Origin of the sequence: Streptomyces cyaneofuscatus, from assembly GCF_042718795.1 — a bacterium.
Taxonomy (GTDB): Bacteria; Actinomycetota; Actinomycetes; order Streptomycetales; family Streptomycetaceae; genus Streptomyces; species Streptomyces cyaneofuscatus_A.
The window spans coordinates 1-111601 of the sequence record NZ_JBHXOX010000022.1 but is presented as its reverse complement, the minus strand read 5'-3'; the positions used below and the strand labels follow the sequence as shown (position 1 = coordinate 111601).

The 111601-nt window shown below is 72.6% G+C and carries 104 protein-coding genes, 2 pseudogenes and 1 riboswitch (2 of these 107 running past the window's edge); of the genes and pseudogenes, 43 read left to right on the top strand and 63 right to left on the bottom strand.

Annotated elements, in window-relative coordinates:
- Positions 1 to 3, bottom strand: partial view of a pyridoxal-phosphate dependent enzyme gene (locus ACFWRT_RS24775; RefSeq protein WP_356075027.1) — the beginning only. 1098 nt of this gene lie to the left of the window's left edge; 3 of the gene's 1101 nt are visible here — the first part of the coding sequence; the start codon lies at positions 1 to 3; its stop codon lies beyond the left edge, outside the window.
- Positions 1 to 740, bottom strand: the 5' portion of a protein-coding gene (locus ACFWRT_RS24770) for a class I SAM-dependent methyltransferase (RefSeq protein ID WP_380952445.1). Its footprint begins 1 nt before the window's first position; only the first 740 of its 741 coding nucleotides appear in the window; its start codon is at positions 738 to 740; only part of the stop codon is in view: it crosses the left edge, with 2 bases visible at positions 1 to 2. The genes ACFWRT_RS24775 and ACFWRT_RS24770 overlap by 4 nt, the downstream gene beginning before the upstream one ends.
- Before the next feature lie 169 nt (positions 741 to 909).
- On the opposite strand from ACFWRT_RS24770, the gene ACFWRT_RS24765 reads away from it, so the two are divergent.
- Positions 910 to 1467, top strand: coding sequence for an AAA family ATPase (locus tag ACFWRT_RS24765; protein WP_380952446.1), 558 nt, complete (start codon positions 910 to 912; stop codon positions 1465 to 1467).
- 127 nt (positions 1468 to 1594) lie between these two features.
- On the opposite strand, the gene ACFWRT_RS24760 is transcribed toward ACFWRT_RS24765, so the two are convergent.
- Positions 1595 to 2467, bottom strand: a complete 873-nt coding sequence (locus ACFWRT_RS24760) for an undecaprenyl-diphosphate phosphatase (protein WP_128846655.1) — start codon at positions 2465 to 2467, stop codon at positions 1595 to 1597.
- Positions 2468 to 2685: 218 nt separating this feature from the next.
- Positions 2686 to 3408 carry a TVP38/TMEM64 family protein gene (locus tag ACFWRT_RS24755; RefSeq protein WP_380952447.1) on the bottom strand — a complete coding sequence of 241 codons (723 nt, stop codon included), beginning with the start codon at positions 3406 to 3408 and terminating at the stop codon, positions 2686 to 2688.
- 49 nt (positions 3409 to 3457) lie between these two features.
- Between ACFWRT_RS24755 and ACFWRT_RS24750 the strand changes: the two genes are divergently transcribed.
- From ACFWRT_RS24750 to ACFWRT_RS24735, 4 genes are all read left to right on the top strand, one after another.
- Positions 3458 to 4174, top strand: a complete 717-nt coding sequence (locus tag ACFWRT_RS24750; protein ID WP_380952448.1) for a DNA alkylation repair protein — start codon at positions 3458 to 3460, stop codon at positions 4172 to 4174.
- An 84-nt stretch (positions 4175 to 4258) separates the two neighbouring features.
- Positions 4259 to 4405 carry a hypothetical protein gene (locus tag ACFWRT_RS24745; protein ID WP_380952449.1) on the top strand — a complete coding sequence of 49 codons (147 nt, stop codon included), beginning with the start codon at positions 4259 to 4261 and terminating at the stop codon, positions 4403 to 4405.
- A gap of 100 nt (positions 4406 to 4505) precedes the next feature.
- The gene (gene tuf, locus ACFWRT_RS24740) at positions 4506 to 5681 is read left to right on the top strand and encodes an elongation factor Tu (protein ID WP_380952450.1); all 1176 of its coding nucleotides are present in this window, start codon (positions 4506 to 4508) and stop codon (positions 5679 to 5681) included.
- A gap of 64 nt (positions 5682 to 5745) precedes the next feature.
- Positions 5746 to 6591: a spermidine synthase gene (locus tag ACFWRT_RS24735; RefSeq protein WP_380952451.1), complete on the top strand. Its 846-nt coding sequence runs from the start codon at positions 5746 to 5748 to the stop codon at positions 6589 to 6591.
- Between the two features lie 108 nt (positions 6592 to 6699).
- Here the strand turns inward: ACFWRT_RS24735 and ACFWRT_RS24730 are convergent, their stop codons facing one another.
- Positions 6700 to 7794 (bottom strand): hypothetical protein, encoded by a 1095-nt coding sequence (locus ACFWRT_RS24730; protein ID WP_380952452.1) that lies wholly within the window; start codon positions 7792 to 7794, stop codon positions 6700 to 6702.
- Between the two features lie 156 nt (positions 7795 to 7950).
- Between ACFWRT_RS24730 and ACFWRT_RS24725 the strand changes: the two genes are divergently transcribed.
- Positions 7951 to 8388, top strand: coding sequence for a DUF4442 domain-containing protein (locus ACFWRT_RS24725; RefSeq protein ID WP_018492611.1), 438 nt, complete (start codon positions 7951 to 7953; stop codon positions 8386 to 8388).
- Positions 8389 to 8504: 116 nt separating this feature from the next.
- Here the strand turns inward: ACFWRT_RS24725 and ACFWRT_RS24720 are convergent, their stop codons facing one another.
- Positions 8505 to 9035 carry a gamma carbonic anhydrase family protein gene (locus ACFWRT_RS24720; protein WP_380952453.1) on the bottom strand — a complete coding sequence of 177 codons (531 nt, stop codon included), beginning with the start codon at positions 9033 to 9035 and terminating at the stop codon, positions 8505 to 8507.
- Between the two features lie 153 nt (positions 9036 to 9188).
- Between ACFWRT_RS24720 and ACFWRT_RS24715 the strand changes: the two genes are divergently transcribed.
- Complete coding sequence (locus ACFWRT_RS24715) at positions 9189 to 9962, top strand: acyltransferase (RefSeq protein WP_380952454.1); 774 nt, start codon at positions 9189 to 9191, stop codon at positions 9960 to 9962.
- Between the two features lie 98 nt (positions 9963 to 10060).
- Positions 10061 to 10615 carry a YbaK/EbsC family protein gene (locus ACFWRT_RS24710; RefSeq protein ID WP_380952455.1) on the top strand — a complete coding sequence of 185 codons (555 nt, stop codon included), beginning with the start codon at positions 10061 to 10063 and terminating at the stop codon, positions 10613 to 10615.
- A gap of 11 nt (positions 10616 to 10626) precedes the next feature.
- Here the strand turns inward: ACFWRT_RS24710 and ACFWRT_RS24705 are convergent, their stop codons facing one another.
- The 3 genes from ACFWRT_RS24705 to ACFWRT_RS24695 form a co-directional block, all read right to left on the bottom strand.
- Positions 10627 to 11310, bottom strand: a complete 684-nt coding sequence (locus ACFWRT_RS24705; RefSeq protein ID WP_380952456.1) for a hypothetical protein — start codon at positions 11308 to 11310, stop codon at positions 10627 to 10629.
- 85 nt (positions 11311 to 11395) lie between these two features.
- Positions 11396 to 12217: an AAC(3) family N-acetyltransferase gene (locus tag ACFWRT_RS24700; RefSeq protein ID WP_380952457.1), complete on the bottom strand. Its 822-nt coding sequence runs from the start codon at positions 12215 to 12217 to the stop codon at positions 11396 to 11398.
- Between the two features lie 39 nt (positions 12218 to 12256).
- The gene (locus ACFWRT_RS24695) at positions 12257 to 12664 is read right to left on the bottom strand and encodes a CoA-binding protein (protein ID WP_380952458.1); all 408 of its coding nucleotides are present in this window, start codon (positions 12662 to 12664) and stop codon (positions 12257 to 12259) included.
- Positions 12665 to 12739: 75 nt separating this feature from the next.
- Between ACFWRT_RS24695 and ACFWRT_RS24690 the strand changes: the two genes are divergently transcribed.
- The 3 genes from ACFWRT_RS24690 (at position 12740) to ACFWRT_RS24680 (ending at position 17818) form a co-directional block, all read left to right on the top strand.
- Positions 12740 to 13366 carry a YigZ family protein gene (locus tag ACFWRT_RS24690; protein ID WP_380952460.1) on the top strand — a complete coding sequence of 209 codons (627 nt, stop codon included), beginning with the start codon at positions 12740 to 12742 and terminating at the stop codon, positions 13364 to 13366.
- Between the two features lie 277 nt (positions 13367 to 13643).
- Positions 13644 to 14813, top strand: a complete 1170-nt coding sequence (locus ACFWRT_RS24685) for an exonuclease SbcCD subunit D (RefSeq protein ID WP_380952461.1) — start codon at positions 13644 to 13646, stop codon at positions 14811 to 14813.
- The gene (locus ACFWRT_RS24680; RefSeq protein WP_380952462.1) at positions 14810 to 17818 is read left to right on the top strand and encodes an AAA family ATPase; all 3009 of its coding nucleotides are present in this window, start codon (positions 14810 to 14812) and stop codon (positions 17816 to 17818) included. The genes ACFWRT_RS24685 and ACFWRT_RS24680 overlap by 4 nt, the downstream gene beginning before the upstream one ends.
- Before the next feature lie 49 nt (positions 17819 to 17867).
- Here ACFWRT_RS24680 and ACFWRT_RS24675 read toward each other — a convergent pair whose 3' ends face one another.
- Entirely contained in the window at positions 17868 to 18314 is a 447-nt protein-coding gene (locus tag ACFWRT_RS24675) for an Lrp/AsnC family transcriptional regulator (RefSeq protein ID WP_380952463.1), read from the bottom strand.
- An 88-nt stretch (positions 18315 to 18402) separates the two neighbouring features.
- Here ACFWRT_RS24675 and ACFWRT_RS24670 point away from each other — a divergent pair, with 88 nt between their 5' ends.
- The gene (locus ACFWRT_RS24670) at positions 18403 to 18897 is read left to right on the top strand and encodes a rhodanese-like domain-containing protein (protein ID WP_380952464.1); all 495 of its coding nucleotides are present in this window, start codon (positions 18403 to 18405) and stop codon (positions 18895 to 18897) included.
- A gap of 92 nt (positions 18898 to 18989) precedes the next feature.
- Here ACFWRT_RS24670 and ACFWRT_RS24665 read toward each other — a convergent pair whose 3' ends face one another.
- Positions 18990 to 20678 (bottom strand): DUF885 domain-containing protein, encoded by a 1689-nt coding sequence (locus tag ACFWRT_RS24665; protein ID WP_380952465.1) that lies wholly within the window; start codon positions 20676 to 20678, stop codon positions 18990 to 18992.
- 143 nt (positions 20679 to 20821) lie between these two features.
- A complete protein-coding gene (locus ACFWRT_RS24660; RefSeq protein WP_380952466.1) occupies positions 20822 to 21310 on the bottom strand; it encodes an Lrp/AsnC family transcriptional regulator in 489 nt (162 codons plus the stop codon).
- Positions 21311 to 21369: 59 nt separating this feature from the next.
- On the opposite strand from ACFWRT_RS24660, the gene ACFWRT_RS24655 reads away from it, so the two are divergent.
- The gene (locus tag ACFWRT_RS24655; RefSeq protein ID WP_380952467.1) at positions 21370 to 22623 is read left to right on the top strand and encodes a trans-sulfuration enzyme family protein; all 1254 of its coding nucleotides are present in this window, start codon (positions 21370 to 21372) and stop codon (positions 22621 to 22623) included.
- Here ACFWRT_RS24655 and ACFWRT_RS24650 read toward each other — a convergent pair.
- The 5 genes from ACFWRT_RS24650 to pdxR form a co-directional block, all read right to left on the bottom strand.
- Positions 22517 to 24016, bottom strand: a complete 1500-nt coding sequence (locus tag ACFWRT_RS24650) for a GNAT family N-acetyltransferase (protein ID WP_380952527.1) — start codon at positions 24014 to 24016, stop codon at positions 22517 to 22519. The genes ACFWRT_RS24655 and ACFWRT_RS24650 overlap by 107 nt on opposite strands.
- Positions 24017 to 24127: 111 nt before the next feature.
- On the bottom strand, positions 24128 to 26857 hold the full coding sequence (locus ACFWRT_RS24645) for a DUF7825 domain-containing protein (RefSeq protein ID WP_380952468.1): 2730 nt from the start codon (positions 26855 to 26857) through the stop codon (positions 24128 to 24130).
- The gene (locus ACFWRT_RS24640; RefSeq protein ID WP_380952469.1) at positions 26854 to 28230 is read right to left on the bottom strand and encodes an SWIM zinc finger family protein; all 1377 of its coding nucleotides are present in this window, start codon (positions 28228 to 28230) and stop codon (positions 26854 to 26856) included. Before ACFWRT_RS24640 ends, ACFWRT_RS24645 begins: the two co-directional genes overlap by 4 nt.
- Before the next feature lie 142 nt (positions 28231 to 28372).
- Positions 28373 to 29983 carry an alkaline phosphatase D family protein gene (locus ACFWRT_RS24635; RefSeq protein WP_380952470.1) on the bottom strand — a complete coding sequence of 537 codons (1611 nt, stop codon included), beginning with the start codon at positions 29981 to 29983 and terminating at the stop codon, positions 28373 to 28375.
- 198 nt (positions 29984 to 30181) lie between these two features.
- Positions 30182 to 31660 (bottom strand): MocR-like pyridoxine biosynthesis transcription factor PdxR, encoded by a 1479-nt coding sequence (pdxR, locus tag ACFWRT_RS24630; protein WP_380952471.1) that lies wholly within the window; start codon positions 31658 to 31660, stop codon positions 30182 to 30184.
- Between the two features lie 47 nt (positions 31661 to 31707).
- On the opposite strand from pdxR, the pseudogene ACFWRT_RS24625 reads away from it, so the two are divergent.
- Positions 31708 to 32553: pseudogene (locus ACFWRT_RS24625) on the top strand (DMT family transporter); the annotation flags it as partial.
- Positions 32554 to 32568: 15 nt separating this feature from the next.
- Here ACFWRT_RS24625 and ACFWRT_RS24620 read toward each other — a convergent pair.
- Positions 32569 to 33459: an alpha/beta fold hydrolase gene (locus ACFWRT_RS24620; protein ID WP_380952472.1), complete on the bottom strand. Its 891-nt coding sequence runs from the start codon at positions 33457 to 33459 to the stop codon at positions 32569 to 32571.
- A gap of 123 nt (positions 33460 to 33582) precedes the next feature.
- Here ACFWRT_RS24620 and ACFWRT_RS24615 point away from each other — a divergent pair, with 123 nt between their 5' ends.
- Both ACFWRT_RS24615 and ACFWRT_RS24610 read left to right on the top strand, forming a co-directional pair.
- Positions 33583 to 34467 (top strand): RNA polymerase sigma-70 factor, encoded by an 885-nt coding sequence (locus tag ACFWRT_RS24615; protein WP_380952473.1) that lies wholly within the window; start codon positions 33583 to 33585, stop codon positions 34465 to 34467.
- Between the two features lie 279 nt (positions 34468 to 34746).
- Positions 34747 to 35514 carry a GntR family transcriptional regulator gene (locus ACFWRT_RS24610; RefSeq protein ID WP_380952474.1) on the top strand — a complete coding sequence of 256 codons (768 nt, stop codon included), beginning with the start codon at positions 34747 to 34749 and terminating at the stop codon, positions 35512 to 35514.
- 124 nt (positions 35515 to 35638) lie between these two features.
- Here ACFWRT_RS24610 and ACFWRT_RS24605 read toward each other — a convergent pair whose 3' ends face one another.
- Positions 35639 to 36796 (bottom strand): ROK family protein, encoded by a 1158-nt coding sequence (locus ACFWRT_RS24605; RefSeq protein ID WP_380952475.1) that lies wholly within the window; start codon positions 36794 to 36796, stop codon positions 35639 to 35641.
- A gap of 375 nt (positions 36797 to 37171) precedes the next feature.
- On the opposite strand from ACFWRT_RS24605, the gene ACFWRT_RS24600 reads away from it, so the two are divergent.
- Complete coding sequence (locus ACFWRT_RS24600; RefSeq protein ID WP_380952476.1) at positions 37172 to 37609, top strand: hypothetical protein; 438 nt, start codon at positions 37172 to 37174, stop codon at positions 37607 to 37609.
- Between the two features lie 88 nt (positions 37610 to 37697).
- Here the strand turns inward: ACFWRT_RS24600 and mug are convergent, their stop codons facing one another.
- The 6 genes from mug to ACFWRT_RS24570 all read right to left on the bottom strand — a co-directional run bounded on the left by mug (position 37698) and on the right by ACFWRT_RS24570 (position 43806).
- Positions 37698 to 38255 carry a G/U mismatch-specific DNA glycosylase gene (gene mug, locus ACFWRT_RS24595; protein ID WP_380952477.1) on the bottom strand — a complete coding sequence of 186 codons (558 nt, stop codon included), beginning with the start codon at positions 38253 to 38255 and terminating at the stop codon, positions 37698 to 37700.
- A 19-nt stretch (positions 38256 to 38274) separates the two neighbouring features.
- Positions 38275 to 39717, bottom strand: a complete 1443-nt coding sequence (gene purB / locus ACFWRT_RS24590; RefSeq protein WP_026242234.1) for an adenylosuccinate lyase — start codon at positions 39715 to 39717, stop codon at positions 38275 to 38277.
- Between the two features lie 137 nt (positions 39718 to 39854).
- On the bottom strand, positions 39855 to 40718 hold the full coding sequence (locus ACFWRT_RS24585; RefSeq protein WP_380952478.1) for an SGNH/GDSL hydrolase family protein: 864 nt from the start codon (positions 40716 to 40718) through the stop codon (positions 39855 to 39857).
- 126 nt (positions 40719 to 40844) lie between these two features.
- Entirely contained in the window at positions 40845 to 41864 is a 1020-nt protein-coding gene (locus tag ACFWRT_RS24580; protein ID WP_380952479.1) for a hemolysin family protein, read from the bottom strand.
- Positions 41861 to 43201 carry a hemolysin family protein gene (locus ACFWRT_RS24575; RefSeq protein ID WP_380952480.1) on the bottom strand — a complete coding sequence of 447 codons (1341 nt, stop codon included), beginning with the start codon at positions 43199 to 43201 and terminating at the stop codon, positions 41861 to 41863. Before ACFWRT_RS24575 ends, ACFWRT_RS24580 begins: the two co-directional genes overlap by 4 nt.
- Positions 43202 to 43371: 170 nt before the next feature.
- On the bottom strand, positions 43372 to 43806 hold the full coding sequence (locus tag ACFWRT_RS24570; RefSeq protein WP_380952482.1) for a GNAT family N-acetyltransferase: 435 nt from the start codon (positions 43804 to 43806) through the stop codon (positions 43372 to 43374).
- A 169-nt stretch (positions 43807 to 43975) separates the two neighbouring features.
- On the opposite strand from ACFWRT_RS24570, the gene ACFWRT_RS24565 reads away from it, so the two are divergent.
- Complete coding sequence (locus ACFWRT_RS24565; RefSeq protein ID WP_380952483.1) at positions 43976 to 44347, top strand: fic family toxin-antitoxin system, toxin component; 372 nt, start codon at positions 43976 to 43978, stop codon at positions 44345 to 44347.
- A 7-nt stretch (positions 44348 to 44354) separates the two neighbouring features.
- Here ACFWRT_RS24565 and ACFWRT_RS24560 read toward each other — a convergent pair whose 3' ends face one another.
- The 4 genes from ACFWRT_RS24560 to bioB all read right to left on the bottom strand — a co-directional run bounded on the left by ACFWRT_RS24560 (position 44355) and on the right by bioB (position 48512).
- The gene (locus ACFWRT_RS24560) at positions 44355 to 45041 is read right to left on the bottom strand and encodes a class I SAM-dependent methyltransferase (protein WP_380952484.1); all 687 of its coding nucleotides are present in this window, start codon (positions 45039 to 45041) and stop codon (positions 44355 to 44357) included.
- Positions 45042 to 45158: 117 nt separating this feature from the next.
- Positions 45159 to 45854 carry a dethiobiotin synthase gene (bioD, locus tag ACFWRT_RS24555; protein WP_380952485.1) on the bottom strand — a complete coding sequence of 232 codons (696 nt, stop codon included), beginning with the start codon at positions 45852 to 45854 and terminating at the stop codon, positions 45159 to 45161.
- A gap of 83 nt (positions 45855 to 45937) precedes the next feature.
- Complete coding sequence (locus ACFWRT_RS24550; protein WP_380952486.1) at positions 45938 to 47281, bottom strand: adenosylmethionine--8-amino-7-oxononanoate transaminase; 1344 nt, start codon at positions 47279 to 47281, stop codon at positions 45938 to 45940.
- A complete protein-coding gene (gene bioB / locus ACFWRT_RS24545) occupies positions 47274 to 48512 on the bottom strand; it encodes a biotin synthase BioB (protein WP_380952487.1) in 1239 nt (412 codons plus the stop codon). Before bioB ends, ACFWRT_RS24550 begins: the two co-directional genes overlap by 8 nt.
- Positions 48513 to 48656: 144 nt before the next feature.
- Between bioB and ACFWRT_RS24540 the strand changes: the two genes are divergently transcribed.
- Positions 48657 to 49853: an 8-amino-7-oxononanoate synthase gene (locus ACFWRT_RS24540; protein ID WP_380952488.1), complete on the top strand. Its 1197-nt coding sequence runs from the start codon at positions 48657 to 48659 to the stop codon at positions 49851 to 49853.
- Here the strand turns inward: ACFWRT_RS24540 and ACFWRT_RS24535 are convergent.
- Both ACFWRT_RS24535 and ACFWRT_RS24530 read right to left on the bottom strand, forming a co-directional pair.
- Entirely contained in the window at positions 49846 to 50094 is a 249-nt protein-coding gene (locus ACFWRT_RS24535; protein WP_380952489.1) for a DUF397 domain-containing protein, read from the bottom strand. The two genes, ACFWRT_RS24540 and ACFWRT_RS24535, sit on opposite strands and share 8 nt — an antisense overlap.
- Before the next feature lie 53 nt (positions 50095 to 50147).
- Positions 50148 to 51008: a helix-turn-helix domain-containing protein gene (locus ACFWRT_RS24530; protein ID WP_380952528.1), complete on the bottom strand. Its 861-nt coding sequence runs from the start codon at positions 51006 to 51008 to the stop codon at positions 50148 to 50150.
- A 250-nt stretch (positions 51009 to 51258) separates the two neighbouring features.
- On the opposite strand from ACFWRT_RS24530, the gene ACFWRT_RS24525 reads away from it, so the two are divergent.
- On the top strand, positions 51259 to 51690 hold the full coding sequence (locus tag ACFWRT_RS24525) for an ATP-binding protein (protein WP_030567445.1): 432 nt from the start codon (positions 51259 to 51261) through the stop codon (positions 51688 to 51690).
- A 68-nt stretch (positions 51691 to 51758) separates the two neighbouring features.
- Here ACFWRT_RS24525 and ACFWRT_RS24520 read toward each other — a convergent pair whose 3' ends face one another.
- Positions 51759 to 52673, bottom strand: a complete 915-nt coding sequence (locus ACFWRT_RS24520) for a LysR family transcriptional regulator (RefSeq protein WP_380952490.1) — start codon at positions 52671 to 52673, stop codon at positions 51759 to 51761.
- Positions 52674 to 52745: 72 nt separating this feature from the next.
- Between ACFWRT_RS24520 and ACFWRT_RS24515 the strand changes: the two genes are divergently transcribed.
- A complete protein-coding gene (locus ACFWRT_RS24515; RefSeq protein ID WP_380952491.1) occupies positions 52746 to 53408 on the top strand; it encodes a LysE family translocator in 663 nt (220 codons plus the stop codon).
- An 88-nt stretch (positions 53409 to 53496) separates the two neighbouring features.
- Here ACFWRT_RS24515 and ACFWRT_RS24510 read toward each other — a convergent pair whose 3' ends face one another.
- The 4 genes and pseudogenes from ACFWRT_RS24510 to ACFWRT_RS24495 form a co-directional block, all read right to left on the bottom strand.
- Positions 53497 to 53967, bottom strand: a complete 471-nt coding sequence (locus ACFWRT_RS24510) for a C40 family peptidase (RefSeq protein WP_380952492.1) — start codon at positions 53965 to 53967, stop codon at positions 53497 to 53499.
- Positions 53968 to 53970: 3 nt separating this feature from the next.
- Positions 53971 to 54136, bottom strand: a riboswitch (cyclic di-AMP (ydaO/yuaA leader).
- A gap of 474 nt (positions 54137 to 54610) precedes the next feature.
- Positions 54611 to 54916, bottom strand: a complete 306-nt coding sequence (locus ACFWRT_RS24505) for a hypothetical protein (RefSeq protein ID WP_380952493.1) — start codon at positions 54914 to 54916, stop codon at positions 54611 to 54613.
- Between the two features lie 7 nt (positions 54917 to 54923).
- Positions 54924 to 55259, bottom strand: a pseudogene (locus ACFWRT_RS24500) (ATP-dependent Clp protease proteolytic subunit); the annotation flags it as partial.
- A 93-nt stretch (positions 55260 to 55352) separates the two neighbouring features.
- On the bottom strand, positions 55353 to 55874 hold the full coding sequence (locus ACFWRT_RS24495; protein WP_380952494.1) for an excalibur calcium-binding domain-containing protein: 522 nt from the start codon (positions 55872 to 55874) through the stop codon (positions 55353 to 55355).
- A 164-nt stretch (positions 55875 to 56038) separates the two neighbouring features.
- On the opposite strand from ACFWRT_RS24495, the gene ACFWRT_RS24490 reads away from it, so the two are divergent.
- Complete coding sequence (locus ACFWRT_RS24490) at positions 56039 to 56278, top strand: type II toxin-antitoxin system prevent-host-death family antitoxin (protein ID WP_380952495.1); 240 nt, start codon at positions 56039 to 56041, stop codon at positions 56276 to 56278.
- A 47-nt stretch (positions 56279 to 56325) separates the two neighbouring features.
- Here the strand turns inward: ACFWRT_RS24490 and ACFWRT_RS24485 are convergent, their stop codons facing one another.
- Positions 56326 to 57336, bottom strand: coding sequence for an ABC transporter permease (locus ACFWRT_RS24485; protein WP_380952496.1), 1011 nt, complete (start codon positions 57334 to 57336; stop codon positions 56326 to 56328).
- Between the two features lie 117 nt (positions 57337 to 57453).
- On the opposite strand from ACFWRT_RS24485, the gene ACFWRT_RS24480 reads away from it, so the two are divergent.
- The 8 genes from ACFWRT_RS24480 (at position 57454) to ACFWRT_RS24445 (ending at position 64492) form a co-directional block, all read left to right on the top strand.
- Positions 57454 to 58074: a TetR/AcrR family transcriptional regulator gene (locus tag ACFWRT_RS24480; protein WP_380952497.1), complete on the top strand. Its 621-nt coding sequence runs from the start codon at positions 57454 to 57456 to the stop codon at positions 58072 to 58074.
- A 138-nt stretch (positions 58075 to 58212) separates the two neighbouring features.
- Positions 58213 to 58515 (top strand): urease subunit gamma, encoded by a 303-nt coding sequence (locus ACFWRT_RS24475; protein WP_380952498.1) that lies wholly within the window; start codon positions 58213 to 58215, stop codon positions 58513 to 58515.
- 13 nt (positions 58516 to 58528) lie between these two features.
- Positions 58529 to 58840 (top strand): urease subunit beta, encoded by a 312-nt coding sequence (locus ACFWRT_RS24470; protein ID WP_380952499.1) that lies wholly within the window; start codon positions 58529 to 58531, stop codon positions 58838 to 58840.
- Complete coding sequence (locus ACFWRT_RS24465; protein ID WP_380952501.1) at positions 58833 to 60554, top strand: urease subunit alpha; 1722 nt, start codon at positions 58833 to 58835, stop codon at positions 60552 to 60554. Before ACFWRT_RS24470 ends, ACFWRT_RS24465 begins: the two co-directional genes overlap by 8 nt.
- A 20-nt stretch (positions 60555 to 60574) precedes the next feature.
- Positions 60575 to 61237 carry an urease accessory protein UreF gene (locus ACFWRT_RS24460; RefSeq protein WP_380952503.1) on the top strand — a complete coding sequence of 221 codons (663 nt, stop codon included), beginning with the start codon at positions 60575 to 60577 and terminating at the stop codon, positions 61235 to 61237.
- A 33-nt stretch (positions 61238 to 61270) separates the two neighbouring features.
- Positions 61271 to 61948, top strand: a complete 678-nt coding sequence (gene ureG / locus ACFWRT_RS24455) for an urease accessory protein UreG (RefSeq protein ID WP_355876962.1) — start codon at positions 61271 to 61273, stop codon at positions 61946 to 61948.
- Positions 61945 to 62733, top strand: coding sequence for an urease accessory protein UreD (locus tag ACFWRT_RS24450; protein ID WP_380952504.1), 789 nt, complete (start codon positions 61945 to 61947; stop codon positions 62731 to 62733). Before ureG ends, ACFWRT_RS24450 begins: the two co-directional genes overlap by 4 nt.
- A gap of 199 nt (positions 62734 to 62932) precedes the next feature.
- Positions 62933 to 64492: an alpha/beta hydrolase gene (locus ACFWRT_RS24445; protein ID WP_380952529.1), complete on the top strand. Its 1560-nt coding sequence runs from the start codon at positions 62933 to 62935 to the stop codon at positions 64490 to 64492.
- 36 nt (positions 64493 to 64528) lie between these two features.
- Here ACFWRT_RS24445 and ACFWRT_RS24440 read toward each other — a convergent pair whose 3' ends face one another.
- The 7 genes from ACFWRT_RS24440 to ACFWRT_RS24410 form a co-directional block, all read right to left on the bottom strand.
- Positions 64529 to 65581, bottom strand: a complete 1053-nt coding sequence (locus ACFWRT_RS24440; RefSeq protein WP_380952505.1) for an NAD-dependent epimerase/dehydratase family protein — start codon at positions 65579 to 65581, stop codon at positions 64529 to 64531.
- 65 nt (positions 65582 to 65646) lie between these two features.
- A complete protein-coding gene (locus ACFWRT_RS24435) occupies positions 65647 to 66363 on the bottom strand; it encodes a lysophospholipid acyltransferase family protein (RefSeq protein WP_380952506.1) in 717 nt (238 codons plus the stop codon).
- 196 nt (positions 66364 to 66559) lie between these two features.
- Positions 66560 to 66718, bottom strand: a complete 159-nt coding sequence (locus ACFWRT_RS24430; protein ID WP_043186658.1) for a hypothetical protein — start codon at positions 66716 to 66718, stop codon at positions 66560 to 66562.
- A 66-nt stretch (positions 66719 to 66784) separates the two neighbouring features.
- Entirely contained in the window at positions 66785 to 67732 is a 948-nt protein-coding gene (locus tag ACFWRT_RS24425) for a cytochrome c oxidase assembly protein (RefSeq protein ID WP_380952507.1), read from the bottom strand.
- A gap of 111 nt (positions 67733 to 67843) precedes the next feature.
- Positions 67844 to 68869: a 6-phosphofructokinase gene (locus ACFWRT_RS24420; RefSeq protein WP_006122876.1), complete on the bottom strand. Its 1026-nt coding sequence runs from the start codon at positions 68867 to 68869 to the stop codon at positions 67844 to 67846.
- 175 nt (positions 68870 to 69044) lie between these two features.
- The gene (locus tag ACFWRT_RS24415) at positions 69045 to 69773 is read right to left on the bottom strand and encodes a type 1 glutamine amidotransferase (protein ID WP_030567487.1); all 729 of its coding nucleotides are present in this window, start codon (positions 69771 to 69773) and stop codon (positions 69045 to 69047) included.
- 34 nt (positions 69774 to 69807) lie between these two features.
- Positions 69808 to 71046 carry a Mur ligase family protein gene (locus ACFWRT_RS24410; protein ID WP_380952508.1) on the bottom strand — a complete coding sequence of 413 codons (1239 nt, stop codon included), beginning with the start codon at positions 71044 to 71046 and terminating at the stop codon, positions 69808 to 69810.
- 114 nt (positions 71047 to 71160) lie between these two features.
- On the opposite strand from ACFWRT_RS24410, the gene def reads away from it, so the two are divergent.
- Positions 71161 to 71712, top strand: a complete 552-nt coding sequence (def, locus tag ACFWRT_RS24405; RefSeq protein WP_380952509.1) for a peptide deformylase — start codon at positions 71161 to 71163, stop codon at positions 71710 to 71712.
- A gap of 94 nt (positions 71713 to 71806) precedes the next feature.
- Here def and ACFWRT_RS24400 read toward each other — a convergent pair whose 3' ends face one another.
- Entirely contained in the window at positions 71807 to 72481 is a 675-nt protein-coding gene (locus tag ACFWRT_RS24400) for a TetR/AcrR family transcriptional regulator (protein WP_380952510.1), read from the bottom strand.
- Positions 72482 to 72667: 186 nt separating this feature from the next.
- Between ACFWRT_RS24400 and ACFWRT_RS24395 the strand changes: the two genes are divergently transcribed.
- The gene (locus tag ACFWRT_RS24395) at positions 72668 to 73894 is read left to right on the top strand and encodes an acyl-CoA dehydrogenase family protein (protein ID WP_380952511.1); all 1227 of its coding nucleotides are present in this window, start codon (positions 72668 to 72670) and stop codon (positions 73892 to 73894) included.
- 60 nt (positions 73895 to 73954) lie between these two features.
- On the opposite strand, the gene ACFWRT_RS24390 is transcribed toward ACFWRT_RS24395, so the two are convergent.
- The 3 genes from ACFWRT_RS24390 to ACFWRT_RS24380 form a co-directional block, all read right to left on the bottom strand.
- Positions 73955 to 74443, bottom strand: coding sequence for a glutathione peroxidase (locus tag ACFWRT_RS24390; RefSeq protein ID WP_128850240.1), 489 nt, complete (start codon positions 74441 to 74443; stop codon positions 73955 to 73957).
- Between the two features lie 58 nt (positions 74444 to 74501).
- On the bottom strand, positions 74502 to 75026 hold the full coding sequence (locus tag ACFWRT_RS24385; protein WP_380952512.1) for a GNAT family N-acetyltransferase: 525 nt from the start codon (positions 75024 to 75026) through the stop codon (positions 74502 to 74504).
- A 145-nt stretch (positions 75027 to 75171) separates the two neighbouring features.
- Entirely contained in the window at positions 75172 to 76137 is a 966-nt protein-coding gene (locus tag ACFWRT_RS24380) for a DUF389 domain-containing protein (protein ID WP_380952513.1), read from the bottom strand.
- A 197-nt stretch (positions 76138 to 76334) separates the two neighbouring features.
- Here ACFWRT_RS24380 and ACFWRT_RS24375 point away from each other — a divergent pair, with 197 nt between their 5' ends.
- Positions 76335 to 76583 carry a DUF6011 domain-containing protein gene (locus tag ACFWRT_RS24375; RefSeq protein WP_380952514.1) on the top strand — a complete coding sequence of 83 codons (249 nt, stop codon included), beginning with the start codon at positions 76335 to 76337 and terminating at the stop codon, positions 76581 to 76583.
- A gap of 7 nt (positions 76584 to 76590) precedes the next feature.
- On the opposite strand, the gene ACFWRT_RS24370 is transcribed toward ACFWRT_RS24375, so the two are convergent.
- From ACFWRT_RS24370 to ACFWRT_RS24345, 6 genes are all read right to left on the bottom strand, one after another.
- Positions 76591 to 79995 (bottom strand): SAV_2336 N-terminal domain-related protein, encoded by a 3405-nt coding sequence (locus ACFWRT_RS24370; RefSeq protein ID WP_380952515.1) that lies wholly within the window; start codon positions 79993 to 79995, stop codon positions 76591 to 76593.
- 2 nt (positions 79996 to 79997) lie between these two features.
- A complete protein-coding gene (locus tag ACFWRT_RS24365) occupies positions 79998 to 80948 on the bottom strand; it encodes an AAA family ATPase (RefSeq protein WP_380952516.1) in 951 nt (316 codons plus the stop codon).
- Entirely contained in the window at positions 80948 to 83116 is a 2169-nt protein-coding gene (locus ACFWRT_RS24360; protein ID WP_380952517.1) for a VMAP-C domain-containing protein, read from the bottom strand. Before ACFWRT_RS24360 ends, ACFWRT_RS24365 begins: the two co-directional genes overlap by 1 nt.
- A 1-nt stretch (position 83117) precedes the next feature.
- Positions 83118 to 83543: a CU044_2847 family protein gene (locus ACFWRT_RS24355; protein WP_380952518.1), complete on the bottom strand. Its 426-nt coding sequence runs from the start codon at positions 83541 to 83543 to the stop codon at positions 83118 to 83120.
- 87 nt (positions 83544 to 83630) lie between these two features.
- Positions 83631 to 84503: an acyl-CoA thioesterase gene (locus ACFWRT_RS24350; protein WP_380952519.1), complete on the bottom strand. Its 873-nt coding sequence runs from the start codon at positions 84501 to 84503 to the stop codon at positions 83631 to 83633.
- A gap of 34 nt (positions 84504 to 84537) precedes the next feature.
- Positions 84538 to 87111 carry a DEAD/DEAH box helicase gene (locus ACFWRT_RS24345; RefSeq protein WP_380952520.1) on the bottom strand — a complete coding sequence of 858 codons (2574 nt, stop codon included), beginning with the start codon at positions 87109 to 87111 and terminating at the stop codon, positions 84538 to 84540.
- Positions 87112 to 87188: 77 nt separating this feature from the next.
- Here ACFWRT_RS24345 and ACFWRT_RS24340 point away from each other — a divergent pair, with 77 nt between their 5' ends.
- Both ACFWRT_RS24340 and ACFWRT_RS24335 read left to right on the top strand, forming a co-directional pair.
- A complete protein-coding gene (locus ACFWRT_RS24340) occupies positions 87189 to 87980 on the top strand; it encodes a metal-dependent hydrolase (RefSeq protein WP_380952521.1) in 792 nt (263 codons plus the stop codon).
- Between the two features lie 83 nt (positions 87981 to 88063).
- Complete coding sequence (locus ACFWRT_RS24335; RefSeq protein ID WP_380952522.1) at positions 88064 to 89599, top strand: ATP-dependent DNA ligase; 1536 nt, start codon at positions 88064 to 88066, stop codon at positions 89597 to 89599.
- A 40-nt stretch (positions 89600 to 89639) separates the two neighbouring features.
- Here ACFWRT_RS24335 and ACFWRT_RS24330 read toward each other — a convergent pair whose 3' ends face one another.
- Positions 89640 to 91001 (bottom strand): NAD(P)/FAD-dependent oxidoreductase, encoded by a 1362-nt coding sequence (locus ACFWRT_RS24330; protein WP_380952523.1) that lies wholly within the window; start codon positions 90999 to 91001, stop codon positions 89640 to 89642.
- A gap of 151 nt (positions 91002 to 91152) precedes the next feature.
- Complete coding sequence (locus tag ACFWRT_RS24325; RefSeq protein WP_380952524.1) at positions 91153 to 92175, bottom strand: phosphotransferase; 1023 nt, start codon at positions 92173 to 92175, stop codon at positions 91153 to 91155.
- A gap of 139 nt (positions 92176 to 92314) precedes the next feature.
- Between ACFWRT_RS24325 and ACFWRT_RS24320 the strand changes: the two genes are divergently transcribed.
- The 4 genes from ACFWRT_RS24320 to ACFWRT_RS24305 all read left to right on the top strand — a co-directional run bounded on the left by ACFWRT_RS24320 (position 92315) and on the right by ACFWRT_RS24305 (position 95178).
- Positions 92315 to 93031, top strand: coding sequence for a hypothetical protein (locus ACFWRT_RS24320; protein WP_380952525.1), 717 nt, complete (start codon positions 92315 to 92317; stop codon positions 93029 to 93031).
- Positions 93032 to 93112: 81 nt separating this feature from the next.
- Positions 93113 to 93775: a DsbA family protein gene (locus ACFWRT_RS24315; RefSeq protein WP_381121348.1), complete on the top strand. Its 663-nt coding sequence runs from the start codon at positions 93113 to 93115 to the stop codon at positions 93773 to 93775.
- A gap of 135 nt (positions 93776 to 93910) precedes the next feature.
- Complete coding sequence (locus ACFWRT_RS24310) at positions 93911 to 94279, top strand: BlaI/MecI/CopY family transcriptional regulator (protein ID WP_380954016.1); 369 nt, start codon at positions 93911 to 93913, stop codon at positions 94277 to 94279.
- Positions 94276 to 95178 (top strand): M56 family metallopeptidase, encoded by a 903-nt coding sequence (locus ACFWRT_RS24305; RefSeq protein WP_380954017.1) that lies wholly within the window; start codon positions 94276 to 94278, stop codon positions 95176 to 95178. Before ACFWRT_RS24310 ends, ACFWRT_RS24305 begins: the two co-directional genes overlap by 4 nt.
- Positions 95179 to 95190: 12 nt before the next feature.
- On the opposite strand, the gene ACFWRT_RS24300 is transcribed toward ACFWRT_RS24305, so the two are convergent.
- Positions 95191 to 96228, bottom strand: coding sequence for a C40 family peptidase (locus tag ACFWRT_RS24300; protein ID WP_380954019.1), 1038 nt, complete (start codon positions 96226 to 96228; stop codon positions 95191 to 95193).
- 141 nt (positions 96229 to 96369) lie between these two features.
- On the opposite strand from ACFWRT_RS24300, the gene ACFWRT_RS24295 reads away from it, so the two are divergent.
- Positions 96370 to 97908 (top strand): fused MFS/spermidine synthase, encoded by a 1539-nt coding sequence (locus ACFWRT_RS24295; protein ID WP_380954021.1) that lies wholly within the window; start codon positions 96370 to 96372, stop codon positions 97906 to 97908.
- A 12-nt stretch (positions 97909 to 97920) separates the two neighbouring features.
- On the opposite strand, the gene ACFWRT_RS24290 is transcribed toward ACFWRT_RS24295, so the two are convergent.
- The 5 genes from ACFWRT_RS24290 to ACFWRT_RS24270 all read right to left on the bottom strand — a co-directional run bounded on the left by ACFWRT_RS24290 (position 97921) and on the right by ACFWRT_RS24270 (position 106947).
- Positions 97921 to 99702 (bottom strand): ABC transporter ATP-binding protein, encoded by a 1782-nt coding sequence (locus ACFWRT_RS24290; RefSeq protein ID WP_380954023.1) that lies wholly within the window; start codon positions 99700 to 99702, stop codon positions 97921 to 97923.
- Positions 99699 to 101555 (bottom strand): ABC transporter transmembrane domain-containing protein, encoded by a 1857-nt coding sequence (locus ACFWRT_RS24285; protein ID WP_380954024.1) that lies wholly within the window; start codon positions 101553 to 101555, stop codon positions 99699 to 99701. The genes ACFWRT_RS24290 and ACFWRT_RS24285 overlap by 4 nt, the downstream gene beginning before the upstream one ends.
- A 179-nt stretch (positions 101556 to 101734) precedes the next feature.
- Positions 101735 to 103207: a Gfo/Idh/MocA family protein gene (locus ACFWRT_RS24280; protein WP_380954025.1), complete on the bottom strand. Its 1473-nt coding sequence runs from the start codon at positions 103205 to 103207 to the stop codon at positions 101735 to 101737.
- A 245-nt stretch (positions 103208 to 103452) separates the two neighbouring features.
- A complete protein-coding gene (locus ACFWRT_RS24275) occupies positions 103453 to 106398 on the bottom strand; it encodes an FAD-binding and (Fe-S)-binding domain-containing protein (RefSeq protein WP_380954027.1) in 2946 nt (981 codons plus the stop codon).
- A 12-nt stretch (positions 106399 to 106410) separates the two neighbouring features.
- Positions 106411 to 106947 carry a MarR family winged helix-turn-helix transcriptional regulator gene (locus ACFWRT_RS24270; RefSeq protein WP_380954028.1) on the bottom strand — a complete coding sequence of 179 codons (537 nt, stop codon included), beginning with the start codon at positions 106945 to 106947 and terminating at the stop codon, positions 106411 to 106413.
- Positions 106948 to 107053: 106 nt separating this feature from the next.
- Here ACFWRT_RS24270 and ACFWRT_RS24265 point away from each other — a divergent pair, with 106 nt between their 5' ends.
- The 3 genes from ACFWRT_RS24265 (at position 107054) to mltG (ending at position 110276) form a co-directional block, all read left to right on the top strand.
- Positions 107054 to 108871, top strand: a complete 1818-nt coding sequence (locus ACFWRT_RS24265) for an ABC transporter ATP-binding protein (RefSeq protein WP_380954030.1) — start codon at positions 107054 to 107056, stop codon at positions 108869 to 108871.
- 55 nt (positions 108872 to 108926) lie between these two features.
- Positions 108927 to 109142, top strand: coding sequence for a hypothetical protein (locus ACFWRT_RS24260; protein ID WP_380954099.1), 216 nt, complete (start codon positions 108927 to 108929; stop codon positions 109140 to 109142).
- Positions 109143 to 109418: 276 nt separating this feature from the next.
- Positions 109419 to 110276: an endolytic transglycosylase MltG gene (mltG, locus tag ACFWRT_RS24255; protein WP_380954032.1), complete on the top strand. Its 858-nt coding sequence runs from the start codon at positions 109419 to 109421 to the stop codon at positions 110274 to 110276.
- Positions 110277 to 110288: 12 nt separating this feature from the next.
- Here the strand turns inward: mltG and ACFWRT_RS24250 are convergent, their stop codons facing one another.
- A complete protein-coding gene (locus ACFWRT_RS24250; protein ID WP_380954033.1) occupies positions 110289 to 111452 on the bottom strand; it encodes an NAD(P)-binding domain-containing protein in 1164 nt (387 codons plus the stop codon).
- Positions 111453 to 111601 lie beyond the last annotated feature (149 nt).

Here is a 111601-nt window from a genome sequence, read left to right as displayed (position 1 = left end):
CACTTGCGCCGCCCGCGGACGATGAGCCGGTCCGAGCGCTGGTCGTACCCCGAACCGTCGAAGCCGCCGAAGCACTCCACGTCGGTGAAGCCCGCCTCCTCGAAGAGGGCGTGCAGCTCGGCGGCGGAGTAGAGCCAGGAGTGGATGGAGGCGGTGCGGGCCGAACTCCCGCGCACCAGAGTCCAGTCGGTGCGCAGCCGCCGCCAACTGTCCAGGACGGTGTCGCGCTGCACGACGTACGCGCCGTCCGGCAGGTCCACCACCTTCGGCCGCCCGATCCAGCCCGCCAGCACCTCCTTGCCCATCACGTCCACGAGGAGCCGACCCCCCGGCGCGAGGCTCTCGTACGCGTTACGGAGCACCTGGAGGTTGTCCTCGGCGGCCTCGAAGTAGCCGAACGAGGTGAAGACGTTCAGCACGGCGTCGAAGGCGCCGGGCTCCGCGTACGTGAGCATGTCGGCCCGCTCCAGCCGGACCTCGGCCCCCGCCGCTTCGCACGTGTTCCGGGCCCGCTCCAGCATCGAGGGCGAGAGGTCGACGCCCGTCACCGCGTACCCGCGCGCCGCCAGCGGCACCACGAACAGGCCCGGTCCGCACGCCAGGTCCAGCACCCGTGAACCCGGTGGGAAGTCCAGCAGGGGCGAGGAGGCGACGAGGGCGGCGGCGGACTCGGCCCGGGCGGGCGGGAACATCGTCGAGGCGAAATCGGACCAGAGCGCGTCGTCCTCGTACCAGTGCATGCCTCTGCGCCTCCTCCCGGCCCTCGTGGGGCCGCCGTACCGCCGCAGCCGATCGCCGGGCTCGTCCTCCAGTAGTCGGCCGCCCGGCCCGGGAAGTTCCCGGCCGAGGGGTGTCCTACGATCACCGGGCGGGGGCGGGACGGACCGCCCGCGGAGGGAGCCGAGGACGATGACCTGGACCGAAGTGCCGGTGGACAACGAACCGGCGGCGGGAGCCGTCCTGCTGAGCGGCATCCCGGGCAGCGGCAAGTCCACGGTGGCCGCCGCGCTCGCCGCCCGGTTCGCCGCCTCGGCCCACATCGAGGTGGACGCCCTCCAGGAGCTCATCGTCGCGGGCGGGCGGTGGCCCTCCCCGGAGCGGGACGAGGAGGCGGACCGGCAGATCTTCCTGCGGGCCCGCAACGCCTGCCTGCTGGCGGACAGCTTCGTCAGCGCCGGGTTCCTCCCGGTCATCGACGACGTGGTCGTCCGCCGGGCCCACCTCGACTTCTACCGGCGGCAGGTCGCCGTCGGACCGCTGCACTGCGTCGTCCTCGCCCCGGGCGCCGCGAAGGCGGGGGAGCGTAACCTCGCCCGGGACAAGACGCTCACCACGGACTGGTCGTTCCTGGACACGGCGATGCGCGCCGAACTGACCGGCGAAGCCCTCTGGATCGACAACGCCGAGCTGACGGTCGAGGAGACGGTGGACGCGGTCCTGGCGGCGACCGGGCTCACGGACCGCTGAACCGGCGTTGTCAGACCCCCGCTCTACGGTGGTGACATCTATCCGCGCTGCTGGCTGCTGCGCTGCTGGATCGGCCCCGCCCGGCTGCTCCCGGGCGGGGCACCCATCGCCGCGTCAGCCCACGGACTCAGCCCGCGGACTCACCCGCGTGCGGGCTCAGCGCTCCGGTGGAGACGAGGATGAAGATGAGGATGCCGAGCGCCACCCGGTAGTAGACGAACGGCATGAAGCTCTTGGTCGTGATGAACTTCATGAACCACGCGATCACGGCATATCCGACGAAGAACGCCACGATGGTCGCGAAGATCGTCGGCCCCCACGACACATGGCCCTCGCCCACGTCCTTCAGCTCGTACGCGCCCGACGCGAGCACCGCGGGGATGGCCAGCAGGAACGAGTAGCGGGCGGCGGACTCACGGGTGTAGCCCATCAGCAGACCACCGCTGATGGTCGCGCCGGAGCGCGAGACGCCCGGGATCAGCGCCATCGCCTGGCAGAATCCGTAGATCAGGCCGTCCCGGATGCCCAGGTCCTTGAGTGTCTTGCGCTCCTTCACCGCGCGGTGCTTGCCGCCGTCCTCGTCGCGCGCGGCCAGCCGGTCGGCGATGCCGAGGACGATGCCCATGACGATCAGCGTCGTCGCGATCAGCCGCAGGTCACGGAAGGGTCCCTCGATCTGGTCCTTGAGCGTGATGCCCAGCACCCCGATCGGGATCGAGCCCACGATGACCAGCCAGCCCATCTGGGCGTCGTGGTCGGCGCGCATCTCCTTGTCCGTCAGCGAGCGGAACCAGGCCGAGACGATCCGGGCGATGTCCTTGCGGAAGTAGATCAGCACCGCCGCCTCCGTGCCGATCTGACTGATCGCCGTGAAGGCGGCCCCCGGGTCGTGCCAGCCGGCGAACGCGGCGGTCAGCCGCAGATGGGCGCTGGAGGAGATCGGCAGGAACTCGGTCAGTCCCTGAACGAGTCCCAGGACGAATGATTCGAACCAGCTCATGGGGCTTTGGCCATCCCGGAAATGATCGTGCATCGGCCAGGGACGACTGGGCCCGTCGGCTGAGTGCGGCGTACGGAGTGCGGACTACGAAGTGCGGACTACGAAGTGAGGGGTGCGGACTACGGGGTGCGGCCGCGGACATCGAGGTCGCGGGAAGCGTATCGCCTGTAAGTGAACGCCAGGATGACCCCAGCGGTCATCCACGTGCCGTCGTCCGCTCAGTCGTTCGGCGTGGCCCGGCCGAGCCGGTGGCGCTTGCGCCAGGCCACCAGCGCGCCGCCGAGACCGGACACCACGATGAACCCCATCGCCGCCAGGAACAGGGGCGAGGTCGGCGAGGCGGCCTCGCTGCCCGCTATGACGTACGCCGCCGTGTTCGGGATGGAGCCGAGTCCGGTGGCCAGGAGGAAGGGCGGGTAGCCCATGCGGGAGGTCGCCGCGCAGTAGTTGGCGGCGGCGAACGGGACGCCGGGGAAGAGGCGGAGCGCCAGCACCGAGCGGAAGCCGTGCCGGCTCAGCAGCCCGTCGGCGGCGGTGAGCACCTTGCCGCGCAGCAGCGTGCGCAGCGCGTCCTGGCCCAGCACCCGGCCCAGCAGGAACGAGACGCCCGCACCGAGCACCGTCCCCGCCAGAGCCGCCGCGAGCCCCAACTGCGCGCCGAAGAGCGCCCCCGCCGCGAGGTTGAGGAGCGGACGCGGAACGAACGCCACGGTCAGCGCCCCGTACGCGAGCCCGAACAGCATCGCCGCACCGCCGCCGGTGAGCTGCTCCGGCCAGCCCGACGCCAGCAGTCTCTGTGGCTCGAACAGCAGCATCGTGGATGCGGCGCCGAGCAGTACGGCGACGAGCAGCGAGAACCGGGACCACGGGGAGAGCAGCCCCTTCGATCGACGAAGGGCCGTGGCGCCGGCGGGCCGGGTGGTGCGGACAGGGTCGAACATTCGGGGAGAGTAACCGAAAACGGTGTCTGATCGCCGTAATGTGCGTCGCGTGGACCCCGCCGCAGCCCCCACCCCCGCCGTCCCGGACACCCCGCTCGCCGACACCGTCCTCGCCCGGCTGACCGAGCTGTACGCCCCGGCCGCCGACCCCGTACGGGCCGCGGGCGCCGCCGCGTACATGAGGCACATCGCCCCGTTCCTCGGGATTCCCACCCCGGAGCGCCGGGCCCTGTCGAAGGCCGTACTGGCGGGCACCGGGCGGCCGGACGAGCGGGACTGCACGGCGATCGCGCTGCGCTGCTGGGAGCTGCCCGAGCGCGAGTACCAGTACTTCGCCGTCGACTACCTCCGCCGGTACGTGACCTCCTGCTCCTCCGGATTCCTACCTGTCCTGCACCACCTCGTCACCACCACCCCCTGGTGGGACACGGTCGATCTGCTGGCCGCGCATGTCGCCGGGCCGCTGGTGGCCGCCGACCCGGCGCTCGCCCGCGCGATGGACCGGTGGATCGACGACGAGAACCTGTGGGTCGCCCGGACCGCCCTGCTGCACCAGCTCCGCTACAAGGGCGCCACCGACACCGACCGGCTCTTCGGCTACTGCCTGCGCCGCGCGGACCACCCGGACTTCTTCATCCGCAAGGCGATCGGCTGGGCGCTGCGGGAGTACGCGAAGACCGACGCCGTCGCCGTACGCGACTTCGTCGAGGGCGCCCGGGACCGGTTGTCACCGCTCTCGGTGCGCGAGGCGCTCAAGAACCTCTGAGGCGCGGGGAAGCCACGGGGAAGCCACGGGAACGTCACGGGAAAACCATTCGACGCGGCGGTCCCGCCCGGACATGATCAGGGCATGTTCCGGTACGCCTTCCTCGCAGCACGGCCCGCAGTCGCGGCCGCGCCGAAGGCTGCCGTGAACGACGCGGCCGCAGCCTTCAACGCAGCCCTCACCGCAGCCTTCGTCGCTGCCGCGGCGCCCATCGGCGGCGCCCGAAGCTGACCCTCCCCCGACAGTCCGGCGGACCCCGCAAGGGGAGGGTCGGCGGGGCCCTGGGGTCTTCATCTTTTCTCAGCTTCGAGTGCTTCAGAAGGAACGAGCCATGTCCAAGACGGCTTACGTGCGCACCAAGCCGCACCTCAACATCGGCACCATGGGCCACGTCGACCACGGCAAGACCACCCTGACCGCCGCCATCACCAAGGTCCTCAGCGAGCGCGGCGGCAGCTCCACCTCCTACGTGTCGTTCGACCGGATCGACCGGGCCCCCGAGGAGGCCCAGCGCGGCATCACCATCAACATCGCGCACGTCGAGTACGAGACCGACACCCGCCACTACGCGCACGTCGACATGCCGGGCCACGCCGACTACATCAAGAACATGGTCACGGGGGCGGCGCAGCTCGACGGGGCGATCCTCGTCGTCTCCGCGCTCGACGGGATCATGCCGCAGACCGCCGAGCACGTCCTGCTGGCCCGTCAGGTCGGCGTCGACCACATCGTCGTCGCCCTCAACAAGGCCGACGCGGGCGACCCCGAGCTGACCGACCTGGTCGAGCTGGAGGTCCGCGAGCTGCTCTCCGCGCACGGGTACGGCGGCGACACCGTCCCCGTGGTCCGGGTCTCCGGGCTCAAGGCGCTGGAGGGCGACCCGCGGTGGACGGCGGCGATCGAGGGGCTGCTGGACGCCGTCGACACGTACGTACCGATCCCGGTTCGCTACACCGACGCGCCGTTCCTGCTCTCCGTGGAGAACGTCCTGACCATCACCGGCCGGGGCACGGTCGTCACCGGCGCGGTCGAGCGCGGCACCGTCCGTGTCGGGGACCGGGTCGCGGTGCTGGGCGCGGACATCGAGACGGTCGTCACCGGTCTGGAGACCTTCGGCAAGCCGATGGAGTCCGCCGAGGCGGGGGACAACGTGGCGCTGCTGCTGCGCGGGGTGGAGCGCGACCGGGTCCGCCGCGGCCATGTCGTGGCCGCGCCCGGCAGCGTCACGCCCAGCCGCCGGTTCACCGCACAGGTGTACGTGCTGTCGACCAAGGAGGGCGGCCGGTCGACCCCGGTCACCACCGGCTACCGGCCGCAGTTCTACATCCGTACGGCGGACGTCGTCGGCGACGTCGACCTCGGGGATGCGGCGGTCGCGCGCCCCGGCGACACGGTCACCATGACCGTGGAGCTGGGCCGTGACGTCCCGCTGGAGTCCGGCCTCGGCTTCGCGATCCGCGAGGGCGGCCGCACGGTCGGCGCGGGCACGGTCACCGGCCTGCTCTGAGACCGCCTGCTGCCCGCCACCCCTCGGTTCGGGGGTGGCGGGCCGTGGCGGCGACAATGGAGGGGTGAACGAGCCGATACCCGTCATCCGCGACGTCGACCACGGCACCGCCCGCCTGCTGCCCGACGTGGACCGCGACCGGGCCTGGCTGCTCACGGTCGACGAGGCGCCCCAGTCCTACGTGGACCTGGACGACCCGACGTACCTGGAGTTCGAGTACGTACGGCGCCTCGCGCATGTCCTGGACTGCGCGGGGGCCGAGGACGCCCCGCTGGACGTCCTGCACCTCGGCGGCGGGGCGCTGACCCTGCCCCGGTACGTCGCCGCGACCCGCCCCGGCTCGCGGCAGGACGTCGTCGAGGCGGACCGGGAGCTGCTGCGGATGGTGCGGGAACACCTGCCGCTGCCCGACGGCAGCGGTATCACCGTGCACGCCGCCGACGCCCGGGCCCGGCTGGAGACGGCACCGCCCGGGTCCGCCGATGTGATCGTCGCGGACGTCTTCGGCGGCTCCCGGGTCCCGGCCCACCTCACGTCGGTGGAGTACGCGCGGTCCGCCGGGCGGGTGCTGCGGCCGGACGGGATCTACGCCGCCAACCTGGCGGACAGCGCGCCGTTCGCGTTCCTGCGGTCCCAACTCGCCACCTTCGCGGCGGCCTTCGCCGAGCTCGCGCTGATCGGCGAACCTGCGGTGCTGCGCGGGCGGCGGTTCGGCAACGTGGTGCTGCTCGCCTCGCACACCCCGATCGATACGGCGCCGCTCACCCGCCGCTGTGCCGCCGACGCCTTTCCGGCCCGGGTCACCGACGGGGCGGCGCTGGTCCGGCTCGTCGGCGGGGCCCGTCCGGTGGCGGACGCGGAGGCCGTCGCCTCGCCGGAGCCGCCGGACGGCGCCTTCAGCATCGGCTGAGCAGTACGGCGCCCTCCGGCCCGGGGGACAGCGTTCCCGGGCCGGAGGGCGGGCGGGCGTCAGCCGTGTGTGAGCCGCGCCAGGCGTATCGGCCGCATCAGCCGTAGGTCAGCCGGTCGGCTTGTCGGCGGTGAGGCGGACCGTGCTGAGGATCTGCTGGATGGTGGTGTCCGGCAGCTCGCCGTCGACGCCCTTGGGGCCGTAGAGGATCCAGGTCGAGAACTCGTCGTTGCCGTTCTTGAACGAGAAGGCGATCGACTTGCCGTCGGTGTCGCACTTCTCCTTCTTGGCCAGACCCGTCGCCGTGGCGGTCACGACGCTGCCGGAGAGACCCGACTTCGTGGTGAACGGCTTGGCCGGGGCGATCTTGACCTTGTCCTTCGAGTCGGTCTGGGCGTACGCCGCCCACACCCAGGTGCCCGCCTCGGCACGCGCCGCCTCGTCGGAGTTCTTCGCCCCGCGCGCGCCCTTCGTCCCGACGCCGGCCAGCTCGGTCTCCTCCTTGTTGCCGTCCTGGTCGGAGTCGTCCACGCACCACTTGCTCTTGTAGTAGGCGGGTGCCGAGAAACCGGCGACGGGCTTGCCCGTGGGCTCCTTGGCGTCCTCGAAGCCGGCGAACACGCCCGAGCTGGAGACCTCCCAGTCGCCGGGTACGTCGAACTGCGTGCCCCACTTCGGGTTGGTGACGACCTTCCAGCCCGGGATGAGGGGCTTGGGGTCGCTCTCGGAGCCGCGCGGGTTCTCCACCGGCGCGGAGCTCGTGTCCTCCGACGCGCTGGGCTTCGCGCTGGGGGAGGCGGACTTCTTGTCGTCGGCGACGGTGGAACCGCCCTCGTCGTCCTTGTCGTTCAGCACGATGACGCCGGTGACGACGGCGGCCACCACGACGGCGGTCGCCGCGACGATGGCGATGACGGTCGTCTTCTTCTTGTCACCGCCCGGCTTGGGCCCGCCGGGCGGGCCCGGCACCGCGTACTGCGGGACGGTCGGCTGCTGGTAGGGATTGGGCTGTCCGTAGCCCGGCTGCTGCCCGTATCCGGGCTGCTGTCCGTAACCCGGCTGGCCGTAGCCCGGCTGGCCCTGCTGCGGATATCCCGGTTGCTGATAGGGATTCGGCTGCTGGTACCCCGGCTGCTGGTACGGGTTCTGATTCGGGTCCTGCGGGTTCTGCTCGCCCCCGGGCGGCTGCTGTCCTGGCCACATGGCCAGTAACCATAGATGGGTGTCGTGTGCACTGCTACGGCCGCCCCTGTCCCAGTGCTGTCCCGGTGCCGTAACAGCGGGATGTCCGGACCGGGCGCAGGGGATGGTCAAACATCGCTACTCATGAGTAACCTTCGGTCCATGAGCGCTGAACAGATGACCGTCGGCGAGATGCTCGTCGCGACGGTTCCGATGGCCCGGACCCTCAACCTCGAATTCCTGGAGACGACCCCCGAGCGCGCCGTCGTCCGGCTGCCGGACCAGGCGGACTACCACAACCACGTCGGCGGACCGCACGCCGGCGCGATGTTCACGCTCGCCGAGTCCGCCAGCGGCGCCATCGTCATCGCCGCCTTCGGCGACCAGATGTCCCGGGCCGTACCGCTCGCCGTCAAGGCCGAGATCGGCTACAAGAAGCTCGCCATGGGCGAGGTCACCGCGACCGCCACCCTCGGCCGCCCGATCGCCGACGTCGTGGCCCAGCTCGACGCCGGGGAGCGCCCCGAGTTCCCGGTCGCCATCGAGATCCGGCGGGCGGACGGGGCGGTCACCGGCGAGATGACCGTCGTGTGGACCCTGCGCCCCAACAGCTGACGCCCGCGGGCGTACGTTCCCGGGGCCGCCGCCCCCTCCGGTCGGGGAGGGTGCGGCGGCTTCGGCATGTCCGGGGCGGGGCGGCGCAGGGGCCGCCGGGCGCGTCCGGCCGGGGCTCAGGCCTCGTGCGCCGCGCGGTGGGCCTTGGCCAGCTCCACGTAACCGGCCGCGTTGAACCGGATGCCCTCCAGCTCCTCCGCCGTCAGCGGCCGCTTCACCTTGGCGGGCACGCCCGCGACGAGCGACCCCGGCGGGACCTGCATCCCCTGCGGTACGAGCGCCTGCGCCGCGACCAGGGACCCGGCGCCGATGTGCGCGCCGTTGAGCACCGTGGCGCCCATGCCCACCAGGACGTCGTCCTCGATGACGCAGCCGTGCAGGACCGCGTTGTGGCCGACCGAGACGCGCGCGCCCACGGTCAGCGGGAAGCCCGGGTCGGTGTGCACGCTGCAGTTGTCCTGGATGTTGCTGTCCGGGCCGAGCGTGATAGGGCCGCAGTCGGCGCGCAGCACCGCCTGGTACCAGACGCTGGAGCCGGCGGCCAGCGTCACCTCCCCGATCACCACGGAGGTCGGGGCCACGAACGCGTCCGCGTCGACGTCCGGCTCCTTGCCGCCCATGCCCGTGATCAACGCCTGCTCCGCCATGGCCTGCTCCTCGGTGGTCCGGTGTGCTGATGCGCTTGGGCCTTCAGGCCGCCTCACACGGTAGGCGACGGCTCCCCGCGCGTGCCGGGGGGTGGGGTGAACATCACAGGTCACCCCACGGATCGCCGCCCCGCCGACGGCTACCGTGAGCCCGTGCCGAAGAACCGAAACACGTTCTCCTTCCTCGCCCGCCGACGCCGCCGCGCCGCCTCCTGGGTGGTCCACCGCGGCTGGGCGTGGGCGCGGGAGGCGGGTGCCGTCACCGCCGAGCACCCGGGCCGGCTGCGCTTCGGCGCGATCGGGGAGGGGACCCGGCTCGCCTTCCCCCAGGGCACCGTCTTCGGGGAGCCGTGGATCCAGCTCGGCGGGCACTGCGTCATCGGCGAGCAGGTGACCCTGACGGCCGGGATGATGCCGGACCTCGACCTGGGGCCCGAGCCGATCCTCACGCTGGGCGACGGGGTGGTGCTGGGGCGCGGCAGCCATGTCATCGCCGACACGACGGTGAGCATCGGCTCGGACACGTACTGCGGTCCGTACGTCTACATCACCTCGACGAACCACAGCTACGACGACCCGCACGAGCCCGTGGGCAAGCAGTGGCCCCGGATGGAGCCGGTGGCGATAGGCCCCGGCTGCTGGATCGGCACCGGGGCGGTGATCCTGCCCGGCGCCCGGCTCGGCCGCAATGTGGTGGTCGCCGCGGGCGCGGTCGTACGGGGCGAGGTCCCCGACCACGCGGTGGTCGCGGGAGCCCCGGCGCGTGTCGTACGGAGGTGGGACCCGGAGAAGGGCTGGCAGCCGCCCCTGCGCACGCCGGCCCCCGTGCCCATCCCCGAGGGCGTCACGCCCGAGCAGTTGCTCGCGCTGGCCGAACTGGAGGAGGCGCAGGAGCCGGAGCCGGAGCAGGAGCCGGACGCTGGTTGAGGGCTTCGCGCGGGGCTTCTCGCGGGGCCTGCCGCCGGGGCATGCCACTCCGCGAGATGCCCAACCGGCCGCCCGCCGAGCGCTGTTAGCGTGGCCCCATGCGCGCACCCATCGGCACCTTCGAGGACGCCTCCCCCGCCTCGGAACGGCTCGACCTCCTCCCCGCCCCCGTCGCAGCGGCTCTGGCCGCCGGGTGGGGCGACGTCACCGCCGACCGGCTCATCCACGTCGACACGGACCCGGCCGTGGCCGACACCGCGGTCTTCGTCCAGCACCACGGGGCCGACCTCCTCGACACCTCGGCCAACTGCGTCGTCGTGGCGGGCAAGCGCGGCGGGGAGACCACCCTCGCCGCCTGTGTGGTGCTCTCCCGCACCCGGGTCGATGTCAACGGCGCGGTGCGCAAGCGCCTCGGCGCCCGCAAGGCGTCCTTCGCGGCGATGGACACTGCGGTCGGTGAGACCGGCATGGAGTACGGCGGCATCACCCCGATCGGCCTGCCCGCCCCCTGGCCCCTGCTGCTGGACCCCGCCGTCGTGGACGAGGAGTGGGTCCTGATCGGCAGCGGCAGCCGCCGGGGGAAGCTCATCGTGCCGGGCAAGGCGCTCGCGGCCCTGCCGGGTGCGGTGATGGTGGAGGGCCTCGGGGTCTGACGTCACGCCCGTCAGAGAAAAGGCGGGTCGGCGCGGCGGGGTGACCGGTCGGCGCCCTTCAGTACGTTGATGACGCGCTCATGGGTGTCGCCCACCCGGTCCGTGACCCGTAACCGCACATGGACGGCGCGGACCTCCGCCATCGCCGCCGCGGTGAACCAGCTGATCAGCATCATTCCCTGGGCCGGAAGGGGCCTGCCGACCCCGATGAAGTTGAGCGCGAAGTCCGCCCGGTCGGCCGGGCCCCGCTGCTCGATCAGCCTTACGGCCTCGTCCCGGCGCAGCCAGCCCGCCTCGTCGTCCTCCGCTTCGGCATCTCCGGTGAGGACGACCCGGTAGCCGAGCTGTTCGACGACGGCCACGTCCTGGGCGGCGTTGAGGACGCTGCACACCCAGGCGAGCCGGTCGTCGGGGGCCATGCCCTCCTTCACCTGGCCGAAGTACCCGAGGGCCGGGCGAACCGCTCGCGCGTACTGCGCCCTGGCCAGCGAGGCGCCCAGACTGCCGACCGCCGCCGTGGTGGCGGACTGGATGTCCAGCAGCTGGAGCTTCCAGGGCCACGCGTCCGTGAGCGTGTCCGGAGCGTTCTCGCGCCACACGCTGTAGGCGAGCAACAGCAGAGAGAGATAGACGAGCCAGGTCAGCAGGCCGGACAGTACGCGGTTCCGCCGCACCACCCGCTGCGATGTGTTCACGCTTCGGACCCCCCGTCGGCCGCCGTGCGAGCAGCGACACTCTAGGGACTCCGCAGGCCGCGCGATAGAGCGCGTGTTCGAGTGCTCAGCTGCCGGGCCGCCGGTGCTCCGTGAGCCACCCGGTGGCGAAGTCGACGGCCGCCCGCAGCCGGAGCAGCCTGCACGGCGCGGACCCGAGCAGACCCGTCCGTACGTCACCGGGCCCGGCGGCCTCCTCGAACGCCGCGCCCAGGACTCCGAAGTCGCCGTCGTCCAGGGCGACATCCTCGTACGCCCACCACTGCCCCACGCCCCGCAGGGTCACCACACAGCGGTAGGTGCGCAGCGGAGGGCCCGGTCTGCGGTACTCGCCCAGGTGGAAGGCGGTGCAACTGGCGTAGCCGGTGCCGAGCAGGAGGATCCTGGCGTCGGCCTCGTACAGCCGGGCGAGCGGGGAGTCCTCGCCGAGGTGGCAGTCCGGCCGGTGCCCGGCGAGCAGCTTTCCGGCGGCCGGGCCGATCGCGGCGAAGGAGGTCTGCGGATGGCCGCTGCGCTCGGCCCCCGCCGCCGTCCGTACGGTCTCTGCCAGGGCGCCCATCGAAGGGGCGGGGGTGGTCGCCGGATCGAACGGCGCCATCGACGCGCGGACGGCCTCGCGCGCCTCGGCGTCAAGGCCGCGGATCCGGGCGCGGTAGTGGGGCGAGGTGTCCGAGTTCTCGGGGGTGAACGAGGGGACCACGAGGGTCCCGTCCCGTCCCGCTGCCCGCCGCAGGGCCGTCAGGAGAGTGGTGGGCCCGCCGGTGACGGTACCCACCGCCCTCAGGGAGGCGTGCACCAGCAGCACATCGCCGCGGCGCACGCCCAGCGCGGAGAGCGCGACGGTCAGCCGGTCGCCGTCGATGAGGCCGGTGTCGCGAGGATCGCCCATGGCCGGGATCCCTCCCCAGGGCGGGCGGCCCGCACACCCTCACCCCAGCTGCGGAATCTCGATCGCCGGGCACCGGTCCATCACCATGTCCAGCCCCGCCGCCCGCGTCCGCTCGTAGGCGGCCGGGTCCACGACACCGAGCTGGAACCACACCGCCTTCGCCCCCGCCGCCACCGCCTCGTCCGCGACCCCGCCCGCCAGCTCGCTGTTGACGAACACGTCCACCACGTCCACCGGGAACGGGATCTCCGCCAGCGAGGCGTACCCCTGCTCCCCGTGCACCGTCTCGGCCTTCGGGTGCACCGGCACCACCCGCTTGCCGAAGCGCTGGAGGACCTGCGCCACGCCGTAGGCGGCCCGGGAGCGGTTGGCGGAGAGGCCCACCACCGCCCAGGTGTCGCCCGTGTCCTGAAGGATCCGCCGGATCGTCTCTGTCTCGTTGTCCATGCCGGGACAACCGCAGCTCCCGGCCTCGTCATTCCCGCCGCAACCGGTCGGCGGAGCGGCGCATAGGGTGGACGGATGCAGGAGCAGTACCGGACCGTCGCCCGCGCGGGTGTGCACGAGAGCGAGATCAACCGATCGCGTTTCCTCTGCTCCCTCGCCCCCGCCGCCACCGAACAGGAGGCGCAGGACTTCGTCGCCCACGTCCGCAAGGAGCACCCGGCCGCCACCCACAACTGCTTCGCGTACGTGATCGGCGCCGACGCCTCCGCACAGAAGGCCAGTGACGACGGCGAGCCCGGCGGCACCGCCGGCGTCCCGATGCTCCAGATGCTGATGCGCCGCGAGGTGCGGTACGTCGCGGCGGTCGTCACCCGCTACTACGGCGGGGTCAAGCTGGGGGCCGGCGGGCTGATCCGTGCGTACGGGGGAGTGGTCGGCGAGGCCCTCGACGCACTCGGCACCATCACCCGGCAGCGCTTCCGGCTGGCGACCGTCCGCGTCGACCACCAGCGGGCGGGCAAGCTGGAGAACGACCTGCGGGCCACCGGCCGGGACGTGCGGGAGGTGCGGTACGCGGAGGCCGTGACCATCGAGGTCGGGCTGCCGGACGCCGATGTGGCCGCGTTCACCGCCTGGCTGGCCGACGCGACCGCGGGTTCGGCCACGCTGGAGCTGGGCGGCGAGGCGTACGGGGACGTGTGAGCGGTTCCGATCGGATGAGGGGCTCGCGACAGGGCGTGAAGGCCATGGCAGGGGCGTGAAGGCAATGCGAGGGGCGTGAGGACGACGCGGGGGCGCGAGGGTGATGCGGGAGGGTGCGAGAGCGATCCCACCCCGGGCAAATCCTTGATCGATGCGGGTTCGGCGGCCCGGCGGCGTTAGCGTGGTCGGTGCCGGCGGCGGGATCACGGGCCGCTCCGGCGGTGGCCCAGGGGTGGAGGACGACGTACATGCAGCTCAAAACCGGCGGAGCGATCGCGTGAGGATGCTGCACACCTCGGACTGGCACCTGGGCCGGTCCTTCCACCGCGTCCCGCTCCTCGACGCCCAGGCCGCCTTTCTGGACCACCTGGTGGCCACCGTCCAGCAGCGGGAGGTGGACGTGGTCCTCGTCTCCGGCGATGTCTACGACCGGGCCGTCCCGCCGCTCACCGCCGTCGAACTCTTCGACCGCGCGCTGCACCGGCTCGCCGCCATCGGCGTCCCCACCGTCATGATCTCGGGGAACCACGACTCGGCCCGCCGGCTCGGGGTCGGCGCCGGGCTCTTCGACCGCGCCGGGATCCACCTGCGCACCGACCCCGAGAGCTGCGCCACCCCCGTCGTCCTCACCGACGCCCACGGCGACGTCGCCCTCTACGGCCTCCCCTACCTGGAACCGGCCCTGGTCAAGGACACCCTCCGCGCCGCCAAGGCCGGGCACGAGGCCGTCCTGACCGCCGCCATGGACCGGGTCCGCGCCGACCTCGCCACCCGCCCCGCCGGAACCCGCTCCGTCGTCCTCGCGCACGCCTTCGTCGCGGGCGGCGAGCCCAGCGCCAGCGAGCGCGACATCACCGTCGGCGGGGTCGCCGCCGTCCCCGCCGGGGTCTTCGACGGCGCCGACTACGTGGCCCTCGGCCACCTCCACGGCTCCCAGCGCGTGACGAGCCGCGTCCGCTACTCCGGCTCCCCGCTCGCCTACTCCTTCTCCGAGGCCGACCACCGCAAGACCATGTGGCTGATCGAACTCGACGGCACCGGGGCCATCGCCGCCGAGGAGCGGATCGACTGTCCGGTCGAGCGCCCCCTCGCCCGGCTCCGGGGCCCACTGGACACCCTGCTGGAGGATCCGGCCCTGGAGCGCCACGAGCAGGCCTGGGTCGAGGCCACCCTCACCGACCCCGTCCGGCCCGCCGACCCCATGGCCCGCCTCGCCGCCCGCTTCCCGCACACCCTCAGCCTCGTCTTCGACCCCGAGCGGCCCCCCGAGGACCCGCTCGCCTCCTACGCCCAGCGCCTCCAGGGCCGCGACGACCACCAGATCGCGGAGGACTTCGTGGCCCACGTGCGCGGCGGCAGCGGACCCAGCGACCCCGAACGCGCCGTGCTGCGCGCCGCGTTCGACGACGTCCGGGTGGACGAGACCGTGCGCGAGGTGTCCCGTTGAGACTGCACCGCCTCACCCTCACCGCCTTCGGCCCGTTCGGCGCCACCCAGGAAGTCGACTTCGACGCGCTCTCCTCCGCCGGACTCTTCCTCCTTCACGGCCCGACGGGCGCCGGGAAGACCTCGGTCCTGGACGCCGTCTGCTACGCCCTGTACGGGGCCGTCCCCGGCGCCCGCCAGAGCCCCGGCGCCACCCTCCGCAGCGACCACGCACCGGTCGACCTGCCCACCGAGGTCCAACTGGAGCTGACGGTCGGCGGCCGCCGCCTCGAAGTCAGCCGCAGCCCCGCCCAGCCGCGCCCCAAGAAGCGCGGGGGCGGGTTCACGCAGGAGAAGGCCCAGAGCCGCCTGCGCGAGCGCGACCCCGAGGGAGCCTGGCAGGGCCTCAGCAAGTCGCACCAGGAGATCGGCGAAGAGCTGGCCCAGTTGATCGGCATGAGCCGGGACCAGTTCTGCCAGGTCGTGCTGTTGCCCCAGGGCGACTTCGCCCGCTTCCTGCGCTCCGACGCCGAGGCCCGCGGCAAACTCCTCGGCAAGCTCTTCGACACCCGCCGCTTCGCCGCCGTCGAGGAGCGCCTCGCCGAACTGCGGCGGGCCGCCGAGGCCCGGGTGAAATCCGGCGACGAGCAGATCCTCGCCCTCGGCCAGCGCATCGCCCAGGCGGGCGGCCCGGCGGCGACCGAGGCCGCGCCGCCGACCGTACGGGCGGGCGAACCGGGCCTGGCCGAAGAGGTCCTGGAGTGGGCCGCGATCGCGCGCAGCGCCGCCCGGGAACACCTCGACATCGCGCACGCGGTGGTCGCGGAGGCGGAGAACCGCCAACTCGCCGCCCGCAGCGCGCTGGACGCCGAACGCGAACTGGCCCGCCTCCAGGAGCGGTACGCCGAGACCCTGCGGCGCGCCGAGGCGCTGGAGGAGCGACGCCCCGAACACGACTCCTGCCAGCAGCAGTTGGAGCGCGCCCGGAAGGCGGACCGGGTGGCGCCGGCGCTGGAGCTGCGCGAGGAGGCCGAGCGGGCCTACCGGGCGGCGAGTGACGCCCTCGACCGGACCAGGGGCCGGCTGCCCGACGACCTGGCCGATGCGGGAGCCGACCAACTGGCCGAGCTGGAGCGGAGGTTCCAGCAGGAGCTGTACGCACTCGACGCGGCGCGAGAGGCCGAGGAGCGCAGCGCACGGATCGACGAGGAGCGCGTCCGGCTGAACCGGGAGGCCCAGGCCGACGACGAGCTGATCCGCGAGGCGGACGCGTGGCTCGCCGACTGGGGCACCACCCGAACGGCCCTCAAGGAGCGCATCGACGCCTCGCAGGAGGCCGCCACCCGCGCCGAACAGCTCGCCGGACAACTGGCCCCGGCCCGTCGCCGCCTGGACGCGGCCCGCCGCCGTGACGCGCTCGCCACCGACGTACAGCAGGCGGGTGAGCAGCTCGTCTCCGCACGTGAACAGGGACTGGAGGCGCGGGCGTTCTGGCTCGACGTGCGTGAACGCCGGCTGCGCGGCATCGCGGCGGAGCTGGCCGCCGGTCTCGTCGCGGGTGAGCCCTGTGCGGTCTGCGGGTCGGCCGAACACCCGGCCCCCGCCAGCCCCGGCGACGGCCATGTCGACCGTGCCGCCGAGGAGAAGGCCCTCGCCGCCCAGCGGTCCGCCGAGGAGGCCCGAGCCCGTGCGGAGCAGGAGCTCGGACTCGTACGCGAACGCCATGCGACGGCGGAGACGGAGGCCCGTGGCGACGACGCGTCCGTGACGCCCACCGTGGCCGAACTCCGCTCCCTCGTCGACCGGTTGACCGGCGAGCACGCCGACGCCCACCACCTCGCCGCCGCGACGAACCCCGCACGGGAAGCGCTCACCGCCGCCGAGCGTGAGCACGCCGAGCGGCTGGAGCAGCGGCAGGACGCGCACGGCAGGATCTCCGCCCGTACCGCCGCGCGCGAGGCACTCGACCGCGACCAGGCCCGCCTGGAGGACCAGATCACCGCCGCCCGGGGCGAGTCGGAGTCCGTCGCCGCGCACGCGGACCGGCTGACCCGCCGCGTCGCGCTCCTCGCCGACGCCGCCGAGGCCGTCCGCGCCGAACAGGACGCGGCCCAGCGCCGGAAGGAGGCCGACGACCGGCTCTCCGACGCGGCCTTCAAAGCCGGGTTCGACACCCCGCAGGCGGCCGCCGCGACGTTCCTCGGTGGAGCCGCTCAGCGCGACCTCCAGCACCGCATCGACGCCTGGCAGGCGGAGGCGGCGGCGGTCGCCGACCGGCGCACCGAACGGGACGCACGCGAAGCCGCCGAACGCCCGGCTGCGCAGGCCGCAGCGGCCGAAAGTGCCAACGAGACGGCGGAATGGCTGCTGCGCGAAGCCGCCTCGGCCCGCGCGGCCGCCCGCGACCGGTGCGCCGAACTCGACCGGCTCTCGGCTCAGGCGGGCGAGGAGGTGCGGCGACTGGGGCCGGTGCGTCAGGAGTACGAGCGGGTCGCCCGGCTCGCCGGTCTCACCGCGGGGACCTCCGCCGACAACGAACGCAAGATGCGCCTGGAGGCGTACGTCCTGGCCGCCCGCCTCGAACAGGTGGCGGCCGCGGCCACCGCCCGCCTGCAGCGGATGTCCTCCGGCCGTTACACGCTCGTCCACTCCGACGCCCGCACGGGCAGCCGCCGGGCGGGCCTCGGGCTCCATGTCGTGGATGCGTGGACCGGCAGCGAACGGGACACGTCGACGCTCTCCGGCGGGGAGACGTTCTTCGCTTCGCTGGCCCTGGCGCTCGGTCTCGCCGATGTCGTCACCGAGGAGGCCGGGGGCGTACGCCTGGACACCCTCTTCATCGACGAGGGCTTCGGCAGCCTGGACGACCAGACCCTCGACGAGGTGCTCGACGTGCTGGACTCCTTGCGGGAGCGGGACCGCAGCGTCGGGATCGTCAGCCACGTGGCCGATCTGCGCCGCCGCATCCCCGCGCGGCTCGAAGTGGTCAAGGACCGGCACGGATCGACGGTGCACCACCGCCTCTAGCGCCCCCAGGGGGGTGTCCCGCGCCTCCCGCGAGGTGCCCTCCGGCGCTTCAGCCGCCGATCGCGCGCCGGGGGAGCGGTGAGGAGTAGACGACGCTGGTGGTGACCGAACCGAGCGCGCCGATCCGGCCGGTCACCTCCTCCAGGTGCCGCATCGAGCGCGCCGTCACCTTGAGGACGAAGCAGTCGTCACCGGTGACATGGTGGGCCTCCACGATCTCCGGGGTCGTCTCCAGGAGATCGTGGAACGGCTTGTAGTTCCCGTTCGGATAGCGCAGCCGTACGAGGGCGAGGACCGGCAGTCCGAGCCGCTCGGCGTCGACCACCGCCGCGTAACCGCTGATCACCCCGGTCTCCTCCAGACGCCGCACCCGTTCCGTCACGGCGCTGGGGGACATGGCGACGGCGCGGGCGAGCTCGGCGAAAGTGGCGCGGCCGTCGCGCTGGAGGACATCGAGAATGCGCCAGTCGGTGGCGTCCGGGGAATAGTCGGTCACCCCACGGAGACAACAGGGAAATCCCCGGCGGATCAAGAGGAGCGCCGGGGAACTTCACTTCCTCGTCCCGGACGACGGTCATAGATTCATGGTCATGACCTCCCGGACCACGGCCACCGCCGTCAACTCCGTCCTGCGCGTCCCGCCCGCCTCTCCGGCCGCGGCGGCCGCCTACTTCGGCGCCTCACTCGCCTTCCACGCCGACGTCTCCGACGTCGCCACGGCACTCGCGGCCGACGGCGACCCCGGGTTCGTCGTGGTGGACTCCCGCTCCACCGCCTCCTGGGACCAGGGACACATCCCCGGCGCGGTACACCTGCCCACCGCCCTGATCCCCGACCAGGCTCCCCGGCTGCTGGAACCGGCCGTCCCGGTCGTCACGTACTGCTGGGGGCGGGGCTGTAACGGCGCCACCCGCGCCGCCCTGGCGCTCGCCCAACTCGGCTACCAGGTCAAGGAGATGCTCGGCGGCTTCGAGTACTGGGCGCGCGAGGGCTTCGCCTTCGAGACGTGGGAGGGCGGCGAACGGCGCGCCGCCGATCCGCTCACCGCTCCGGTCGACGCCGCCGAGTGCGGCTGCTGAGGCCTCGTCGCGCTCCACCACCGGCCGGGACCCGCTCCACCACCGGCCGGGACCCGCTCCGCGAGGGGGTCCCGGCCGGCGGGCGGGAGGGGTCAGAGCCGGGACAGCTCGTCCACCAGGTCGTCCAGGCCGAGCGACCCCTGGGAGAGCGCCGCCATGTGCCAGGCCTTGAGGTCGAACGCGTCGCCGTGCGCCGCGCGGGCGTTCTCCCGGCCGAGCAGCCACGCCCGCTCGCCCAGCTTGTAGCCGATGGCCTGGCCCGGCATCGACAGGTAGCGGGTCAGCTCGCTCTCCACGAAGTCGGCCGGCCGGCCGCTGTGGCTGCCGAAGAACTCCTGCGCCAGGTCCGGCGTCCAGCGCTCGCCCGGGTGGAACGGCGAGTCCGCCGGAATCTCCAGCTCCAGGTGCATGCCGATGTCCACGATCACCCGGCAGGCCCGCATCATCTGCGCGTCCAGATAGCCCAGGCGCCGCTCCGCGTCGGGCAGGAAGCCCAACTCGTCCATCAGCCGCTCCGCGTACAGCGCCCACCCCTCGGCGTTGGCGCTGACCTGGCCGAGCGACGTCTGGTAGCGGGAGAGGCTGTCGGCGACGTGCTTCCACTGCGCGATCTGGAGGTGGTGGCCGGGAACGCCCTCGTGGTACCAGGTCGAGACCAGGTCGTACACCGGGAAGCGGGTCTCGCCCATGGTGGGCAGCCAGGTGCGCCCGGGGCGCGAGAAGTCCTCGGAGGGGCCCGTGTAGTACGGGGCCGCGGCGCCGCCGGGCGGGGCGATACGGGACTCCACCCTCCTTACCCGTTCGGCCAGTTCGAAGTGGGTGCCGTCCAGCGCCTCGATGGCCTCGTCCATCAGGCCCTGGAGCCACTCGCGGACCTCCTCGACCCCTTCGATGTGCCGGCCGTGCTCATCGAGGTGGGCGAGCGCCTCCCAGGGGCCGGCGCCCGGAAGGATCTTCGCGGCCTCGGCCTTCATCTCGGCCAGCAGGCGGTGGTACTCCGACCACCCGTACGCGTACGCCTCGTCGAGATCGAGGTCCGTGCCGTTGAACTGGCGCGTCCAGCGGGCGTAGCGCTCCCGGCCCACCGTGTCGGGTGCTCCCTCGATCGCCGGGGCGTAGACGTCCCGCACCCAGTCCCGCAGGGACGCGAAGGCGGCGGTCGCGAGCCGGGCCCCCTCGGTCAGCTCCTGACGCAGGGCCTCCGGTGCTGGGGCGATGAACTCCGTGAAGAACGCGGTGTTCTCGCCGCCGCCGCTCCACTCCGTGAGCTGCCCGATGAAGGTGGCGGTCGCGCGGGGCCCGCCGTACAGCTTGCGCTCCAGGCCGAGTCCGAGCGAGGCCCGGTACCCCTCGACCGCGGCCGGGACCGCGCGCAGCCGTTCCGCGACCGCCGCCCAGTCCTCCTCCGTCTCGGTGGGGGTGACCGTGAAGACGCCGATGAGGCTGTGGGCGGGGGAGTGCAGGTTGGAGACGGCCCGCAGCCCCTCCTCCGCGTCGTGCACGGCGAGTTCCGCCGTCAGCCGCTCCCGCAGGAGCCGTCCGCAGCGGCGTTCCTCATCGCTGCCGGCGCCCGGCAGCCGCTCCGCGTCGTCCAGCTTCAGCAGCGTCGCGCGGATGAGGTCGGCGGCCGCGTCCTGACCGGCCGGTGAGAAATCGGGCAGGCGGCGCGAGCTTTCCGGAACACCCAGATAGGTGCCCGTGATGGGGTCGAGTTCGATGACTGCGTCGACGTAGGCGTCGGCGACCTGGCGGGGCAGCGCGCTGCTCGAAGTGTCTGACATGCGGACATCCTCCAACGGCGGGCCCCTTCCCGTCACCACCGCAGGAGGACGCACGTCCGAAAGACGATCACCGGCGGACCCTCTCGCCCGCGTTCTCGGGCGGACCGTCTCGTCGGCGTTCACGGACGGCCGTTCCCCGGCGGTCACGGGCGGACCGGCTCGCCCGGCGGCAGCAGCGGGCCGCACTCCCACTGCTGGAAGATCAGCCGGGTGTCCACCCGGGCCACCTCCCGGCGCGAGGTGAACTCGTCCAGGACCAGCCGCTGGAGATCCGCCGCGTCGGCCACCGCCACCTGGACCAGATAGTCGTCGGGGCCGGTGAGATGGAAGAGCGCACGGGACTCCGGCAGGGCCCGGATCCGGTCGACGAACGGGCCGATCAGCTCGCGTCGGTGCGGCCGGACCTGCACCAGCAGCAGCGCCTGGAGCCCCCGGCCGAGCTTCGCCGGATCCAGCCGGAGCTGATCGCCGAGGATGACGCCGGAGCGGCGCAGCCGGGTCACCCGGTCCAGGCAGGTCGAGGGAGCCACCCCCACCTCGGCCGCCAGCTCCCGGTAGGTGGTCCGTGCGTCGTTCTGCAACAGCCGCAGAATGTGCAGATCCACCGGATCCAGAGCGACAGAATCAGCCATACGGCGAACGTAACACGGTCTCCCCCCACTACGAGCCGGTAACTGTTCAGGCTGTTGTCATGGACAACGAAGTCTCGACGACGCCCCCTGCCCCCACCCCGTCCAGGGCGCTGGCCACCGAAGCCGTGCACGCCGGACGCGACGACCTCGCCTCCCTCGGCCTGCACGCCCCGCCGCTCGACCTGTCCACCACCTACCCCTCCTACGACTCGCGCGGCGAGGCCGAGCGGATCGACGCCTTCGCCACCACGGGCGCCCGGCCGGACGGCCCGCCCGTCTACGCACGGCTGGACAACCCGACCACCGGCCGCTTCGAGACGGCGCTCGCCCGGCTGGAGGGGACCGACAGCGCTGTCGCGTTCGCCAGCGGCATGGCGGCTCTCACGGCGGTCCTGCTGGCCCGCGCGAGCCTGGGGCTGCGCCATGTCGTCGCGGTCCGGCCCCTCTACGGGTGCAGCGACCACCTGCTGGGTGCCGGGCTGCTGGGCACCGAGGTGACCTGGACCGACCCGGCGGGCATCGCCGACGCGATCCGCCCGGACACGGGCCTGGTCATGGTCGAGACGCCGGCCAACCCCACCCTGGCCGAGATCGACATCCGGGCCGTCGCCCACTCCTGCGGCTCCGTGCCGCTCCTGGTCGACAACACCTTCGCCACGCCCGTGCTCCAGCGCCCCGTCGAACACGGCGCCCGGATCGTCCTGCACAGTGCCACCAAGTACCTCGGCGGCCACGGCGATGTGATGGGCGGCGTCGTCGCCTGCGACGAGGAGTGCGCCGCCCGGCTGCGCCAGGTGCGCTTCGCCACCGGGGGAGTGCTGCATCCGCTGGCCGGCTACCTGCTCCTGCGGGGCCTGTCCACCCTTCCGGTCCGCGTACGGGCCGCCTCGGCGAGCGCCGCCGAACTCTCGCGCAGGCTGACCGCCGACCCCCGGATCGCGCGGGTGCACTACCCGGAGATCGGCGGCGCGATGGTCTCCTTCGAGGTGTACGGGGACCCGCACGCCGTGATCGCCGGCGTACGGCTCATCACCCCCGCCGTCAGCCTGGGCAGCGTGGACTCGCTGATCCAGCACCCGGCCTCCATCAGCCACCGCATCGTGGAGGAGGGCGACCGGCAGGCGGCCGGGGTCGGTGACCGGCTGCTGCGCATGTCGGTCGGTCTGGAGGACGTCGAGGACCTCTGGGCCGACCTGTGCCAGGCGCTCAGCGACGGGCCCGTTCCACGGGCTCGGACCGCTGAGCGGGACGCGCGTCCGTCGGCTGAGCGGTCCGCTCCTCCGTCACACGCGTCGGCTCCGTCGCACGCGTAGGCTCCATCGCGCCGCCCGTCGGCTCCGTCACCCGCGCCGGCTCCGTTGCCCGCGTCAGTCGCGCGGTGATGACCAGGGTGCCTTCCTCGATCTGGTAGTCGAGGGGCAGCTCCAGGGCGCGCATCGCCGCGACCATGCCGGTGTTACGGGACTGGGTGACGGCGTACACGCTGTCGCAGCCCGCTTCCTCGGCGAGCTGCACCAGACGGCTGAGCAGCTCCGAACCGATGCCCCGGCGCTGCCAGTCGTCCTCGACGAGGAGGGCCACCTCGGTCTCGTCGCCGTCCCAGAGGAGGTGGCCGAGGGCCACCAGCTTGCCGGAGGTGGTCTGCACAGCCAGCGTACGGCCGAACCGCGGGCTCAGCAGGTGGTCCAGGTAGCGGTCCGCGTCCCCGACGGGTCCGTGGTAGCGCAGGCCCAGGGTGCGCGGGGAGCACCGGTCGTGCATGGCGCGGGCGGCGGCGAGATCGCTGCGGTCCGCGCGGCGCACGGTGATCGCGTTGCCCTCGGGCAGCGTGAGGATGTCCTCGCTACGGGGCACCCGCGGGCCGAGCCGGGCGTCCAGCTCCACCAGGGCGCGGGCCCGGGCGAACTCGGTCGGGGTGAACGGCAGATGGGGCCGCTCGACGGAGATGACGCCGCCGGACGGGTCTCGCAGGCGCATCACCGTCTCCTCCAGCACGCCTTCGACCGGGGCGCTCTCGCCGGTCGGGCGGCCGGTGACGGAGACGGCGGGCAGCGAGTGGATGGTGCATCGGCCGAGCAACTGGCGGAGGGCGAGCGGGAGTTCCGCCGCGTCGAGCGCCGTACGGGTGGCCAGCGAGAGCACCCGGGTCGGGGTGTCGACCAGATCGTGGGTGTCCGCCCGCTCGATCCAGGTGGCGGTGCCGCCCGCGCCCGAGATCTGCCGGGTCAGCTCCTGCGCCGGGAGGGATGCGGGCGCCCGCAGCAGGAACTCGTCGACCGTCCCGTCGGCCAGCGGGTGGGTCTGGAGCGTCAGGATGTCGATACGGAGCCGGGCGAGCACCAGGCACAGCGCGGCCAGACTGCCCGGGGCGTCGCGCACGGTCGTCCGCATCCGCCACAGGACCGTCCCCCCGGCCTCGGCTCCGGACCCGTCGATCGAGCCGGTGGCCTCGCCCGGCGTCGGATCGGACGCGGCCGGATCCGCCGGCGGGGGAGCGTTGCTGTGGCGCCGGGCCCACCACGTGTGGAACGTCGCCGTGGCCACCAGGGCCACGGCCGACGCCACGAGCAGATAGGGCCCGTCGGGCTGGTGCCCGATCAGATTGGCGATCGCGTCGGCCACGGCCACCGCCGTGAACAGCGCGGCCAGCTCGATCAGGTCCCGCCGCCAGTGGTGCGGACGGCGGGCGGTCTTCGCAGAGGTCACATCAGTCATATCCTTACTGTGGAGGACTGGTGTTGCCTGATCACGAACACCTTGTGACTGATGGGTTAAGTATGGATCTGATCACCTATCGTCGTTTTTCAGCCGTATTCTTCACCCCGTGAAAGTCTTCAACAGGCGGGCGGCCTGCCGGACGGTCTGCGAGGACCCCTTGCGTCCGGCCGTCGCGGCCAGCCCGGCGATCGGCTCGATCCCTTCCGTACCGCCGCGCTCGATCCCTTCTGTACCGCCGCGCTCGGCGCACTCCGCCGCCACGGCCAGCAGGTCCCCGATCCCCCGGGGCGCCTTCTCGTACGCCAGCAGGGTGGGCAGCGCCTTGGTGAGCACGCCCAGCACGGTCCGGTACGCCCCGGTGGCGGCCGCCGTCCGGACGGCGTCGGCCAGGCGGTTGACCTTGACCAGGTCGTGGTCGACGAGGACCCCCAGCTCACGCCCGAGCAGCGCCGGGTCCAGCCGCCCCTGAGCGGCCAGCACGAGGAGTGCGTCCACGGCGGATATCCGGTCCTCGGGGTGCCGTGCGCCCAGCCCGTACGCCAGGGCGAGGTGCACCGCGACACCCGCCTCGCCGCCCGTCTCCATCAGCGGCGGCAGGAACCAGGCCCCGCCCCTGGGCCCTTCGTCGGCGGTGTGCAGCAGATCCGCCATCAGCCAGGCGGCCAGGGTCTCCCCGTCCTCCGGCAGCGTGGCCGTCCAGTGCGGGCACTGCTCGGCGCCCCAGTGGTAGCAGGACCGGGCGTCGGGCACGTGCGGGCGGCCGAGCCAGTGGAAGGAGCGCGGGAACTCCTGCTGGATCACCAGCCGTTCCCTGGTGGCGAGCAGCACCTGCCGGACCCCCGACGCGGACCGCTGCCACCAGTTGCCCGCCGAGGGCCGGTCGCTGGTCAGCCCGTGCCGCAGGACGGGAGCCACCGGCTCGTCGGCCCGTATCCAGGCGGCCAGCCGGTCGCCGTGCGGCGTACCGAGCGCCGAGGCCGCATCGGCGGCCGCTGACGCACCGCTCCGGCGCACGCGCAGCAGCGCCTGGGAGAAGTCGGCGGGCCCCGGGGCGATGTCCAGACGCCGGTACGTCCGCAGCCGCTCGACCAGCTCCGCCGCGTCCAGCGCACCGGTGTGCCAGGTCGGCGTGGCGAGCAGGAAGGGGATCCGGTCGGTCACCACATCACCGGCAGCCTCCCACGCCCGGGCGAGCAGCACCCCGTTCAGCGCCGTATGGGCACACGTCCCGGTGCCGGTCCACCGGCTCTTCCCCTCGACGACGGCCTGATACGAGACCCGGCCGAGGAGCGAGCCCACCACCAGCGACAGCGCGTCGCTCGTCGTCAGATACGCCGGCTCGGGCTGCCGGTCGATTCCGTGCTCCAGGAACCACGTCCCGGCCAGGGCCTCCTCCAACGCCTCCGCCAGCCCGGTCCGGTCGGCGCGGGCCACGCGGACCAGCCCGTCCAGCGTGCGCTCGAAAGCGGAGATCCCGGACGCCGCGGCCAGGGCTCCCGGGGTGGAGCCCTGCCAGGAGCGCGACTTCAGCTGGGCCGCCACCTCCTCGACGAGCTCCGCCACGCTCCCCGGTGCCGGGTCCAGCCGGGACAGGACCGGCACGGGCGGCAGCAGCTCCTCGTACGGGCCGGCCAGCGCATCCTCCGAGGAGCCGTCAGCCCCGAACAGGGCGGTGACCGCCTCCCGGTGCAGCGGCCCCAACTGCGCTGCCGCGAACGACAGCTCCTCCCGCAGCGGCGCGTCATCGGCCGGAAGGTGGCGCGCGATCAGCTTGAGCGCCCGCTCCTGGAGGGCGACGTCCTCGTTCCCGAACGCCTCGGCGACCACCGGGAGCAGCTCACCCGCCGTCGATGCGTCCCGGCTCAGCACCTTCCCCAACAGGATCAACTGGCTCCGCACCAGCTTCTTCTCCCGGCGGAAGAGGACCGAGCCCGACACCTCGGAGAGATCCGCGGTGGACAGCTCGCCCCGTGCGTCCAGCCGCGCGAGCACGTCCTGGGCATGGGAGGCCACCACGGAGATGCCGTCCGCCGCCATGGCCGTCCAGTCGCGGAGGTGGGCTCTCTCCTCGTCCTCCGTGATGCTCAGCTGCTGGAGCACCGTGAGGAAGAACCGCTGGTCACCGGTCTTTCCGCCGCGCACCAGGCGGGTCACGCACCGTTCGGCCAACTGCGACCGGTCGAGCACGCCCTCCTCGGCGAGCACGCGCAGCGCGGCCGGCCAGTGGTCGGTCGAGTCCGGTGTGTCGTACCAGCCGACCTGCGGCGGAAGCTCCCGCGTCTCGAAGAGCCGGGGCGCGAGCACGGCGACGTGCGGGTCCGAGCGCAGGAGGTCGACCAGCGGCACCCGGCGGCCGGACCTGCCGTGCCACCGTGCCGTACTGATCCGCTCGGCCCAGCCCTCCACGAGACTGTCCGTCGTCGGGATCGGGCATCCGGCCATCCGCACCAGCTCGCTGATGAACGTGTACTCCGCCTCCGAGTTCAGCGACTTCGCCGCCAGCCGGTGGGCGAGATCGCCGAGCCAGGCCGGATCGCGATCGCCCAGCGCCACCAGGATCAGCGGATACGGGGACCTCGACCAGCTACGCAGGTCACGGCCGCCGATCCAGGTGGCACAGCCCGCCGCCCCCGTGTGGCAACCGGCCCCGGCCACCTGAAGGGCCTTGCGGATCTTGTCCTGCCGCTGCCAGTCCCAGCCCCGGGCCTCCTTGCGCAGCTCCTTCAACTCGGCCAGTGCCGCTCTGCGCCCGGCCCGGTCCAGCCGGAGCACCAGCGCCGGGACCTCGCGGTGCGCTCCCGCGCGTACCGCGGTGAGCAGGTCGGTCATCGCACACCTCCGGTGACCGTCGCACCGCGCCGGACCATCGTCACGGCCAGGGCGTGTTTGCAAGGGCCCCGCTTCCCCCGGTAGTCCGCCCACCACTGGCAGGTGCAGGTGAGGGCCCCCTCGCTCTCGCGCACCTGGTAGCGCCGGTCGCCGGAGGCCACGTACGCCAGCGGTCCGTCCAGCGACACCGCCCCCGCACCGGCCAGCTCGCGGGCGGCGACCAGACGCGGGTTGTGGCGCTCGGCCCGGTCCGCGTCGTAGGGCAGTTCGCGGTGGAAGTAGGCCGCGTCCGCCAGGTCGTAGCCGACCCGGCCCGCCGTGCCGAGCCGGGTGAGCGCGGCCCGTACCCGCTCGACGCTCAGCCCCGACCGCTCGGCCAGCGTGGCGGGTTCGATCACGGGCTCCCAGGCGAGCAGGACGGAGACCAGCTCGGCGTCGGCCGCCGCCTCATCGGTGGCCAGCGCCTCCAGGACCCCGCCCTCACCCGAGAACCCGCGCGAGGCGTCCGGTGACAGCGTCAGCGTGAGCCGCATACCCGGCAGGACCACCTCCCAGGCGCTCGCCACCGGCGCGCCGTCCGCCACCGGAGGCCCGTACACCCGCAGCGCCGTCGCGTGCCGCAGCACCCGCTGCAACGCCACCAGCCGCTCGGGCCCCGGCAGGCACACCGCCCCCGGCACCGGCCGGGTCGTCGGCCGCAGGGCGGAGCCGGAGGCCACCACCCACTGCGCGCCCCGCGCCGCGTTGCCCGAACCACGCGGCAGGGACCGCAGGAACGCCACCGCCTGGGCCGCCGACAGCTCGGCCCGCAGATCGAACCCGGCCGAGGCCACCTGCGCCTCGGCGAACCCCCGCAGCCACCGGTCCGGCAGCGGCACCTTCTTCTCCACCACCGGCCCGTCCAGCGTGGTGACCGCCAACTCCTCGGGGCCCACCCGCAGATGCAGCGGGTCGTCCGCCGTTATCCGCGAAAGGGCGTCCCGCAGCGGATTGTTGACGTCCACATTGGTCGTGCCGTGGCCCGTCCGCGCCCCCTCCAGCCCTTCCTGGAGCACGTCGAGGCGCGCGTACACCCCGCAGCAGCCGGAGAACGACTCGAACCGCAGCCGGTCCCCGTTCCCCGTCACCACCGGGTCCAGGGAAGCGGCCAAGGTGCGCTGGTAGTACCGGGCGGCGGCCACGTCGGCCACCGCCAGCAGGCCTCGGGCGGCGATGCGCGGGGCGGAGAGGAATCCGGCGAAGAACCGCGGATGCGCCTGTGCCCCGCGCGGGGTGAGGCCGCCCGCGGTCTCCAGACCGAGGGAGGCCTCCACCTGCGAGGACTCCAGGGCGGACGGGCGTGCGTAGGCCAGGGCCTGAACGGATCGGGTCATGGAGAAAACGGTAGGACCCACCACTGACAACGGACCCTGGCGCAGCCGTACGCGCAGGTCAGCGGCGTCCCCTCACCGACCTGTCCTAGCGGGTCAGCGGTGCTCCCTCGCTGACCTGTCCACGCGGGTCAGCGGCGCCCCCTCACTGACCGACGCGGCCCGGCCGCAGCACCTTGGTGAACAGCACCCCGCCCCCCTCCGCGCGCAGACGCACCGTCAGATTCGCGCTGTCGCCGTCGATCTCGACCTCCCCGAAGAACTGCGGCGACTCCATCGGCGACACATTGGCCCGGTCCGGCGCCCGCACGAAGACCCGGTCCGGCCCGAACGTACCGTCCAGCGCGTTGGCCGGAAATCCCCCTGCCGCGAGCGGCCCCGAGACGAACTCCCAGAACGGGGCGAAGTCCTTGAACGCCGCCCGCTCCGGGGCGTAGTGCTGCGCCGAGGTGTAGTGCACATCGGCGGTCAGCCACACCGTGCCGGTGACCTTGCGGTGCTTGATGAACCGCAGCAGCTCGGCGATCTGCAGCTCTCGCCCGAGCGGAGCGCCCGGATCGCCCTGGGCCACCGCCTCGAAGTCCGTCGCCCCGTCCGGCACCACCAGACCGAGCGGCATGTCGGCCGCGATCACCTTCCACACCGCGCGGGACTGGGCGAGGGAGCGTTTCAGCCAATTCAACTGCTCAGCACCGAGGATGCCGGTCGTATCGTCGGCCTGCCGGTTGGGAGAGTTCCGGTTCCGGTGCGAGCGCATGTCGAGCACGAAGACGTCCAGCAACGGCCCGTGGTGGACGGCGCGGTACATGCGCGAGCGCCGCGAGGACGAACCGTACGAGCCGTGCGAACCGTACGAGCCGTGCGGCGTCGACACCGGGAAGTACTCCTGGAAGGCGCGCGCGGAGCGGGCCGCGAGGATGTCGACGTTCTTCTCGGTGTAGCGCGCGTCGTCGAGGATCTGGCCGGGGTACCAGTTGTTGCGCACCTCGTGGTCGTCCCACTGGACGACGGAAGGAACCTGCGCGTTGAAGCGCCGGACGTTGCGGTCGAGCAGGTTGTAGCGGAAGTTCCCCCGGTACTCGTCCAGCGTCTCGGCGACCTTGGCCTTCTCCTCGGTCATGACGTTGCGCCACATCCTGCCGTCGGGCAGCGTCACGCTCGGCTGGAGCGGCCCGTCCGCGTAGACGGTGTCGCCGCTGCACAGGAAGAAGTCCGGGTCGAGGCGGCGCATCTCCTCGTACACGCGGTAGCCGCCGATGTCCGGGTTGATGCCCCACCCCTGCCCCGCGATGTCCCCGGACCACAGGAAGCGCACCCCGTCACGGCGCCGGGCCGGAGTGGTACGGAATGTTCCGTACACCGGTTTTCCCGTACGGCGTGGATCGCCCGGATCGGCCAGCGTGACGCGGTAGTGCACCTGCTCGCCCGCCGGAAGGCCGTACAGGGGAGTGGTGCCGGTGAGGTCCGACCCCGGGCCGATCAGCGGCCCGTACCAGCGCCGGGCCCGGCGGAAGGACTCGGTCGCCGCGGTCTCCACGAGCATCCGGGCGGGCCGGTCGGAGCGCACCCACACCAGCGCCGACGAGGCGGTGACGCTCCCCACCTGCACGCCCCATGCCGCCTCCGGCCGTCCCGCCAGCGCCAGGGCGGGAGCCGCGCCGACGGCCGTGGGCAGGGCGGCCGCCGCCGGGACGAGCAGCGAGCCCCGCAGAACGGTACGGCGGCCGGGCGAGGGGATGTGCGGACGGTGCGGCATCGACGTGCCTCCAGGACGGTGGGCGAAACGTTGGGAACAGGCAGAACGTGCGGAACGGGTGAAAACGGTCGGACGGACACCGAGCCGGGGGCGGCCGCAGCGCTCCGCCGGGCCGGAGCCGGTCTCCGCTCCCATGCCTAGTGGGTCGCGGAAGCCGCCGTCCCAACGCCGGGTGAACGGGGCCGGTCCGATGAGCCGTCAGGCACGAGCACCCGCACCCGGCCCCTGCGCGGCCGCGAGCAACCCGACGCCCCGGGCGATCTCACCCGCCCCCAGATGGGCGTAGCCGAGCACCAGCGCCACCGTGCCGTCCTCGGGCCCGGCGTCCCCGCAGTCGCTCAGTGGCCGCAGCGCGATGCCCGCCCGGTCCGCGCGGCTCAGGAACGCGCCCTCGGGGCCGTACCGCTCGGGCAGCCGCGCGATGATGTGCAGCCCGGCGGCGATGCCGCTGACCTCCGTGCCCGGGAAGCGCTCACCGAGCGCGGCCACCAGGGCGTCGCGGCGCTCCCGGTAGGCACGTTGACAGCGGCGCAACTGCCGGTCGTAGGCGCCGCGCACGATGAAGTCGGCCAGCACCGCCTGGTCGATGGCGGGATTGCCGAGGTCCATGGTCCGCTTGCGGGCGACGATCCGCTCGGTCAGCGCGGCGGGAGCGATCAGCCAGCCCAGCCGCAGCCCCGGGGCCAGTGACTTGCTCACCGACCCGGTGTAGACGACACGCTCCGGGTCGAGCCCCTGCAACGCCCCCACCGGCGCCCGGTCGTAGCGGAAATCCCCGTCGTAGTCGTCCTCCATGATCACGGCGTCCGCCTCGCGCGCCCAGTCGAGCAACGCACGCCGGCGCTCGGCGGAGTAGGCGATTCCGGTGGGGAACTGGTGCGCCGGCGTGGTCACCACGGCGCGCACGCCGGAGCGCCTCAGCGGATCCAGCGCCACCCCCTCCGCGTCGAGAGGCAGCGGGGTCGCGCCCAGGCCGGTCGCCGCGAACAGCGACGCGTGCTCCGGGCTCCCCGGGTCCTCCACCCCGACGGAGGCCAGGCCCTGCTCCCGCAGTACGAAGCCGAGCAGCGTCGTCGCCTGCGCGACCCCCGAGCAGACCACCAGCCGCTCGGGATCGGCCACCACCCCGCGCCGCCGCGCCAGCAGTCCGGCCAACGCCTCACGCAGCTCCGGCAGCCCGCGCGGATCGGGGTACCCCAGCGCGCTGTGCGGCAGCCGGCCGAGCACCGTCCGCTGGGTGGCGGCCCACGCGGCGCGCGGGAAGAGCGAGAGGTCGGGGACGCCCGGCCGGAAGTCCACCAGCGCGCCCGGCGCGCGCGGCGCCAGGTCCCGTACGGAATGCGCCGCCGCGCGCACTCCGTCGCTCACCCAGGTTCCCGCGCCCTGCCCGCTGCGCAGATAGCTCTCGGCGGTCAGTTGCTCGTACGCCTCGGTGACCAGCCCGCGCGACACCCCGAGATCCGCGGCGAGTTCCCGGCTGGACGGCAGCCGGGTACCCGCCGCCAGACGGCCCGAGCGCACCGCCTCACGCAGCGCGGACCGGAGCGCGCGCCCCCGCCCGCGCGCCGGCGCGGCAGCGGCGGGCAGCAGCAACTCCCAGGCGGGAGAAGTGGAATCGAGACCACCGGAGCCGCCCCGGCCGCTCCCATCGGTCGAATTGGTCCCCGAAGACGTCATGGAAGTGGACCTTAAACCGGTCCGGCCCCGAACCTAGCGTCACCTTCATGAACGCGAACTCTCTGCGCGGGGCCCTCCTGGCGGCCTTCGCCTGTGTGCTGGTGGGGGCCTCCTTCACCGCCAACAGTGTCCTCGGCGACTACCCGTACGCGGGCGGCCAGGCGCTCCGCTACGGCCTGGCCGCCCTGCTGCTGGCCGCTCTGCTGCGACGCGGCCCCGACCCCGTCGCCGTACCGCTCCGAAGTCTCTCCGGGCGCCACTGGATGCGGCTCGGCCTGCTCGCCGCGGTCGGGATGGTCGGCTTCAACCTGGCGATCCTGGCGGCGGAACGGACCGCGGAGCCGGCTGTTCCGGGCGTCTTCGTCGGCTGCGCGCCCATCGTCGTCGGCGTCCTGGTCCCCCTCCTGGAGAACCGCCGCCCGTCCCGTGCCACCTTGTACGCCGCCGGGCTCGTCGCCGCCGGAGCGTTCACGGTCCAGGGCTGGGGGCGCACCGACCTGGCGGGCATCTGCTGGTCGGTGGGCGCGCTGGCGGGCGAGACCGGCTTCGCGGTGCTGGCCGTCCCGGTGCTGCGACCGCTCGGCCCGAAGCTGCTCGCGGCCACCGTGTGCGCGATCGCCGCCGTACAGTCCACGCTGCTCGGGCTGGTGCTGGACGGCACCGCGTTCCTGCGGGTGCCGACACCGGCCGAGACGACAGCCCTGCTCTGGCAGGCCGTCGTCGTGACCGTGATCGGCTTCGTCTGCTGGTACATCGGCATGCAGCGCATCGGAGCCGAACGCGCCACCCTCTTCTCCGGTCTCATCCCGGTCTCCGCCGCGCTGACGGCGCCGCTCGTCGGAGCCGGGACGTACGGTCTGGCCCAGGGCGCGGGGAGCCTGCTCGTCGGCGCCGGCGTGGCGTTCGGCTCAGGCGTCCTGCGGCGCCGCGAGGCGGCCGGGCCGGTGCAGCGTCCCGTCCCCGTCCCCGCCGCGGCTGGTGTCGAGGATGACGCGGGCCACCAGGGCCGGGTCGTCGTTCATGGGCACGTGCCCGCAGCCGGGCAGCCGCACGAGCCTGGCCTCCGGGATCACGTGCTTGGCGCGGACGCCCTGCCTCCGGAGCAGGATGCGGTCGCGGGTGCCCCAGGCGACGGTGACGGGGATGCCCTGCACATCGTGGGTGAAGGAGACGCTCCCGCCGGCGGCCAGCGTCTGGTGGAAGCCGGTCGCTCCCCGCAGGGCCAGGGTCTCGGCGACGACGGCCTCGGGTGAACGCCTGCCGGGCCGGGCGTAGATCGTGCTGGTCAGCGCCGTCCGCCCGGCCGCGCTGCGCGACAGCCGCTCGATCGCGGGCACCGGGAGTGCCAGCGCGGCGCGGCGCATCGCCCGCAGGGTCGTGAAGGCGTAGCGGCGCTCCGGCTCGTTCCAGAAGCCCGCGGGCGACAGCGCGGTCACCGACCGGACGAGCCCCTTCCGTCCCAGCTCCAGTGCGAACAGGCCCCCGAGGGAGTTCCCGGCCACATGCGGACGGTCCAGGCCGAGCGTCTCGAAGAGGGCCCCGAGGACCGGAACGAACGCGTCCAAGGTGTACGGGACTCCGTCCGGCAGCCCCGGGGACGCGCCGAAGCCGGGCAGGTCGAGGGCTATCACCTCGCGCTCGGCGGCCAGGATCCGCGTCACCGGGTCCCAGGCCCGGTGGTGGTGGCCGATGCCGTGGAGCAGGACCAACGGCTCACCCGCACCGATCCGTTCGTACTCCACCGACACCGGACGGGGGTCGTGCGCCGAATCGACGGTGAAGGAGACCGTGGTGGTCATGGAGCTGCTCCCTGGGAGTGGGTATACGTCGCGTCAACAACAATTACCGTCCAGTAGCTTGGAGTTCAAGTGCTGGGGCGATTCCCGCTGGACACCACCGGGCGTGTCGGCTGGGATGGACCGGTGACAGCCGACCCCGCGACCGACGTCTTCGAGGCGCACCGGCCCGTCCTCACCGGCGTCGCCTACCGCATGCTCGGCCGTGTCGCCGACGCCGAGGACGTCGTGCAGGAGGCATGGCTGAGATGGTCGTCCGTCACCCAGGAAGGCGTCCGCGAGCCGAGAGCCTTCCTCGTGCGGATCACCACGCGGCTGGCCATCGACCGGCTGCGCCACCTGAAGTCGCGCCGTGAGGCGTACGTCGGTCCCTGGCTCCCCGAACCGGTGGCCACGGACTTCGGGCCGACCGTGCCCGACGCGGCGGAACGGGCCGTCCTCGCCGACTCCGTCTCCCTCGCCGTGCTGGTCGTCCTCGAATCGCTCTCGCCGCTGGAGCGCGCCGTCTTCGTGCTCCGGGAGGCCTTCGGCTTCCCGTACGCCGAGATCGCCGCCGCTCTCGACCGCACCGAGGCGGCCGTCCGACAGCTCGCCGGACGCGCCAGGCGCCATGTGGACGAACGCAAGCCGCGCTACGACGTCGACCCGGGGGAGCGACGGGACCTCACCGAGCGGTTCCTGGCCGCCGCGTCCGGCGGCTCCATCGAGCAGCTGATGGCACTTCTGGCACCGGACGTCCGGCTCGTCAGCGACGCGGGCGGCAAGGCGAAGGCGGCGCTGCGGGTCATCGAGAGTGCCGACAAGGTCGGCCGGTTCCTCGCCTCGGTCGGCCGGGAGGTGGGGCCGGACTGGGACCTGCGCGTCGCGGAGTTCAACGGCGGACCGGCTGTGGCGTGCTTTGTCGGAGGAAAGCCGGATACCTTCTTCCAGGTCGAGGTCCGGGACGGTGCCATTCAATGCATCTATATCGTTCGCAATCCGGACAAGCTCTCCGGACTGTCCGCCGTGTAGCCGCCCACGCTTTCCGGCCAACGCGAATCCGGATGATCTCCTTCCGTGGCTGACCGCCCGAAGCCCCGCCATCGACCCGGTGGTGGGGCTTCATGCTGCGCGCGGCCCACGGCACCGCGAACGTCTTGTGAACGCTCTGCGCCAAAGTCCCGTTTCGTTCCGTTACGGAATAAGGATTGGTCTTGACCAAGGGGGTACGCCACCCTAAGGTCACCTTAAGACAGGAACCTTTAATAAATAGCGTCGCGGAAAAGCCGCTGGGCGATTGCGGAGGACTTGGTGGGGACCACGCAGCTGGAATCGGTGCAGGAGCCGAAGTACTGGCACCTCAAGACCGTGCTCAGTGAGGCACTCGACTCGGACTTCGCGGTGGGTGAGATCCTGCCCAACGAGCGGGACCTCGCGGCACGGTTCGGCGTCGCGCGCGCCACGCTCCGACAGGCTCTGGAGCAGCTCGAACTCGAAGGCAGACTGCAGCGCCGCCGCGGCGTCGGCACGACCGTCGCCCCGCCGCGCGTGGGCGTCGCCGTCTCCACCGCCCAGCACGAGTGGACGGGTGGTGCGGCCGGCGAGGCGTGGCAGCCCGTCGACTGCGCGAGCGAGGCCGCACCCAGCGCCGTGGCCGCCATGCTCGGCACCGGAAGCGAGCCCGTGCACGTGGTGCGCCGCATCCGCGACACCCACGGGCAGTCGGTGGCGGCCGAGCTTCTCTACGTGCCCGCCTCCTCGGTGCCCGACCTCTCCGCGATCGACGCACCGTCCGGCACCGTGCGCGCCCGGGCCGTCCTGCGCGAGCTGCACCGGCTGGGCCTGGAGGGGCAGGACCGCTCCGTCGAGCTCGGCTCGGCGCGCGCGGACGACGCCAAGGAGCTCGACCGGCTCCCCGGCGCACCCGTCCTCGTGGTCACCACCCGGTACCTCGCCGCGGGCGGTACGGCCGCGGTGTCCATCGCCACCTACCGGGCGGACACCTGCCGGCTCACCTTCGGGGACTCCGGCGCGCTGGAGATCAGCCACGACGAGCAGCAGGAGCGCCAGGCTTCCTGACGCCTCCCCGTACGCCTTCCGTACGCTGTTCAGGCCGGCGTCCGCGAGCGCGCGCCACCTCATGGCGGCCCCCGGGAAACCGGCCGGGCCGCCATCGTCGTATCTCCCGCTCGCACCTCCGCGATCAGCGGCGGGCCGTCACCGCGCCCTCCACGGCGAACAACTGCTCCTCGACGTGGTCCAGCGCCAGCCGCAGGGCCCCCGTCGCGACCGCGGCCTCACCGAGCAACGACAACGTCACCCGTGGCGGGCGCAGACAGTAGCGGGCCAGCTCCGCGCGGAGCGGCTCCAGCACCCCGTCCAGGCCGGCGGCCCAGCCCCCGACCACCACCAGCTCCGGGTCGAGCGCCAGCGCCAGGGCCGCCACATCGTGCACGAGCCGTTGGAGGAACCGCTCGACCGCCGCCTGCGCCTCCGTGTCGCCCTGCCGCGCCTTGGCGAACACCATCGCCACCGCCTGCTCGTCCAGCGGCTCCAGCGGGGTGCCCGTGGTCGACAGCAGATGCTCCGGAGTCACGTCCCGGCCCAGCAGGTGCAGCGCGCCGATCTCCCCGGCCGCCCCGCCGAACCCCCGGTGCAGCCGCCCGCCGATCAGCGAACCGGCCCCCGGACTCAGCCCCGCCAGGACGAAGACGATGTCGTCGGACTCGGTGGCCGCACCCTTCCAGTGCTCGGCGACAGCGGCGGCATTGGCATCGTTCTCGACGAGGACCGGACAACGGAACGAACGCCGCAGCCGCTCCCCGAGCGCGAGCCCCGTCCACCCCGGCAGCGCCGTGCCCAGCCGAACGGTCCCATCGGCCTCCACGATGCCGGGGCTGCCCACGCCGACGGCCCGCAGACTGCTCCGGGCCACCCCCGTGCGGCGCAGCAGGTCCGCGATCACGGCCCTCACCTGGTCGAGCCGCTCGTCCGCACCGGCTGTCTCCGACACCATGCGGGAACCCGCCCCGCTCACCCGGCCGTCGAGCCCCGACAGCAGCGCCGAAACCCGGTGCGGGCCGATCTCGACGCCCAGCAGATGTCCGGCCTCGGCACGGAAGCGGAACCGGCGGGCAGGCCGTCCCTGGCGCCGCGCCTCACTCTCGTCGGGCAGGGCCTCGACCACCAGACCGGCCTCGAACAGCCCCTCGACCACACCTTCGACCGTCGGACGGGAGAGCCCCGTGATCCGGGTCAGGTCCGTCAGCGTCGGCGAACCGGCCCCCCTCAGGGCGTGCAGTACCACCGCTGAATTGATCCGCCGCAGCAGCGACGGATCTCCCCCGGTCAGCCGGCTCACGGTGTGTCCTCCCAGCTCGTGCGCATGTCTGCCGGATCGTACTCGCTGCTCGCAGGCCCGGCGAGCAGCTCCGCAAGCCGGTATCGAGCCGCAACCTGCGTCAGCTCGGAGCGACGAAACCGGACTCGTACGCCGCGATGACCGCGTGCGTACGGTTCGGGGTACCCAACTTCGCGGGAATCGCACGGACATGAGGCCCGGCCGTCCCGAAGCCGGCGGACGGCCCGGCGACGACCTCCGCGTACGACGGGCTCCGGGCCGCCAACCGGAGCAGGCGCACGGCTTGCAGGTCTCCGCTTGCACGGTCTCCGCCAGGGGGTGCGCGAGGCCGGGGGCAGGGCATCGCCTGTCGGTGCCGGACGGTTTACTGACTGTATGACGACCGCACACCATCTCCGCCTCATCGACGGGATGTGCACCGGGGACTTCCCCCAGGAGCGCACCCCGTCGGTCTCGGGAGTCAGCGGACCCGGCTATCACACGGCGTTCCTGCGCACCGGCCATGAACCATGGGACGACGACGAACCGGCAGGACCGGAGCACCGGGCCTCCTGCCTGGCGGAGCACGACGCACTGCTCACGCTCCTCACCGCCCGCTGGGGCGAACCCCGGATGATGAGCCTGTGGAGCGCCCAGGAGCGGATGCTGGCGGGCGAAGTGATACCGGAGCCCTGGGCGGACCCGGTGGCCGGATGCGAGTTCGTCCGGCTGTGGCAGGTCGAGGAGCGGTGGGTCGCGATCGGGCTGGTCCTGGAGGAGGAGGGGCCGGGCTGCGAGGTGACGGTGCTGGTGACGGTCATCGACCCGCCCTGATCCGGACCGAAGGGGCCGGCGGTCGGTGAAGACGTCAGCGGGGAGAGTGTGGGTGAGGGCGTCAGCCGGGAGGGTCTCGGTGAAGGCGTCAGCCGGGGGAGTTCGGTGCTGATGCCGCGACGGCCTCACGGAGGCGGGCGTACTCCTCGGCCATCGTGTCGATCGTCCAATGGGCGTTGAGGCCGCTGGGGTTGGGCAGAGCCCACACCTGGGCGCCGCCGATCGTGCGCTCCTGCCGGCCGATCCGTGCGCGGGGCTCGCCGAAGGCCGTGCGGTAGGCGGTGATGCCGACGACCGCGAGCCACGCCGGCGCGAGCCGCTCGACCCTCCCGGTCAGCGCCGCCCCGCCCGCCCGGAACTCCTCCGCCCCGAGCTCGTCCGCGCGAGCCGTCGCCCGGGCCACCACATTGGTGATGCCGAGGCCGAGGGGCAGAAGTTCGGACTGTTCCTCGGGCAGCAGTCGCCGGGGTGTGAACCCCGAACGGTGGAGGACCGGCCAGAACCGGTTGCCGGGGTGGGCGAAGTGATGGCCCGTGGCAGCGGTCATCAAGCTCGGATTGATCCCGCAGAAAAGCACGCGCAGTCCGCCCGCGGCCACATCGGGGACGATGCGGTCGCGGGCGGCGATCAGCTCTTCGGGGGTCATGCGGTGCGGGTGGTGCCGGTCAGAGGATCGAGCCGGGGGCGTAGGCCGCGGCCTGGGGGTGCTGCTTGGTGATCTCCTCGATCCGGGACACCAGAACCGTCACCTGGTCACCCGCCGCGCCCGTGAACGAGAGCTTGTCCGCCATCAGGGCGTCCAACTCCGCCCGGTCCAGCGGAATGCGCTCGTCGGCGGCCAGCTTGTCGAGCAGCTCGTTGCGCTCGGCACCCTGCTCCCGCATCGCCAGCGCGGAGGCGACCGCGTTCTCCTTGATCGCCTCGTGGGCCACCTCGCGGCCCACCCCGGCCCGCACGGCGCCCATGAGGACCTTGGTCGTCGCCAGGAAGGGGAGGTAGCGGTCCAGTTCACGCGCCACGACCGCGGGGAACGCGCCGAACTCGTCCAGCACCGTCAGGAAGGTCTCCAGCAGACCGTCGAACGCGAAGAACGCGTCGGGCAGCGCCACCCGGCGGACCACGGAGCAGGACACGTCGCCCTCGTTCCACTGGTCACCCGCCAGCTCGCCCGTCATCGAGGCGTAACCCCGCAGGATCACCATCAGGCCGTTGACCCGCTCGCAGGAGCGCGTGTTCATCTTGTGCGGCATCGCCGACGAGCCGACCTGGCCGGGCTTGAAGCCCTCGGTCACCAGCTCGTGGCCGGCCATGAGCCGGATCGTCTTCGCCACCGACGAGGGCGCCGCGGCGAGCTGCACCAGAGCCGTCACCACGTCGTAGTCGAGGGAGCGGGGGTAGACCTGGCCGACCGAGGTGAACGCCTCGGCGAAACCGAGGTGCCCGGCGATGCGCTGTTCCAGGTCCGCGAGCTTGTCCGCGTCACCGCCCAGGAGGTCCAGCATGTCCTGCGCCGTACCGACCGGGCCCTTGATCCCGCGCAGCGGGTAACGGGAGAGAAGGTCCTCCAGCCGGCCGTAGGCCACCAGCAGCTCGTCGGCCGCCGTCGCGAACCGCTTGCCGAGCGTCGTCGCCTGCGCGGCGACGTTGTGCGAACGGCCGGCGATCACGAGTTCGCGGTACTCCGCCGCGAGCTTGCCGAGCCGGGCCAGCACGGCCACGGTGCGGTCGCGCATCAGCTCCAGCGAGAGTCGGATCTGCAGCTGCTCGACGTTCTCCGTCAGATCCCGGGAGGTCATGCCCTTGTGGACCTGCTCATGACCCGCGAGAGCGTTGAACTCCTCGATCCGGGCCTTCACGTCATGCCGGGTGATCTTCTCGCGCTCGGCGATCGAGGCCAGATCGACCTGGTCGAGGACACGCTCGTAATCGGCCAGCGCTTCGTCCGGCACCTCGATCCCGAGGTCCTTCTGAGCGCGCAGCACCGCCAGCCACAGCTGACGCTCCAGCTTCACCTTCTGCTCGGGGGACCAGAGGACGGCCAGCTCCGTGGAGGCGTAGCGGCCGGCCAGGACATTGGGGATGCGAGGCTTCGCAGACACAGCAGTCACGTAAAGGGATTCTACTGTCGGTTTCTGCAGGCCAGCGCCGCGGGCCTCTTTGTGGCTTGCTACGAGAACCGGATACGAGGACCGGATACGAAGGCCGGTTACGAGAACCGGTTACGAAGGCCGGTTACGAGAACCGGTTACGAAGACCCGGGCGCCGGGCCTTCCTCGGAGGGGAACCGGTGCCAGCCCGTCACCGGGCCCGGGGTCTCGGCGTCCGCGGGCGTGATCCAGAAGCCCGAGGTCGTTCCCGGGTCGAACTGGGCGCCCCACCGGCCGTCGCCGGAGGACCGGCCGGTGAGCCGGCGGCCGATCCAGGGACCCAGGTGGCGGCGCGCGAAGCGGATGTCGTCGGCCCGCCGGTTCGCCCAGCGCGGTGGCAGGGAGACGGGGACCGGGGCCTGCCAGTCGAGCTCGGGCGGGAGCCCCAGCGTCTGCCAGACCGCCTCCGCCACCCGCCGGTGCCCGTCGGCCGCGAGGTGCAGCCGGTCGGCGTCCCACATGCGCGGGTCGCTGAGCGAGGGCGCGGAGTAGAGGTCGACCACCGCGGCTCCGTGCCGGCCGGCCAGGTCGTCGATCAGGGCGAACAGCGCCTCCATCCGAGGACGGAACCGGTCGAACACCGGGCCGTTGCGCCCCGGGCTGCGCATCAGCACGAGTTGCTTGCAGGACGGGGCCAGCCGCTCCACGGCCTCTTCCAGCCGCCCCCTGACCATGCCCATGTCGCACTTCGGGCGCAACGTGTCGTTCAGCCCGCCGACGAGGGTCACCACATCGGCCTGCATCGCCGCCGCCGCGCCCACCTGCTCGTCGACGATCTGGCTGATGAGCTTTCCGCGTACGGCGAGGTTGGCGTACCGGAATCCGGGGGACCGGGACGCGAGCCGGGAGGCCAGGACATCGGCCCAGCCCCGGTAGGTGCCGTCGGGGAGTAGGTCCGACATGCCCTCGGTGAAGGAGTCGCCGACCGCGACGAGACTGGTGTAGGAGGCATTCAATTCCATGGCCCGGTGATTCTATCGCGTACGGCTCCCGTACCGTCCGGCCGGTACGGGAGCCGTCACATAGCGGGAACGGGAGCCCTCACGTCCCAGGTGCGGGAGTCGGTACGGGAGCCGCCACCCGGCCGTTCAGCGGGACTGCGTCCTGCCGACCAGTTCGCGCAGCACGTCCTCCAGCGTGACCATGCCGACCAGCCGGTCACCGTCGTCCAGGACCGCCGCGAGATGGGTCCGGCTGCGCCGCAGCGCGGTCAGCACGTCGTCCAGCGGGGTCGACGCGCGGACCCGGGCGATCGGCCGCAGAGCGGTCACCGGGAACGGCGCGTCCCGGGGCGTGGCGTCCAGGGCGTCCTTCACATGGAGGTAGCCCAGGATGCGGCCCTCCCCGTCCATCACCGGGAAGCGGGAGAACCCGGACACGTGCGAGAGCCGCTCCAGGTCCTCGGGGGTGGTGCCGACCCGGGTGTACAGCACCCGGTCCACCGGCATGACCACATCCTGCACCGGACGCCGGCCCAGCTCCAGGGCGTGGTGCAGCCGCTCCGCCGAGCGGTCGTCGACCAGCCCCGCGTCCCCGGCGTCCTTCACCAGCCGGGCCAGTTCGTCGTCCGAGAACGTCGCGGAGACCTCGTCCTTCGTCTCCACCCGCAGGAGCTTGAGCAGGGCGTTGGCGAAGGCGTTGATCGCGAAGATCACCGGACGCAGCGCACGGGCCACCGCGACCAGCGGCGGACCCAGGAGCAGCGCGCTGCGCGCCGGTTCGGCCAGCGCGATGTTCTTCGGCACCATCTCGCCCAGCAGCATGTGCAGATACGTCGCCACGCTCAGCGCGATCGCGAAGGAGAGCGGGTGCACCAGCCCGTGCGGCACCCCCACCGCGTCGAAGACCGGCTCCAGCAGATGGGCGATGGCGGGCTCGGCCACGATGCCCAGTACCAGGGTGCAGAGCGTGATGCCGAGCTGGGCGGCGGCCAGCAGCGCCGACACATGCTCAAGCCCCCAGATGACGCTGCGGGCCCGCCGGTCGCCGGCTTCGGCCTGGGGCTCGATCTGGCTGCGGCGCACCGAGATCAGCGCGAACTCGGCGCCCACGAAGAAGGCGTTGGCCACCAGGGTCAGCAGGCCGATGAAGAGCTGAAGGACGATCACCGGCCCTCCTCCTCGCTCTGCTCCTCGGAACCGGGCGCCGGCGCGTGCAGCAGTGCTCGCGCGGCCCGTCGCCCCGTGGCGTCCACCACGTCGATCCGCCACCCCGCCAGCTCGACGGTGTCGTCGGCCGTCGGGATCCGTCCGAGCTCGGCGGCGATCAGCCCGGCCAGCGTCTCGTAGGGCCCGTCGGGCACCCGCAGCCCGATCCGGCTCAGCTGGTCGGTACGGGCCGCGCCGTCGGCCGACCACAGGGTGCGGCCGTCGGCGTCCTCACCGGCCGCCGCCAGGTCGGGCGTCTCGTGCGGGTCGTGCTCGTCGCGGACCTCGCCGACGACCTCCTCCACGATGTCCTCCAGCGTCACCACCCCTGCCGTACCGCCGTACTCGTCGATCACCACCGCCATGGCGAGCTTGCCGGAGAGCTGGTCCAGCAGCCGGTCGACGGTGAGCGTCTCCGGTACGAGGAGGGGTTCACGCAGCATCTCCGAGACCCGCTTACGGGGGCGTTCGTCGGCCGGGACCGCCAGCACGTCCTTGATGTGGGCCACGCCGACCACGGTGTCCAGGCTGCCCTGGTAGACGGGGAAGCGGGAGAGGCCGGTGGCCCGGGTCGCGTTGGCCACGTCCTCGGCCGTCGCCCGCACCTCCAGCGCGGTCACCTGGACCCGAGGGGTCATCACGTTCTCCGCGGTCAGTTCCGCCAGATTCAGCGTACGTACGAAGAGCTCGGCGGTGTCCGCCTCCAGCGCCCCCTCCTTCGCGGAGTGCCGCGCCAGCGCGACCAGCTCCTGCGGGCTGCGGGCGGAGGCCAGCTCCTCGGTCGGCTCCAGGCCGAAGCGTCGCACGATCCGGTTCGCCGTGTTGTTGAGGTGGCTGATGAAGGGCCGGAACACGGCGGTGAACGCCCGCTGCGGGGTGGCGACCGCCCTGGCCACGGAGAGCGGCGAGGAGATCGCCCAGTTCTTCGGCACCAGCTCGCCGACCACCATCAGGACCACCGTGGACAGCGCCGTACCGATGACGAGGGCCAGCGTGGACGCCGCGGCGGGAGGCAGCCCGGCGGCCTCCACCGGGCTGCGGATCAGCTTGGCGATCGACGGCTCGGAGAGCATGCCGATCACCAGATTGGTGACGGTGATCCCGAGCTGCGCGCCCGAGAGCTGGAAGGTCAGGCCGCGTACGGCCTTCAGGGCGCTCGACGCACCCCGGTCACCCCGCTCGACGGCCCGCTCCAGCTCGCCGCGCTCCACCGTGGTCAGCGAGAACTCCGCCGCGACGAAGGCGCCGCACGCGACACAGAGCAGCAGGGCGACGAGCAGTAGAAGCACTTCGGTCATCGGTTCACCTCCGTCCCATGATCGGGCAGGGGCGGACGGACCGCGCGGTGTCGGCGGATGCGGCTACGGGGTGGCTCGCCCATGGTCGGACGCTCACACCTTTCGGCAGGGGGTGACGGGAAGGGCATGTCATCGTAGGCGTCTGCCCACCGGCGCCGTGTCCTACCGGGTCAGTCCGCGAGTGGCTTCACCCAGCGGCTCCACTGCGGCTGCGGCCCGTACCCCGCCGCCCGCCAGGTGTGGTGCGCCAGGTCGTTGCGGTCCAGCACCATCGCGTCGGAGCGGCGTCCGCCGAGGGCCGCGAACCGCTCCTCCGCCGCCGCGAGCAGCGCGCCGCCCACACCCCGGCGGCGCTGCTCCGGATGGACCGCGAGCCGGTAGAGATGGCAGCGCCAGCCGTCGAAGCCCGCGATCACCGTGCCCACCAGCGTTCCGTCCCGCTCCGCGAGGATCAAGGCGTCCGGGTCCCGTTCCACCAGACGTGCGATCCCGTCGCCGTCGTCGCTGATGCTGGTGCCCTCCGCGGACACCTTCCAGAACGCGAGCACCCGGTCCAGATCGGCCGCGGTCGCGGACCGTATCGAAAGATCGTCCATGGCGGCCATCCCACCACCCGCCGGACGCGGAAGTCGATTGCTTTCCGGGTCTCCTCCTGCCCGCCTCCTCTTGGTCGGTCTTCACCGAGGAGTTCGGCCCGGAACGTGAGGGCCCGGAACGCGAGGGCCCGGAACGCGAGGCCCCGCGGCGTGAAGGCCTCCGGCGTGAAGGCACCCGTTGAATCTGCGGATCGACCTCTCCTGGCTGCTCATGGTCGCCGAGCACAAGACGCCCGGTGACCCGCAGGTCGTCGACTGGGGCGCGCTCGTCGCCGCGGTCGCCCGCCACGAGGCGGAGATCTTCGGCAGCGCCGTCTACAGCGACCCGCACACGCGGGCGGCCGCCCTGGTGCAACTGCTGCTGCATGTGCCCGCGCTCGAACACTCCAACGCGATGTTCGCCTCGGCCGTCGCGTACGGCTATCTGGTCGCCTCCGGGCTGAAGGTCATCACCTCGCCCGAGCAGGTGCGCGATCCGGCCCTCCTGGTCAAGCAGGGCAAGGCGGACGTGCGCGCCATCGCGGACGAGCTGCGCCAGTGGAGCGTGTGAGGCGCGCTCAGTTCGAAGGCGGCTCGGTGAACGGCTTACGGGCCACGCCCAGAACGCAGGGCGACGAGGGGGACTGCATGCCCTTCTCCGGGATCCGCAGCCTCCTGTACGTCCCCAGCTCGAAGCCCGCCGCCTCGATCGCGCCCAGCGGATCCCGCGCCGTGTGACAGCCGCCGAAGAGGAGCGGCCACACCGTCCGGTCCGCCGTGCGCTGCGCGGCCGCCAGGGCCTTGCCCGGTGCCAGCCCGTGTTCGAAGAACCGCAGTTCACCGCCCGGACGCAGGACCCGCCTGATCTCGGCGAGCGCCTTCGGCAGGTCTCGTACGGTGCACAGCACCAGCGAGGCCACCGCCGCGTCGAAGGCCTCGCTCTTGACCGGCAACGCCTCGGCCGCCCCCGGCACCACGTCCACCGGCACCTCGGCGCGCAGCCCGGAACGGACGGCGAGCTGCCGCAGTGAGCGCTCGGGCTCCAGCGCCACGACCTCCGCGACGGCCCCCGGGTAGTGGGCGAAGTTCAGCCCGTTGCCCGCACCGATCTCGATGACGCGGCCGGAGAGTCCCGCCAGCAACTCCTCGCGGTACGCGGCGACGCCGCCCTTGAGGTCGGCCGTCACACTCATCCGGGCGTAGTAGCGGGCGAAGACCGGGTGGTGCACGGCGTCCCGTAGGAGCTTCCTGCGGCGCAGCTGCATGACGGACCTCCGGGAGGGAGAGGAGGACGGTACGGTACGGCTCTCCTCACCGATTCTCCCCCGTACGGACCGGTTCAGGCATGTCCGTACGGCGCCGAGGCGCCCCTGCGGGGGGCCTCACAGCGACGGCACGGTCCACGTCCCCCCGAGCTCCGGCGCCAGCCAACCGCCCGCCCCTGCCGCGAAGTCGGCGCCCGCCAGCGCCCCCGCCCCGGTCGGCACGGCCCCCAGCAGCGGGGCGCCGGCCGCCACCGGCAGGTCCTCGATGTTGCACCGGGAGGCCAGATCGGGCCGGTCCGGCATGCTGCCCACCACAACGCCCCGGCACTCCAGCCCACGCGCCCGCAGCGCCTCGGCCGTCAGCGCGGTGGCGTTCAGCGTGCCCAGGCCCGCGGGCGCCACCACCAGCACCGGGGCGGACAGCAGCCGGGCGGCGTCCGCGAGCGTGCCGCCCTCGTCGTCGAACCGGACGAGGAGCCCGCCCGCGCCCTCCACCAGCACCAGGTCGTACTCGGCGGCCAGCTTCTCCGCCGCCTCGGCCACCTCATGCGGGCGCACCGGAGCCATTCCCGCCCGCCGCGCCGCCGTGGCCGGGGCCAACGGCTCGGGGAACCGGGCGAGTTCGACCGGCGTCACATGGGCGCCCGCCAGCCGCGCCACCTCCGCCGCGTCCCCCGGCTCCCCGGGCGCGAGCCCGGTCTGCGCGGGCTTCAGCACCGCGACCCGGCGCCCCCGCGCGGCGGCAGCCACCGCAGCGGTCACCACGGTCTTGCCGATCTCCGTGCCCGTACCGGTCACTACGAGAATCGTCATGTCAGCCCTCCCGAACCAGGTCCCACGAGCACAACAGCCATCTCCGCCCTCCCGTACCAGGTCCCACCAGCACAACAGCCATCTCAGCCCTCCAGAGCCGCGGCACACACGGCCCGGCAGATCCGTCGCACGTCGTCGTCCCCGGTGACGTACGGTGGCATCGTGTAGACGAGATCGCGGAACGGCCGCAGCCACACACCCTCGCGCACGGCCGCCCGGGTCGCCGCAGCCATGTCCACCTCGTGGTCGAGCTGGACGACCCCGATCGCCCCCAGGACACGTACGTCCACGACCCCCGGGAGGTCCGACGCGGGCGCCAGGCCGGAGCGCAGCCCCGCGCCGATCCGCGCGACCTCGCCCTCCCAGTCCTGGCCGAGCAGCAGGTCCACCGAGGCCGAGGCGATCGAGGCGGCCAGCGGGTTGCCCATGAACGTCGGGCCGTGCGCCAGCACCGGCACATCGCCGCGCAAGATCCCCTCGGCCACCCGCGATGTGCACAGCGTCGCCGCCATCGTGAGATAACCGCCGGTCAGCGCCTTGCCGACACACATGACGTCCGGCGAGACACCGGCGTGCCCGGCGGCGAACAGCTTGCCCGTCCGCCCGAAGCCGGTCGCGATCTCGTCGAACACCAGCAGGACGTCCGACTCGTCGCACGCCTCCCGCAGCACCCGCAGGTAGGCGGGGGAGTGGAACCGCATCCCGCCCGCTCCCTGCACCACCGGCTCCACGATGACCGCCGCCACCTCGTCGGCGTGCGCGGCGATCAGCTCCCGCAGCCGGGTCACGTAGGCCGGGTCCGGCTCCGCGTCGAATCCGTCCGGCGGGGCGTCGGCGAAGACCTGCCGGGGCAGGGCGCCCGACCACAGCTCGTGCATCCCGCCGTCCGGGTCGCAGACCGACATCGGCTGCCAGGTGTCGCCGTGGTAGCCGCCACGCCAGGTCAGCAGCCGCCGCTTCTCCGGGCGCCCGGCCGAACGCCAGTACTGCAGACACATCTTGACCGCGACCTCGACGGACACGGACCCCGAGTCGGCGAGGAAGACGTGCTGGAGCGGCTCAGGGGTGATCTCCACCAGCCGGGTCGCCAGCCGGACGGCGGGCTCATGGGTGAGCCCGCCGAACATCACATGGCTCATCCGGTCCAGTTGGCCGCGCGCGGCCTCGTTGAGGACCGGGTGGTTGTAGCCGTGCACCGCCGACCACCAGGACGACATGCCGTCCACCAACTCCCGCTGCCCCTCGACGGGTTCGGCGAGCCGGAGCCGTACGCCGGAGGCCGACTCCACGATCAGCGGCTCCTGCCGGCCGGGCATCGGACCGTAGGGGTGCCAGACGTGCGCGCGGTCCAGCGCCCGCAGTTCGTCGGGTGCGTACGGCTTCGGCTCGGCGGGCCCGCCGCGTTCGGGGTCGTACGGCTCAGGCATTGGGCGCGAGATCCGTCCCCGCACCACGCCGGCGGACCGCGACCAGATCCGTACGCGCGGCGCCGACCGTCTCCGTACCCGGGGCCGGAACGCTCTCCTCGCCACCGGCGACGGCCGCATGACCGCCGCACGGCCCGCAGCCACCACCGCCACTGTGCGAACCACAGCCCGCACCTTCCGAGGCGGACGCGTCGTGCGAACCGCAACCGCCCCCGCTCAGCGCGTCGGCCCGGTGGCGAGGCAGCGTCGTCGTGCTCTGGCCCTCCACCTCGAAGCCGGCGTCCCCGATCATGTCCAGGTCGGCCTGGCCCGCCTGGCCCTCGCTGGTCAGGTAGTCACCGAGGAAGATCGAGTTCACCAGGTGCAGCGCCAGTGGCTGCATCGAGCGCAGATGGACCTCGCGCCCGCCCGCGAGCCGGACCTCCACGTCCGGGCAGACGAAGCGGACCATGGCGAGGATCCGCAGGCAGCGCTGCGGGGTGAGGTTCCACTCCTTCGCCAGGGGCGTGCCCTCGAACGGGATCAGGAAGTTGACCGGCACCGAGTCCGGGTCCAGGTCGCGCAGCGCGAAGACGACGTCGACCAGGTCCTTGTCGCTCTCGCCCATCCCGGCGATCAGCCCGGAACACGCCGAGAGCCCGGCCGCCTGGGCCTGCTGCACGGTCTCCACCCGGTCCGCGTAGGTGTGGGTGGTGGTGATCGCCCCGTACGTCTCCTCGGACGTGTTGAGGTTGTGGTTGTACGCGTCGGCGCCCGCCGAACGCAGCCGGTCGGCCTGTCCGTCGGAGAGCAGACCGAGACAGGCGCAGACCTCGACGCCCTCGTTCTGCTCCTTGATGGCCTCGATGGTCTTGGTGACCCGGTCGACATCCCGGTCCGTCGGGCCGCGTCCGCTCGCCACCAGGCAGACCCGCTTGGCCCCGCCCGCGACCCCGGCGGCCGCCGCCTTGGACGCCTCGTCCGGCTTCAGCCAGGTGTACTTGAGGATCCCGGCCTTGGAGCCGAGCCGCTGCGAGCAGTACGAGCAGTCCTCGGGGCAGAGCCCGGACTTCAGGTTGACCAGGTAGTTGAGTTTGACGCGCCGCCCGAACCACTGGCGGCGTACCTTGCCGGCCGCGGCCACCACGTCGAGCAGGTCGTCGTCGGAGGTCGCCAGCACGGCGAGCGCTTCTTCGCGGGTCGGCAGTTCGCGCCGCAGCCCCTTGTCCACCAGCGTGTTCAGCAGGTCCATGAAAGATGATCCTGGCTTACGGCACCGCCTCCAGCCAAGGAGGAACCAGACAGGAGACGCGGGTGAGGGTGTGTGTATTGCCACACCCTGACCTGCTGCGCCCCCCGCTAGGGTCTGTGAGCTGCCTACAAAGGGGACCGTCCTATGTCCTTCGCCCGGCCCTCCGCTCGACCCTCCTCCCCGCCCTCCTCCCCGTTCGACTGGATCGACGACGAGGCCCGCCGCCGGGCCGCCGCCGGACTGGTCCGGTCCCTGCGCCCGAGGAGTCCGGAAGCCGAGCTCCTCGACCTCGCGAGCAACGACTACCTGGGCCTCACCCGGCACCCGGAGGTCACCGCCGCCGCTGCTGCCGCCGCCCACCGCTGGGGCGCGGGCGCGACAGGATCCCGGCTGGTCACCGGCACCACCGCGCTGCACACCGAACTCGAACGGGAACTCGCCGACTTCTGCGGCTTCGAGGCGGCCCTCGTCCTCTCCTCCGGCTACGCGGCCAATCTGGCGGCGCTCACGGCACTGAGCGGGCGCGGTTCGCTCATCGTCTCCGACGCCGGCAACCACGCCTCGATCGTGGACGGCTGCCGGCTCTCCCGAGCGGAGACCGCCGTCGTCCCGCACGCCGATCCGGACGCGGTCGCCAAGGCGCTCCAGGCCCACGACGGGCGGGCGCTCGCGGTCACCGACTCCGTCTTCTCGGTCGACGGGGACGCGGCACCCCTGTCCGCCCTGGCCCAGGTCTGCCGCGCCGCGAACGCCGCGCTCGTCGTGGACGACGCCCACGGCCTCGGCGTGCTCGGCGACGGCGGACGCGGCGCACTCGCGGCGGCCGGTCTCGCGGGCGGCGAGGGAGTGGTCGCCACCCTCACCCTCTCCAAGTCCCTGGGCAGCCAGGGCGGCGCGGTCCTCGGACCGGCCCGGGTCATCGACCACCTGGTCAACACGGCCCGGACGTTCATCTTCGACACCGGCCTCGCCCCGGCCGCGACGGGCGGAGCGCTGGGCGCCCTCCGGCTGCTGCGCCGGGAACCGGAACGGGCGGCCAGGGCCCGGGAGGTCGCCACCACCCTGTACGGACGGCTCACCGCCGCCGGGCTGACGGCGGTCCGCCCGGACGCGGCGGTCGTCTCCGTACGGGCACCTTCCGCCGACGCGGCGGTGCGGTGGGCGGCGGACTGCCGGGCGGCCGGCGTGGCCGTCGGGTGCTTCCGGCCGCCGTCGGTGCCGGACGGCATCTCCCGGCTGCGGCTGACCGCGCGGGCGGACCTCACCGAGGAGCAGATCGCGGGAGCGGTGGCCACAGTCGTCGCCACCGCTCCCCGGGAGGCCCTGACTCCGCTCAGCTGACCTGGTGCCCGTCCAGTCCGGCGACGAACGTGGTCCAGGCCGTCGCGGAGAAGCGCAGCGGCGGCCGGTCCACCTCCTTGGAGTCGCGTACGGCGAGGAGCGCGCCGCCGGAGCCCGGGCCGCCGAGCCGCGCGGTCTCCACGCAGTTGTTCATTCCGGTGGAGCGGCTGCTGCGGTGCCAGCGGAGCGGTGGCTCGGCGGCGGCGGCCGGTGACGTGGGCGGAACGAGACGGTCGGACATGGTGCCCCCCTCGGGCAGAGTCGGACGTCCTGTCGGTTCAGCGGATCATCGTGCTAGCGCAAGCCGCAGCGGATCGCGTCGACGAGGTCCAGCGATCCGTCCGGCGTCAGTGCGTGTGCCTGCAGGGTGCGGAAGGCCGAGCCGTACGCCTCAAGGTCTTCTCTCCGCTCCAGATAGAGGCTACTCGTCAAGTGGTCGAGAACGACCACATCCAGATCAGAAATGTTCGGAAAGGAGAAGATGACGAAAGGAGAAGTGAGCCCGACGTACCCGCCGACCGAGAACGGCAGCAACTGAAGTTGTACGTGGGGGAGTTGAGCTACCTGGGTCAGATGGTCGAGCTGGTCCCGCATCACCTCGGTCCCGCCCACCCTCCGGTGCAGCACCGCCTCGTCCAGCACGGCGGTGAATCGCAGCGGCGGCCTCGCGCGCAGCACCCGCTGACGGGTCAGCCGCACCTCGACCAGCGAGTCGAGATGGTTCGCAGGCAAGCCGTCGAGCGAGGCGCGGGTCACCGCCCGCGCGTAGCCGGCCGTCTGGAGGAGGCCCGGCACCACCGAGGTCTCCAGGGTCCGCACCGTATCGGCCTGGGACTCCAGGCTGATGAAGTCGCGGTACTGGGGCGGGATCAGCCCGCGATACGCGTGCCACCACCCCGCGCCTCCGCCGCCCGCCGATCCCGCCAGCACTTCGAGCAGAGCGCGCAACTGCGCGTCGCGCACCGCGTACAGGTCGAGCAGACGCGTCACATCGTCGGGCGTGACCCCACTGGCGCCGGTCTCGATACGGCTCACCTTCGACTGGTGCCAGCCGAGCAGGTGCGCCGCGTCCCGGCTGGTCAGTCCGGAGCCGTGCCGCAGGTTCCGTAACTCCTCGCCGAGCTTCCGTCGTCGGACGACGGGGCCGTGCTGCATCCAGGTCTCCTCGCGCTGTGCGGTACGGAACGGGACGGGTCCGACACGCACCGCAAGGGTCGGGCCCGCAGAGGGGTCAGTGTGCCCTTCGTCCGGGTGGTACGAGACCCGAATTCACCGCTTCGAGCGACAGATATATGCATATCTTGGTCGAACGTCGTTACAGCGAGCTTCAACAGTGGCAGTCTGGCGCGAAGCACAATCCCGGCCGACCGCGGGTCGGCCGGGGCGCGAAAGGGACGGCGTCGCCATGGCAGACCATCAGGAAGCAACCGTCACCCTGCCGAGCGATCCGGTCTCGGTCTCCTCGGCCCGCAGATTCGTGGCCAGGACCTTGGCCGAATGGGGCCTCTCCGAGGACACGGAGCTGGCCGACACCATTCGGCTGATCATCTCCGAACTGGCCACCAACTCCGTTCAGCACACCTTCGGCCAGTCGCCCACCTTCACGGTCGATCTGCGCCTGGAACGCGACGAGGAACTGCGCCTCGGGGTGACGGACAGTCACCCCCGGTGGCCCCAGCGGTTGCCCGCCGCCGTACGGCAGGACAACGGGCGCGGCATGGTGATCATCCGGGCGCTTGCCAAGGAGTACGGGGGACGGCTCACGGTCGTCCCGACGGCCGAGGGCGGCAAGACGGTCTGGATCGCGCTGCCCTGGGCGGTGCCGGTCCAGGGCTGACGGCCGCGGTGCGGAGAACCGCGGCCAGCTCATGCCACGACTCATGCCACGGCTCAGGCCCCCGGGCTTCAGGGTGCCGCCGCCCGTCCGAACCCGCTCCGCAGCAGGGCGAGCAGCGTCGCCGCCGCGGCGGTGGCCCGGTCGCCGCGGTGCACCACGGAGATCGTCCGGCGGAACTCCGCGGGCTCCAGCCGCCGGACGGCCAGCGGCGTGGCCGACAGCGACGCGACCATCTCCGGCACCACCGCCACGCCGAGCCCCGCGCTGACCAGCGCGCACACCAGCGCGTAGCCGGGCGACTCGCACACCACCGCCGGGGTGGCGCCCGCCGCCGCCAGCGCGCTCTCCACCCCGCGCCGGGGCGGATGGGCCGGAGCGCTGCTGATCAGCGGCCGGCCCGCGAGCTCGGCGACCGGCAGCCGGCCGGACCCTTCGGAGAGCCGGTGCCCGACCGCGGTCGCCAGCACCAGCTCCTCCACCAGCAGGGGCTCCACGGTGACGCCCGGCGGCGGCGGGTCGGCCACCGCCGGTTCGTAGGTGTGGGTCAGCGCCAGGTCCACCTCGCCCGCGGTGACCGCCGTGATGCCGCCCGGCGGCTCGTACTCCGTGACGGCCAGGTCGACGTCCGGATGGGCCCGCCGGAACGCGCTCAGGACCGGCGGCAGCAGATGGACCCCGGCCGTCGTGAACGTCCCGACCCGCAGCCGGCCGCCCGACAGCCCGGCCAACTGCGCCAGCTCGTGCCGCGCCTGGTCCAGCTCGTCCAGGACCCGCCGGGCCCGCCCCGCGAGCAGCTCACCGGCGGCCGTCAGCCGCGCCCCGCGATGGTGGCGCACCAGCAGTGCCGCCCCGGCCTCCCGCTCCAGCTTGGCGAGCTGCTGGGAGAGCGCGGGTGCGGTGTAGCCCAGGTGGGCGGCGGCCCGCGTGATCGATCCGGTCTCGGCGACCGCCACCAGGGCGGCGAGCCGCGTCGGGTCGTACATGAAGCGTTCCTTTAGGCAGACCCAGAAGATTGCAAGTACACGCTAAAGGCTCCGCCGGTCCAGTCTTGACCCATGGACGCACAACTGATCGCCTTCACCGGGGTCGCCGCCGGCATGGTCGCGCTGCCCGGCGCCGATTTCACCGTCGTCGTACGCAACGCCCTGGCCTCGCGCACCGCCGGTCTGGCCACCGCCCTCGGCGTCGCCGGGGGACTGCTCGTCCACACCGCGCTCGCCGTGGCGGGGCTCGCCGCGGTGCTGGTGACGATGCCCGTCCTCTTCCGCACGGTCCAACTGCTGGGTGGCGCGTACGTGCTCTACCTCGGGATCAGCGCCCTGTACGCGATCCGGCGCCGGGTCTCCGAGGAGGGCCGTGCGCCGGACCAGGCACCGGGGCCGGAGGGGGCATGGGGGCCGAAGGGTCCCGAGGGGCTCGGGCGCGCGCTGCGTCAGGGGTTCCTCACCAACGCGCTCAACCCGAAGGCGCCGGTCCTCTTCCTCAGCCTGCTGCCGCAGTTCGTCCCGGACGGGCAGCCGCCGCTGCCCAGGACCCTCCTGCTCGCCGCCCTCGTGGTCGCCCTCGCCCTCGTCTGGTTCTCGGCCCTCGCCCTGCTCGTGGACCGGCTGGGGCGGTGGCTGCGCCGGCCGCGTACCGCCCGGGCGATCGAGGGCGGCAGCGGCGTGGCGCTCACCGGGCTGGGACTGGCGCTGGTGACCGGGCCCCTCCTGCGCTGAGATGCGCCGAGGGGCCCGTGCCGTCCGCAGTCCGAGCCGCAGGCACGCAGCGCGCCCGGCCGCAAGGGAAGAGCGTCCGGCAGGTGGGTCAGCGGACCCGTCCGTACCAGACGCTCTTGGACCAGATTTTCGCCTTGCGCACCACATCCCCGGATTTGGGGGAGTGCCAGATCTTCCCGCCCCCGGCGTAGATGCCCACGTGGTAGACGCTGCGGCCGGAATGGAAGAAGACCAGGTCGCCGGGTTTCCGCTTCGACGAGGAGATCCGGCTGGTCTTGTTGTACTGCTGCTGCGCTGTGCGGGGAAGCTTCTTCCCGGCCTTCTTGAACGAGTAGACAGTCAGCCCCGAGCAGTCGAACCGGCTGGGACCCGAGGCACCGTACTTGTAAGGAGCCCCCTTCTTCGACGCGGCGATCTTGAGCGCCTTCTTCGAATGGGTGGCGGCCTCGGCATCGTCGACCAGGCCTGGCGCCAGCATCGAGGACGTCACGGCCAGGGTGAGTACGGAAGCCGTACCGACCCGGGCGAACAGAGACGGGACATGAACCTGCGCAGACATGCGCAACCCTTCGTCAGCCGCCTGTGAAGGATGACCTGTCGGGTTCGGGCTGGCGAAGTTGCCCGGCCGCTTGACGCGGCTTCACCCCGAGGGCTTCCCGGTCTCCCGGTCGGCCCGTAATGCTCGGGTCCTCCACTCCTGCCGATCCACTCCTTGTCGACCAGTCATCCGGGAAGCGGCAGGACTCGGCGTCCACCCGGACCGCCCCGCCGCGGTGGCGGGGGCTTGTCGTCCCAGGGATCTTGACTCACCAAGTGCCGGATTTCCGAGCCGAAACAGTGATTTGTGAGTCTCCTCACCACTGATCCATTCAGGTGGACAGGGCGGATTCGCCCCCGCCGACGAGCCGGGCGCACGCCCCCGTACCAGCGACGAAAGGCCGCGTTTCGGGTACGGCTCCCGCATCGAGCGCAAGTTGGGACGTCGCTCGCGCGGGTGATCGCCTACGCCGAACGAGCGAGGGAAATTGATCGCGGCACCGGGCGTGTCGCACAGCAGAGCGACCGGCCCGCTCCCGTCCCTCCCGTCATGCGCTCCCGGCGCGCGGAGCGGCTCAGTTCGGTGTCGGGGCTCAGCTCGACGGCCGCTCTCACTTCGAGGGCGGCTCCCACTTCGAGGGCGGCTCCCGCTTCGAGGTCCGGGCTCAGCTCGGGGTCGGCGGCACGGCGACCCGGCCCGCCCGCCGCTCGCCGTCCAGCACCCGCAGGGCCCGCGCGAGCGTCGCCGCGTGGATCTGCCGCTCGTCGCGCTCGTGCATCAGGGCCAGGGCGTCGCGCAGGGCCGCGGCCCGGGAGACCAGGGCCTGCGCGGCCCGCAGCGCGCTGTAGGTGTCGCTGCCGCGCGCCGGGTTGATGCGGCCCACCTGGTCGAGGACCGCCAGGTAGCAGTCGATCAGCTCACCCTCGGCGCGGGTCAGTGCGGGCAGGGGCGGGAACTCCGTGGGTTCCATGAGCGGTTCACCTCACGTCGTGCGGCGGCTGGGAGAGGGTGCGGTTCTCCACGACGTGGTCCACCAGCCCGTAGGCGCGGGCGGCCTCCGCGTCGAGGACGGTGTCGCGCTCGATGTCGGCGGTGACCCGCTCGGCGGTCCGGCCCGTGTGCCGGACCAGCATGTCCGTGAACAACTCGCGGGTGCCCACCAGTTCGCGCGCGTGGATCTCCAGATCGGACGGCCGGCCCCGCAACGGCTCGGCGATCGCGGGTTGCTGAATGACTACCCGCGCACCGGGCAGAGCATGTCGCCGCCCCGGGGCCCCGGCCGCCAGAAGGGCCGTCGGGGCAGCGTAGGTCCCCCCTGAGCTCACGCCCTGTCAAAAAGGTGCAGGACGTACAGAAGAGGGAAGGGCTGACCCGTTTGCGAAATCCAGGAGAGGGGCGGCGGGCGCCTATTCGCAGCCGACCCCGTCACCGTCGCGGTCGAGGTGCCGTCCGTACCCCGGTTCGCCCTCCCTGATGGGATCGGCGCCGGCCGCCCGGACGGCGGTGCAGTTCTGGTAATACGTGGAGCCGCCGCCCGAGTCGTCGGTCTCGTCCTCGTCGTAGGCCGGGTCGGGCGCCTCGGCGACAGACTCGGGCGGGGGAGCGGTGACGGTCACCCGTACCTTCTTGATCTTCGTGACCGTCGGCGCCGGCTCCGGACTGGCCGTCACCGTGACCTTCGCCGTCTCCGTCACGGTGACGGTCACCGTCGGCCCCGGCTCCGCCTTCACCGCCGTCGTCTGCACTGTCTCCGGCTGCTCGCCGGTGGCCCCGATCCCGATGCCGAGCAGGAACAGCACGCCGGCGGCGGGGAGCACGACGCGCTTACGGGCCCAACGCGGCCCGGTGGAAGGGCTCGGCGGCGGGACGGTCACGCCCGGCCCCCAGTCCGCTTGCCGTGACGGGTGCTGCGGGTCGTTCCAGTTCATGTTCCCCCCAAGGAAGTTCGTGGAGGAACGACGCTAGTGAGCCGGGCGCGCTCGCAGGAGGGAGATGTTCCGTTGGTGATGGAGTTGTGATCAAAGCGCGGGGGAGCGATGGCCGCAGGTCGATCGGAGGGCGAGCTGTGGGATGCCGCAAGGCTCCATAACGGTTGCGCCTCCAAGGCGGTGAGCGGGTCGTCGTGACGCGCCACGGCAAGCCGCTCGTCGCGCTGGTCTCCGCCGCCGACCTGGAACGGCTCGAAGAGCTCGACGGAGAGGGGGCCGAGGCCGAGGAGCAGGTGATCAGGTCGGTCTCATCGGTCCGCTCCGCCGACCCGGCGGCCCCCGGCGGTCGCCAGCGGTTCGGGATCGCCGCCGAGTACCGCGGTCAGGGCGACCCGGGCGCCTGACGCCCGCGCCCCCCGCCTCGCGTGACCCGTGGGCAGCCCCCGCACCCTCAGCCGGCCGGCGCCGTTTCCCGCGCGACCGGTGCCGGCTCGGCCTGCTCGGCCGGTCCGCCCGCCGCGGCCCCCGCACCCCGCCGCCCCGCGACCAGCACCGCAGCCAGGCCGAGCGCCGACCAGAGTGCGAGCGTCAGGGCGGGGCCGCCCGCCGCGCTGCCGTCGAAGAACGCGACCGAGCGCAGCAGTGAGCCGCCCGCGCCCGGCGGCAGCCACTGGCCGATCGTGCCGACCGGTTCGGGGAGCAGGTGTGGGGCGCTGGTGACCCCGGAGAAGGAGTTGCCCAGCAGGATCATCAGCAGGGCGGCGACGCCGAGCCCGCGTGGGCCCAGCAGGGCGGACAGCCCCGCCACCGCCGAGCCGATCGCCAGGACCGTCAGGCCGAGCACCCCGGCCTCCGTCCACCAGTCGCCCGTGATCACGCCGAGCCAGCTGTGCGTCACGGCCGCGGCGGCGAGGCCCACGAGTGCCGCCGCCCCCGTCAGCGTCAGCGCCGCCCGCGCGCCGCGCAGCCCCAGCATGGTGACGGCCGCTCCGGCGCCCATCCCCGCCAGGGCCAGCGGCAGCACGCTCGCGCCGAGCGCGCTGCCGCGCGGGTCCCCGGAGGGCGCGGCCACCACATCGGTGACCCGGACCTGGGCGCCCTCCGGTGCCGCCGCCGTCACCGCCTCACGCAGCAGCTGGGCGACGACGGGACTCGCGGCCGTCGCGGTGAGCACGTGCGGGCCCTCCGGTCCGGCGACGACGGCTCCGTATACGACCCGGTCCTCGATCGCCTCCCGCGCCGCGGCCTCGTCGTCGAAGCGGTGCACCTCGAAAGCGCCCTCGCGCTGCTCGAACCGCTGCCCCAGTTGATCGGCCGCCGGCGCCGCACCGGCCACACCCACCGGGAGGTCGCGGGGTGCGATCCGGGCGGCGGGCCAGGCGAAGGCCCAGAGGGCGAGCGTCACCACCAGCGGGATCAGCAGGACGACCGCCACCGCGCGGCGGTTGGGTGCAGTGGACATGGGGGGCCTCGTTCCGGGTCATAGCTAAAGAGAAGGATCGTTCGTTTTACGTACGGTTCCACTGTCGGGACGGTGAGCCCGCTTGTCAAGAATGAACGTTCGTTTTAAGTTGAGCCCATGGCTCGTGTATCCCAGGAACACCTCGACGCCCGGCGCCGCCAGATCCTCGACGGAGCCGCCCGCTGCTTCGCCCGCAACGGATTCCACGGCACGTCCATGCAGGACGTCCTCAAGGAGGTGGGCCTCTCCGCCGGCGCGGTCTACCGCTACTTCCCCGGCAAGGAGGACATCATCGCGGCCATCACCGAGGAGACCTTCGCCACGATCCGCGGCGCGTTCGAGGAGGCCAGCCGCATGTCCCCGCCGCCCACCCCCGACGTGCTGCTGAGCCGGGTGCTCGGCCGGGTGCTGGCCGGGGAGGTGCACGGGCTGGAGCGCCGGACCTTCGCCGCCCTCGCCGTACAGCTCTGGTCCGAGACGCTGCGCGACGGGCGACTTGCCGTACAGCTCGACGAGGGTTACGCCACGATGCGGGCCGCATGGACGAAACTGGTCGAGGCCTACCGCGACGCCGGACTCCTGGGCGACGACGTGGCGGCCGACCATGTGGCCCGGACGATGATCGCCGCCGCCCAGGGCTTCATCGTGCAGGAGGCTCTCTTCGGGGACGTCCACCCGGAGGTGCTGGAGAACGGCTTGCGCGGCCTGATGTCCATGGGTCCGCAAAAGGTCAGTTAACGCAATGGAAAAACTTCCGCCCTAACGTGCAATACCTGGTCGCGAGAGCCGGGTTCCCCGTTCAACGAACTGTTGAACGGGGATAGGGTCCCGCTGCGCCCGGAGGCCGGTACCGGGCGAAGACGATGAGGTGGAAGCGTGCAACTGACCCCGCACGAGCAGGAACGCCTGCTCATCCATGTGGCCGCCGACGTGGCCGAGAAGCGCCGGGCACGCGGGCTGAGGCTCAATCACCCCGAGTCCGTCGCCCTGATCACCGCCCATCTCCTGGAAGGCGCCCGCGACGGCCGCACCGTCGCCGAACTCATGGCGTCCGGCCGCGAACTGCTCACCCGGGACGACGTCATGGAAGGCATCCCCGAGATGCTCCACGACGTCCAGGTCGAGGCCACCTTCCCGGACGGCACCAAGCTCGTCACCGTCCACGACCCGATCGTCTGACGGGGCCGCGCCGATGATTCCCGGAGAGATCCTGTACGGGGACGGGGGCATCGCCCTCAACGAGGGGCGCCCGGTCACCCGCCTCACCGTCCTCAACGCCGCCGACCGCCCCGTCCAGGTCGGCTCCCACTACCACTTCGCCGAGGCCAACCCCGGGCTGCGCTTCGACCGCGCCGCCGCGCACGGACTGCGGCTGCACATCGCGGCCGGTACGGCGGTCCGCTTCGAACCCGGCATCCCCGTGGACGTCGAGCTCGTCCCCCTCGCCGGCCGCCGCATCGTCCCCGGCCTGCGCGGCGAGACCGGAGGTGCCCTCGATGGCTGACCTCAACAGGGCCGTGTACGCGGACCTCTTCGGGCCCACCACCGGCGACCGCATCCGCCTCGCCGACACCGCCCTCTTCGTCGAGATCGAGGAGGACCGCTCCGGCGGCCCCGGACACGCGGGCGACGAGGCGGTCTTCGGCGGCGGCAAGGTGATCCGGGAGTCCATGGGCCAGGCCCGCACCACCCGGGCCGAGGGCGCACCCGACACCGTCATCACGGGCGTCGTCGTGATCGACCACTGGGGCATCGTCAAGGCCGACGTCGGCATCCGCGACGGCCGCATCACCGGCATCGGCAAGGCCGGGAACCCGGACACCATGGACGGGGTCCACCCCGAGCTGGTGATCGGCCCCGAGACCGAGATCATCGCGGGCAACGGCAAGTTGCTGACGGCCGGAGCGGTCGACGCGCACGTCCACTTCATCTCGCCGACCCTTCTCGACCAGGCGCTCTCCAGCGGCATCACCACCCTCGTCGGCGGCGGCACCGGACCCGCCGAGGGCACCAAGGCCACCACGATCACGCCCGGCCCCTGGCACCTGGCCCGGATGTTCGAGGCGCTGGAGACCTTCCCGGTCAACATCGGTCTGCTCGGCAAGGGCAACACGACCTCCCGCGACGCCATGTACTCCCAACTGCACGGCGGTGCGCTGGGATTCAAGATCCACGAGGACTGGGGCGCCACCCCGGCCGCCATCGACGCCTGCCTCACCGTCTGCGAGGAGACCGGCGCCCAGCTCGCCATCCACACCGACACCCTCAACGAGGCCGGGTTCGTCGCCGACACCCTCGCCGCCATCGCCGGGCGCTCCATCCACGCGTACCACACCGAGGGTGCGGGCGGCGGGCACGCGCCCGACATCATCACCGTGGTCTCGGAGCCGTACGTCCTGCCCAGCTCGACCAACCCGACCCGGCCGCACACCGTCAACACCATCGAGGAACACCTCGACATGCTGATGGTCTGCCACCACCTCAACCCGGCCGTCCCCGAGGACCTGGCCTTCGCGGAGTCCCGGATCCGGCCCTCCACCATCGCGGCCGAGGACATCCTGCACGACCTCGGTGCCATCTCGATCATCTCCTCGGACTCGCAGGCGATGGGCCGCATCGGCGAGGTGATCCTGCGGACCTGGCAGACCGCCCACGTCATGAAGGTGCGGCGCGGTGCCCTGCCCGGCGACGGGGCAGCCGACAACCACCGGGTCCGTCGCTATGTCGCCAAATACACCATCAACCCGGCGGTCGCCCAGGGCCTGGACCGGGAGATCGGCTCGGTGGAGAGCGGCAAGCTCGCCGACCTCGTGCTCTGGGACCCGGCGTTCTTCGGGGTGAAGCCGCAGCTCGTCATCAAGGGCGGCCAGATCGCGTACGCGCAGATGGGCGACGCCAACGCCTCCATCCCGACGCCCCAACCGGTGCTGCCCCGGCCGATGTTCGGCGCGCTGGGCCGGGCCGCCGCACGCGGCTCCTTCAACTTCGTGACCGAAACGGCGATCGCGGACGGTCTGCCCGAACGGCTCGGCCTGGAGAAGGAGTTCAGGGCCATCACCAGCACCCGGGGGGTCACGAAGGCGGACATGCGGGAGAACGACGCGATGCCGCACGTCCACGTCGACCCCGACAGCTTCGCCGTCACCATCGACGGCGAACCGGTCGAACCGGCTCCGGCGGCGGAACTGCCCATGGCCCAGCGCTACTTCCTCTTCTGAACCGGGCGGGACCACCAGCCATGTCACGCGCAGCCCTGCTCGTCCTCGCCGACGGCCGGTTCCCCGCCGGCGGCCACGCCCACTCCGGCGGGGCCGAACCGGCCGTCACCCAGGGGCGCATCCGTCACGCCGACGACCTCGCCGCGTTCTGCCGGGGCCGCCTGCACACCACCGGGCTCACGGCCGCCGCCCTCGCCGCGGCGGCCGCCCACGGCCTCGACCCGCTCGCCCTCGACGAGGCCGCCGACGCCCGTACGCCCTCACCCGCCCTGCGGGCCACCGCCCGCAAGCTGGGGCGGCAGATGATGCGGGCCGCCCGCGCCACCTGGCCGAGCCCCGAACTCGACGCGCTCGCCACCGCCCGGCCGCGCGGCGCCCACCAGCCCGTCGTCCTCGGCCTCACCGCCCGGGCGGCGGGGCTGAAATCCGAGGACGCCGCGCACTGTGTCGCGTACGAGACGGTCAGCGGCCCGGCCACCGCCGTGGTCCGGCTGCTCTCCCTCGACCCCTTCCACGCCACCGCCGTACTCGCCCGCCTCGCCCCCGAACTGGACGAGGTGGCGGCGCAGGCCGCCGAGGCCGCCCGGCACGGCATCGACGCCCTGCCCGCCGCCTCCGCCCCGCTCCTCGACATCACCGCCGAGGCGCACGCCGCCTGGCCGGTCCGCCTCTTCGCCTCCTGACCCTCACCATCGAAAGAAAGCAGGAGCAACACCATGCACCTCGGCCACACCCACGACGGCCCCGCCGCCGTCAGCGCCGACGCCACCCGCCCCGACGGCACCCGGCGCGCCCTGCGCATCGGGCTAGGCGGCCCCGTCGGCTCCGGCAAGACAGCCACCGTCGCCGCCCTCTGCCGCGAACTGCGCGACCGGCTCTCCATCGCCGTCGTCACCAACGACATCTACACCCGCGAGGACGCCGAGTTCCTCCTCCGCAACGCGGTCCTGCCGCCCGAGCGCATCCAGGCCGTGGAGACGGGTGCCTGCCCGCACACCGCGATCCGCGACGACATCTCCGCCAACCTCGAAGCGGTCGAGGACCTGGAGGACGCGGTGGGCCCGCTCGACCTGATCCTGGTGGAGTCCGGCGGCGACAACCTCACCGCCACCTTCTCCAAGGGGCTCGTCGACGCTCAGGTCTTCGTCATCGACGTGGCGGGCGGCGACGACATCCCGCGCAAGGGCGGCCCCGGCGTCACCACCGCCGACCTGCTCGTCATCAACAAGACCGACCTCGCCCCCTATGTCGGCTCCGACCTCCAGCGGATGGCGCGCGACGCCAAGGAGCAGCGCGGCGAACTCCCCGTACTCTTCACCTCCTTGACCTCCGCCGAGGGTGTCGGACCGGTCGCCGACTGGGTGCGGGCGCAGCTCGCCGCCTGGACCGCATGAGCGTCCGCGCCACCGCCCGCCTCCGCGCCGAACCCGACGGCCGGGGCGCCACGGCCCTGCCCCTCCTGGAGTCCGCCGGCCCGCTGGCCCTCCGCCGCACCCGCTCCCCGCTCCCGGAACACGCCCGGGTCACCGTCGTCGGCGCCATGAGCGCACCGCTGAACGGCGACCGGCTGGTGATCGAGGCCGAGGTCGCCGACGGCGCCCGCCTCACCGTCGACGCGGCGGCGGCCACGGTGGCGCTCCCGGGCCCTTCTGCGGACACCGGCCCCTCCACGTACGACATCCACCTGGACGTGGGGGAGCGGGCCACCCTGCACTGGCTTCCCGAACAGCTCATCTCCGCCCGCGGCAGCGACCTCCACCAGACCACCCACGTCGAACTAGCCGCGACCGCACGCCTGTTGCTCCGCGAGGAACAGATCCTCGGCCGCCACGGCGAACCCACCGGCGCCCTCACCACCCGCCTCACCGTCCACCGCGCCGGCCGCCCGCTCCTGGACCAGCAACTCGCCTACGGGCCCGGCGCGTCCGGCGGCTGGGACGGCCCGGCCGTCCTCGGCGGCCATCGCGCGGTCGGCCAACTCCTCCTGGCCGACCCGTCCTTCGAGGAGGCTCCGCTCGCCGCCCGCCTCCTCGGCCCCACCGCCGCCCTCACCCCGCTCGCCGGTCCCGCCGTCCTGGTCACGGCGGTGGCCGCCGACGCCCGCCTGCTGCGCGCGATCCTGGACGAGGCGATGTACAAGCTGCTGGACGGCCTCAAGGCGGACACCGGCACCGGCTGAATCCGCTCAGCGGACTTCCTTCACCGGTTATGGGTTCGGTAAAGAAACATGTGTACGCCCTGGCCCCAGGAACCCCGCAGACGAAAGGATCCCCGGAACGCTCCGATGGAGACCACGCCGCCACCGGCGGCGCATCGGACGACGATGGGGGAGGTTCCACGTGGGACGCACAGCAGTGCTCGGCGCGGCCGGCGCGCTGATGGCGGGCGCGCTCGTCGCGGGAGCGATCACCGCGCCCGCCGCAGAAGCGATACCGGTATCCGCCGACAGCCGCCACCATGACCGGGCCGGCTCCGAGGCCCGCGGCGTCAGGATCGCCGCCGAGCGGGCGGCGAAAGCCGGGATCGACTGGAAGGCCTGTCCGGAGGACTGGGGCCTGGCCGCCCCCATCCAGTGCGGCTGGGTGACCGTACCGCTCGACTACGCCAGGCCGAACGGCAAGAAGATCAAGCTCGCCGTCGACCGGCACGCCAGCACCGGCACCCAGGGCGAGCGCCAGGGCGCCCTGATCTACAACCCGGGCGGGCCCGGCGGTTCGGGGATGCGCTTCCCCACCCGCGTCACCAGCAAGAACCCGCTCTGGACCAAGACCGCGAAGGCGTACGACTTCGTCGGCTTCGACCCGCGCGGGGTGGGCCGGTCGGCGCCCATCTCCTGTGTCGACCCGCAGGAGTTCGTGAAGGCGCCGAAGGCGGACCCGGTCCCCGACAGCGAGGCCGACAAGCGTGCCCAGCGGAAGCTGGCCCGTGAGTACGCCGAAGGGTGTGCCGAGCGCAGCGGCTGGATGCTGCCGCACATGACCACCCCCAACACCGCCCGCGACCTCGATGTCATCCGGGCCGCGCTCGGGGAGAAGAAGCTCAACTTCCTCGGCGTCTCCTACGGCACCTACCTGGGCGCCGTCTACGGCACGCTCTTCCCCACCCACGTACGGCGCATGGTCGTCGACAGCGTGGTCGACCCCTCGGGGGAGAGCATCTGGTACCGGGCCAACCTGAACCAGGACATCGCCTTCCAGATGCGCTGGGACGACTGGAAGGCGTGGGTCGCCGAGCACGACTCCGTCTACGGCATCGGCGACACCCCGCAGAAGGTCGAGAAGGAGTGGCTGAAGCTCCGCGCGGCCGCCAAGAGGGCGCCCATCGGCGGGGTCGTCGGACCCGCCGAACTCATCGGCTTCTTCCAGAGCGCCCCGTACTACGACTCCGCCTGGGCGCCCACCGCGAAGACCTGGAGCGCCTACCGGGCCGGTGACACCCAGGCGCTGATCGACGCCGCCGCCCCCGACATGAGCGACCTCAAGGGCAACGCGTCGGCCGAGAACGGCAACGCCGTCTACAGCGCCGTCGAGTGCGCGGACGCCAAGTGGCCCACCAGTTGGCGCACCTGGGACCGGGACAACACCCGGCTGCACAAGAAGTACCCGTTCATGACGTGGGCCAACGCGTGGATGAACCTGCCCTGCGCCACCTGGCCGGCCAAGCAGCAGACCCCGCTGAACGTGAAGACGGGCAAGGGCCTGCCGCCGGTCCTCATCGTGCAGGCCGAGCGCGACGCCGCCACTCCGTACGAGGGCGCCGTCGAGCTGCACCAGCGCTTCAAGGGCTCGCGGCTCATCACCGAGAAGGGCGCCGGCTCCCACGGTGTCACCGGACTGGTCAACCCGTGCGTCAACGAGCGGGTGGACACCTACCTGCTCACCGGGAGGACCGACCGGCGCGACGTGACGTGCACCCCGCACGCCACGCCGAAGCCGTAGGACACCGGTGAGGCGTACGGCCGGGGCCCCGCATCCTCAGCGGCCGCCCCGGTCGTACGCCTCCAGCCACGCGTCCTCCGCCGCATAGTCGAAGAGCGCCTCCCCATAGTTCCGCGCTATCTTCGGGAAGGCCTCCCGCCAGTCCCGCCCCGCCAGCTCTCCGGCCAGCCACTCCACGGTCTCCGGCAGCGACTCCCCGTACCCCGTCACCGGCCGGTACCCGAGCTCCCGTTCCGCCGCCGCCATGTCGTACACCACGGGATGCGCCCCGCTCCACGGTGTATCGCCCACGCCCCCCTCCGGCGCCGGACCGTCCACCAGGACCGTCTCCGTCTCCCGGCCGAGCACCGCGTCGATCGCCGCCCCGATCCCGGCGACCGTGGGGGCCTGCGGGTCCGCCGCGTTCAGCGCGCGCGATCCCGGCTTTCGGGCGGCCAGCCGGATCAGCTCCGCCACGTTGGACACATGGACCGGGTGGAAGCGGCTCTCGCCGCCGTACGCGAGCACCCGCCGCCGGCGCCCGTCCAGCAGCCGCTTCACGAAGTACAGCTCGCGCGGTGTCCGGCAGTGCGGTCCGTGGACCGCGCCCGCCCGCAGCAGGGTCACCGGCAGCGCGTCGCCCGCCGCCAGCAGCTCACGCTCCAGCAGCACCTTCCGCGTCCCGTACGTCGCGTCGCCCGGCTCCACCGTGCGCTGGGTCTCCGGCAGCGGCACGGGGTAGCGGGGGAAGCCGTCGGGTTCGGCCTGGGTGTCGAAGCTGCGGCCGCGCTCGTCCTCGTACACCGCACCGCTGGAGATCACCACCGCCGAGCCCACCCGCCCGGAGAGCCCTGTGAGCTGCCGCGCGTGCGCCGAGCCGAACGCCACCATGTCGACCAGGACGTCACAGTCCTCGCCGAGCGCCCTCTCCAGCGCGCCCTCCTCGTCCCGGTCGAGGGCCAGGGCCCGGACCCCGTCACCCCACCCCTCGTCCCGGCCGCCGCCCCGCGAGAGCGCGGTCACCTCCCAGCCGTCGACGGCGAGCGCACTCACCGCGGCGCGCCCGATCTGTCCTGTCGCTCCCAGCACCCACGCGTGTCCCTGGTTCATGGAACCGACGCTAGGGGGAGCGGTCCGCGCCGGACCAGCCCGCTCTGCCGTCGGCGAATCCGCCGTCAGCGTCGCAGTTTGGGGAACTTCCTCGGCGGCGCGGCCTCCTGCTCGGCGGCCTTCACCTTCGCCGCGTACTCGTCGACGTACTCCTGGCCGGAGAGTTCGAGGATCGCGTACATGATCTCGTCCGTCACGGCCCGGATCGCGGCCTTCTGGTTCTCCATCCCCGCGTAGCGCGAGAAGTCCAGCGGCTCACCGAACCGGATCGCTACCTGCTTGATCTTGGGGAGTTTCTGGCCGGGCGGCTGGATCTCGAACGTGCCGAGCATGGCGCACGGGATCACCGGCACCCCCGCGGTGAGCGCCATGACCGCCACCCCGACCTTGCCCTTGTAGAGCCGGCCGTCGTGCGAGCGGGTGCCCTCCGGGTAGATCCCCAGCAGCTCGCCCTTGCTCAGCACGCCCAGGCCCTCGCGGATCGCCGCCTGGCCCGCGTCCTTGCCCGAGCGGTCCACCGGGATCTGGCCCGCGCTGTGGAAGAAGGCAGCGGTGAGCCTGCCCTTGATGCCCGGGCCGGTGAAGTACTCGGCCTTCGCGAGGAAGGTGATGCGCCGCTTGAGGATGGCGGGCATGAGGAAGTGGTCGGAGAAGGAGAGATGATTGCCCGCGACGATCGCCGCGCCGTCCTCCGGGATGTTCTCCAGACCTTGGATCCGAGGGCGGAACAGCACCCGCAGCACGGGCCCCAGCACGACATATTTCAGGATGTAATAAAACACCTTGTGGGTGCACCTCGCTCTGCCGGGCCGGCGTCAGGGCTGCGTTCTGCCAGGTCGCTGCGTACTACCAGGTCATGGTTGTGCCGGGGACGTCAGTGTAGGTCCCCGGCATCACCGTGCGACCGTGGCGGAACCGGTCGACCGGCTCGTACCCGCCACGAGGCCCGTCAGGCGTGTCCGCCGCGCCCGTCACCCGTCAGGTGTCCTGGGTGGCCAGCATGCCGAGCGTGCAGAGCCCCAGCACGATCCAGCCGAACCAGAGCCAGCCACTGCTGCCCAGGGCCACCGTGTAGGCCGTCACCGTGACCAGCGCCCCGACGGTCAGATATCCCATGGTTTTCGTCGATCCGGACATGCGCGTACCCTCCTCGTCGGCCGCGCGGCCGTTCACTCCATGGTCACCCCGATGACGCCCCCGGCGCTACTGTCGCGCCTGCAATGACGCGAGATAGGCGTTGTACGCCTCCAGTTCCTTGTCCCCGTCGCGGTCGGCGGCCCGGTCCGAGCGCTTCGCCGCACGCTGCTCGGAGTGGTACCACTGGTAGACCAGCGCGATCAGCACCAGCACGGACGGGATCTCGCTGAACGCCCACGCGATGCCGCCCGCCCAGTTCTGGTCGCTGAGGGCGTCGATACCGAGGGACGCGGGCGGATTCTCGTACGTCTTGACCATCGGGGTGGTCGCCATCATCAGCGCGATCCCGAAGAACGCGTGGAACGGCATTCCGGCGAACAGCTCCAGCATCCGCATCACATAGCCCGGCCGGTGCGGGCCCGGGTCGACGCCCATGATCGGCCAGAAGAAGACCAGGCCGACGGCGAGGAAGTGCACCATCATCCCGATGTGGCCGGGCTTGGAGCCCATCAGGAAGTCGAAGATCGGCGTGAAGTACAGCGCGTACAGGCTCGCGATGAAGAGCGGGATCGTGAACGCCGGATGCGTGATGATCTTCATGTAGCGGCTGTGCAGCAGCTTCAGGAGCAGCTCGCGCGGCCCGGTCCGGCCCCGGGCGGCAGGCGGCAGCGCGCGAAGCGCCAGCGTCACCGGGGCGCCCAGGAGCAGCAGGATCGGCGACAGCATGCTGATCACCATGTGCTGCACCATGTGCACGCTGAACATGACCATGCCGTAGTCGTTGAGCTTGGTGCACATCACCAGGGCGATGCTCAGCACGCCCACGGTGAAGAAGACGATCCGGTTGACCGGCCAGCCGTCCCCGCGCCGGCGCAGCCGCGCCACGCCGTACCCGTACAGGGCGAGCGCCAGGAGGCAGCCGGTCAGGAAGAACGGCTCGACGGACAGCTCCAGCCCCCGTCCCAGCGTGAACGGCGGCAGATCCATGTTCATGCCGTGCCCGCTGTGATCCATCTGTTCACTCCCGATGGGGACACGTCCCCGTTTCGTGCCGGTTGTCCGGTACAGCGTAGAACTGCCCCCGGCCGCGCTCGCGGCCGGGGGCAGTTCTGGAAGAGCGGCGAACTAAAGTACGCACTCCGCTTCGGCGTACCGCTCGGCCGGGACCGTCTTCAGCGTCTCGACCGCCTCCGCCAGCGGGACCATCACGATGTCGGTGCCGCGCAGCGCGGTCAGCATCCCGAACTCGCCCCGGTGCGCCGCCTCCACCGCGTGCCAGCCGAACCGGGTCGCCAGGACGCGGTCGTACGCGGTCGGCGTGCCGCCGCGCTGGACGTGGCCGAGGATGACCGGGCGGGCCTCCTTGCCGAGCCGCTGCTCCAGCTCACCGGAGAGCTGTGTGGCCACTCCGGCGAACCGCTCGTGGCCGTAGATGTCCTTGACGCCCTGCTCGAACTGCATGGAGCCCTCACGGGGCTTGGCGCCCTCGGCGACCACCACGATGGCGAACTTCTTGCCCGCCGAGAAGCGCTTGCCGACCAGCGCGGTCAGCTCGTCGATGTCGAAGGGGCGCTCGGGCACGACGATGGCGTGGGCGCCGGCCGCCATCCCGGAGTGCAGGGCGATCCAGCCGGTGTGACGGCCCATGACCTCGACGATCAGCACCCGCTGGTGGGACTCGGCGGTGGTCTTCAGCCGGTCCAGCGCCTCGGTCGCGACACCGACGGCGGTGTCGAAGCCGAAGGTGACGTCGGTGGAGGCGATGTCGTTGTCGATGGTCTTGGGGACGCCGACGATGGGCAGTCCCGCCTCGGAGAGGAGGTTGGCCGCCTTCAGCGTGCCCTCGCCGCCGATCGGGATGATGGCGTCGAGGCCGAGGTCGGCGACATGGCCGCGGGCCCGCTCCACACCGTCGCGCAGGTGCGCGGGCTGCACCCGGGAGGAGCCGAGGATCGTGCCGCCTCGGGCCAGGATGCCGCCCACCGCGTCGAGGTCGAGCTTGCGGTAGTCGGCCTCCAGCAGGCCCTTCCACCCGTCGTGGAACCCGATGACCTCGTCGCCGTGGTCCACCACCGCGCGGTGCACGACGGAACGGATGACGGCGTTGAGGCCGGGGCAGTCGCCGCCGGAGGTGAGTACGCCAATGCGCATGGCCCGGAAACCTTTGCAACGTTGAGTCGACGACCGGACCACGTCGTCCGGTTGGATCCCCGCCACCCTACCGGCGCAGGGTGGCGGGACCGAACCGTGCGTCCGCCTGCTGGACTCCGCTCAACCGAGCGGAAAATCCCTCATGCGGACGTTGCTCACGCGAGCGCGGAGCGCCTCAGGCGGGCTGTGTCGCCGAGGCGATCCGCTCCGCGCGCAGCGCCTCGTACCAGCGGTCGTCCGTGGGCGGCAGCGCGTTCACGTCGAGCGCCAGCTTCAGCAGGTGGTCGGCGATCTGCGGGTTGCGGGCCATCACGGGGCCGTGCATGTACGTCCCGAAGACCGTGTCGTTGTACGCGCCCTCCGTGCCGTCCCCCGTGCCGTTGCCCCGGCCGAACCGCACCCGGGCGAACGGCCGTGCCGTCGGGCCGAGGTGGGTGACGCCCTGGTGGTTCTCGAACCCGGTCAGCGCCTCCAGACCGAGGTGCGGGTCGATGTCCGCCAGTACGTCGCCGACGCACCGCGCACCCTCGCCGCGGGTCGAGACCACGTCGAGGAGGCCGAGACCCTGCTCGCGCTCACCGAGGTCGTTGATGAACTCGTGGCCGAGGATCTGGTACCCCGCGCAGACCGAGAAGATGATCGCGCCGTTGGACGCGGCCCGGCTCAGCCCGCCGTCGCGGCGCAGCCGCTCCGCCGCGAGGCGCTGGGGCCGGTCCTCGCCGCCGCCGATCAGATAGATGTCGCCGGACGTCGGCACCGGCTGGTCGCTGCGCACGTCGACGCGCTGCACATCCAGACCGCGCTGCCGGGCCCGCCGCTCCACGACCAGGGCGTTGCCCTGGTCGCCGTAGGTGCTGAGCAGGTCGGGGTAGACCCAGACCAGACGCAGACCGTTGTTGCTCATGCTTCGTCCTCTCCGGAGGTGGCCGGGGCCGGGGTCAGTTGCCGACACGACGGCGCAGATCCTGGAAGGCGGTGTAGTTGGCGATGACCTCGATACGGCCGGGCGGCGCGTACTGCACGGCCTCGTCGAGGTTCTCGCAGACCCGGAAGTCGAGACCGGCGACTTCGAGGCGGACCGCGAGGTCCAGCTTCCGGTCGCCGAGCACGAAGATCGGGTGGCCGGCGAGCTGGGTGTAGTCGACGTCCCAGAGCCAGGAGGTGTCCGTGCCGTCGGCGCCGCGCGCGTTGACGGAGAGGATCACCGGCGTCGGCGGCGGGTCGATCAGCGAGAACGTCTCCAGCCAGCCGGCCGGGTTCTTCGCCAGCAGCAGCCGCAGCTCACGGTTGTTGAAGCTCACCACGTCGTAGCGTCCGGCGACCGCCTGCACCTGGTACATGCGCTCCAGCGCGACCTGCGGCGGCACCCCGAAGACGGCGGCGACGGCGGCCGAGCTGGCGGCGTTCGCCTTGTTGGCGCGGCCCGGGAGCTGGAGGTGGATCGGCCAGGCCGAACCGTGCGGGTCCAGGACGTAGTCGCCGTTGAGCGCCCAGCTCGGGGCGGGGCGGCGGAAGCCGCACTGCCCGCAGAACCAGTCCTCGCCGGGGCGCTGCATCACACCGCCGCAGGACGGGCAGGACCAGGCGTCGTCCTTCCACGCCTGACCGGCCGCCACCCACACCACGTTCGGCGAGGAGGAGGCCGCCCAGACGACCAGCGGGTCGTCCGCGTTGGCGATGATCACGGCCTTGGAGCCGGAGAGGCCCTCGCGCCAGTGCTCGGCCATCATCCGGGTCTCCGCCGCGCGGTCCAACTGGTCGCGGGAGAGGTTGAGCAGCGCGATCGCCTTGGGGGTGGTGTCGCGGGCGACACCGGCCAGGTACTTCTCGTCGACCTCGATCACGCCGAACTTCGCGTCCGAGCCGCCGGCCAGCGCCGAGGTGATGCCCGCGGGCATGTTCGCGCCGAGCGCGTTCGACACGACGGGCCCGGCGGCCCCCAGCGCCTCGGCGATCAGCCGGGTCGTCGTCGTCTTGCCGTTCGTCGCCGACACGAGGATCACGTCCAGGTGCTGCGCCAGCCGCCCCAGCAGGTCGGGGTCGAGTTTGAGCGCCACCCGGCCGCCGATCACCGATCCGCTGCCCCGCCCCGCGGCGCGTGACACCGCCGCCGCGGCCTTGCCCGCCGTCACGGCCAGCTTGGCCCGCGGCGACAACGGCTCCGTGTTGCCTGCCATCGTCCTAGATCCTCCTTGCATCGGTCCGCGCCCAGCCTATCGATGTCCGGCGCGGCGACCGCACCGCGGCACCACGGGAACTCCCCGGTCGCGGCGGAACGTACGCTTGCCGCCATGCGAAACCGCCCGATCCCCGGCAGTTCCGGACTCGTCCGTGAGATGAGTCTGCTCGGCGACCCGTTGCTCCACCGTGCCTGTGAGGACGTCACGGAGTTCGGGCCTTCGCTCGCGAGGCTGGTCGAGGACATGTTCGCCACGATGTACGCCGCGCACGGTGTCGGGCTCGCCGCCAACCAGATCGGCGTCCCGCTCAAAGTGTTCGTCTACGACTGCCCGGACGACGACGACGTCCGTCATCTGGGACACGTCGTCAACCCCGAGCTGGTCGAGGCGGACGGACTCACCGTACGCGGACCGGAGGGCTGTCTGTCACTTCCGGGTCTGGAAGCGGGCACGGAACGCTTCGACCACGCGGTGGTCGAGGGCTTCACGATGACGGGTGAGCCGGTGCGGATCGTGGGGACGGGGTGGTTCGCCCGGTGCCTCCAGCACGAGTGCGACCACCTGGAGGGCCGGGTCTACACCGACCGGCTGACCGGGCTGCGGAGGTCCCGGGCGCTACGAGCGGCGCGCCGGGCGCCGTGGGCGCGTAGGGACGAGGCCTAGAACCCAGGGCCGCTGCTGTACGAGGGAGACGTACGGAAGATGTACGGGCCTCTGGAACCCGGCCCGCCCTCGTGCGGGAGCGGCGTACGGGCCGCTAGAACCCAGGGCCGCCCTTGACGTCGCGGTCGCCCGCCTCCGTCAGCCGCCCCCACAGCAGGTCCGCGAGGCTGCGCACCAGCCGCTCGCGGGAGCAGGGCCGGTCGGCGAGCCACCAGTCGCCCGCCGCGTGCATCATGCCGACGATCCCGTGGCCCCAGATCCGCGCCATCTGCTCGCCGTCCGGGCCCAGGTCCACCCGCTCGGCGATCACCTGGCCCAGCTCCTCGCCGAGGCGGCGCAGCAGCGGGGCGGAGTGGCGGCCGACGTCGAAGCCCTGCTCGGGGGAGAGGGCGGCCTCCGCGGAGATGGCGGAGTCATCGGAAGGGTGCATCAGGAAGCGGTAGACCTGCGGGCGGGCCTCGATCGCGGCGAGATAGGTGTCGAGCGTGGCCTCGACCCGGGCGCGGCGCTCGGCGGGTGCGTCCAGGGCCGCGCGGAGGGCGCTGAGGAGCGCGTCGGTGTGGCGTTTGGCCAGCGCGCGGTAGAGGCCGCCCTTGTCCCCGAAGTGGCGGTAGAGGATCGGCTTGGTGATCCCGGCCTCGGCGGCGATCGCGTTCATCGACGCCTGCGGGCCGTCCCTGAGCACCACCCGGTCCGCCGCTTCGAGCAGTTCGCGGCGGCGGGCCTCGGCCGCGGTCCGCTGCCGTTCGGCGCCGTGTGTGGTCTCCATGTCGTCTCTCCCACCCCTGGCCCTGCAATTTCTTCACGTCTGCTTCTTCGCGCCTGCGCAACGTAACACCACGCCCGGCGCCCTTGTCGATCAGCTCCGGGGCTGTTGACAGCGGCTACTGTCCGGTAACAGACTGCGGTTACCGCAAGTAACGCATGCTTTTCACGGCAGTGCATGGAGGGGAACATGGCCGAGTTCACACTCGATCTCAACGACGACCAGAAGCAGGTCCGTGACTGGCTGCACGGCTTCGCGGCGGATGTGATCCGCCCCGCGGCCTCGGAGTGGGACGAGCGTGAGGAAACGCCCTGGCCCGTCATCCAGGAGGCGGCCAAGGTCGGCATCTACTCCCTCGACTTCTACGCCCAGCAGTTCTTCGACCCTACGGGGCTCGGCATCCCCATGGCCATGGAAGAGCTGTTCTGGGGCGACGCGGGCATCGCCCTCTCCATCGTCGGTACGGGCCTGGCGGCCGTCGGCGTCCTCGCCAACGGCACCGAGGAGCAGATCGGCACCTGGATCCCGCAGATGTACGGCGACGCGAACGACGTGAAGGTCGCCGCCTTCTGCTCCTCCGAGCCCGACGCCGGATCCGACGTCGCCTCCATGCGGACGCGGGCCGTCTACGACGAGGCCAAGGACGAGTGGGTCCTGAACGGCACCAAGACCTGGGCGACCAACGGCGGCATAGCCAACGTCCACGTGGTGGTCGCCGTCGTCGACGCGGACCTCGGCTCCAAGGGCCACGCCTCCTTCATCGTGCCGCCCGCCACCCCCGGGCTCTCCCAGGGCCAGAAGTTCAAGAAGCACGGCATCCGGGCCTCGCACACCGCCGAGGTGGTCCTGGAGGACGTCCGCGTCCCCGGCCACTGCCTGCTCGGCGGCAAGGAGAAGCTCGACGAGCGGCTCGCCCGCGCCCGGGAGCGCGCCAAGGCGGGCGGCGAGCGGGTCAAGAACGCGGCGATGGCCACCTTCGAGGCCTCGCGCCCGGCCGTCGGCGCCATGGCCGTGGGCACCGCCCGGGCGGCGTACGAGGTCGCGCTCGACTACGCGAAGACGCGCACCCAGTTCGGCCGCCCGATCATCGACAACCAGGGCATCGCCTTCCAGCTCGCCGACATGCGCACCCGGATCGACGCGGCCCGGCTGCTCGTGTGGCGCGCCTCCTGGATGGCGACCACCGGCAAGCCGTTCACCTCGGCGGAGGGCTCCATGTCGAAGCTCTACGCCAGCGAGACCGCCAAGAAGGTCACCGCGCAGGCCGTCCAGATCCTCGGCGGCAACGGCTTCACCCGCGAGTACCCGGTCGAGCGGATGCACCGGGACGCCGCGATCTACACCATCTTCGAGGGCACCAGCGAGATCCAGCGCCTGGTGATCGCGCGGACGCTGTCGGGCATGCCGATCCGCTAGCGGGCATGCCGGAAGAAGGGGGCCGTCCCGGGACGGCCCCCTTCACGTTCACGCCACCGCTCAGCCGGGCAGCTGCGCCTCGATCGCCGCCACGACCTCCGTCGACTCCGGCTCGCTGCGCGGGCGGATGCGGGCCACCGGCTCACCGGCCGGCGAGATCACGAACTTCTCGAAGTTCCACTGGACGTCCCCGGCCTCCCCGTCCGCGTCCGCCAGCTTCGTCAGCTCCGCGTACAGCGGGTGCCGGCCGGCACCGTTGACCTCGATCTTCTCCAGGAGCGGGAAGGTCACGCCGTACGTCGTCGAGCAGAAGGTCTCGATCTCCTCCGCGCTCCCCGGCTCCTGCCCGGCGAACTGGTTGCACGGCACACCGAGCACCGTCAGCCCCCGGTCCCCGTACGTCTGCTGCAGCCGCTCCAGGCCCTCGTACTGCGGGGTGAGCCCGCACTTGGACGCCACGTTCACCAGCAGGACGGTCCGGCCGCTCCAGGCGCCCAGGGTGGTCGGCTCACCGGCGAGGGTGTGCAGCGGAATGTCGTGCAGCGTCATGAAGCTCTCCCTGATCATCGCGTGCGTGGTGCCCATTGTGCCGCCCGCCTGTTGCCGCTCAGGGCCCGGCGAGCTCCTTGTAGTAGAAGGTGGTCGGCTTGAGGCTGCCCGCCGGGTCGGCCGCGTATCCCGGTACGGAGCCCACTTCCGTCCAGCCCGCCTTGCAGTAGACCTGCTCGGCCAGACTGCCGCTCTCGGTGTCCAGGATCAGCAGCGCGATGCCCTGAACCTGCGCGTACGCCTCCACGGCGTCCAGCAGCGCCCGCCCGAGCCCCTGCCCCCGGGCGGCGGGGCGGACCATCAGCTTGGCGACCTCGGCGCGGTGGCGGGCGTTCGGCAGCGGCGCCCGGACCAGGGCGATGGTCCCGGCGACCCGGCCGCCCTCCCGGGCGATCCAGATGGAGACCTCCCCGGACTCCACGGCGCCCGCGCGCTCCCGCCACCAGACGGCGGCCTTCTCCCGGTCCAGCGGGGCCAGGAAGCCCACCGATGAGCCCTCCTCGACGGTCTCCACGAGCAGCTCGGCCATCTCATCGGCGTACGTGACCAGCTCGGGGCCGGTCACGTGGACGATCTCGGTCATGCGCAGGGGTCCTTTCACAGCGGAACAGGCGGGAGGGGTACGGGACTCAGGGCCGGACGCCGACGTGATCCGGCTCCTCCGCCGTATCTCTTCCTATCCGCATGGTGTCCCCGATATGCGGGAGGCGCCGATCGGGGGAGCGCGTTCAGGCCGCCTTCTCCCCGCCGGTGCCGTCGGCGCGCCGGAGGCCCACCCGCCGCCAGACCGCCCGCTGGACCCTGAGCGCGGCCGCGCCCACCACGATCAGCACCACGATGTTCACCACGAGCTGGACGAGCGAACCCCAGGCGTCGCGCCAACTGGTGAACGCGGTGGAGACCGCGATGTCCGCGGCGGCGGGGATCGTCGTGACGGAGATGAACACGCCGAGCAGCGCGCTCGTCCTGGCCTCGGTCAGCGACACGATCCCGACGATCCCGGCCAGGGTGGCGACGGCGATGGAGAAGAAGTTCGGGGTGTTGATCAGGTTGGAGACGGGGCGCAGCCCCCGGTCGAACGCGTCCGACTCCAGGCCGAAACCACGGATGAGAAGGCCGAAGAGGAAGGTCACGACGATCGTCAGGAGGAAGCCCGTCCCCAGCGCGAAGAGGCCGCGCCGCACCATCGCCCCGTGTCTCTGGTCGATCCCGAGCGCCACGGCGACGATCGCCCCGTACTCCGGCCCGACGACCATGGCCGCCACGATCAGGATCTGCGAGTTGGTGACGATGCCGACCGAACCGATCATTCCCGCGATCACGAGATAGAGGTAGAAGCTCGGCCGGTACCGGCCCTCCGCCCGGATGCGTGCCTCGACCTGCTCCCAGACCGGCGCCCCGCGCAGCGGTCCGAGTGCCCGTCGCCCCCCTTCCGCGGCCGCGGAAGCGAAGGCCATGTCCACCGGTTCGACGACCAGCGAGCCCCGCTGGTCGATCCGCAGGGTCCGCAGCCGGTGCAGGACGTCGTTGGCCGCCCCGGTCAGGACGTCGCAGGCGATGGAGTCGCCGTCGGGGTTGCGGGCGGCGTCCCGCCGCACGATCAGGTTGAGCACGCACGGATCGTCCGCGAGCAGGGCGACGGCCTCGTCGGTGAGGTCGGACGGGCTCACCGCGCGGATGTGGATCATGTCCATACCGCTACCTCCGCGGCTCCGGCTGCGGCTCTCCGGATCCGGCTCCGGCTTCCGTAGGACGGGACTCCGCCCGGCCGGCGGCACGGGGGTCACTCCAGTAACGCGGCCCCGGCCCCGTTCGGCAAACCGGGCACCGGCCGGCCGTGGAGCCGCCGCCCCCTCGGGCGGCCACGGGGCCGTACTGGGAGGATCGGGGCGTGGATACTCCCGATGCCCTCCCCGAACCGCTGCCCGGGGCCGACCGGGCCCTCGCACCGGACACGGCGGCCGAGGACGCCCCGCCCCGCCGACTGATCCGCTGCCGCCTCTGCGGCCGCCCCCTCACCGGCGCGGACTCCCGCCGCACCGGCCTCGGCCCGTCCTGCGACGCCAAGCTGCACCCCGCGCCGCCGGACATCCGCACCCGCCGCCACGAGGTCGAGCAGGACCCGCTGCCGGGCACCTGAACGGCGCTCAGCCGTCCGGCCCGCCCTCGGGCACCTCGTCCAACACCAGAGCGGCGAGCTCCAGGAAGGCCCTGACCGAGCGGGAGCGCAGCCGGCCGACGTCGATCACACCGCTGCTCGACAGATAGGGGTCGAAAGGGACGAAGACCAGTCGGCCCGCGTCAGGAAACTCCGTCCTGACCTGTCGGTCGGAGGCGCTCGACGCCTGCGTCCCGCTGAGCCGCGTCGCCACGACGACGGCATCCCGGCTCAGCGCCGGATACCCCAGGTCCGCCACGGCGTCCAGCGTGCGGCGCGCCGCGGTCAAGGAGTCGGTACCTGTGGTGCAGCAGACGACCAACCGGTCCGTGGTGCCCAGCACGACCTGCGCCGACCGCCACAGACGCGGCGAGGCCCAGTCCGTCAGAACGGCCGGGTAGTGGCGGTCCGCGATGTCCAGCACTCTGCGGTACTCGTCCGGATAGGCCGGGCTGGTGCTCGCGTGCGCGGCACCGTGCGCCAGCACCTCCAGGCCCGAGGGAAGTGACGTGGTGAAGCGCCGTACCTCCTCGTACGACGCGTCGACCGGCAGCGTCGTGAGGTCGCGGACCGTAGCCGGATTCCTGCGCACCAGTCTGCCGAACAGGTCGCCGGCGTCCGGGGCGCCGTCGAGTGCCAGCACCGGCCGGCCGCGCACGGCGGCGATGACCGAGCCCAGAACATGGGTCGTCGTGGCCCGCCCGCATGATCGGTGCGACCCGACCAGCGTGATCCGGCGTCCGTACGCGAGGGGCCTGCGCGCGCCCTCCAGCCATAGCCGGTCCTTGCCCCACCGCCGGACCGCCGACAGGCCGAGCGCCCGCTCGCCGGCCCTGAGGGACAGCGGTTCCTCCTGCGTCAGCGGCCGGCGCGGTGCGCCGCGCGAGCTCTCCGCGCCGGTGGTCGGATCGCCGGAACCCGGGGTGCGCTGGGAGACGATGGCGACGTACCGTGCCAGCACCCCGGCCGTCTCACTGGCTGAGGGCCGCCGGGCGGGATCGGGGTCCACGCAGCGCAGCACCTGGTCCCGCAGCGGTTGCCAGGAATCGCCCTGCCACAACTGCATGTCCTGCGAGGTATGGGGTGTCAGCGTCCGCTTGGTGCTGATCAGCCGCAGCAGCTCGCCCAGCTGCCGGACGCTGTCGGCTTGCGTCGGCTCCGGCCCCGAACCGGCGTACTCACCGTCCACGGCGCAGTCCGAGAGTCCGGACAGCAGGACGGAGCGGCCCTTGACGATCACCGTGTCGGCGGCGAGCCGGGCCGGCACGAGTCCTTGCAGATGGCACAGGCTGAGGGCGCCGGCCAGATGCCAGCCCAGCGTCAGGCTGCCCAGGATGTCCAGCGCGGACTGGCGGCCGGGCGGGACCTCCTCGAGGAGGTCCCGCAACAGCGGCAGAGGCGCGGTGACGGGTTCCACCAGCCCCACCGCGATCCAGGCGGGCCGGTCGGTGAGTCCGGTGGCCAGCAGCGGGGGCGCGTACCGCCCGTCGAGTCGCCGCAGGGCCTCCGCCTCCGTCGCCAGGAGCTGCGTCGTCGCCGCCGGCAGATCCGGCCGTGCCACCCGCACGGCCGCCCCCTGCCCACGGCCCCGGCCCCGGTAGACGATCGTCCGCTTGCCCGGCCGACGGCCCAGCAGCCGGTAGGGGCCCAGCTGCTCAGGGTCGGAGGGCAGCAACGGCGCCCACCCCCCGGGCCCGGACGCTTCGACCGCCGGATCCTCCCCGGGAGCCGGGGACGGATCGGCCCAGCGCGGCGAGGCCACTCCGAATCGGGCCAGCAGCCGTTGCTCCACGACAGTGAACGAACGGAACGCGGCGGGGAGCCGCTCCATGCCGTCCGGATGTGCCAGCCAGGCCGGGAAGTCCGGTGAACGTCCCGCGAGCCGCTCCAACGAACGCCCGATGTCCCGGCTGGTGCGGAGCAGTTCCGCGCGCGGCACGGTGTCCAGCAGGGATCCTCTGACGTCCTCGTCGAAGTCGAAGATCCGGTGCTGGGCGGGGAGCGGCCCCGGCACCGGAGCCTCCACCTGCCGGAGCAGTCCGCCGAGGAACACCTCGGCCAGGTCCCCCGTCCCGGCCCGCCACGGGACGGCCGACTGCACCAGGCGCATCACCGGTACGGAGACGGGGGAGACGGCGGCCAGATGGGCCGCGAGGCGGTACGCGCCGGGAGTCGCCGCGTCCCGGAACGACTGCACCTCGCCCACGGCGGGGGCCGGGCCGACCGCCGCGTGGAGCCTCGGCCGGGCCAGCAGGGGCAGCTCCACGGTCGTCCCCGGCGAGGTCAGCAGCCGGGCCCAGTCCCGGGCGGCCGTCGGAGAGGGCTCCAGCACCGGGACGGGGACCCCGGTGAAGTCCGCGAGGCCGGCGGGCAGCACCCGGTCCGTGATCGCCCACGCGGCACTCGCGCCGCCCGGCCGGTGCGTCGTCGCCTGCCAGCGCTCCGCCTGGATCCCCGACCCCTCCCAGAGATGCGGCGGCAGCGCGTGGACGAGGGCCACCGGACCGGCCTGTGCCCAGCCCTGGAGCACGTCGTGCATGGAGCCCTGGCGCCAGGCGGTCCCCATCCCGTCGCTGACCACCATGATCAGGGTCTGGCCCGAGGGGTCGGTGACGACCGTCGCGGGCATCCTGCCGCTGCCGGGGTCGAAGGGGCGGCCGGTCAGCACCGGCGGGTTGGACGCCCGGGTGTCCAGGCCGAAGAAGCGCACGGAGCGGAACGCGCCGAGCCGCTGCATCATGGTCCGCAGCTCGGCCGCCAGCCGGTGCCACAGCAGCATGGAGAGGCCGTCGTCGACCACGAGCACCAGATCGAGCCAGCGCTCCCTGGCCGGCCGCATCACGACATCGGGCAGCCCGGTCTCCGCCAGCATCGCCGCCGTCGCCGCCTCGTCCAACTGCCGGCGCCACCGGCTCGGCCGCTTCTGTTTAAGCGGGCGCAGCGCCCGTCCGAGGGCCAGCTCGTCGGCCAGTCCCTTGAACTCCGGTACGCGCAACGGCAGGGCGGACCGTTCACGGGCGGGGGACCCGGCCGCCGCGATCCGGGGCGGCGGCTGCGGGCGGCCCGGCGCACGCAGCGGCGCGGCGAACAGCTCGGGCGCGGCCCGGTCCGCCCGCTCGGTCTCCGCGTCCGGTGGGCCCGGCGGACCGTCCGGGGCGGGCTCGGCGGCCACCGCGCGCTCCCCGGCGGCGGCGAACCCGGCCCGCTCCACGGCCCGGACCCGGGCCAGCGGCAGCTCCGGCCCCGCCGGCAGCCGCCCGGCCAGCCACAGCACGTCGAGGACCTGCTGCGGATCGAGCTCGTGCCCCGCGTCCCGTAACACCCGCAGCACGGAAGCCAGTCCGTCGTCCGCCTCCTCCCGCGCCGGTCCGTCGGCCACCCCTGCCCCGGCCATGGTCAGACGGTCCCCGACAACTGGTGCAGCACCGCGTTCAGCAGCCCCTCGGCGTCCAGGTCGACCCCGCTGCCGCGCAGGAACACGGCGTTGAGTAACTGGTCGGTGGCCAGCTCGCCCGGGGCCCGGCGCCGCAGGAAGGTCTGGAGCAGGTCGTCGATCTCCCGCAGCGCCTCCTCGCCCAGGTGCGCGGCGACGATGGCCCGCAACTGCTCCTCGTCGGGGACCGGCAGATCGAGACGGACGCAGCGGCGCAGGAACGCCGCCGGGAAGTCCCTCTCACCGTTGCTGGTGATGACGACCACCGGGAACTCCGTGCAGTGCACCCGGCCGCGCTCCACCGTCGCGGTCCCGTCCCCGTCGGCCGTCAGGACCTCCACCGTCGCCTGGTCCTCGGGCAGCCGGATCAGCTCGGGGACGTCGAAGACGCCCTCCTCGAACACGGTCAGCAGGTCGTTGGGGAGATCGACATCGCCCTTGTCCATCTCGTCCACGAGCAGGGCGCGCGGCGAGGAGCCGGGCACCAGCGCCGTACCGAGCGGGCCCAGGCGGATGAAGCTGCCGATGGAGGGCTCCGCCTCGCCCCGGTCGCGGCTCAGCGTGGTCTCCCGCAGCCGCCCGATCGCGTCGTACTGGTAGAGCGCGTCCTGCACGTTGGAGCGGCTGTTGACGGGCCAGCGCAGCAGCGTCCCCAGGCTCAGCTCATGGGCGACCGCCCGTGCCAGGGACGACTTGCCGGTGCCGGCCGGGCCGGTCACCAGCAGCGGCCGCCTCAGGTGCAGGGCGGCGTTGACCACGTCGGCGTGCTCGGCGGAGATGAGATACGGCAGCGGCCCGCGCGCCCGCTCCGGCGCGCCGAACCGGCGCCACGGCGGCGCGCCGGGCATCGCCACCTGGCGCCGGACGCCGTCACCCTTGAAGATCCGCCAGTCCCCGGCCGTCGGTGTGCTCATCAAGTCTCCTGTGGTTCGGACAGCTGAAGCTGGGGAACGGTCCGGTCGGCGTCGGCCCAGGCCAGCACCGGGCGGCCGGGGAACTGCTCGGGGCCGTGCACGGACTTGGCGCGGTAGGAGCGCACGCCCTCGGGGAGCCCCCGGGTCGCCACCCGGGAGATGTGCTCGACGGCGGCGGACCCGCCGCTCCCGCTCCTGTCCCACACCACGACCGGCACCCCCATGGCCAGACACACCTGAACGATCTCGTCACGCGGGCGAGGGGGAGCGTCGACGGACACCCGGACCGCGTCGAGCCGGTCCAGCAGGGTGCCGTAGACCTCGCGGGGCTGGGCCGCCGCGTCATCGAACCGCAGCGACGCGCCCGTGTCCAGCTCACGCCAGCGGCGCCGCCAGTCAGGGAGGAAACGTTCGTTGCGGCGCAGGAGTTCCGGGCAGTTGACGACCACGGGATACTCGGCCCCCAGGACGCCCGGCACAACACCGTCCGGCCCGAAGCACTCCCACTCGTCGATCGGCAGGTTGAGCCCGGCCCGGTCGACGAGGACCTCGACCAGTGGCCGGCGCCCCTCGTGATCGTCGCGGTAGAGGGATTGGAGAACCCGCAGCAGTTCGCCCGCGGCCTCCGTCCCGGAATAGGTGGCTCCGCCGTCCGACGGCACCTGCCGGGGCCCCGCTCCCTCGTCGCACCAGACGCGCAGCCGGAACCGGTCACCGTCGGCCCGCACGACATGGGCCAGCAGCCGGGCGGGCCCGCCCGTCGAGGCGACCGCCGCCGCCCAGTCCCCGGCGTCCGAGCGCCGTTCGCCCAGTGCCGACCTCGGTATCCCCAGCCGGGCGGCCACCCCGTTGTTCCAGAGCCGGAGTTCGGCGCGCTGCGCTGACGACCCCAGCACGGCGACGTACTCCACCACCCGCAGCAGCGCGGGCACCCGCACGTCCCGGCCGTCGGCGCTGGTGCGGCTGTCACCCTCGAGGCACTCCAGTGCGTCCAGAAGGGCGTCGATCCCCACCGAACCCGGATCCACCGACAGCGGAGCGACCAGTGGCAGCGCGGCCCGGACCGTCTCCGGCAGCCGGTCCAGCAGATGGTCCGGCAGCGCGTCCAGGAACGTGTGCAGCCTGCGGTACTCCCGTGAGGAGAGGAAGCGGTACGCAGGGGAGAGCGGCCCGATCGAGAGCAGATCCGTGACGACGCCCGGCTCCCGCCGCAGCACCTCGGTGAGCGCGGCGATCGCGCGCGGTTCGCCCACCAGCAGCCGGGCGAACTCGGCAGGCGTCGGAGCCGACCCGTCCCGAGGGGTGGAGAGGCCGAAGCGCTCCGCCACCGCACGGCCCGCGTCGGCCCGCAGCACCGGTGACGGCATGGCCCGCTCGATCAGATCCGTCAGCAGCTCCACCGTCGGGTCCTCGTCGGGAGCCGCCGTCAGAGGGTCGAACAGGTGGCCCGCCCCGGCCGCCCGCAGCTCCTCCTCCACCCGCTGCCACGGGATGCACCAGCTCCGCCGCGCGATGTCCTGGCTGCTGAAGGCGTACGGGTGCCCGGTGGCCGGGTCGGACGGCGGCATGATGTGCGCCGCGACGATGCCCACGACGGCACGCTCCGCACCCCACCAGACCGGCCCGCCGCTGTAGGCGGGGCCGATCGGCATGCCCATCGGCTCGCCGTCCACGTACCCGATCACATCGTCACAGGTCTTCACCCGGACGTCGGCGAACGAGCTGCGCAGGTTGGTGGCGTGCCACGCGCGCAGCGACTGGCCCTCCGCCATCCGCCGCCGCTCGGGCACCGCGACCTGCTCGGACCCCGGGACCTCCAGCCGCAGCACCGCGAGATCGCCGAGCCACTCCTGGTCCCGGTCCTCGCGGACCGGCCCCTGCCCGTCCAGCCGGCGGGGCGCCACCCAGTGGGTGACCCGGCCGGCGTACCTGCGGGTGCTGGTGGCCCCGTGCACCACGACCGTCACCGTCCCGCGGGCCGGCAGCCCGGCCGCGAACATGTCCCGCCCCAGCGCGTCGTTGACCACATGGGCGCAGGTCAGCAGGTGACCGGCGGCCAGCATCACCCCGGCGCCCGCCGTCCTGCCGTCGTCGGCGCGCAGCAGGGAGACCACGAAACGCTGCGGATCGGCCGATCCGGACGGTCCTGGCGCGGTGAACCAGTCCACGTCAGCCCGTGGGCCCGGCCGGCTGCCAGGTGGCGGAGACGGTGAGATGGGCCTGCCCGGCGGAGGTCACGACGCCGAGCTTCAGGTCGCCGCCCACCTGGATGCCGAAGGTGACGTTGACCTCCTGCGGCGGCCGGTCCGCGGACAGGACGGCGTCGTGCACCTCCTGGATCAGCGGCCCGAGCGGCTCCAGCGCGGTGCGCAGCGCGCCCGCCGCGACCACGGCCGCGCCACGGCGCCCCCGGGCCACCGGCACGCTGCGCCCCATGCCCTCGGGAAGGTCGTCCACCGGCCCGCCGGACCTCTCGGGCGGTTCCGGTCGGGACGGGTCCGGCCGGGATGCCCCCGGCCGGGACTCCTCCGGGGCGGTCAGCTCGAAGCGGACCGCCGTACCGTCGGCCAGGATGAGCTCAGCGAAGTTCGACACCCCCACAGTGTGCCGGGGAATCATCCGCCGGTCAGCGGATACGCCCAACTCCCGTGCACCAAGGTGCGGTTGCGGGGTGGAGCGGAATCATCCGTTCAACCGCCGGAACAGCCCCTCCTGCACCACCGACACCAGCAACTGCCCCGTACGGTCGTAGATCCGGCCCCGGGCCAGACCGCGCCCGCCCGTCGCGATCGGCGACTCCTGGTCGTACAGGAACCACTCGTCCGCCCGGAACGGCCGGTGAAACCACATCGCGTGATCCAGGGACGCCATGTCGAAGCCGCGCGGGCCCCACAGCGGCTCCACCGGGATGCGCACCGCGTCCAGCAGCGTCATGTCGCTCGCGTACGTCAGCGCGCAGGTGTGCACCAGCGGGTCGTCGCCCAGCGGGCCCACCGCCCGCATCCACACCGCGCTGCGCGGATCGGCGTCCCTGATCTCGTCCTTCGTCCAGCGCAGCCGGTCGACGTAGCGGATGTCGAAGGGCTGGCGGCGGGCCATCCGCTCCAGCGCCTCCGGCAGTGCGCCCAGGTGCTCGCGCACCTCCTCGGCGACCGTCGGCAGCTCCTCCGGGTCCGGCACGATCCGGGCCGGCGGCAACTGGTGCTCGAAGCCCGCCTCCTCGGGGCGGTGGAAGGAGGCCGTCAGGTTGAAGATGGTCCGGCCCTCCTGGACGGCCGTGACCCGTCGGGTGGTGAAGGACCGGCCGTCCCGGACCCGCTCCACCTGGTAGACGATCGGCACCCCCGGGCGGCCCGGCCGCAGGAAGTAGGCGTGCAGCGAGTGCACCGGCCGCTCCCCGTCGGTGGTGCGGCCCGCCGCCACCAGCGCCTGGCCCGCGACCTGCCCGCCGAAGACCCGTTGCAGGGACTCCTCCGGGCTGCGGCCGCGGAAGATGTCGACCTCGATCCGCTCCAGGTCGAGAAGGTCGACCAGGCGCTCGGCCGGATTCGTCATGCCGTACCTCTCCACTCCACTGCCAGGGGGTCTCTCACAACTGGCCGACCTTCGTGACCCGGACGACCGCCCGGCCCTCCTCGTCGGACGCCGCCAGGTCCACCTCGGCCTGGATGCCCCAGTCGTGGTCGCCCGCCGGATCGGCGAACGCCTGCCAGACCCGCCACAGCCCGTGCGCCGGGTCCTCCTCGATCTTCAGCAGCTTCGGGCCGCGCGCGTCAGGGCCGGTGCCGATCTCCTCGTGCGCGTCCCAGTACGCGTCCAGCGCCTCGCCCCACGCGTCCTCGTCCCACCCGGAGTCGCCATCCAGCTCGCCCAGAGCACCGGCCCGGTCCAGCGCGGCCAGCTCCACCCGCCGGAACATCGCGTTGCGCACCAGCACCCGGAAGGCGCGGGTGTTGGCCGTGACCGGCTTGACCTCGTCCGCCTTCTCCTGCGCCTGCTCGGCGGTCTCCACCTCGGGATTGGCCAACTGCTCCCACTCGTCCAGCAGGCTGGAGTCCACCTGACGCACCATCTCGCCGAGCCAGGAGATCAGGTCCTGGAGGTCCTCGGACTTCACGTCGTCCGGGATCGTGTGCTCCAGCGCCTTGTACGCGCTCGCCAGATACCGCAGCACGATGCCCTCGGTCCGGGCCAGCTCGTAGTGCGAGGTGAACTCCGTGAAGGTCATCGCCCGCTCGAACATGTCCCGGATCACCGACTTCGGCGACACCGGGTGGTCGTTCACCCACGGGTGGCTCGTGCGGTACACGTCGTACGCGTGCCACAGCAGCTCGCTCAGCGGCTTGGGGTACGTGACCTCCTGGAGCAGCTCCATCCGCTCCTCGTACTCGACCCCGTCGGCCTTCATCTGCCCCACGGCCTCGCCGCGCGCCTTGTTCTGCTGGGCCGCCAGGATCTGCCGGGGATCGTCCAGCGTCGACTCGACGACCGAGACCATGTCCAGCGCGTACGAAGGGGATTCGGCGTCCAGCAGGTCGAACGCGGCCAGCGCGAACGTGGAGAGGGGCTGGTTCAGCGCGAAGTCCTGCTGGAGGTCGACCGTCAGCCGCACGATCCGGCCCTCGGCGTCCGGCGTCTCCAACTGCTCCACCACCCCGCCGTCCAGCAGCGAGCGGTAGATGGCGATGGCCCGCCGGATGTGCCTCAGCTGCGCCCGGCGCGGCTCGTGGTTGTCCTCCAGCAGATGCCGCATCGCCTCGAAGGCGTTGCCGGGACGGGCGATGACCGCGAGCAGCATCGTGTGGGTGACCCGGAAGCGCGAGCTCAGCGGCTCCGGATCGGACTGGATGAGCTTGTCGAACGTGGTCTCCGACCAGGCGACGAACCCTTCCGGCGCCTTCTTACGGACGACCTTGCGCTTCTTCTTCGGGTCGTCGCCCGCCTTCTTGACGGCCTTCTCGTTCTCGATGACGTGCTCGGGGGCCTGCGCCACGACGAAACCGGCCGTGTCGAACCCGGCCCGCCCGGCCCGCCCGGCGATCTGGTGGAACTCCCGCGCCCGCAGGGTCCGCACCCGGGTCCCGTCGTACTTGGTGAGCGCCGTGAACAGCACCGTACGGATGGGTACGTTGACGCCGACGCCGAGCGTGTCCGTACCGCAGATCACCTTCAGCAGGCCGGCCTGGGCCAGCTTCTCCACCAGGCGGCGGTACTTGGGCAGCATGCCCGCGTGGTGGACGCCGATGCCGTGGCGCACGTACCGCGAGAGGTTCTGGCCGAACTTGGTGGTGAAGCGGAAGCTGCCGATCAGATCGGCGATCTTCTCCTTCTCCTCCTTCGTGCACATGTTGATGCTCATCAGCGACTGCGCCCGCTCGACGGCGGCGGCCTGCGTGAAGTGCACGATGTAGACCGGCGACTGCCGGGTGTCCAGCAACTCGGTGAGCGTCTCGGTGATCGGCGTGAAGCGGTACTCGTAGCTCAGCGGCACCGGACGGGTCGCCGAGCGCACCACGGAGGTGGGGCGGCCGGTGCGCCGGGTCAGGTCCTTCTCGAACATCGCGACGTCACCGAGCGTCGCCGACATCAGCACGAACTGCGCCTGCGGCAGCTCCAGCAGCGGGATCTGCCAGGCCCAGCCACGGTCCGGCTCGGCGTAGAAATGGAACTCGTCCATCACGACCTGGCCGATGTCGGCGTACTTCCCGTCGCGCAGCGCGATGGAGGCCAGCACCTCCGCCGTACAGCAGATCACCGGGGCGTCCGCGTTGACCGAGGCGTCACCGGTCAGCATCCCGACGTTCTCGGTACCGAAGAGCTTGCACAGGTCGAAGAACTTCTCCGAGACCAGCGCCTTGATCGGCGCGGTGTAGAAAGTGACCTTGTCCTGCGCCAGCGCGGTGAAGTGCGCGGCCGCCGCCACCAGGCTCTTGCCCGAGCCGGTCGGGGTGGAAAGGATCACGTTCGCCCCGGACACCACCTCGATCAGCGCCTCCTCCTGAGCCGGATACAGCGTGATGCCCTGGCTCTCGGTCCATGACGAGAAGGCCTCGAAGAGGGCGTCGGGGTCGGCGGTCTGGGGAAGCTGGTCGATGAGGGTCACGCCCCCATCTTGCCTGGCTTCGGACCGGATGAGGGAACCGGCGGGCGCCACGAAGATCATGGGCGATACGCTGCGCACTCAACCAGCCCGCGCCGTACCGGTGATGGGCACACCATGCTCTGGGGGCGGAACAAGCCATGATGGGACCGGCACACTCGCTGTCAGGAGCGGCTGCCTGGCTGGGGGTGGGTGCGGCGGCCGCCGCCACGGGTCACACGATGCCCTGGCCCGTCCTCGTCGTCGGCGCGCTGATCAGCGCGGGAGCCGCCCTCGCCCCCGACCTCGACCACAAGGCCGCGACCATCTCGCGCGCCTTCGGCCCCGTCTCCAAAGCACTCTGCGAGATCACCGACAAGGTCTCCTACGGCGTCTACAAGCTCACCAAGAGCAAGGCCGACCCCCGCCGCACCGGCGGCCACCGCACCCTCACCCACACCTGGTTCTTCGCCGTCCTGATGGGCGCCGGCTGCTCCTTCGCCGCGGTCAGCGGCGGGCGCTGGGCGGTCCTCGCCATCCTCTTCGTCCACCTGGTGCTCGCCGTCGAGGGCCTGCTCTGGCGCGCCGCCCGGGTCTCCAGCGACGTCCTCGTCTGGCTGCTCGGCGCCACCAGCGCCTGGATCCTCGCCGGCGTCCTGGACCAGCCCGGCAACGGCGCCGGCTGGCTCTTCGACGCCCCCGGACAGGAGTACATGTGGCTCGGCCTGCCCATCGTGCTGGGCGCCCTGGTCCACGACATCGGCGACGCGCTGACCGTCTCGGGCTGCCCGGTGCTGTGGCCGCTGCCGATCGGCGGCAAGCGCTGGTACCCGCTCGGCCCTCCGAAGTTCATGCGGTTCCGGGCCGGTAGCTGGGTGGAGATCAAGCTGCTGATGCCCGCGTTCATGGTGCTCGGAGGAGTGGGCGCGGCAGCGGCCCTCAACGTCATATGACCCGGCGGCCGTGTCGCGGGCGGGCGGCGCGCCCGGTGCCTCATGAGCGGGCGGTCCGCCCCGGCCCGTAGCACCATGGCCGCATGCTGCTCGCCGAGCTCGCCCAGGTATCCCTGGCGGTCGCCGCCACCTCCGCCCGGTCCCAGAAGGTGGCGCTCCTCGCCACGCTCTTCCGGGACGCCGGACCCGAGGACGTGCCCGTCGTCATCCCGTACCTCGCCGGACGGCTGCCCCAGGGCCGCATCGGCGTCGGCTGGCGGAGCCTCGGGGACCCGGGGGAACCCGCCGCCGAGCCCACGCTCACCGTCACCGGCGTCGACGCCGAGCTGACCGCGCTGGCCGCGATCTCCGGCACCGGCTCCCAGGCCCTGCGCCGGGACCGGCTGCGCGCCCTGTTCGCCGCCGCCACCGCCGATGAGCAGCACTTCCTGCGGGCCCTGCTGACCGGGGAGGTCCGCCAGGGAGCCCTGGACGCCGTCGCCGCCGACGCGCTGGCCAAGGCCGCCGAGGCCCCGCCCGCCGACGTCCGGCGGGCCGTGATGCTCGCCGGGTCGCTCCAGGAGGTGGCCCGGACCCTCCTCGCGGAAGGCCCCGAAGCGCTCGCCGCCTTCCGCCTCACCGTGGGGCGGCCGGTCCAGCCGATGCTGGCCCACACCGCCGCCTCCGTCACCGAGGCCATCGACAAGCTGGGCCCCTGCGCCGTGGAGGAGAAGCTCGACGGCATCCGGGTCCAGGTGCACCGGGACGGCGACCGGGTCCGCGCCTACACCCGGACCCTGGACGACATCACCGACCGGCTGCCCGAACTGGTCACCGCCGTCGCCACGCTGGAGACCGGGCGCTTCATCCTGGACGGCGAGGTGATCGCGCTGGGCGATGACGGCAGGCCGCGCCCCTTCCAGGAGACCGCCGCCCGGGTGGGCTCACGGCGGGACGTGGCCGCCGCTGCCGCCGGCGTACCCGTCGTGCCCGTCTTCTTCGACGCCCTCTCGGCCGACGGCGAGGACCTGCTCGACCTGCCCTTCGCGGAGCGCCACGCCGCTCTGGCCCGGCTGGTCCCCGAGGCGCTGCGGGTCCGGCGCGCGCTGGTTCCGGACCCTGAGGACGAGGAGGCGCGCCGGGCCGCCGAGGCGTTCCTCGCCGAGACCCTGGAGCGCGGCCACGAAGGCGTCGTGGTCAAGGACCTGGCGGCCGCGTACAGCGCGGGCCGCAGAGGTGCCTCCTGGCTCAAGGTCAAGCCGGTGCACACCCTGGACCTGGTGGTGCTGGCCGCCGAATGGGGGAGCGGCCGGCGCACCGGCAAGCTCTCCAACCTCCACCTGGGCGCGCGCCGCCCCGACGGCACGTTCGCGATGCTCGGCAAGACCTTCAAGGGGCTCACCGACGCCCTGCTGGAGTGGCAGACGGCGAAGCTGCGCGAACTGGCGACCGGCGAGGACGGACACATCGTGACCGTACGCCCGGAACTCGTCGTGGAGATCGCCTACGACGGCCTCCAGCGCTCCACCCGCTACCCGGCCGGTGTCACCCTCCGGTTCGCCCGAGTCCTGCGCTACCGCGAGGACAAGACGGCCCAGGAGGCCGACACGGTGGAGACGGTCCTCGCACAACAGCGGTGAGCGCGCCCTCCTTCGCGAGGAGGGCGCGCCCGTACGCCGGTCAGTGCTTGATGACGGTCGACGCCGTGTGCTCCTTGATCTGCTCCGGCGTCAGATAGGCGTCCGTGTACTCGAAGTCCCGCAGCGTCGCCGCCTTGCGGGACTGGAACCCGGTCCGTACGAAGTCGTCACCGGCGACCGCGTTGAGCATCCAGTTCGTCATGACCCGGGTCTTGGCGACGTTCGTCCGCAGCGCCGACCAGTGGTAGCCGCGCGCCACGGCCTGCGCCGGCAGCCCGCGCAGCTCGATGCCGAGCGGCTTGGAGACCGCGTCCTTGCCACCGAGGTCCACGACGAGACCCAGGTCCTTGTGGACGTAGTCCCTGAGCGGCTGGTTGCGCAGCGAGGCGATCAGGTTGTCCGCCATCACCTTGCCCTGGCGCATCGCGTGCTGCGCGGTCGGCGGGCAGACCGCCCCGTCGCCCTTGGCCAGGTCGGGCACGGCGGCCGCGTCGCCGAGCGAGAACACCCCGTCCGAGCCCGGCAGCTTCAGCTGCGGCGTCACGGCGAGCCGGCCACGTACGGTCTCCGCACCGAGCGTGGCGATCAGCGGACTGGCCACCACTCCCGCCGTCCAGATCAGGGTCCGACAGGGCAGCACCCGGCCGTCGGTGAACGTGACCTCCTCGGCCTCGGCCTTGGCGATCGAGACGCCGAGCGACACGTCGATGTTCCGCTTGCGGAGGATCTCCAGGGCGGCCCGGCCCAGCGTGTCGCCCAGTTCCGGCATCAGCTTGGGCGCGATGTCGATCAGATGCCACTTGATCAGCTTCGGGTCCAGCCGCGGATAGTGCCGGATCGCGTTCGTGGTGAGCCGTTGCAGACAGGCGGCCGTCTCCGTGCCCGCGTAACCGCCGCCGACCACCACGAACTGGAGCCGCGAGGCCCGCTCCGCCTCGTCGTGGCTGGCGTCGGCCAGATCGAGCTGGGCGATGACGTGGTCGCGTACGTACGCCGCCTCCGCCAGCGTCTTCATCCCGCGCGCGTGGTCCAGCAGACCGGGGATGTCGAACGTCCGGGTCACACTGCCGGCGGCCAGCACGATGTAGTCGTACGGCTCGTTGACGACCTCGTCCGTGATCTTCTTGATCACACAGACCTTGGCCTTCGTGTCCACGCCGATCGCACCACCGGGGATGATCCGGGTGCGGTGGCGGCGGCTGCGCCGCAGGGAGACCGCGACGGACTGTGGGGTCAGCACGCCGGAGGCCACCTGGGGCAGCAGCGGCAGGTAGAGCTGGTAGGAGAACGGCGTGACGAGCGCGATCTCGGCCTCGCCCGGAGCGAGCCTGCGCTCCAGCCGTTGTACACATTCGACACCTGCGAAGCCGGCGCCGACGACGAGAATCCTGGGTGGTGCCACGGTCTGCGTCCCTTCTCGGGCTTGCGTGGTTCTGCGCTCACCTGCCCCGTATACCGGCCGATGCACTCCTCATCCTCACCGGATGCACCCCGGACCGCCTCCCGGCGGGGATGAACGCGCCGCCGCACGGTGGACCGGCGGGGTGCCACGGTCACCTCGGCGGCTCGGTGTGCAGCTCGCGCAGCCAGTGGGCCGAATCTGTGCCGCCGGGCGCGGCCGCAGCGCCGGGAGCGGGGAACATCCGGCCCCAGGAGGCGGCCCGGCCCAGCGCCGCGAGCCGCCACGCCAGGCTCACCGCCCGCCTCAGGTCGCCCGCCGCGATCCCGTCGCCCGTCCACGGCTCCAGATAGGCGTCCCGCAGCCGGGTCAGCACCTGGGACCCGAACCGGTCCCCGGCCGACCGGGCCGGGACCAGCAGGCTGGAGAACGGGTGGCCGACCATGGCGTCGCCCCAGTCGAAGAAGGTGAACCGGCCGGCGGCGGGACGGAAGAGCTGGCCGTCGTGCAGATCTGCATGGTCGAGCGACTCGGCGACGCCCACCGCCGCCAGCTCCTCACACCACTCCACCAGCCGGGGCCGCAGTGCCTCCAGCGCCACCCGCTCCTCCCGGTCCAGCGCCGTGTTCTCCGCCACCAGCGTGTCGAACAGGCCCGGCAGTTCGGGCGGACGCGCAGAAGGGACCCCGAGATCCGCCACCCTCTCCGCGTACGGGACGAGCGCGCGCTGCATCAGCGCGTAACTCCGCAGGGCTTCCTCCCAGTCCGCCGGCGTGCCCGCGCCCTCGTCCAGCACCTGCCGGAACAGCGGCCCGCCGTCCGGCAGCAGGCACCAGCCGCGCTCCGCGTGGACGGCGAGCGGCGACAGGACGTGGTCCGGCACCCAGTCGGCCAGGGCCGCGGCGAGGCCCGCCTCGAAGACGGCGGCAGGCGGCACGGCCTTGAACCACACCGGCCGGGCACCGTGGCCACCGGCGACGAAGAACCGTACGAGCACCGACCAGGGGCGCAGCCGGACCTGCCGGGGGCCCGACTCGCGCAGCCCGTGGGCCGCCAGCCGCCCGGTCGCCCAGTCCAGAGCCTCCGCCCGGTGGTCCGGGTCGTCCCAGGGAGTCCTGGCGTCCGGGAAGCGTCCACGGTCCACGGTCTCGGCCCGGTCGTCGTCACCTCTGCGCATCGGAGCATTCGACCACCCGCCCGATCGGCCGCGCATGTCTATTTCGGTCACCCTCATCCCGTCGAGCCGCCCTCATCCCGTCGAGTCGCCGGCATCCCGTCGAAGGGAGGCGGAGGCGCGGCGAGTACGCTGCCGGTGCGTGCGCGGCCGTGCGGCGCAGGCCTTCCGCAGCCGCCCCGACTCCTCGAAAGCCCCTGGTATGCCACCGCTCCGCGCCTCGCACCCCGCCTCACCGGCGGCCGGGATGGTGCGCGGGCTGCGGGCGGGAACGCTCGCCGTGCTGTGCGTGTCGCTGCCGCTCGCCGCTCATCTCCTCGCGCGCTGCCAGGCACCGCTGTGGGCCGTCGCCGCTGCCGTCGCGGTGGTCGCGGTCCCGGCGGCGGTGGTGCTGACGCGGCGGCGCCTGTCGGACACCCAGGTCGTCGGCGTCCTCGCCGTCTCGCAACTGGCGTACCACGTGGCGTACGCGCTGCCCGGCGTCTGCCGTGCGGTGGGCGCGGGCGGTGTGCCGCTCTGGGCCGAGCATGCGGCGAGCACGCATGTCCCTTCCGGTGTGCTGCTCTCCGGGCAGTTGGTCGCCCTGCTCGTCGCGGCCCGCGCCCTGGGCCTCACGGAGCTGCTGCTCGGGCGCGGTCGGCCCCTGCTGGCGGCGGTCGGCCGACTCCTGGCCTTCGTGCGGCCGTCGGCCTGCGAACCTCGCGTCCAGGGGCCGCGGCGGAGGCACCGAGGGCGTACGCGGCGGCTCAGGTCCGCCGTCCTCGCGCGGCTGCGGTCGGGGCGGGCGCCTCCGCCCACCGTCCTCGCGCCGCCCTTTTCCACCGGACCGACTCCGGTCGGCGGCCTCTGCCTGCCCTGACGGGCCCCGCCCCGCCCGTCCTGCCCCGCCGGGCACACGACCGCCGTCGTGCCCGGCCACATCCATGAGGACGAACGACCCATGAAGAAGCATCTGATCGTCGCCGCGGTGATCCTGGCCGCCTTCGCCGCCGGCCTCGGCTCCTTCCTGCTGCTGGCACCCGAGGACCGCGACCGAGGGATGGCGGACGTCGAGGCCGCCGCCCAGGCCCAGCCCGTACGAGCCTCCAGCCACCGGCTCACCTCGCCGGAGCGGAGCGAGCTGACGGTGGTGGAGTTCCTGGACTTCGAGTGCGAGGCGTGCGGAGCGGTGTACCCGGCCGTGGAGAAGCTGCGTGAGGAGTACGGGGACCGGGTCACCTTCGTCGCCCGCTACTTCCCGATGCCGGGCCACAAGAACGCCCAGCTCGCCGCCCGTACGGTGGAGGCCGCCGCACAGCAGGGCAAGTTCGAGGAGATGTACGGCAAGCTCTTCACCACCCAGGCGCAGTGGGGCGAGGCCGACGAGTCCAAGGAAGCGCTCTTCCGCGCGTACGCCGAGGAGATCGGCCTCGACATGGAGACGTTCACCACCGCGCTGGACGACCCGGCGACCACCGAGCGGATCGAGGCCGACCAGCGCGACGGCCTCGGCCTCGGCGTCCAGGGCACACCGACGTTCTTCGTCGACGGGCTCAGGATCCCGAACCCCGGTTCGTACGAGGAGTTCCGCGCGCTCATCGAGAAGCGGCTCGCGCACGAATGACGCGGCCGCGCGGAGTCCTCACGGTCCGTGCTCCTGGAGCCCCTCACGGTCCGTGCTCCTGAAGCCGCCGCGCGAACCTAGTATGGGAACGCGGGCGCATGAAGAGGGCGCGGGACGGAAGAAGAGGGACGGGACATGCGACGGCTCGGAGAGCTTGAGGCCGAGATCATGGACCGCCTGTGGACCTGGGACAGACCGGCGACGGTCCGCGAGGTCGTGGACGACATCAACCTCCGCCGCCCCGCCGCCTACACGACGGTGATGACCGTGGCCACGATCCTCTACAACAAGGGCTGGCTGACCCGGAGCAAGCAGGGACAGGCCTGGCTCTACACGCCGGTGCGCAGCCGTGAGGCGTACGCGGCGGCCCTCATGGAGGACGCCCTGGGGGCGAGCCGGGACCGCTCGGCCGCCCTCGTCCACTTCGTGGAGCGGATGACCGACGAGGAGGTCGCCGCGTTGCGCGAGGCGCTGCGGGCGACGGGCCGGGGCGGCGAGCTGTGAACGCCGCCCCCGCCTTCCTCGGCTACGCGGCCGCCGTCGGCGTACTGGCTCCGCGCCTGCTGCTCCGCAGCAGTTGGCCGCAGCGCTCGCCGCTGCTGGCGGTCGCCGTCTGGTTCGCGCTCGCGGCGTCCTTCTCGCTCTGCGTCCAGTTGGCCGCCGCGCACCTCACCACACCAGGTGCTCATCTGCACGGCATCCTCTACTCCTGCCGCGCGGCCCTGGGACTCGGCGGCGAACCCGACGGAGGTACGGGGCCTCCCTGGGGCCTCGTGGCGCTCGTCGTGCTGCTCGCCGCCCACCTGTCCGGCTTCGCCTTCCACGCCGTACGGGCGTACGCCGCACGGGCCCGGCACCGCGACGTCCTGGACAAGGTGGGCCGGCCCTCGGCGCAGTTGCGGGCCACGGTGGTGGACCACGCCGAGCCCGCCGCGTACTGCCTGCCGGGCCGCCGCCCGCGGGTCGTCCTCAGCAGCGGCGCGGTCGACGCCCTCTCGCGCGACGAACTCGGCGCCGTCGTCGCGCACGAACGGGCCCACATCCAGGGCCGCCACCACCTGCTCATCGCGGCGGCCCACGCCTTCGCCTGGGTCTTCCCGGTGCTGCCGCTCGCCCGTCATCTGCGCGAACAGATCCCGCTGCTGCTGGAGATGGCCGCCGACGACCACGCCCTGCGCCGCGCCCCGCACCACGCGCTGGCCACGGCGATGTTCACCCTCGCCGCCGGCCGGGCGCCGCGCGGGACGCTCGCGGCCGGCGGCGAGACGGTGGTGATCCGCCTCCGGCGCGTCCTGGCGCCCCAGCGCGGCACCCACCCGGCTCTTCGCTGCACCGTCGGCACCGGCGCTCTCATGGCTCCGCTGCTCCCCGTCCTGCTGACGTGCCACGCCGGACTCGGGTGACAGCCGCCTGCGTCAGATCCGTACGCCCCACATGAACGGCATCCCGCTCCGCGCCATCGACTCGTAGCGCACCTGGGCCCCCGGCTTCGGCGAGTGGAGGATCTGGCCGTTCCCGGCGTAGAAGCCGACATGGCTGAGGTCCGTGCGCATGATGACGAGGTCGCCGGGCTTGAGCGCGCTCAAGGAGCTGATCCGGGTCCCGGCGTCTGCCTGGGCCTGGGAGGTGCGCGGCAGGTTCACCCCCGCCTGGCGGAACGCCCAGGAGGTCAGTCCGGAGCAGTCGAACGAGCCCGGTCCGGTGGCCCCCCACACGTACGGCATGCCGACCCGGGTCTTGGCCGCCGCGAAGGCCGACGCCGTGATGCCCGAGGCGCTGGCCTCGTTGCCGAGCTCGACCCGCTCGCTGGAGCGGTTGGCGCGCTCCTCCTTGGCGGCGATCGCGGCCCGCTCCTTGGCCGTCAGCGTGTTGAGGAGCCGCTGCGCCTCGGCCAGCTTGCCCTGGATCTCCTTCTTCCGGTTCCCCAGCTCCTTCCGGTTGTCCTGGAGGTCGGTGAGCTTGGCACCGGCCTGGGTGCGCTGCTGCTGGAGGGCGCGCTGCTCGGAGAGGAAGCGGTGGAGCGCCTGCGACTGCCGTGCGCCCAGCCGGTCCAGGACCGCCGCCTCGTCCAGATACGCGTCCGGGTCGGAGGAGAGCAGCAGCCGCACCGACGGGTCGATCCCGCCGCTGCGGTACTGGGCGGCGGCCGCCGAACCGAGCCCGCGGCGCAGCTCGTTGAGGTCGTCCTGCTTGCGGGCCACGGCCTCCTGGAGGTTGTCCGCCTCCTTGCGGAGCTTCTCCGCGTTCTCCTTCGCCCCGTTGTACTTCTCCGTGGCCTGGGTCGCCTCTTCATGGAGGCGGTCTATCTGCGCCTGCACGCCCTTCTTGTTCGGATCGGGCAGCGGGTCGGCGGACGCCGGCGAGGCGGAGAGCGCCACGCCCACCGCGGCGGTCGCCGTGAGCACGGAGGCGTAGCCGCTGGTGGGCTGCTTGGGACGACGGTGGGAGGCCACGGGAACGGGCTCCTTCTTCCTCGGCCGCCGACCGAGGGGCCGTGCGGAGGCTGGGCCACGCATACTAATCAACTTAGTGGCTGGGTTCCAAGCGCCTCCCGGTCGGCCGGAGTTCCTCCGCCCGCATGCGAGGATGCTGCGGTGACCACACCGTCCTCCCCGCCCGTGGCCGACGACCCGCCCCGCGACCAGGGGCTGAGCCAACGCGCCGCAGCGGTCCTCGTGTTCGGATCCTCGGCCGCGGTCCTGGTCGTCGAGATCGTCGCCCTGCGGCTGCTGGCCCCCTACCTCGGCCTCACCCTCGAAACCAGCACCCTGGTGATCGGCATCGCCCTCACCGCGATCGCCCTGGGCTCCTGGCTGGGCGGCCGCGTCGCCGACCAGGTCGACCCCCACCGGCTCATCGGCCCCGCGCTCGGCGTGTCCGGCGTCGTCGTCGCGCTCACCCCGCTCCTCCTGCGCACCACCGCCGAGTGGGCGGCTCCGGCGCTCCTGCTGGTCGCGGCGGGGACCCTCCTCGTCCCCGGCGCCCTGCTCTCCGCGGTGACCCCGCTCGTCACGAAGCTGCGGCTCACCAGCCTCGCCGAGACCGGCACGGTCGTGGGACGGCTCTCCGGCGTCGGCACCTTCGGCGCCATCGTCGGCACGGTCCTCACCGGCTTCGTCCTCATCTCGCGGCTGCCGGTCAGCTCCATCCTGATCGGCCTCGGCGTCCTGCTGGTGATCGGCGCCGCGCTGGCCGGTTGGCGGGCGCGCCGCTGGCGCCGGGCCTCGGCCGTGGCGCTGGCCACCGTCGTCGCGGGCTCCCTCGCCACCGCGTTCGCACCGGGCGGCTGCGACGCGGAGACCCGCTACCACTGCGCCCGGATCGTCGCGGACCCCGAGCGGGCCACCGGCCGCACCCTGGTCCTGGACGGCCTGCGCCACTCGTACGTGGACATCGAGGACCCGACGTACCTCCGGTTCGGTTACGTACGCGCCTTCGCGGCCGTCGCCGACACCGCGTTCCCCGCCGGCGCACCCCTCGCCGCCCACCACATCGGAGGCGGCGGCCTCACCTTCCCCCGCTACCTCGCGGCCGCGCGCCCCGGAACCCGCAGCCTCGTCTCCGAGATCGACGGCGGCGTCGTACGCATCGACCGCGAGCAGCTCAACCTCGGCGCGTCCAGCGGCATCGACGTTCGCGTGGAGGACGCGCGGCTCGGTCTGAAGCGGCTGGAGACCGACAGCCGTGACCTCGTCGTCGGGGACGCGTTCGGAGGCGTCAGCGTGCCGTGGCACCTCACGACCACGGAGGCGCTGCGGGACGTCCACCGCGCGCTCGAGAAGGACGGGCTGTACGCGGCCAACGTCATCGACCACGGCCGCCTCGCCTTCGCCCGCGCCCAGGTCGCCACGCTCGCCCAGGTGTTCCAGCACGTCGCCGTCCTCGGCGCCCCCGGGGACATCGGCCTCGACCCGGCCGCGACCCCCCTGGGCGGCAACATGGTGGTGCTCGCCTCCGACCGGCCGTTCGACGCTCCCGCGATCCAGCGGGCCCTGGACACGAGGGAGACCGACTGGAGGATCGCCACCGGCGACACCGTGACCGCCTGGACCGGCGACGCCCCGGTCCTCACCGACGACCACGCCCCCGTCGACCAACTCCTCCAGCCCCACCCCACGCGAGCCGCACGGTGACGCCGGGCGGCCCTATCCGTGCCAGGACCGCCACAGCGCCGCGTACGCGCCGTCCGCCGCCACCAGCTCGTCGTGGCTGCCCAGTTCGCTGATCCGGCCCTCCTCCACCACCGCGATCACGTCCGCGTCATGGGCCGTGTGCAGCCGGTGCGCGATCGCCACCACCGTACGGCCCTCCAGCACCCGGGCCAGTGAACGCTCCAGGTGGCGGGCGGCCCGCGGGTCCAGCAGCGAGGTCGCCTCGTCCAGGACCAGCGTGTGCGGGTCGGCCAGGACGAGCCGGGCCAGCGCGATCTGCTGCGCCTGCGCCGGGGTCAGCGCGAACCCGCCCGAACCGACCTCCGTGTCCAGCCCCTTGTCCAGGCCCTTCGCCCAGCCGTCCGCGTCCACCGCGGCCAGCGAGGCCCACAGCTCGGCGTCCTGCGCCCCGTCCCGGGCCAGCAGCAGGTTGTCCCGCAGCGAGCCGACGAAGACGTGGTGCTCCTGGTTGACCAGGGCCACGTGCTCCCGGACCCGCTCCGCCGTCATCCGCGACAGCTCGGCCCCGCCGAGGGTCACCTCGCCGGTGCGCGGGGCGTAGATCCCGGCCAGCAGGCGGCCCAGCGTCGACTTGCCCGCGCCCGAAGGCCCGACCAGGGCGAGCCGCGTCCCCGGAGCCACGTCCAGCGACACCTGGTGCAGGACGTCGACGCCCTCCCGGTACCCGAACCGCACCTCGTCCGCCCGTACGTCCCGGCCGTCCGGCCCGACCGCCGTGTCACCGGCGTCCGGCTCGATCTCCCGTACGCCGACCAGCCGCGCCAACGACACCTGCGCCACCTGGAGTTCGTCGTACCAGCGCAGGATGAGGCCGATCGGGTCCACCATCATCTGGGCCAGCAGCGCACCCGTGGTGAGCTGGCCGACCGTCAGCCAGCCCTCCAGCACGAACCAGCCGCCGAGCAGCAGGACCGCGCCGAGGATGGTCACGTACGTCGCGTTGATGACCGGGAAGAGGACCGAGCGCAGGAACAGCGTGTACCGCTCCCACGCCGTCCACTCCGTGATCCGCCGGTCCGACAGCGCCACCCGGCGGGCGCCGAGGCGGTGCGCCTCCACGGTCCGCCCGGCGTCCACGGTCTCGGCGAGCATCGCGGCGACGGCCGCGTAACCGGCGGCCTCGGCGCGGTACGCCGAGGGCGCGCGCCGGAAGTACCAGCGGCAGCCGGTGATCAGCAGCGGCAGCGCGATCAGCACGGCCAGCGCCAGCGGGGGAGCGGTCACGGTCAGCGCGCCGAGCAGCAGACCGGCCCAGACGACGCCGATCGCCAGTTGCGGCACGGCCTCGCGCATCGCGTTGGCCAGCCGGTCGATGTCCGTGGTGATCCGGGAGAGCAGATCGCCCGTCCCGGCCCGCTCCAGCACGCCGGGCGGCAGCCCCACCGACCGGACGAGGAAGTCCTCGCGCAGATCGGCGAGCATCTCCTCGCCCAGCATCGCCCCGCGCAGCCGCATGGACCGGGTGAACACCGTCTGGATCACCAGCGCGACGGCGAAGATGGCCGCCGTGCGCTCCAGATGGAGGTCGGCGACCCCCGTCGAGAGGTCCTCGACCAGACCGCCCAGCAGATACGGCCCGGCGATCGACGCGATGACCGCCACCGCGTTGGCGCCGATCAGGAGGGCGAAGGCCTTGCGGTGGCGCCGCAGCAGATGCCGTACGTAACTCCGTACGGTCGTGGGGGTGCCCACGGGCAGGGTGGTGGCCGACTCCGGGGCGGACGGGTCGTACGCCGGTGGTGCGACGCCGATCATGCCCTCTCCTCGATTTCCTGGGTGCTGGTGTCCATGGCGGGGACGGTGACGTCACCGGGAAAGCCGTTCGCCGCCGCTTCCTCGTCGGTTTCACGGGTGACGACGGCCCGGTAGCGTGGTTCGGTCCGCAGCAGTTCGCGGTGGGTGCCCGCGGCCACCACGCTGCCCTCGTGGACGAGGACGACCCGGTCGGCGACGTCCAGCAGCAGCGGCGAGGAGGCGAACGCGACCGTCGTACGGCCCCGGCGCAGCCCCGCGACCCCGGCGGCGACGCGCGCCTCGGTGTGCGAGTCGACGGCGGAGGTCGGCTCGTCGAGCACCAGGGCCTCCGGGTCGGTGATCAGCGACCGGGCCAGCGCGAGGCGCTGGCGCTGACCGCCCGAGAGCGACCTGCCCCGCTCGGTGATCCGGGTCCGCATCGGGTCCCCGCCGTCGTCGGGGGAGGCCTGGGCCAGGGCGGCCAGCACATCGCCGCACTGCGCGGCCTCCAGCGCGTCCTCAGCGGTGACCAGGCCCGAGGACGGCACGTCCAGCAGCTCCTGGAGCGTGCCGGAGAGCAGCACCGGGTCCTTGTCCTGGACCAGGACGGCGGTCCGGGCGGTGTCCAGCGGCAGTTCGTCCAGCGCGACGGCGCCGAGCAGGACGGACGGGGCCTTCTCCGCCTCCGCCTCCTTCTTCTCCCCCTCGGTCTCCTGGTCCCCGGTCTGGGCATGGCCGCCCAGCCGTTCGGCCAGCCGTCCCGCCTCGTCCGGGTCGCCGCAGACGACCGCGGTGAACTGCCCCTGGTGGGCCATCAGCCCGGTGGCGGGGTCGTACAGATCGCCCGACGGAACGCCCGCCTCGGTGGCCGCCCGGTCGCTGCGGCGCAGCGACAGCACCCGTACGGCGCGCTGTGCGGACGGCCGCGAGAAGGAGTAGGCCATCGCGATCTCCTCGAAGTGGCGCAACGGGAACAGCATCAGGGTGGCCGCGCTGTAGACCGTGACCAGTTGGCCCACGTCGATGCGGCCCTCGCGGGCCAGCGTCGCCCCGTACCAGACCAGCGAGATCAGCAGGATGCCCGGCAGCAGGACCTGCACCGCCGAGATCAGCGCCCACATCCTGGCACTGCGCACGGCCGCCTTGCGGACCTCCTGGGAGGCGCGGCGGTAGCGGCCGAGGAACAGCTCCTCGCCGCCGATGCCGCGCAGCACCCGCAGTCCGGCCACGGTGTCCGAGGCCAGCTCGGTCGCCTTGCCCGCCTTCTCGCGCTGCTCGTCGGCGCGCCGGGTGGCGCGGGGGAGCAGCGGCAGCACGGCGAGGGCCAGTACGGGCATCGCGACGGCCACCAGCACACCGAGGGTCGGGAGGTAGACGACCAGCCCGACGCAGACCACGACGAGCGCGATGGCGGCGGCCAGGAAGCGCGAGAGCGCCTCGACGAACCAGCCGATCTTCTCCACGTCGCCCGTCGAGACGGCGACGACCTCACCGGCCGCGACCCGCCGGGTCAGGGCGGCCCCCAGCTCGGCGGTCTTGCGCGCCAGGAGCTGCTGCAACCGGGCCGCGGCGGTGATCCAGTTGGTGACGGCGGTCCGGTGGAGCATGGTGTCGCCCACCGCGATGAAGACGCCGAGGGCCAGGATCAGACCGCCGGCCAGCGCCAGGCGTGCGCCGGAGCGTTCGATGACGGCCTGGACGGCGACGCCGACGGTGACCGGGAGGCCGGCGATGCTCAGCTGGTGGAGCAGGCCCCAGCCGAGCGCCTTCAGCTGTCCGCCGAGCTGGTTGCGCCCGAGCCAGTACAGGAAGCGTGGGCCCGACCGTACATCGGGGTCGCCGGGATCCGAATACGGAAGATCGCGAATCTGCATGACGTCCCAGGGCTCGGTATGCGGGGTTCGGTAGGCGCGAGGCCCGTGCGGACCTCGGAGTTACGGGGTGACCAAACCGTGCAAGGTTCGCTTCCCGCCCCCCGCCGGGGCAACCGGTTTTTCGTGGTGGGCGGCCGCCCCCGGGGTCCCGTGCCGAGCCGCACGGGACCCCGCCGCCCTCACGCCGCCGGCTTCTCCGAGTCCATCCCGGACCTGGCCTTCCTCCACGCTCCCCGGGTGAAGTCCGGTATCGGGAGCGGGGCGCCCTTGGCCTTGATGGAGAGGTGGCTGAGCGGCACGGGGGCCGTCCAGACGGCCGCGTCGTACACGTCGAAGTCCGGGACGAGGCCGAGCCGCATGCACTGCATCAGCCGGAAGACCATGATGTAGTCCATCCCGCCATGGCCGCCCGGCGGATTGGCGTGTTCCTTCCAGAGCCAGTGGTCCCACTCGGCGTACTTCTTGAAGTCGTCCCACTGGTGGTTCGTGTTCGTGGGCTCCAGGTAGATCCGCTCCGGGTAGTCCTCGAAGACGCCCCGGGTACCGCCGAGGCTGTTGATACGGGAGTACGGGTGCGGGCTCGACACATCGTGCTCCAGCCGGATCACCCGGCCCTTCGCCGTCTGGATCAGGCTGATCGTCCGGTCGGCACCGATGTACGACTCCTTCCAGCTCGGGTCGCCGGCCGGCATGTGCTCCTCGCGGTACGCGGCGAGGCCGAGGGCGGGCGTACCGATGCTGGTGATGGAGACGGCACGGTCGCCCCGGTTGACGTCCATGTAGTTGGCGACCGGTCCGAAACCGTGGTTCGGGTAGAGGTCGCCGCGCAGCCGGGTGTGCCAGAGCCGCCGCCAGGGACCCTCGTAGTAGTCGGGGTCGAACATCAGCTCGCGCAGATCGTGGTTGTACGCCCCCGCGCCGTGCAGCAGGTCCCCGAAGAGGCCCGCGTGTGCCATCCGGAGCACCCGCATCTCGTTCTTGCCGTAACAACAGTTCTCCAACTGCATGCAGTGCCGCCGGGTGCGCTCGGAGAGGTCGACGAGCTGCCAGAGCTCCTCCAGGCGCATCGCGATCGGGCACTCCACGCCGACGTGCTTCCCGTTCAGCATCGCCGCCTTGGCCATCGGGAAGTGCAGCTCCCAGGGCGTGGCCACGTAGACGAAGTCGATGTCGCCGCGCCGGCAGAGGTTGACGTAGTCGTCCTCGCCCTTGGCGTAGACGGCGGGCGCGGGCTGCCCGGCGGCCGTCACCTTGGTGGCGGCCTTCACCGTCTTCTCCCGCACCGGGTCGCAGACCGCCACGACCCGGACGCCGGGGACGGCGAGGAAGAGGTCGATCATGCTGTCGCCCCGGTTGCCGAGGCCCACGATGCCGACCCGCACGGTCGAGCGCCGGTCGAAGGGGACGTCGGCCATGGTGCGGCCCTGGCGCGCGGGGACGGCCGTCGCGGCCTCCACGGCTTCCGGAACCGTGGTCCCGGCGGCCGACGCGCTGCCTCCCGCGAGGGCGCTCAGGCCGAGTCCGGCGCCGGCCACGCCGGCCGTGGTCCACAGCACCGAACGGCGGCTGGGGTCCTGCCGGTCGGCGTCGTCGCCGGAGTGCTGCGGGGGGAGGTCCGGCGGTGCCTGTCCGGGCCGGGCGTCGTCGTTCATCGAGCCTCCAGGTGGGGTGTGGGGGTTCTGGACGTGCGCGAGCGGGGCCCGGGTCCCGTACGGGTGTGAACAGACCCCGGGACCGGGCCTCGGTAGGACCCTGGACGGTGATGCGGATGGTGCGCAAGAGAGCCAATTGGACTCTCGTCCTCAAACCATGGACTTTTCTTCACGGCAGGCGAAGGCCCCAACTGGTTCAACCAGTTGGGGCCCCTGACCTGCGCTCGGACGGGTCCTTCGGAGGCTCAGCGGCCCGGCGGACGGGTGGCGCGCTCCAGCTCGATCAGGGCCGAGCGGTAGGGGTGTCCGGTGGCCCGCTCCATGCCGATCTCGCACATGCGGTTGGCCGACAGATAGGCGTCGTACGTACGGGAGGTGACCTCGGCCGCCTCCTTCGCCGTGGCCGCGTCCGTCAACTCCTTGTGCAGCATGCCCCGGTCGCCCGCGAACGCGCAGCATCCGGCGTCGTCCGGCACGGTCACGTCGTCGGCGCAGGCCTCGGCCAGCACCCGCAACTGCTCGGTGTCGCCCAGGTGTTCCATGGAGCACGTCGGATGGACGACGGCCGATCCGGTCCGCCGGGACACCGTCAGCTCCGGGAGCAGCTCGTCGGCCGCCCACACCAGCGAGTCCACGACGGTGAGCTCCCGGTGCAGGGCCCGGTTGTCCTCGGAGAGGTAGGGCACGACCTCCTCGGCGATGCCGAGCGTGCAGGAGGACGCGTCGACGACCATCGGCAGGGTCCCGCCCGCCGTCCAGCCCCAGGCCGCCTCCACGATGCGGTTCGCCATGATCCTGTTGCCCGCGTCGTACCCCTTGGAGTGCCAGATCGTCGCGCAGCATGTCCCGGCGACGTCCTCGGGGATCCACACCGGCTTTCCGGCCCGCTCGGACAGGGCCACCAGGGCCTCGGCCAGAGAAGTGCCGGGCGGGCTCTCCGGGCCGGCGAAGATGCGGTTGACGCAGGCCGGGTAGTACACCGCGCTCGCCCCCACCCGTGCGGTACGGGGCAGCTCCCGGGCGGCGGGCCCGGGGAGCTGAGGCAGCCACTCCGGTACGAGATCGGGGCGTACGGCCCTGCGGGCGAGCCGCGTCACCGACTCCAGCAGCCGGTCGCCGCCCCGCTCCCCGATGGCGTTCCCCGCCGCCACGGCGAGCCGCGCCGAGGCCTCCACCTCGCGGAAGTTCTGCGCGGTGAGCGCGGCGATCCGCTCCTCGCGCGGGGTGTGCCGCAGGTGCCGGAACCCCTTCATCATCGCCCCGGTGTCGATGCCGACCGGGCAGGCGAGCTTGCAGGTGGAGTCCCCGGCGCAGGTGTCGACCGCGTCGTACCCGTAGGCGTCGAGGAGTCCGGCCTCCACCGGGGAGCCGTCCGCCTGGCGCATCATCTCGCGGCGCAGCACGATCCGCTGGCGGGGCGTGGTCGTCAGATCCTCGCTGGGGCAGGTGGGTTCGCAGAAGCCGCACTCGATGCACGGGTCGGCGACCGCCTCCACCTTCGGAATGGTCTTCAGCCCGCGCAGATGGGCCCGCGGATCCCGGTCGAGGACGATGCGCGGAGCGAGCACCCCCTCGGGGTCGATGACCTGCTTCGTCCGCCACATCAGTTCCGTCGCCCGGGGGCCCCACTCGCGCTCAAGGAAGGGCGCGATGTTGCGGCCGGTGGCGTGCTCGGCCTTGAGGGACCCGTCGAAACGGTCCACGACGAGTGCGCAGAACTCCTGCATGAACGCGTCGTACCGCTCGACGTCGTCGGGGCGCGCGGCGTCGAAGGCGAGCAGGAAATGGAGGTTGCCGTGGGCCGCGTGCCCGGCGACCGCCGCGTCGAAGCCGTGGCGGGACTGGAGCTCCAGCAGCGCCTCGCAGGCGTCGGCCAGCCGGTCCGGCGGGACGGCGAAGTCCTCCGTGATCAGCGTCGTCCCCGAGGGGCGGGAGCCGCCGACCGCCGTCACGAACGCCTTGCGCGCCTTCCAGTACCCGGCGATCGTCCCCGCGTCCCGGGTGAACGCGTTGGTGACGGAGGCCGCCGGAACCACCAGGTCCAGCCCGCGCATCACGTCGGCGGCGGCCTCCTCGAACGCCTCCTGCCCGGCCTCGTCCGGGGCACGGAACTCGACCAGCAGCGCGGCGGTCTCCCGGGGGAGCGCCGCCCAGTCCGCCGGAACGCCTTTCACGCTGACCGAGGCGCGCAGGGTGTTGCCGTCCATCAGCTCCACCGCGATGGCCCCGGCCTCGTTGAACCGGGGGACGGCGGCAGCGGCGGCGGTGAGGGAAGGGAAGAAGAGCAGGGCGCTGGTGATGCGGCGGTCCAGCGGCAGGGTGTGGAAGACGGCCTCGGCGATGAAGCCGAACGTACCCTCGGAGCCGACCATGAGGCCGCGCAGGATCTGTACGGGCGTCGCGCCGTCGAGGAAGGCGTCGAGGCGGTAGCCGTTGGTGTTCTTGATCGCGTACTTGGCACGGATACGGGCCGTCAGCTCCTCGTCCGCCTCGATCTCCGCCTTGAGCGCCAGCAGCCCGGCGCACAGCTCCGGCTCCGCGTGGGCCAGCTCCTCGTCGGCTGCGGGGTCGGCGGTGTCGACGACGGTGCCGCTCGGCAGGACGAAGGTGAGGGAGGCCAGTGTGCGGTAGGAGTTGCGGGTGGTGCCCGCCGTCATCCCCGAGGCGTTGTTGGCGACGACCCCGCCGACGGTGCAGGCGATGGCGCTCGCCGGGTCGGGGCCCAGCAGCCTGCCGTACCGGGCGAGCGTGGCGTTGGCCCGCAGGACGGTGGTGCCGGGCCGGATGCGGGCCCGCGCCCCGTCGTCCAGCACCTCGACGCCGGTCCAGTGACGGCGCACGTCGACGAGGATGTCCTCGCCCTGCGCCTGGCCGTTGAGGCTGGTGCCCGCCGCCCGGAAGACGACCTCGCGGCCCTTGCCGTGGGCGTACGACAGGATCGCGGAGACGTCGTCGAGATCCTCGGGGACCAGCACGACCCGGGGGAGGAAGCGGTACGGGCTGGCGTCGGAGGCGTACCGCACGAGGTCGGAGATCTTCCAGAGCACCTTGTCCGCGCCGAGCAGGGCGGTCAGCTCGGAGCGCAGGGGCTCCGGGGTGCCGGTCGCGCTCCGGTCGGTGACCCGGTCCGGGGCGGGTGTGCGTGCCGTACCGGGGCGGAGGGCTTCCGGGTCGGGCTCCAGCAGCGGCATGTCGGCGTCCCCTCAGCAGTGGCGCTCCGGCATCCCGTCGACCAGAGCGGAGAGCAACTCACCCAGCACCTCGCGCTGGCCGGCGGTCAGTGGAGCCAGGATCTCCTCTGCGGCCGCCCGGCGCGCGTTGCGCAGGGAGCGCAGCGTGGCGCGTCCCTCGTCGGTGATCTCGATGCGGACCACCCGGCGGCTGTCCGGATCCGGGGCGCGGCGCACCCGCCCGCTCGCCTCCAGGGCGTCGACCAGCGTCGTCACGGCGCGCGGGACGACGTCCAGGCGCTGGGCCAGATCGGCCATCCGAGGGGCCGCGTCGTAACTCGCGACGGTCCGCAGCAGCCGGAACTGGGCCGGGGTGATGCCGATCGGCTCCAACTGACGGCTCTGGATGCGGTGCAGCCGACGGGTCAGCCGCAGCAGTTGCTCGGCGAGCATGCCTCCGTCGGAGTCGCGGTCGCGATCCCGGTGCCGGTCCCGGTGGCGGTCCTGGGGCCGTTCGGCGGCGGCTGCCGCATCCGTGGCATCGGCGTCGGAGGAATCTGAGGCGTCCATACGGGAACAATATCAGGACCCCGTTCATTGTGAGTATAGGTAACAATGAGCTAAGCTCTGAACGTCGGCCGCGTCCGGCCGTGCCTCACGCCCCACGAAGGAGCCCATGAAACCCGACGAACTCACGTGGACGCCCCCTCCTGATGCCCGCGCCGCCTCCGACCGGCCGCCCGGTGAGGTGCGCCGCATCCTCCGCCTCTTCCATCCCTACCGCGGCCGCCTCGCCGTGGTGGGCCTGCTGGTCGGCGCCTCCTCCCTGGTGTCGGTCGCCTCCCCGTTCCTGCTGCGCGAGATCCTGGACACCGCGATCCCCCAGGGGCGCACCGGACTGCTGACGCTGCTGGCCCTCGGCATGATCCTCACCGCCGTGATGAACAGCGTCTTCGGCGTCCTGCAGACCCTGATCTCGACCACCGTCGGCCAGCGCGTCATGCACGACCTGCGCACCGCCGTGTACACGCAGCTCCAGCGGATGCCGCTGGCCTTCTTCACCCGGACCCGCACGGGCGAGGTCCAGTCCCGCATCGCCAACGACATCGGTGGCATGCAGGCGACGGTCACCTCCACCGCGACCTCGCTCGTCTCCAACCTCACGGCCGTCATCGCCACCGTCGTCGCCATGCTCGCGCTCGACTGGCGTCTCACCGTCGTCTCGCTGCTCCTGCTGCCGGTGTTCGTGGCGATCAGCCGCCGCGTCGGCCGGGAGCGGAAGAGGATCACCACCCAGCGCCAGAAGCAGATGGCCGCCATGGCCGCCACGGTCACCGAGTCCCTCTCCGTCAGCGGCATCCTCCTCGGCCGCACGATGGGCCGCTCCGACTCCCTCACCCGGGGGTTCACCGAGGAGTCCGAGCGCCTGGTCGACCTGGAAGTGCGCTCCAGCATGGCGGGCCGCTGGCGGATGTCCATCATCGGCATCGTGATGGCCGCCATGCCCGCCGTCATCTACTGGGTGGCCGGCCTCACCATCCAGCCCGGCTCCACCGCCGTCTCCATCGGCACACTCGTCGCCTTCGTCACCCTCCAGCAGGGCCTCTTCCGCCCGGCGGTCAGCCTGCTCTCCACCGGCGTGCAGATGCAGACCTCCCTCGCCCTCTTCCAGCGGATCTTCGAGTACCTCGACCTCACGGTGGACATCACCGAACCGGAGAAGCCTGTCCGGCTGGAGAAGATCCGCGGCGAGATCGCCTTCGAGGACGTCGACTTCAGCTACGACACCACCGGCGGCCCCACGCTCAGCGCCATCGACGTGACCGTCTCCGCAGGCACCAGCCTGGCGGTCGTCGGCCCCACCGGCTCCGGCAAGTCCACGCTCAGCTATCTCGTGCCCCGGCTCTACGACGTCACCGGCGGCCGGGTCACCCTCGACGGGACCGATGTCCGCGACCTGGACTTCGACACGCTGGCCCGGGCGGTCGGCGTGGTCTCCCAGGAGACCTACCTCTTCCATGCCTCCGTCGCCGACAACCTCCGCTTCGCCAAGCCGGAGGCCACCGACGAGGAGATCGAGGCCGCGGCCCGCGCCGCGCAGATCCACGACCACATCGCCTCCCTGCCCGACGGGTACGACACCCTCGTCGGCGAGCGCGGGTACCGCTTCTCGGGCGGCGAGAAGCAGCGCCTGGCCATCGCCCGCACCATCCTCCGCGACCCGCCGGTGCTCATCCTCGACGAGGCGACCAGCGCACTCGACACCCGTACGGAACACGCCGTGCAGGAAGCGATCGACGCGCTCTCCGCCGGCCGCACCACCCTCACCATCGCGCACCGCCTCTCCACCGTCCGCGACGCGGACCAGATCGTCGTCCTGGACGGCGGCCGCATAGCCGAGCGCGGCACCCACGAGGAGCTGCTCGACCGGGACGGCCGGTACGCCGCCCTGATCCGCCGCGACTCCCACCCGGCCCCGATCCCGGCCCCCTGACCGCGCACCGCGTGCGGCCGGGTCCCCGACACCACCCGCACACGGCCCGTACGGCATGATCGCCGCGCATGAGAGCTCTCCCCGGGCAGCCCAGCGGCCAGGCGGACTCCCCTTCCACGCGGCGGACCACGCGCAGTGGGACGCGGAGTTCCCGGACCACCCGCTCACCCGGGTCCGCCGGACACTCGGCGTGCTCGCGGAGGCGGTGACGGTGGACCCCGCCTTCACCGCACTGCCGCCCTTCGCCGGACCGGGTGCGGCACGCGGCTGAAGCCGTAAGCGGGCCGTACGCAGATCTGTCCGGCACCCCGGCTCCGTACACGCGGCGGCGCCGCCGCTCCCGTGGGACGGGGAGCGACGGCGCCGGGCGGAGCGATGGTCAGACGAGCCAACCCACGAAGTGGACGATGCCGGCCAGCAGGTTGGTCAGGAAGTTCCGATCCCTTGTTCGTGTGTTCTGGTCAAGCGGTACGGCGTTCGTGTCGCCGGAGCCGACGCCGCCGCCGGGCTACCGGCCCGGGGGAGCGGACCGGGTTACCGTGCGCGCATGGTGAACGAGTCCCCGGACGTCCGTCCCCGTCGCAGGCTCCGCCCGACCCGCCGCGGAAAGATCGTCCTGGCCGTCACCGCGCTGCTCGTGGCGTCGGCCGCCGTACTGATCCCGCTCTCCCTGCTCGGCTCGGACGAGGAGAAGGAGAAGAAGGAGCGCCCGCAGAGCACGCTGGTGATCCCGGAGGGCTGGCGGGCATCGCAGGTGTACACCGCCGTCGACCGGGCGCTCGGCCTCAAGCCCGGCTCCACGGAGAAGACCGCCCCCACGGTGGACCTGGAGCTGCCCGAACAGGCCGAGGGCAACCCCGAGGGGTACCTCTTCCCGGCCACCTATCCGATCCACTCCGCGACCGAGCCGGCCGGACTGCTGCGCTACATGGCGGACACCGCCCGCCAACGGTTCGGGGCGGACCACATCACCGCCGGGGCGCAGCGCAACAACGTCACGGTCTACGAGACGGCCACGATCGCCAGCATCGTCCAGGCCGAGGCGGACACCGCCGCCGACATGGGCAAGGTCGCCCGGGTCGTCTACAACCGGCTCCTGAAGGACATGCCGTTGCAGATGGACTCCACCATCAACTACGCCCTCAAGCGCTCCACCCTGGACACCACGACCACCGACACCCAGTTGGACAGCCCGTACAACAGCTACGTACGCAAGGGCCTGCCGCCGACGCCCATCGGCAACCCGGGGGAGGAGGCGCTACGGGCCGCGATCAGCCCGACGCCCGGCCCCTGGCTGTACTTCGTCACGGTCGCGCCCGGGGACACCCGGTTCACCGACAGCTACGACGAACAGCAGAAGAACGTCGAGGAGTTCAACAGCAACCGCCGCGCGGCCACGGGCTGACGGGCGCAGCCGTCACACGACCGCTCGGGCCTTCCCGACGGCTCCGACCGTTCCGGCCTTCCCGGCCGCTCCCGCCTTTCCGGCCGCTCCTGCCGTCCGTCGCGTACGGTCCGTGCCGCCGCCGGTCTCCCGCAGCAGCCGCAGCACCGACCGCACGGCGGTGCGCCCCGCCCGGTTGGCGCCGATGGTGCTGGCGGACGGCCCGTACCCGACGAGATGGACGCGTCCATCCCGTACCGCACGGGTGTCCTCCGCCCGGATGCCGCCGCCCGGCTCGCGCAGCTTCAGCGGTGCCAGGTGGTCGACGGCGGGCCGGAAGCCGGTCGCCCACAGGATCACGTCCGCCTCGACGTTGCGGCCGTCGTCCCAGGCCACCCCGGTCGGGGTGATCCGGTCGACCATCGGCAGCCGGTCCAGCACCTCCTGCTCGCGGGCGCGCCGCACCGCGTCGGTGACCGGCAGCCCGGTCACGGACACCACACTCTGCGGCGACAGCCCGGCCCGTACCCGCTCCTCCACCATCGCCACGGCCGCCCGCCCCCACTCCTCGGTGAACGGCTCGTCACGGAAGACCGGCTCCCGCCGGGTCACCCAGAAGGTCTCGGCGGCGTACGGGGCGATCTCCATCAGGTGCTGCGTACCGGAGGCGCCGCCCCCGACCACCACGACGCGCCGCCCCGCGAACTCCTCGGGCCCCGGGTAGTTCGCCGTGTGCAACTGCCGCCCCCGGAACGTTTCCTGCCCGGGGTAGCGCGGCCAGAACGGCCGGTCCCAGGTGCCGGTCGCATTGATCAGCGCGCGCGCGGCGTACGCCCCCTCGGACGTCTCCACGAGCAGCCGCCCGCCGCTTCCCTCCCGTACGGCACTCACCTCGACGGGGCGGTGTACCCGCAGCCCGAAGCGCTCCTCGTACGCCGTGAAGTACGCGCCGATCACCTCGGACGATGGCCGGTCGGGATCCGCGCCGGTCAGCTCCATGCCCGGCAGCGCGTGCATCCCGTGGACCTTGCCGTACGTGAGCGAGGGCCAGCGGAACTGCCAGGCGCCGCCCGGTCGGGGCGCGTGGTCCAGGACCACGAAGTCGCGGTCCGGCTCCAGACCGACGCGGCGCAGGTGGTGGGCGGCGGACAGCCCCGCCTGCCCGGCGCCGATCACGACCACGTCCAGCTCGCGCACCCCAATAATGTTCACGCTTCTACTAACTCGTGGGGGGCCCGGGGGGTTACCCGGCGCCCCACCCCCCCCACCCCGAGGCGGAGCGCCGCCTGGGCCCCGCGCGGGGGAGCGCCCCCCCGGCCCCGGGAGGTTGGTCGCCCCCCCGCGCC

Excerpts from the sequence above, each read along its gene's own strand:
- ACFWRT_RS24410 (WP_380952508.1), bottom strand. The coding sequence starts at position 71,046 with ATGGCAGGCAACACGGAGCCGTTGTCGCCGCGGGCCAAGCTGGCCGTG.
- bioB (WP_380952487.1), bottom strand. The coding sequence starts at position 48,512 with ATGGACCTGCTGAACACGCTGGTGGACAAGGGGCTGCGGCGCGAACTG.
- ACFWRT_RS24485 (WP_380952496.1), bottom strand. The coding sequence starts at position 57,336 with ATGTCCACTGCACCCAACCGCCGCGCGGTGGCGGTCGTCCTGCTGATC.
- ACFWRT_RS24700 (WP_380952457.1), bottom strand. The coding sequence starts at position 12,217 with ATGGGCGATCCTCGCGACACCGGCCTCATCGACGGCGACCGGCTGACC.
- ACFWRT_RS24665 (WP_380952465.1), bottom strand. The coding sequence starts at position 20,678 with ATGTCAGACACTTCGAGCAGCGCGCTGCCCCGCCAGGTCGCCGACGCC.
- ACFWRT_RS24465 (WP_380952501.1), top strand. The coding sequence starts at position 58,833 with ATGGCTGACCTCAACAGGGCCGTGTACGCGGACCTCTTCGGGCCCACC.
- ACFWRT_RS24395 (WP_380952511.1), top strand. The coding sequence starts at position 72,668 with ATGGCCGAGTTCACACTCGATCTCAACGACGACCAGAAGCAGGTCCGT.
- ACFWRT_RS24430 (WP_043186658.1), bottom strand. The coding sequence starts at position 66,718 with ATGTCCGGATCGACGAAAACCATGGGATATCTGACCGTCGGGGCGCTG.
- ACFWRT_RS24400 (WP_380952510.1), bottom strand. The coding sequence starts at position 72,481 with ATGGAGACCACACACGGCGCCGAACGGCAGCGGACCGCGGCCGAGGCC.
- ACFWRT_RS24310 (WP_380954016.1), top strand. The coding sequence starts at position 93,911 with ATGCGACGGCTCGGAGAGCTTGAGGCCGAGATCATGGACCGCCTGTGG.
- ACFWRT_RS24655 (WP_380952467.1), top strand. The coding sequence starts at position 21,370 with ATGGACAACGAAGTCTCGACGACGCCCCCTGCCCCCACCCCGTCCAGG.
- ACFWRT_RS24560 (WP_380952484.1), bottom strand. The coding sequence starts at position 45,041 with ATGCAGCTGCGCCGCAGGAAGCTCCTACGGGACGCCGTGCACCACCCG.
- ACFWRT_RS24325 (WP_380952524.1), bottom strand. The coding sequence starts at position 92,175 with ATGCGCAGAGGTGACGACGACCGGGCCGAGACCGTGGACCGTGGACGC.
- ACFWRT_RS24380 (WP_380952513.1), bottom strand. The coding sequence starts at position 76,137 with ATGGACATGATCCACATCCGCGCGGTGAGCCCGTCCGACCTCACCGAC.
- ACFWRT_RS24765 (WP_380952446.1), top strand. The coding sequence starts at position 910 with ATGACCTGGACCGAAGTGCCGGTGGACAACGAACCGGCGGCGGGAGCC.
- ACFWRT_RS24550 (WP_380952486.1), bottom strand. The coding sequence starts at position 47,281 with ATGCCTGAGCCGTACGACCCCGAACGCGGCGGGCCCGCCGAGCCGAAG.
- ACFWRT_RS24670 (WP_380952464.1), top strand. The coding sequence starts at position 18,403 with ATGGTCATGACCTCCCGGACCACGGCCACCGCCGTCAACTCCGTCCTG.
- ACFWRT_RS24695 (WP_380952458.1), bottom strand. The coding sequence starts at position 12,664 with ATGGACAACGAGACAGAGACGATCCGGCGGATCCTTCAGGACACGGGC.
- ACFWRT_RS24645 (WP_380952468.1), bottom strand. The coding sequence starts at position 26,857 with ATGACCGACCTGCTCACCGCGGTACGCGCGGGAGCGCACCGCGAGGTC.
- ACFWRT_RS24535 (WP_380952489.1), bottom strand. The coding sequence starts at position 50,094 with ATGTCCGACCGTCTCGTTCCGCCCACGTCACCGGCCGCCGCCGCCGAG.
- ACFWRT_RS24520 (WP_380952490.1), bottom strand. The coding sequence starts at position 52,673 with ATGTACGACCCGACGCGGCTCGCCGCCCTGGTGGCGGTCGCCGAGACC.
- ACFWRT_RS24730 (WP_380952452.1), bottom strand. The coding sequence starts at position 7,794 with ATGTGGCCAGGACAGCAGCCGCCCGGGGGCGAGCAGAACCCGCAGGAC.
- ACFWRT_RS24340 (WP_380952521.1), top strand. The coding sequence starts at position 87,189 with ATGATGGGACCGGCACACTCGCTGTCAGGAGCGGCTGCCTGGCTGGGG.
- ACFWRT_RS24450 (WP_380952504.1), top strand. The coding sequence starts at position 61,945 with ATGAGCGTCCGCGCCACCGCCCGCCTCCGCGCCGAACCCGACGGCCGG.
- ACFWRT_RS24530 (WP_380952528.1), bottom strand. The coding sequence starts at position 51,008 with ATGCAGCACGGCCCCGTCGTCCGACGACGGAAGCTCGGCGAGGAGTTA.
- ACFWRT_RS24280 (WP_380954025.1), bottom strand. The coding sequence starts at position 103,207 with ATGAACGACGACGCCCGGCCCGGACAGGCACCGCCGGACCTCCCCCCG.
- ACFWRT_RS24460 (WP_380952503.1), top strand. The coding sequence starts at position 60,575 with ATGTCACGCGCAGCCCTGCTCGTCCTCGCCGACGGCCGGTTCCCCGCC.
- ACFWRT_RS24585 (WP_380952478.1), bottom strand. The coding sequence starts at position 40,718 with ATGGAATTGAATGCCTCCTACACCAGTCTCGTCGCGGTCGGCGACTCC.
- ACFWRT_RS24315 (WP_381121348.1), top strand. The coding sequence starts at position 93,113 with ATGAAGAAGCATCTGATCGTCGCCGCGGTGATCCTGGCCGCCTTCGCC.
- mltG (WP_380954032.1), top strand. The coding sequence starts at position 109,419 with ATGGTGAACGAGTCCCCGGACGTCCGTCCCCGTCGCAGGCTCCGCCCG.
- ureG (WP_355876962.1), top strand. The coding sequence starts at position 61,271 with ATGCACCTCGGCCACACCCACGACGGCCCCGCCGCCGTCAGCGCCGAC.
- ACFWRT_RS24335 (WP_380952522.1), top strand. The coding sequence starts at position 88,064 with ATGCTGCTCGCCGAGCTCGCCCAGGTATCCCTGGCGGTCGCCGCCACC.
- ACFWRT_RS24290 (WP_380954023.1), bottom strand. The coding sequence starts at position 99,702 with ATGATCGGCGTCGCACCACCGGCGTACGACCCGTCCGCCCCGGAGTCG.
- mug (WP_380952477.1), bottom strand. The coding sequence starts at position 38,255 with ATGACCCCCGAAGAGCTGATCGCCGCCCGCGACCGCATCGTCCCCGAT.
- ACFWRT_RS24265 (WP_380954030.1), top strand. The coding sequence starts at position 107,054 with ATGAAACCCGACGAACTCACGTGGACGCCCCCTCCTGATGCCCGCGCC.
- ACFWRT_RS24760 (WP_128846655.1), bottom strand. The coding sequence starts at position 2,467 with ATGAGCTGGTTCGAATCATTCGTCCTGGGACTCGTTCAGGGACTGACC.
- ACFWRT_RS24445 (WP_380952529.1), top strand. The coding sequence starts at position 62,933 with ATGGCGGGCGCGCTCGTCGCGGGAGCGATCACCGCGCCCGCCGCAGAA.
- ACFWRT_RS24540 (WP_380952488.1), top strand. The coding sequence starts at position 48,657 with ATGTCCTTCGCCCGGCCCTCCGCTCGACCCTCCTCCCCGCCCTCCTCC.
- ACFWRT_RS24385 (WP_380952512.1), bottom strand. The coding sequence starts at position 75,026 with ATGACCGAGATCGTCCACGTGACCGGCCCCGAGCTGGTCACGTACGCC.
- tuf (WP_380952450.1), top strand. The coding sequence starts at position 4,506 with ATGTCCAAGACGGCTTACGTGCGCACCAAGCCGCACCTCAACATCGGC.
- ACFWRT_RS24365 (WP_380952516.1), bottom strand. The coding sequence starts at position 80,948 with ATGAGCACACCGACGGCCGGGGACTGGCGGATCTTCAAGGGTGACGGC.
- ACFWRT_RS24350 (WP_380952519.1), bottom strand. The coding sequence starts at position 84,503 with ATGACGAATCCGGCCGAGCGCCTGGTCGACCTTCTCGACCTGGAGCGG.
- ACFWRT_RS24285 (WP_380954024.1), bottom strand. The coding sequence starts at position 101,555 with ATGCAGATTCGCGATCTTCCGTATTCGGATCCCGGCGACCCCGATGTA.
- bioD (WP_380952485.1), bottom strand. The coding sequence starts at position 45,854 with ATGACGATTCTCGTAGTGACCGGTACGGGCACGGAGATCGGCAAGACC.
- ACFWRT_RS24515 (WP_380952491.1), top strand. The coding sequence starts at position 52,746 with ATGGACGCACAACTGATCGCCTTCACCGGGGTCGCCGCCGGCATGGTC.
- ACFWRT_RS24510 (WP_380952492.1), bottom strand. The coding sequence starts at position 53,967 with ATGTCTGCGCAGGTTCATGTCCCGTCTCTGTTCGCCCGGGTCGGTACG.
- ACFWRT_RS24640 (WP_380952469.1), bottom strand. The coding sequence starts at position 28,230 with ATGACCCGATCCGTTCAGGCCCTGGCCTACGCACGCCCGTCCGCCCTG.
- pdxR (WP_380952471.1), bottom strand. The coding sequence starts at position 31,660 with ATGACGTCTTCGGGGACCAATTCGACCGATGGGAGCGGCCGGGGCGGC.
- ACFWRT_RS24600 (WP_380952476.1), top strand. The coding sequence starts at position 37,172 with ATGACGACCGCACACCATCTCCGCCTCATCGACGGGATGTGCACCGGG.
- ACFWRT_RS24745 (WP_380952449.1), top strand. The coding sequence starts at position 4,259 with ATGTTCCGGTACGCCTTCCTCGCAGCACGGCCCGCAGTCGCGGCCGCG.
- ACFWRT_RS24710 (WP_380952455.1), top strand. The coding sequence starts at position 10,061 with ATGCGCGCACCCATCGGCACCTTCGAGGACGCCTCCCCCGCCTCGGAA.
- ACFWRT_RS24390 (WP_128850240.1), bottom strand. The coding sequence starts at position 74,443 with ATGACGCTGCACGACATTCCGCTGCACACCCTCGCCGGTGAGCCGACC.
- ACFWRT_RS24425 (WP_380952507.1), bottom strand. The coding sequence starts at position 67,732 with ATGGATCACAGCGGGCACGGCATGAACATGGATCTGCCGCCGTTCACG.
- ACFWRT_RS24690 (WP_380952460.1), top strand. The coding sequence starts at position 12,740 with ATGCAGGAGCAGTACCGGACCGTCGCCCGCGCGGGTGTGCACGAGAGC.
- ACFWRT_RS24525 (WP_030567445.1), top strand. The coding sequence starts at position 51,259 with ATGGCAGACCATCAGGAAGCAACCGTCACCCTGCCGAGCGATCCGGTC.
- ACFWRT_RS24480 (WP_380952497.1), top strand. The coding sequence starts at position 57,454 with ATGGCTCGTGTATCCCAGGAACACCTCGACGCCCGGCGCCGCCAGATC.
- ACFWRT_RS24345 (WP_380952520.1), bottom strand. The coding sequence starts at position 87,111 with ATGATCTTCGTGGCGCCCGCCGGTTCCCTCATCCGGTCCGAAGCCAGG.
- ACFWRT_RS24725 (WP_018492611.1), top strand. The coding sequence starts at position 7,951 with ATGACCGTCGGCGAGATGCTCGTCGCGACGGTTCCGATGGCCCGGACC.
- ACFWRT_RS24420 (WP_006122876.1), bottom strand. The coding sequence starts at position 68,869 with ATGCGCATTGGCGTACTCACCTCCGGCGGCGACTGCCCCGGCCTCAAC.
- ACFWRT_RS24660 (WP_380952466.1), bottom strand. The coding sequence starts at position 21,310 with ATGGCTGATTCTGTCGCTCTGGATCCGGTGGATCTGCACATTCTGCGG.
- ACFWRT_RS24275 (WP_380954027.1), bottom strand. The coding sequence starts at position 106,398 with ATGCCGCTGCTGGAGCCCGACCCGGAAGCCCTCCGCCCCGGTACGGCA.
- ACFWRT_RS24260 (WP_380954099.1), top strand. The coding sequence starts at position 108,927 with ATGATCGCCGCGCATGAGAGCTCTCCCCGGGCAGCCCAGCGGCCAGGC.
- ACFWRT_RS24495 (WP_380952494.1), bottom strand. The coding sequence starts at position 55,874 with ATGAACTGGAACGACCCGCAGCACCCGTCACGGCAAGCGGACTGGGGG.
- ACFWRT_RS24635 (WP_380952470.1), bottom strand. The coding sequence starts at position 29,983 with ATGCCGCACCGTCCGCACATCCCCTCGCCCGGCCGCCGTACCGTTCTG.
- ACFWRT_RS24575 (WP_380952480.1), bottom strand. The coding sequence starts at position 43,201 with ATGACCGAAGTGCTTCTACTGCTCGTCGCCCTGCTGCTCTGTGTCGCG.
- ACFWRT_RS24415 (WP_030567487.1), bottom strand. The coding sequence starts at position 69,773 with ATGAGCAACAACGGTCTGCGTCTGGTCTGGGTCTACCCCGACCTGCTC.
- ACFWRT_RS24370 (WP_380952515.1), bottom strand. The coding sequence starts at position 79,995 with ATGGCCGGGGCAGGGGTGGCCGACGGACCGGCGCGGGAGGAGGCGGAC.
- ACFWRT_RS24755 (WP_380952447.1), bottom strand. The coding sequence starts at position 3,408 with ATGTTCGACCCTGTCCGCACCACCCGGCCCGCCGGCGCCACGGCCCTT.
- ACFWRT_RS24570 (WP_380952482.1), bottom strand. The coding sequence starts at position 43,806 with ATGGCCGCCATGGACGATCTTTCGATACGGTCCGCGACCGCGGCCGAT.
- ACFWRT_RS24720 (WP_380952453.1), bottom strand. The coding sequence starts at position 9,035 with ATGGCGGAGCAGGCGTTGATCACGGGCATGGGCGGCAAGGAGCCGGAC.
- ACFWRT_RS24270 (WP_380954028.1), bottom strand. The coding sequence starts at position 106,947 with ATGGACGCCTCAGATTCCTCCGACGCCGATGCCACGGATGCGGCAGCC.
- ACFWRT_RS24620 (WP_380952472.1), bottom strand. The coding sequence starts at position 33,459 with ATGACCACCACGGTCTCCTTCACCGTCGATTCGGCGCACGACCCCCGT.
- ACFWRT_RS24470 (WP_380952499.1), top strand. The coding sequence starts at position 58,529 with ATGATTCCCGGAGAGATCCTGTACGGGGACGGGGGCATCGCCCTCAAC.
- ACFWRT_RS24505 (WP_380952493.1), bottom strand. The coding sequence starts at position 54,916 with ATGGAACCCACGGAGTTCCCGCCCCTGCCCGCACTGACCCGCGCCGAG.
- ACFWRT_RS24440 (WP_380952505.1), bottom strand. The coding sequence starts at position 65,581 with ATGAACCAGGGACACGCGTGGGTGCTGGGAGCGACAGGACAGATCGGG.
- def (WP_380952509.1), top strand. The coding sequence starts at position 71,161 with ATGCGAAACCGCCCGATCCCCGGCAGTTCCGGACTCGTCCGTGAGATG.